This is a genomic window from Campylobacter concisus, from assembly GCF_001891085.1.
GTDB classification, from domain to species: Bacteria; Campylobacterota; Campylobacteria; order Campylobacterales; family Campylobacteraceae; genus Campylobacter_A; species Campylobacter_A concisus_O.
Genome location: NZ_JXUP01000006.1, coordinates 230,258 through 345,600, shown reverse-complemented (window position 1 = coordinate 345,600; position 115,343 = coordinate 230,258). Strand labels below are relative to the sequence as shown.

The 115,343-nt window shown below is 37.1% G+C and carries 112 protein-coding genes, 1 tRNA gene and 4 pseudogenes (2 of these 117 running past the window's edge); 29 read left to right on the top strand and 88 right to left on the bottom strand.

Annotated elements, in window-relative coordinates; genetic code table 11:
• From TH67_RS07080 to TH67_RS07050, 7 genes and pseudogenes are all read right to left on the bottom strand, one after another.
• Positions 1-984, bottom strand: the 5' portion of a protein-coding gene (locus tag TH67_RS07080; protein WP_072594951.1) for a proline--tRNA ligase. The gene continues 717 nt to the left of window position 1, outside the view; only the first 984 of its 1,701 coding nucleotides appear in the window; its start codon is at positions 982-984; its stop codon lies beyond the left edge, outside the window.
• Positions 974-2,257 (bottom strand): glutamyl-tRNA reductase, encoded by a 1,284-nt coding sequence (gene hemA / locus TH67_RS07075; protein WP_072594950.1) that lies wholly within the window; start codon positions 2,255-2,257, stop codon positions 974-976. The genes TH67_RS07080 and hemA overlap by 11 nt, the downstream gene beginning before the upstream one ends.
• A pseudogene (locus TH67_RS07070) lies at positions 2,257-3,149 on the bottom strand (polyprenyl synthetase family protein). The gene hemA and the pseudogene TH67_RS07070 overlap by 1 nt, the downstream one beginning before the upstream one ends.
• Positions 3,150-3,159: 10 nt before the next feature.
• The gene (locus TH67_RS07065) at positions 3,160-3,591 is read right to left on the bottom strand and encodes a hypothetical protein (protein WP_072594949.1); all 432 of its coding nucleotides are present in this window, start codon (positions 3,589-3,591) and stop codon (positions 3,160-3,162) included.
• On the bottom strand, positions 3,584-3,838 hold the full coding sequence (locus TH67_RS07060; protein ID WP_072594948.1) for a DUF2018 family protein: 255 nt from the start codon (positions 3,836-3,838) through the stop codon (positions 3,584-3,586). Before TH67_RS07060 ends, TH67_RS07065 begins: the two co-directional genes overlap by 8 nt.
• Positions 3,839-3,886: 48 nt before the next feature.
• Positions 3,887-4,510 (bottom strand): HAD family hydrolase, encoded by a 624-nt coding sequence (locus TH67_RS07055; protein WP_072594947.1) that lies wholly within the window; start codon positions 4,508-4,510, stop codon positions 3,887-3,889.
• Positions 4,507-4,839, bottom strand: coding sequence for a hypothetical protein (locus tag TH67_RS07050; protein ID WP_072594946.1), 333 nt, complete (start codon positions 4,837-4,839; stop codon positions 4,507-4,509). Before TH67_RS07050 ends, TH67_RS07055 begins: the two co-directional genes overlap by 4 nt.
• Before the next feature lie 106 nt (positions 4,840-4,945).
• Between TH67_RS07050 and TH67_RS07045 the strand changes: the two genes are divergently transcribed.
• Entirely contained in the window at positions 4,946-6,217 is a 1,272-nt protein-coding gene (locus tag TH67_RS07045; RefSeq protein WP_072594945.1) for an O-acetylhomoserine aminocarboxypropyltransferase/cysteine synthase family protein, read from the top strand.
• 37 nt (positions 6,218-6,254) lie between these two features.
• Here the strand turns inward: TH67_RS07045 and TH67_RS07040 are convergent, their stop codons facing one another.
• From TH67_RS07040 to TH67_RS07015, 6 genes are all read right to left on the bottom strand, one after another.
• The gene (locus TH67_RS07040) at positions 6,255-6,434 is read right to left on the bottom strand and encodes a transformation system protein (protein ID WP_072594944.1); all 180 of its coding nucleotides are present in this window, start codon (positions 6,432-6,434) and stop codon (positions 6,255-6,257) included.
• Positions 6,435-6,937: 503 nt separating this feature from the next.
• Positions 6,938-8,380: a potassium/proton antiporter gene (locus TH67_RS07035; RefSeq protein ID WP_072594943.1), complete on the bottom strand. Its 1,443-nt coding sequence runs from the start codon at positions 8,378-8,380 to the stop codon at positions 6,938-6,940.
• Between the two features lie 20 nt (positions 8,381-8,400).
• Positions 8,401-8,838 carry a hypothetical protein gene (locus tag TH67_RS07030; protein ID WP_021090991.1) on the bottom strand — a complete coding sequence of 146 codons (438 nt, stop codon included), beginning with the start codon at positions 8,836-8,838 and terminating at the stop codon, positions 8,401-8,403.
• Positions 8,839-8,869: 31 nt separating this feature from the next.
• Entirely contained in the window at positions 8,870-10,111 is a 1,242-nt protein-coding gene (locus TH67_RS07025; protein ID WP_072594942.1) for an ArsS family sensor histidine kinase, read from the bottom strand.
• A complete protein-coding gene (locus tag TH67_RS07020; RefSeq protein WP_072594941.1) occupies positions 10,111-10,788 on the bottom strand; it encodes a response regulator transcription factor in 678 nt (225 codons plus the stop codon). Before TH67_RS07020 ends, TH67_RS07025 begins: the two co-directional genes overlap by 1 nt.
• Before the next feature lie 97 nt (positions 10,789-10,885).
• Positions 10,886-12,289: a Do family serine endopeptidase gene (locus TH67_RS07015; protein WP_072594940.1), complete on the bottom strand. Its 1,404-nt coding sequence runs from the start codon at positions 12,287-12,289 to the stop codon at positions 10,886-10,888.
• Between the two features lie 155 nt (positions 12,290-12,444).
• On the opposite strand from TH67_RS07015, the gene TH67_RS07010 reads away from it, so the two are divergent.
• The 3 genes and pseudogenes from TH67_RS07010 to TH67_RS07000 all read left to right on the top strand — a co-directional run bounded on the left by TH67_RS07010 (position 12,445) and on the right by TH67_RS07000 (position 15,349).
• The gene (locus TH67_RS07010; protein ID WP_072594939.1) at positions 12,445-13,341 is read left to right on the top strand and encodes a DnaJ C-terminal domain-containing protein; all 897 of its coding nucleotides are present in this window, start codon (positions 12,445-12,447) and stop codon (positions 13,339-13,341) included.
• A 3-nt stretch (positions 13,342-13,344) separates the two neighbouring features.
• Positions 13,345-13,719, top strand: a complete 375-nt coding sequence (locus TH67_RS07005; RefSeq protein ID WP_072594938.1) for a heat shock protein transcriptional repressor HspR — start codon at positions 13,345-13,347, stop codon at positions 13,717-13,719.
• A gap of 3 nt (positions 13,720-13,722) precedes the next feature.
• Positions 13,723-15,349: pseudogene (locus TH67_RS07000) on the top strand (cation:proton antiporter).
• Between the two features lie 102 nt (positions 15,350-15,451).
• Here TH67_RS07000 and TH67_RS06995 read toward each other — a convergent pair.
• From TH67_RS06995 to secA, 3 genes and pseudogenes are all read right to left on the bottom strand, one after another.
• Positions 15,452-16,651, bottom strand: coding sequence for an ABC transporter permease (locus TH67_RS06995; RefSeq protein WP_072594937.1), 1,200 nt, complete (start codon positions 16,649-16,651; stop codon positions 15,452-15,454).
• A 52-nt stretch (positions 16,652-16,703) separates the two neighbouring features.
• A pseudogene (locus TH67_RS10845) lies at positions 16,704-16,805 on the bottom strand (SEC-C metal-binding domain-containing protein); the annotation flags it as partial.
• Between the two features lie 108 nt (positions 16,806-16,913).
• Positions 16,914-19,310: pseudogene (gene secA, locus TH67_RS06990) on the bottom strand (preprotein translocase subunit SecA); the annotation flags it as partial.
• Between the two features lie 97 nt (positions 19,311-19,407).
• Here secA and lolA point away from each other — a divergent pair.
• The gene (gene lolA / locus TH67_RS06985; protein ID WP_072594935.1) at positions 19,408-19,920 is read left to right on the top strand and encodes a LolA-like outer membrane lipoprotein chaperone; all 513 of its coding nucleotides are present in this window, start codon (positions 19,408-19,410) and stop codon (positions 19,918-19,920) included.
• 27 nt (positions 19,921-19,947) lie between these two features.
• On the opposite strand, the gene TH67_RS06980 is transcribed toward lolA, so the two are convergent.
• Genes TH67_RS06980 through TH67_RS06955 form a run of 6 tightly spaced genes read right to left on the bottom strand, consistent with a single transcriptional unit; the run spans position 19,948 to position 25,606 of the window.
• Positions 19,948-20,487, bottom strand: a complete 540-nt coding sequence (locus TH67_RS06980) for a hypothetical protein (protein WP_072594934.1) — start codon at positions 20,485-20,487, stop codon at positions 19,948-19,950.
• Positions 20,484-21,803 carry an ATP-dependent DNA helicase gene (locus TH67_RS06975; RefSeq protein WP_072594933.1) on the bottom strand — a complete coding sequence of 440 codons (1,320 nt, stop codon included), beginning with the start codon at positions 21,801-21,803 and terminating at the stop codon, positions 20,484-20,486. Before TH67_RS06975 ends, TH67_RS06980 begins: the two co-directional genes overlap by 4 nt.
• Entirely contained in the window at positions 21,804-23,813 is a 2,010-nt protein-coding gene (locus TH67_RS06970) for a bifunctional C40 family peptidase/M15 family metallopeptidase (RefSeq protein ID WP_072594932.1), read from the bottom strand.
• Entirely contained in the window at positions 23,810-24,304 is a 495-nt protein-coding gene (locus tag TH67_RS06965) for a chemotaxis protein (protein WP_072594931.1), read from the bottom strand. Before TH67_RS06965 ends, TH67_RS06970 begins: the two co-directional genes overlap by 4 nt.
• On the bottom strand, positions 24,297-24,743 hold the full coding sequence (locus tag TH67_RS06960; RefSeq protein WP_072594930.1) for a DUF523 domain-containing protein: 447 nt from the start codon (positions 24,741-24,743) through the stop codon (positions 24,297-24,299). The genes TH67_RS06965 and TH67_RS06960 overlap by 8 nt, the downstream gene beginning before the upstream one ends.
• The gene (locus TH67_RS06955; RefSeq protein ID WP_072594929.1) at positions 24,740-25,606 is read right to left on the bottom strand and encodes a D-amino acid aminotransferase; all 867 of its coding nucleotides are present in this window, start codon (positions 25,604-25,606) and stop codon (positions 24,740-24,742) included. The genes TH67_RS06960 and TH67_RS06955 overlap by 4 nt, the downstream gene beginning before the upstream one ends.
• A 103-nt stretch (positions 25,607-25,709) precedes the next feature.
• Between TH67_RS06955 and TH67_RS06950 the strand changes: the two genes are divergently transcribed.
• Positions 25,710-26,213 (top strand): hypothetical protein, encoded by a 504-nt coding sequence (locus TH67_RS06950; protein WP_072594928.1) that lies wholly within the window; start codon positions 25,710-25,712, stop codon positions 26,211-26,213.
• Between the two features lie 133 nt (positions 26,214-26,346).
• Here TH67_RS06950 and TH67_RS06945 read toward each other — a convergent pair whose 3' ends face one another.
• On the bottom strand, positions 26,347-26,640 hold the full coding sequence (locus TH67_RS06945) for a hypothetical protein (protein ID WP_021090986.1): 294 nt from the start codon (positions 26,638-26,640) through the stop codon (positions 26,347-26,349).
• A gap of 2 nt (positions 26,641-26,642) precedes the next feature.
• Positions 26,643-27,566, bottom strand: a complete 924-nt coding sequence (gene rsmH, locus TH67_RS06940) for a 16S rRNA (cytosine(1402)-N(4))-methyltransferase RsmH (RefSeq protein WP_072594927.1) — start codon at positions 27,564-27,566, stop codon at positions 26,643-26,645.
• A gap of 127 nt (positions 27,567-27,693) precedes the next feature.
• Between rsmH and TH67_RS06935 the strand changes: the two genes are divergently transcribed.
• The 4 genes from TH67_RS06935 (at position 27,694) to ftsZ (ending at position 32,466) form a co-directional block, all read left to right on the top strand.
• Positions 27,694-28,281 (top strand): class II aldolase and adducin N-terminal domain-containing protein, encoded by a 588-nt coding sequence (locus TH67_RS06935; RefSeq protein ID WP_072594926.1) that lies wholly within the window; start codon positions 27,694-27,696, stop codon positions 28,279-28,281.
• A 139-nt stretch (positions 28,282-28,420) separates the two neighbouring features.
• Positions 28,421-29,878, top strand: coding sequence for a peptidylprolyl isomerase (locus TH67_RS06930; RefSeq protein ID WP_072594925.1), 1,458 nt, complete (start codon positions 28,421-28,423; stop codon positions 29,876-29,878).
• 6 nt (positions 29,879-29,884) lie between these two features.
• Complete coding sequence (gene ftsA, locus TH67_RS06925; protein ID WP_072594924.1) at positions 29,885-31,312, top strand: cell division protein FtsA; 1,428 nt, start codon at positions 29,885-29,887, stop codon at positions 31,310-31,312.
• Between the two features lie 14 nt (positions 31,313-31,326).
• The gene (gene ftsZ, locus TH67_RS06920) at positions 31,327-32,466 is read left to right on the top strand and encodes a cell division protein FtsZ (protein ID WP_072594923.1); all 1,140 of its coding nucleotides are present in this window, start codon (positions 31,327-31,329) and stop codon (positions 32,464-32,466) included.
• Between the two features lie 90 nt (positions 32,467-32,556).
• Here the strand turns inward: ftsZ and TH67_RS06915 are convergent, their stop codons facing one another.
• From TH67_RS06915 to rpmH, 16 genes are all read right to left on the bottom strand, one after another.
• Positions 32,557-32,850 carry a metal-sulfur cluster assembly factor gene (locus tag TH67_RS06915; protein ID WP_072594922.1) on the bottom strand — a complete coding sequence of 98 codons (294 nt, stop codon included), beginning with the start codon at positions 32,848-32,850 and terminating at the stop codon, positions 32,557-32,559.
• Between the two features lie 3 nt (positions 32,851-32,853).
• Positions 32,854-34,044, bottom strand: coding sequence for a peptidase M50 (locus tag TH67_RS06910; RefSeq protein ID WP_072594921.1), 1,191 nt, complete (start codon positions 34,042-34,044; stop codon positions 32,854-32,856).
• Between the two features lies 1 nt (position 34,045).
• Entirely contained in the window at positions 34,046-34,384 is a 339-nt protein-coding gene (locus tag TH67_RS06905) for a hypothetical protein (RefSeq protein ID WP_072594920.1), read from the bottom strand.
• 73 nt (positions 34,385-34,457) lie between these two features.
• Positions 34,458-35,498, bottom strand: coding sequence for a peptide-methionine (R)-S-oxide reductase MsrB (gene msrB, locus TH67_RS06900; RefSeq protein ID WP_072594919.1), 1,041 nt, complete (start codon positions 35,496-35,498; stop codon positions 34,458-34,460).
• An 80-nt stretch (positions 35,499-35,578) separates the two neighbouring features.
• Positions 35,579-37,111, bottom strand: coding sequence for a bifunctional phosphoribosylaminoimidazolecarboxamide formyltransferase/IMP cyclohydrolase (gene purH, locus TH67_RS06895; protein WP_072594918.1), 1,533 nt, complete (start codon positions 37,109-37,111; stop codon positions 35,579-35,581).
• Positions 37,112-37,133: 22 nt separating this feature from the next.
• A complete protein-coding gene (locus TH67_RS06890) occupies positions 37,134-37,706 on the bottom strand; it encodes a hypothetical protein (RefSeq protein ID WP_072594917.1) in 573 nt (190 codons plus the stop codon).
• Positions 37,707-38,441 (bottom strand): TerB family tellurite resistance protein, encoded by a 735-nt coding sequence (locus TH67_RS06885; protein ID WP_072594916.1) that lies wholly within the window; start codon positions 38,439-38,441, stop codon positions 37,707-37,709.
• Between the two features lies 1 nt (position 38,442).
• Positions 38,443-39,504, bottom strand: coding sequence for an SDH family Clp fold serine proteinase (locus tag TH67_RS06880; protein WP_021090859.1), 1,062 nt, complete (start codon positions 39,502-39,504; stop codon positions 38,443-38,445).
• Positions 39,505-39,507: 3 nt separating this feature from the next.
• Positions 39,508-41,697, bottom strand: a complete 2,190-nt coding sequence (gene purL / locus TH67_RS06875; protein WP_072594915.1) for a phosphoribosylformylglycinamidine synthase subunit PurL — start codon at positions 41,695-41,697, stop codon at positions 39,508-39,510.
• 273 nt (positions 41,698-41,970) lie between these two features.
• A complete protein-coding gene (locus TH67_RS06870) occupies positions 41,971-42,558 on the bottom strand; it encodes an NAD(P)H-dependent oxidoreductase (RefSeq protein WP_072594914.1) in 588 nt (195 codons plus the stop codon).
• Positions 42,559-42,600: 42 nt separating this feature from the next.
• A complete protein-coding gene (gene mnmE / locus TH67_RS06865; RefSeq protein WP_072594913.1) occupies positions 42,601-43,926 on the bottom strand; it encodes a tRNA uridine-5-carboxymethylaminomethyl(34) synthesis GTPase MnmE in 1,326 nt (441 codons plus the stop codon).
• A complete protein-coding gene (locus TH67_RS06860; RefSeq protein ID WP_072594912.1) occupies positions 43,923-44,984 on the bottom strand; it encodes a Jag N-terminal domain-containing protein in 1,062 nt (353 codons plus the stop codon). The genes mnmE and TH67_RS06860 overlap by 4 nt, the downstream gene beginning before the upstream one ends.
• A complete protein-coding gene (gene yidC, locus TH67_RS06855; RefSeq protein WP_072594911.1) occupies positions 44,984-46,537 on the bottom strand; it encodes a membrane protein insertase YidC in 1,554 nt (517 codons plus the stop codon). The genes TH67_RS06860 and yidC overlap by 1 nt, the downstream gene beginning before the upstream one ends.
• A gap of 1 nt (position 46,538) precedes the next feature.
• Complete coding sequence (yidD, locus tag TH67_RS06850; RefSeq protein WP_072594910.1) at positions 46,539-46,880, bottom strand: membrane protein insertion efficiency factor YidD; 342 nt, start codon at positions 46,878-46,880, stop codon at positions 46,539-46,541.
• The gene (rnpA, locus tag TH67_RS06845) at positions 46,877-47,212 is read right to left on the bottom strand and encodes a ribonuclease P protein component (protein ID WP_072594909.1); all 336 of its coding nucleotides are present in this window, start codon (positions 47,210-47,212) and stop codon (positions 46,877-46,879) included. Before rnpA ends, yidD begins: the two co-directional genes overlap by 4 nt.
• Positions 47,200-47,334: a 50S ribosomal protein L34 gene (gene rpmH, locus TH67_RS06840; protein WP_002940373.1), complete on the bottom strand. Its 135-nt coding sequence runs from the start codon at positions 47,332-47,334 to the stop codon at positions 47,200-47,202. The genes rnpA and rpmH overlap by 13 nt, the downstream gene beginning before the upstream one ends.
• A gap of 122 nt (positions 47,335-47,456) precedes the next feature.
• Here rpmH and TH67_RS06835 point away from each other — a divergent pair, with 122 nt between their 5' ends.
• Entirely contained in the window at positions 47,457-48,110 is a 654-nt protein-coding gene (locus TH67_RS06835; protein WP_072594908.1) for a uracil-DNA glycosylase, read from the top strand.
• The gene (locus TH67_RS06830) at positions 48,107-49,357 is read left to right on the top strand and encodes a hypothetical protein (protein ID WP_072594907.1); all 1,251 of its coding nucleotides are present in this window, start codon (positions 48,107-48,109) and stop codon (positions 49,355-49,357) included. Before TH67_RS06835 ends, TH67_RS06830 begins: the two co-directional genes overlap by 4 nt.
• A gap of 44 nt (positions 49,358-49,401) precedes the next feature.
• Here TH67_RS06830 and TH67_RS06825 read toward each other — a convergent pair whose 3' ends face one another.
• The 14 genes from TH67_RS06825 to TH67_RS06765 all read right to left on the bottom strand — a co-directional run bounded on the left by TH67_RS06825 (position 49,402) and on the right by TH67_RS06765 (position 60,732).
• Entirely contained in the window at positions 49,402-49,791 is a 390-nt protein-coding gene (locus TH67_RS06825) for a YbgC/FadM family acyl-CoA thioesterase (protein WP_072594906.1), read from the bottom strand.
• A 9-nt stretch (positions 49,792-49,800) separates the two neighbouring features.
• Positions 49,801-49,953: a hypothetical protein gene (locus tag TH67_RS10355; RefSeq protein WP_180371732.1), complete on the bottom strand. Its 153-nt coding sequence runs from the start codon at positions 49,951-49,953 to the stop codon at positions 49,801-49,803.
• Between the two features lie 116 nt (positions 49,954-50,069).
• The gene (locus tag TH67_RS06820) at positions 50,070-51,137 is read right to left on the bottom strand and encodes a Cj0814 family flagellar-dependent secreted protein (protein ID WP_257638057.1); all 1,068 of its coding nucleotides are present in this window, start codon (positions 51,135-51,137) and stop codon (positions 50,070-50,072) included.
• A gap of 116 nt (positions 51,138-51,253) precedes the next feature.
• Positions 51,254-51,778, bottom strand: a complete 525-nt coding sequence (locus TH67_RS06815; RefSeq protein ID WP_072594905.1) for a threonine/serine exporter family protein — start codon at positions 51,776-51,778, stop codon at positions 51,254-51,256.
• Positions 51,771-52,553 carry a threonine/serine exporter family protein gene (locus tag TH67_RS06810; RefSeq protein WP_072594904.1) on the bottom strand — a complete coding sequence of 261 codons (783 nt, stop codon included), beginning with the start codon at positions 52,551-52,553 and terminating at the stop codon, positions 51,771-51,773. Before TH67_RS06810 ends, TH67_RS06815 begins: the two co-directional genes overlap by 8 nt.
• The gene (locus TH67_RS06805; protein ID WP_072594903.1) at positions 52,537-53,016 is read right to left on the bottom strand and encodes a DUF4149 domain-containing protein; all 480 of its coding nucleotides are present in this window, start codon (positions 53,014-53,016) and stop codon (positions 52,537-52,539) included. Before TH67_RS06805 ends, TH67_RS06810 begins: the two co-directional genes overlap by 17 nt.
• A gap of 10 nt (positions 53,017-53,026) precedes the next feature.
• The gene (gene prmC / locus TH67_RS06800) at positions 53,027-53,839 is read right to left on the bottom strand and encodes a peptide chain release factor N(5)-glutamine methyltransferase (protein WP_072594902.1); all 813 of its coding nucleotides are present in this window, start codon (positions 53,837-53,839) and stop codon (positions 53,027-53,029) included.
• Positions 53,829-55,031 (bottom strand): M48 family metallopeptidase, encoded by a 1,203-nt coding sequence (locus TH67_RS06795; protein ID WP_072594901.1) that lies wholly within the window; start codon positions 55,029-55,031, stop codon positions 53,829-53,831. Before TH67_RS06795 ends, prmC begins: the two co-directional genes overlap by 11 nt.
• An 11-nt stretch (positions 55,032-55,042) precedes the next feature.
• The gene (locus TH67_RS06790) at positions 55,043-56,416 is read right to left on the bottom strand and encodes a sodium-dependent transporter (protein WP_072594900.1); all 1,374 of its coding nucleotides are present in this window, start codon (positions 56,414-56,416) and stop codon (positions 55,043-55,045) included.
• A gap of 189 nt (positions 56,417-56,605) precedes the next feature.
• Positions 56,606-57,046, bottom strand: coding sequence for a hypothetical protein (locus tag TH67_RS06785; protein WP_072594899.1), 441 nt, complete (start codon positions 57,044-57,046; stop codon positions 56,606-56,608).
• 115 nt (positions 57,047-57,161) lie between these two features.
• Positions 57,162-57,962 carry a 3'-5' exonuclease gene (locus tag TH67_RS06780; protein ID WP_072594898.1) on the bottom strand — a complete coding sequence of 267 codons (801 nt, stop codon included), beginning with the start codon at positions 57,960-57,962 and terminating at the stop codon, positions 57,162-57,164.
• Positions 57,959-58,606 (bottom strand): ribulose-phosphate 3-epimerase, encoded by a 648-nt coding sequence (rpe, locus tag TH67_RS06775; protein ID WP_002942761.1) that lies wholly within the window; start codon positions 58,604-58,606, stop codon positions 57,959-57,961. Before rpe ends, TH67_RS06780 begins: the two co-directional genes overlap by 4 nt.
• Positions 58,607-58,615: 9 nt before the next feature.
• Positions 58,616-59,938, bottom strand: a complete 1,323-nt coding sequence (locus TH67_RS06770) for a hypothetical protein (protein WP_180371737.1) — start codon at positions 59,936-59,938, stop codon at positions 58,616-58,618.
• A 47-nt stretch (positions 59,939-59,985) separates the two neighbouring features.
• Positions 59,986-60,732, bottom strand: a complete 747-nt coding sequence (locus TH67_RS06765; protein WP_072594896.1) for a hypothetical protein — start codon at positions 60,730-60,732, stop codon at positions 59,986-59,988.
• Between the two features lie 175 nt (positions 60,733-60,907).
• On the opposite strand from TH67_RS06765, the gene rpmB reads away from it, so the two are divergent.
• From rpmB to TH67_RS06750, 3 genes are all read left to right on the top strand, one after another.
• Positions 60,908-61,099: a 50S ribosomal protein L28 gene (rpmB, locus tag TH67_RS06760; RefSeq protein WP_021090707.1), complete on the top strand. Its 192-nt coding sequence runs from the start codon at positions 60,908-60,910 to the stop codon at positions 61,097-61,099.
• A 23-nt stretch (positions 61,100-61,122) separates the two neighbouring features.
• Entirely contained in the window at positions 61,123-62,253 is a 1,131-nt protein-coding gene (locus tag TH67_RS06755; protein WP_021090478.1) for a potassium channel family protein, read from the top strand.
• Between the two features lie 115 nt (positions 62,254-62,368).
• The gene (locus tag TH67_RS06750) at positions 62,369-62,569 is read left to right on the top strand and encodes a DUF465 domain-containing protein (RefSeq protein ID WP_072594895.1); all 201 of its coding nucleotides are present in this window, start codon (positions 62,369-62,371) and stop codon (positions 62,567-62,569) included.
• 25 nt (positions 62,570-62,594) lie between these two features.
• On the opposite strand, the gene epsC is transcribed toward TH67_RS06750, so the two are convergent.
• From epsC to yajC, 13 genes are all read right to left on the bottom strand, one after another.
• A complete protein-coding gene (gene epsC, locus TH67_RS06745) occupies positions 62,595-63,146 on the bottom strand; it encodes a serine O-acetyltransferase EpsC (protein WP_072594894.1) in 552 nt (183 codons plus the stop codon).
• A gap of 4 nt (positions 63,147-63,150) precedes the next feature.
• Positions 63,151-64,056, bottom strand: a complete 906-nt coding sequence (gene cysK, locus TH67_RS06740) for a cysteine synthase A (RefSeq protein ID WP_072594893.1) — start codon at positions 64,054-64,056, stop codon at positions 63,151-63,153.
• A gap of 118 nt (positions 64,057-64,174) precedes the next feature.
• Positions 64,175-64,843 (bottom strand): endonuclease III domain-containing protein, encoded by a 669-nt coding sequence (locus tag TH67_RS06735; RefSeq protein WP_072594892.1) that lies wholly within the window; start codon positions 64,841-64,843, stop codon positions 64,175-64,177.
• A complete protein-coding gene (locus tag TH67_RS06730; RefSeq protein WP_072594891.1) occupies positions 64,840-65,604 on the bottom strand; it encodes an ATP-binding protein in 765 nt (254 codons plus the stop codon). Before TH67_RS06730 ends, TH67_RS06735 begins: the two co-directional genes overlap by 4 nt.
• Positions 65,601-68,546 carry a transcription-repair coupling factor gene (mfd, locus tag TH67_RS06725; RefSeq protein WP_072594890.1) on the bottom strand — a complete coding sequence of 982 codons (2,946 nt, stop codon included), beginning with the start codon at positions 68,544-68,546 and terminating at the stop codon, positions 65,601-65,603. Before mfd ends, TH67_RS06730 begins: the two co-directional genes overlap by 4 nt.
• Positions 68,527-69,729, bottom strand: a complete 1,203-nt coding sequence (locus TH67_RS06720; RefSeq protein WP_072594889.1) for a Mur ligase family protein — start codon at positions 69,727-69,729, stop codon at positions 68,527-68,529. Before TH67_RS06720 ends, mfd begins: the two co-directional genes overlap by 20 nt.
• Entirely contained in the window at positions 69,726-71,300 is a 1,575-nt protein-coding gene (locus TH67_RS06715) for a GGDEF domain-containing protein (protein ID WP_072594888.1), read from the bottom strand. Before TH67_RS06715 ends, TH67_RS06720 begins: the two co-directional genes overlap by 4 nt.
• Positions 71,281-71,820, bottom strand: a complete 540-nt coding sequence (gene lptE / locus TH67_RS06710; protein ID WP_072594887.1) for an LPS assembly lipoprotein LptE — start codon at positions 71,818-71,820, stop codon at positions 71,281-71,283. Before lptE ends, TH67_RS06715 begins: the two co-directional genes overlap by 20 nt.
• Before the next feature lie 3 nt (positions 71,821-71,823).
• Entirely contained in the window at positions 71,824-74,289 is a 2,466-nt protein-coding gene (gene leuS, locus TH67_RS06705) for a leucine--tRNA ligase (protein WP_072594886.1), read from the bottom strand.
• An 8-nt stretch (positions 74,290-74,297) separates the two neighbouring features.
• The gene (locus TH67_RS06700; RefSeq protein WP_021090699.1) at positions 74,298-74,636 is read right to left on the bottom strand and encodes a DUF6394 family protein; all 339 of its coding nucleotides are present in this window, start codon (positions 74,634-74,636) and stop codon (positions 74,298-74,300) included.
• Between the two features lie 9 nt (positions 74,637-74,645).
• Entirely contained in the window at positions 74,646-75,617 is a 972-nt protein-coding gene (gene secF, locus TH67_RS06695; RefSeq protein ID WP_072594885.1) for a protein translocase subunit SecF, read from the bottom strand.
• A 2-nt stretch (positions 75,618-75,619) separates the two neighbouring features.
• A complete protein-coding gene (gene secD, locus TH67_RS06690; protein ID WP_072594884.1) occupies positions 75,620-77,200 on the bottom strand; it encodes a protein translocase subunit SecD in 1,581 nt (526 codons plus the stop codon).
• The gene (gene yajC, locus TH67_RS06685) at positions 77,200-77,472 is read right to left on the bottom strand and encodes a preprotein translocase subunit YajC (protein ID WP_021090619.1); all 273 of its coding nucleotides are present in this window, start codon (positions 77,470-77,472) and stop codon (positions 77,200-77,202) included. The genes secD and yajC overlap by 1 nt, the downstream gene beginning before the upstream one ends.
• Here yajC and TH67_RS06680 point away from each other — a divergent pair.
• Complete coding sequence (locus TH67_RS06680) at positions 77,448-78,740, top strand: apolipoprotein N-acyltransferase (protein WP_180371736.1); 1,293 nt, start codon at positions 77,448-77,450, stop codon at positions 78,738-78,740. The genes yajC and TH67_RS06680 overlap by 25 nt on opposite strands.
• A 43-nt stretch (positions 78,741-78,783) precedes the next feature.
• Here TH67_RS06680 and metK read toward each other — a convergent pair whose 3' ends face one another.
• Positions 78,784-79,989 (bottom strand): methionine adenosyltransferase, encoded by a 1,206-nt coding sequence (gene metK / locus TH67_RS06675; RefSeq protein WP_072594882.1) that lies wholly within the window; start codon positions 79,987-79,989, stop codon positions 78,784-78,786.
• A gap of 137 nt (positions 79,990-80,126) precedes the next feature.
• Here metK and sstT point away from each other — a divergent pair, with 137 nt between their 5' ends.
• From sstT to TH67_RS06610, 13 genes are all read left to right on the top strand, one after another.
• Positions 80,127-81,494 carry a serine/threonine transporter SstT gene (gene sstT, locus TH67_RS06670; protein ID WP_374057350.1) on the top strand — a complete coding sequence of 456 codons (1,368 nt, stop codon included), beginning with the start codon at positions 80,127-80,129 and terminating at the stop codon, positions 81,492-81,494.
• 87 nt (positions 81,495-81,581) lie between these two features.
• On the top strand, positions 81,582-83,303 hold the full coding sequence (locus tag TH67_RS06665; RefSeq protein ID WP_072594881.1) for a M3 family oligoendopeptidase: 1,722 nt from the start codon (positions 81,582-81,584) through the stop codon (positions 83,301-83,303).
• 1 nt (position 83,304) lies between these two features.
• Positions 83,305-83,754 carry a hypothetical protein gene (locus tag TH67_RS06660; RefSeq protein ID WP_072594880.1) on the top strand — a complete coding sequence of 150 codons (450 nt, stop codon included), beginning with the start codon at positions 83,305-83,307 and terminating at the stop codon, positions 83,752-83,754.
• A 51-nt stretch (positions 83,755-83,805) separates the two neighbouring features.
• On the top strand, positions 83,806-85,875 hold the full coding sequence (locus TH67_RS06655; protein ID WP_072594994.1) for an ATP-dependent helicase: 2,070 nt from the start codon (positions 83,806-83,808) through the stop codon (positions 85,873-85,875).
• On the top strand, positions 85,872-86,693 hold the full coding sequence (truB, locus tag TH67_RS06650; protein WP_072594879.1) for a tRNA pseudouridine(55) synthase TruB: 822 nt from the start codon (positions 85,872-85,874) through the stop codon (positions 86,691-86,693). Before TH67_RS06655 ends, truB begins: the two co-directional genes overlap by 4 nt.
• A complete protein-coding gene (gene csrA, locus TH67_RS06645; protein ID WP_021090864.1) occupies positions 86,687-86,917 on the top strand; it encodes a carbon storage regulator CsrA in 231 nt (76 codons plus the stop codon). The genes truB and csrA overlap by 7 nt, the downstream gene beginning before the upstream one ends.
• Positions 86,914-87,657, top strand: coding sequence for a 4-(cytidine 5'-diphospho)-2-C-methyl-D-erythritol kinase (locus tag TH67_RS06640; RefSeq protein ID WP_072594878.1), 744 nt, complete (start codon positions 86,914-86,916; stop codon positions 87,655-87,657). The genes csrA and TH67_RS06640 overlap by 4 nt, the downstream gene beginning before the upstream one ends.
• A 14-nt stretch (positions 87,658-87,671) precedes the next feature.
• On the top strand, positions 87,672-88,124 hold the full coding sequence (smpB, locus tag TH67_RS06635; protein ID WP_035142320.1) for an SsrA-binding protein SmpB: 453 nt from the start codon (positions 87,672-87,674) through the stop codon (positions 88,122-88,124).
• Positions 88,125-88,132: 8 nt separating this feature from the next.
• Positions 88,133-88,729, top strand: a complete 597-nt coding sequence (locus TH67_RS06630) for a thioredoxin (RefSeq protein ID WP_072594877.1) — start codon at positions 88,133-88,135, stop codon at positions 88,727-88,729.
• Positions 88,730-88,791: 62 nt separating this feature from the next.
• Positions 88,792-89,226, top strand: coding sequence for a flagellar basal body rod protein FlgB (gene flgB / locus TH67_RS06625; protein WP_054196421.1), 435 nt, complete (start codon positions 88,792-88,794; stop codon positions 89,224-89,226).
• An 8-nt stretch (positions 89,227-89,234) separates the two neighbouring features.
• On the top strand, positions 89,235-89,735 hold the full coding sequence (flgC, locus tag TH67_RS06620) for a flagellar basal body rod protein FlgC (protein ID WP_072594876.1): 501 nt from the start codon (positions 89,235-89,237) through the stop codon (positions 89,733-89,735).
• On the top strand, positions 89,735-90,028 hold the full coding sequence (fliE, locus tag TH67_RS06615) for a flagellar hook-basal body complex protein FliE (protein ID WP_021090507.1): 294 nt from the start codon (positions 89,735-89,737) through the stop codon (positions 90,026-90,028). The genes flgC and fliE overlap by 1 nt, the downstream gene beginning before the upstream one ends.
• 7 nt (positions 90,029-90,035) lie before the next feature.
• A complete protein-coding gene (locus TH67_RS06610; RefSeq protein ID WP_072594993.1) occupies positions 90,036-91,868 on the top strand; it encodes a peptidoglycan D,D-transpeptidase FtsI family protein in 1,833 nt (610 codons plus the stop codon).
• 88 nt (positions 91,869-91,956) lie between these two features.
• Here TH67_RS06610 and TH67_RS06605 read toward each other — a convergent pair whose 3' ends face one another.
• The 20 genes from TH67_RS06605 to rplK form a co-directional block, all read right to left on the bottom strand.
• Positions 91,957-92,457, bottom strand: a complete 501-nt coding sequence (locus TH67_RS06605; protein WP_081370925.1) for a hypothetical protein — start codon at positions 92,455-92,457, stop codon at positions 91,957-91,959.
• Between the two features lie 52 nt (positions 92,458-92,509).
• On the bottom strand, positions 92,510-92,824 hold the full coding sequence (locus TH67_RS06600; protein WP_223155486.1) for a fatty-acid--CoA ligase: 315 nt from the start codon (positions 92,822-92,824) through the stop codon (positions 92,510-92,512).
• Between the two features lie 117 nt (positions 92,825-92,941).
• A complete protein-coding gene (gene ccsA, locus TH67_RS06595; RefSeq protein ID WP_072594874.1) occupies positions 92,942-96,037 on the bottom strand; it encodes a cytochrome c biogenesis protein CcsA in 3,096 nt (1,031 codons plus the stop codon).
• Between the two features lie 45 nt (positions 96,038-96,082).
• Entirely contained in the window at positions 96,083-96,640 is a 558-nt protein-coding gene (locus TH67_RS06590) for a c-type cytochrome (RefSeq protein ID WP_072594873.1), read from the bottom strand.
• 92 nt (positions 96,641-96,732) lie between these two features.
• Positions 96,733-98,028, bottom strand: coding sequence for an OprD family outer membrane porin (locus TH67_RS06585; RefSeq protein WP_072594872.1), 1,296 nt, complete (start codon positions 98,026-98,028; stop codon positions 96,733-96,735).
• Between the two features lie 255 nt (positions 98,029-98,283).
• Positions 98,284-98,721 carry a hypothetical protein gene (locus tag TH67_RS06580; protein ID WP_072594871.1) on the bottom strand — a complete coding sequence of 146 codons (438 nt, stop codon included), beginning with the start codon at positions 98,719-98,721 and terminating at the stop codon, positions 98,284-98,286.
• Positions 98,722-98,854: 133 nt separating this feature from the next.
• Positions 98,855-99,442: a hydrogenase-4 component G gene (locus TH67_RS06575; protein WP_072594870.1), complete on the bottom strand. Its 588-nt coding sequence runs from the start codon at positions 99,440-99,442 to the stop codon at positions 98,855-98,857.
• Between the two features lie 82 nt (positions 99,443-99,524).
• A complete protein-coding gene (locus tag TH67_RS06570; protein WP_021090517.1) occupies positions 99,525-99,959 on the bottom strand; it encodes a Dps family protein in 435 nt (144 codons plus the stop codon).
• A gap of 151 nt (positions 99,960-100,110) precedes the next feature.
• Positions 100,111-100,488 (bottom strand): rhodanese-like domain-containing protein, encoded by a 378-nt coding sequence (locus TH67_RS06565; RefSeq protein ID WP_021090898.1) that lies wholly within the window; start codon positions 100,486-100,488, stop codon positions 100,111-100,113.
• Positions 100,489-100,892: 404 nt separating this feature from the next.
• A tRNA-Arg gene (locus tag TH67_RS06560) sits at positions 100,893-100,969 on the bottom strand.
• A gap of 79 nt (positions 100,970-101,048) precedes the next feature.
• A complete protein-coding gene (gene fusA / locus TH67_RS06555) occupies positions 101,049-103,127 on the bottom strand; it encodes an elongation factor G (protein WP_072594869.1) in 2,079 nt (692 codons plus the stop codon).
• Between the two features lie 12 nt (positions 103,128-103,139).
• Positions 103,140-103,610, bottom strand: coding sequence for a 30S ribosomal protein S7 (gene rpsG, locus TH67_RS06550; protein WP_021090980.1), 471 nt, complete (start codon positions 103,608-103,610; stop codon positions 103,140-103,142).
• 78 nt (positions 103,611-103,688) lie between these two features.
• Complete coding sequence (rpsL, locus tag TH67_RS06545; protein WP_021090705.1) at positions 103,689-104,087, bottom strand: 30S ribosomal protein S12; 399 nt, start codon at positions 104,085-104,087, stop codon at positions 103,689-103,691.
• A gap of 131 nt (positions 104,088-104,218) precedes the next feature.
• The gene (locus TH67_RS06540; RefSeq protein WP_072594868.1) at positions 104,219-104,608 is read right to left on the bottom strand and encodes a DoxX family protein; all 390 of its coding nucleotides are present in this window, start codon (positions 104,606-104,608) and stop codon (positions 104,219-104,221) included.
• Between the two features lie 121 nt (positions 104,609-104,729).
• Complete coding sequence (rpoC, locus tag TH67_RS06535) at positions 104,730-109,244, bottom strand: DNA-directed RNA polymerase subunit beta' (RefSeq protein WP_072594867.1); 4,515 nt, start codon at positions 109,242-109,244, stop codon at positions 104,730-104,732.
• Entirely contained in the window at positions 109,231-113,376 is a 4,146-nt protein-coding gene (gene rpoB, locus TH67_RS06530) for a DNA-directed RNA polymerase subunit beta (protein WP_072594866.1), read from the bottom strand. The genes rpoC and rpoB overlap by 14 nt, the downstream gene beginning before the upstream one ends.
• A gap of 119 nt (positions 113,377-113,495) precedes the next feature.
• Positions 113,496-113,876, bottom strand: coding sequence for a 50S ribosomal protein L7/L12 (gene rplL, locus TH67_RS06525; RefSeq protein WP_021090592.1), 381 nt, complete (start codon positions 113,874-113,876; stop codon positions 113,496-113,498).
• 29 nt (positions 113,877-113,905) lie between these two features.
• Complete coding sequence (rplJ, locus tag TH67_RS06520) at positions 113,906-114,391, bottom strand: 50S ribosomal protein L10 (protein WP_072594865.1); 486 nt, start codon at positions 114,389-114,391, stop codon at positions 113,906-113,908.
• A 105-nt stretch (positions 114,392-114,496) separates the two neighbouring features.
• Positions 114,497-115,198 carry a 50S ribosomal protein L1 gene (gene rplA, locus TH67_RS06515; protein ID WP_072594864.1) on the bottom strand — a complete coding sequence of 234 codons (702 nt, stop codon included), beginning with the start codon at positions 115,196-115,198 and terminating at the stop codon, positions 114,497-114,499.
• A 59-nt stretch (positions 115,199-115,257) separates the two neighbouring features.
• A protein-coding gene (gene rplK / locus TH67_RS06510; RefSeq protein ID WP_021091067.1) for a 50S ribosomal protein L11 crosses the window boundary here: on the bottom strand, positions 115,258-115,343 show its 3' end. The gene runs 340 nt beyond the window's last position; the window shows 86 of its 426 coding nt (coding positions 341-426); the start codon falls outside the window, past its right edge — the gene reads right to left on this strand; it ends in the stop codon at positions 115,258-115,260.

Here is a 115,343-nt window from a genome sequence, read left to right as displayed (position 1 = left end):
TTTTATAATCTCTTCTTCGCTAGCATCGACAAGTTCGAGCGCATTACAAGCATTTTGTGCCTTTGTCTCTTGAAGCTCGTCATCACCTCTTACGAAAAAAACCACAACTTCTTCTTTGTCTTCATAAATAGCTTTTTTAATAACAGCTTTTATGCAGTAAAACTCGCTAACTTTGAAAAATTCTGCCACACCTTTTATAGTCTTTGTATCCGGTGTCTTAAATTTAGCCGCATCAGCCTCTGGCGTTTCAGCATCTGTTGTTCTAGCTTTTCTTCTAGCAGCCTCTATATTTGCAGCGTATTTGCAAGCCTCACAGCAAAGGATGTCATCTTCGCCATTACTTGCAAGCACCATAAATTCTTTACTGCCGCTACCACCGATAGCTCCACTATCAGCCTCAACAGCTCTAAAATTTAGCCCCAGACGAGTGAAAATTTTACTATAAGTTGCCTCCATAAGGTCAAACTCACGCTTTAGATCCTCTTTACTAGAGTGAAAACTATAAGCATCTTTCATTGTAAATTCTCGTCCTCTTAGCAATCCAAAGCGTGGTCTTGCCTCGTCACGAAATTTGGTGTTTATCTGGTATAAATTTAGTGGTAGCTGCTTGTAGCTAGTCACCTTGCCACGTACTAAAGCAACGGCTGCCTCTTCGTTTGTAGGGCTTATAACAAAGTCATTTTCTTTTCTATCTTTAAAGCGTAAAAGCTCCTTGCCAAAGACATTGTAACGTCCACTTTGCTTCCAAAGCTCACTTGAAGTAACCACGCTAAAGCTCACCTCTAGCGCCCCAGCCTCATCCATCTCCTCTCGTGCGATACGAGAAATTTTCTCATGCATGATCTTTCCAAGCGGCAGATAGTTATAAAGACCAGAGCCTATCTGCTCAACAAATCCACCTCTTATTAAAAATTTATGACTTGGCAAAGAGGCGTCTTTTGGCGCTTCTTTGGTCGTTGGTGCATAAAATTTACTAAATCTCATCTATATCTCCCACTTGAAAATTTTGCTCTTCTTTTATATCAAATAAAAATCTAACTCCATTTGAAAGCTCGCTAGACCTCTCCTCGTCCGCAAGGCTTTTTAGCTTCATCGTTGGCTGATGTAAGAAGGCTTTAAAAACTTGATGAATGAGCTTTTGTGCCTCCTCATAATCACTATGTTTTAAATATCCTTTTTTTATCGCTTTTTCTAGCTCGTTTTTAGCGCAAATTTCAGCTTGTTTGCGGATAGATTTTATTAGTGGCACACTCATATCTTCTTTTAAAATTTTTAAAAATTCGCTTGTGCCTTGACCTACGATCGAATAAGCCTTTTGTGCTTGCTCCTCTCTTAGAGCTAAATTTTTCCTTACTATCTCCTCTAAACTATCAACCGTATAGACGCTAATAAATTCTGTATTTATAAGATCAATATCCCTTGGCACGGCAATATCGAAAAAGTATCTATGAAATTCTCTTGGTTCGATTATGGCATTTGTGATGATCGCGTGCGGGGCTGCGGTGCTTGAAAATATTAGATCGTAATTATTTACATACTCTTTTAATTTTAAAATGCTATCCCAACTAGCGTTATCACCCAGGCTATCAACTAGCTGCTCAACACGCTCGGAGCTTCTGTTTATGATGATGACTTCTGCGCCACTTGATATGAGGTGTTTTGCTGCTAGCTCGCCCATCTCACCAGCGCCTACGACGATAGCAGTTTTTCCTTCAAGCGTGCCAAAAATTTCTTTTGCTTTTGCCACAGCTACGCTTGAAACAGAGATCGGGTTTTTAGAAATTTGAGTTTCGTTTCTAACTTTAGCAGCGCATTTACATGCATAATGGATGATTTTACTGATTTGTTCGCCGCAAGCTGAGCTATCGTAAGCAAATTTAAAGGCATTTTTTAACTGACCAACGATCTGCGTTTCGCCGACGACTAGGCTATCAAGCGAGCTTGCCACGGCAAAGAGGTGGTGCACGGCTCCGCTATCTTCATAAATATCAGCCCTCTCATAAAGCTCATCTTCAAAAACACCTGAAAATACAGACATGCACCTAAATGCATGCGTTGTTGCACTTTCTAGATCACTAACGCTTGCAATTATCTCAACGCGGTTGCATGTATTTAAAACCATACATTCGTTTATACTTTTATTTGATCTTAGTAGTTTTAAAATTTGCTCTTTTTTCTCATCGCTATCAAATGCAAGCTTTTCTCTAACTGAAATATCAGTATTTTTATATGTAAAACTTATATCTAAATAGTGCATTAAAATTCCCTATCTATCATACTTTTTATAATCCCTTCAAGCTCGGCGTTTTTATACTCTTTTATCGCTTCTATCGCTTCATTTCCAAGCCTTTTGGCTTCATTTATGGCTTTACTCAGTGAGCTAGTTTTATCAAAATTTTCTTTTAGCCATGAAATTTCGTCCGCGTTTAACTTCTTTGCCCAAAGCGATCTAAGCTTTGTTTTACCAGCCTCGTCCAGGCTCTTATAAAGATAAATGTAAGGAAGTGTCGTTTTGCCTTCGACAAAGTCATTGAGTGCTGGCTTGCCAAGCGTTTTCTCATCTTGAGTTATGTCTAAGATGTCATCAACGATCTGAAACGCAAGGCCTAAATTTTTGCCGTAAATTCCAAATTTCTCACTATCTTTGCCAGCTAGCTTTGCTCCGCAAATAGCCGTGGCTTCTATCAAACAGCTGTTTTATAGTAGATCATTTTTAAGTATTCTTGCTCGTTTTCATTAAAATTTTCAGCCATTTTCACATCCATCATCTCGCCGATACTTAGCTTGCTGACTGCATCTGAGATGATAGCTGCGATGCTTGAATCAAATTTTGTAAGCTCAAAATAAGCCTTTGAGTAGAGGATGTCGCCCAACATAACCGAGTTTTTACTACCAAAAAGCGCGTTTATGCTTGGCTTGCCGCGTCTTATATTTGCCTCGTCTATGACGTCGTCGTGAAGCAAACTTGCAAGGTGGATGAGCTCGATGATAGCGCAAAGTTTAAGTGAAATTTCGCTCTCACCTGCGATCTTTAAAAGAAGTTTTGAGCGTAGCTTCTTGCCTGAGCTTATCTTTAAAAACATCTCAAACGCCTCTTTGTAGCCAAGCTCGCTTATAAATTTACCCATTATTTCATCGATTTTATCCATTTTTATCCTTCTATTTAGCCTCATCTGGATCTCTAAAACCCACATCCACACGCTTGCTCTCATCTAGCAGAGCCACCCTAAAATGCGCCTTTTTATCCTTAAAATCAATAAATGATATATAAAGACTCACGCTCTCATTTGGCGGCATCGTAAAATCAGGCAAAACTCGCTGCATATAGGTGTTTTGTCCTTGTCTTAGCGAAAAGACCATCTGCCTTGGATAGCGCCTAAAAAAGCTTTGCACGGTGATATTTGTGCTATCAAATAGCGTCCAGCGAAAGTCAAATGTTTCAACCCTTTGAGTTCGCTTCTCAGTTATAAAAACTCTTGCCCACTCATCTTTTTTAAGCTCAAACGTATGCACGGAACTTGGGTCAAAATTTGGCTCCTTAGCAAAGACAAGAGCAGCCAACAAAGCAATGAGCGCGAAAATCTTACTCATTTTGGCTTAAAATTTCTCCGCTAAGCTCGATATATAGGTCATTTACTCCATTATAAATTTTATCTTGCTCTGAGACTATAAAATTTCTAATCTCGTCCTCGCTAACGCCATGCTTTTCACAAAGCTCGCTCATAGCCACAAATTTTTCAAAAATTTTATCTATCTCGTTTTTAACCAAAACAGCATTTGCGTTAAACAAAATGTCATAAAATTTATTCCTCGCACTGCCCTCAAATATATCTATCATCGCTGTTTCTTTGAAAATTTCTTAAGATTATAGCCAATTAAAACTAAGTTAAAAATTTAATATTATCTCCCAAGCTTCGCTAATATTTTTAGCATTATAGGTCGCTGTTTTACTCTCCTCGCCAAATCCCCAGCTAACTTGCAAGAAAGGCATATTTGCATTTTTAGCAGCTAGCTCGTCTTTTAGGCTATCTCCAATAAAGATCGCTTTGCTAGCTCCAGTTTTACTAACAGCTAGATGAAGCATCGCAGGATCAGGCTTTTGCGGTATCTCTTTGCTAGCGCCGATAACCTCGTCAAATAGCTCATAAATTTCATTTTTCTTTAAAATTTTCTCTAACGTATCATGTGGCGCGTTGCTTGCCAAAACAACCTTGTAATGAGCCTCTTTGCACTTTTGCAAAAGCTCTTTTACGCCCTCATATGTAGTCGCGCACTCATCGTAAAATTTCTTAAATTTCTCTTCAAAACCCTCTTTTAAGCTCCTGCTTGGCGTGTCGATGCCATAAAATTCAAGGGGCAAATTTCTACCTGGCTCATTGATCGTTTTTATGATAAATTCTTTTTCAAGTGGCGATAAATTTAGCTCATCTCTTACTTCATTTACTGTTTTATATATTGCCTCGCCGCTATCGATCACGGTGCCATCCATATCAAAAACAACTACTTTCAATCCTCATCCTTAAATTTATTTTTATGTTTTTCTTTCTTATATGTCTTTTGATTTTTTAGCTTATCAAGTAGATTTGCCGCCTTTAAAAGCTCCTCTTTTGGGGCGTTTTTGATAAGCAAATTTATAAAATTTTCTAGTGCCTTTGAGTATGGCTGATCAAGATAGACAGCCTCTACTTTTTCGATGACTTTCGCGTTTTTCTCCACTCTTTGGCGAAATTCAGCCTCGTCAAAATCATCTCTTTTTAGACCATTTATCGCTGATTTTGCAAATTTTTCTAGCGCACGAAGATATTTTACACGCTTAAATTTGTCCGTAACTTGGTTCAAATTTTTCCTTTTTTTGGCAAATTATATCAAAATTTGATTTTATCCCCTAAATTTTGGCTTTGCTAATGTATAATTTACGCCAAAATTACTTAAACAAGGAGCAAAAATGAGACAAGAAACCGCTGCGATCCACGTAGGCTACGATACACATGAAGGCTTTGGCACGATGGCTGTGCCTATTTTTCAAAGCACAGCTTACGACTTTGGGAGTGCTGAGACAGCCGCAGCTAGGTTCGATCTAAAGGATGGCGGCCACATCTACACAAGACTTGGCAATCCAACGACAGATATCTTTGAAAAAAGGGTCACTGCACTTGAGGGCGGAGCCGCTGCGATAGCGACTGCAAGCGGTCAGTCAGCTTTGTTTTACAGCATCATAAATTTAGCCCAAGCAGGCGATAACATCATCATCGCTAAGAAAATTTATGGCGGCACGACGGTGCTTTTTACGCATACGCTCAAAAGATTTGGCATAGAGGCCAGAGTCTTTGACAGCGACACGGCCGATGATCTGGAGGCCTTGATAGATGATAAAACTAGGGCTATATTTTTTGAAACACTCTCAAATCCGCAGATTTCTATCCCAAATATCGAGAAAATCGTAGAAATTTCAAATAAATATGGCATCATCAGCATCACTGATAACACTGTGCCAACACCTATCATCTTTCAGCCACTTCGCCACGGTATCGATGTTTGCGTGCATAGTGCGAGCAAATATATGAGCGGTCAGGGCCTTAGCCTAGCAGGTGTGGTCGTAAGTGCAAATCACCTAAACGAAAAGCTAAAAGGCAACAAAAGATATGAGCATTTTAATGTGCCAGACGCTAGCTATCACGACATCGTCTATGCTGATATGACGGATCATTTTGACATCTATACGCTAAGAATGAGGCTTGCTATCGTGCGCGATATCGGTGCTGTGATCTCTCCGTTTAACTCTTGGCAGCTCATACAAGGGCTTGAAACGCTTGCTGTTAGGGTTGAGAGACACTCGCAAAACGCCCTAAAAGTGGCTAAATTTCTAAACTCTCACAAACATATAAAAAGTGTGGCATACCCAGGGCTTGCCGACAACGTGGATCACGCAAAGGCGCAAAAATACTTTAAAGATGGCATGGCAAATGGGCTATTTTGCTTTGATACTGATAGCTTTGAGCGTGCAAAAAAGATGCTAGAGCGCGTAAAACTCTTTAAGATCGTGGTAAATATCGGCGATACAAAGTCGCTCATCACGCACCCGGCTTCAACTACGCACCAACAGCTAAGCAGCGAAGAGCTAATCAAAGCTGGCATCACAAAAGAGCTGATAAGAGTTAGCATAGGCCTTGAAAATGCTGAGGATCTGATAGCTGATCTGGCTCAAGCCTTAGAATAAAGAAATTTCTAGCTCATTTGGGCTAGAAATTTAAATTTTACTCAAGCTTGCCATGTATCCTCTCGCACTCTTTTGCTTGCCTTATAAATTTTATAACGAAAAAGATGACAAGTAGCGGCACGCTTATATACCAAAAGGCAAAAAAGGCGAGCAGAAAAAACATAAATAAGAATGTTGCAAAATATACCAAGACTGCAAGGATGATACTGTCAAGCATTCTGCCTCCCATTTTGCTAGCGTTTTATTGATTTTATAAAAAGCAAAATAAAATGAGACTGAACGTATTTGTTTTGGCCTTAAAATTTGAGCAAGGCGGTAAGCGAAGCCAAGATTTTAGTAGGTAACTCTTGCGAGTAAATAGAATTTCAAAAATTTGTAAAAATATAAAATCCCATTTGTGATACTTCTATTCAAAAGGGAGACAAGGGGACTCAAGTTATGGTCTGCTTGCAGTTGCGAGCTTGCGAAGCAAAGCCGTCCCCTTATCCCCCCTTTAATCCCTCAATCACCTCGCACATCAGAGGTAGCACACAAAGGTGCTAACGCACCGCATGCTATTAAAAACTCTGGCAAATTTTAAAATTTATGAGCGAGCATATCACGGCTCTAAATTTAGTACTAAACGAAGTGTAGCCTAAATTTAGTAGTCTGCTAAGGCGAGTGAGTAAAGTTTTAAAATTTACAAAAAGAAATAAAATGTGGCAATTTTTATCAAAAATTTTAATAAGTCAAATACTTAACCGTATCTTGATAAAGCACTTGATTTTCGCATTGTATCAGCAGCAAGTCATTTTCTTCAAAGATTGTTGAGCCAGTCGGCTTTTGATACTCGTTTTTACGCTTTATTAGAATTATTAAAAACTCAGTTGGAAGCTCAAGCTGAGCCAAATCTTTGCCAATTAGTTTTGAGCCATAGTGAATGGTGTGCTGACGAAGTGTGTAGCTTAAGATCGGAGAGTTTTCTACTGACTTAACATCCTCTTGCTCACTCTCTTTGACCTTAAATTTATCAGCCGCAAAGCCAAGCGACATACCCTGTATCAAAATAGAAATCAAAACCATAAAAAATATAATGTTAAAAATCATATCCGCATCACGTACGCCATCGACATAAACATAGGTAGCTAGCACCACTGGCACGACGCCTCTTAGCCCAACCCAGGAGATAAAAATTTGCTCATTTATCTTAAATTTTGAAAATGCAAGTGATGCAAAAACACCAAGTGGCCTTGCAAAAAACATAAGCCATAAGGCCAAAACAAGCGCTAACAGCGCAGTTGCAGGAAGTTGTGAGGGATTTACCAAAAGACCAAGTGTTAAAAAGACAACTATCTGCATCGTCCAAGCGATACCGTCATGAAAACCGACTAAATTTTTCTTATGAGAAAACTCTTTTTTGTTTATGAAAATTCCAGCAATATAAACAGCCAAGTAGCCATTGCCACCAACTTTAAAGCAAAGTGTGTATAAAAGCAATATCCAAGCGATAGAAAAAACTGGATAAAGGCCCCAGCTTTTTAGGCGAAGTCTATTAAAGATAGCTGGCAAAGCAACGCCAAATAAATAGCCCATAGCGATACCTATGCCAAACTGCTTAACCAGTGTAATCGCCCACTCTGACGCACTTGGAGTGCTATTTAGTGAGATCATTTGAATGATCGTCATAGTTAAAAATATCGCCATTGGATCGTTTGAGCCAGATTCAAGTTCAAGCAATGGTGCAATGCTATTTTTAAGTGAAATTTTCTTAGCTCTTAGTATGGCAAATACCGCTGCTGCATCTGTTGAAGAGATGATGGAGCCTAGCAAAAAGGCCTCTGCCCAGGTAAAATCAAGCAGATATTTTGCAACTGGAGCGATGGCTAGCGCGGTTAAGAAAACGCCAAGTGTAGCAAGTGCTAAACCTCTAGCAAAAATAGGTTTAATCGCTGCAAAATCAGTATCTAGCCCACCAGCGTAAAGTATAAAAATAAGTGCTAGCATACCGACATTTTGAGCAATCATTTGATCATCAAAATTTACACCCAGCAAGCCGTCTGAGCCAGCCAACATGCCAACGCCTAAAAATATTATTAAAGATGGAATTCCAAATTTATCAGAGATCTTACTTAAAAGAATGCTAGTTATAAGCAAAACCGCAAAAAATAGTAGTAAATTCTCCAAACAAACTCCACAAAATTATATTAAATCATACTTTCAAAAGCTTCAAATTTTTCTTGATTTGAAAGCATTTCAAGCAATACACCATAATTATCTTTTATCTCATCTTGAAGCTTAGTAGTAAGCTCTTTAGCGTTTCTTCCGTCTTTTGGATAGCTTACTATTAAATCAATTGGCTCAGCGTTTAAAAACTCTTGAATACCTGATAATAGTTCGCTAGCTCCTCTTTCATTTGTTCCATGAAGCACGACTACATAATGCTCATTCTCTCTTACAACGACGTCAGTTTGTCTTAAAAATTTTTCAAAGAGTTCACTATACTCTTTAGTACTTGGCAAAGAAAAATATATCAAAGATAAATTTTTTGCATAATCTTTTACATTTTTATAACGATTTATAAAAGCTATTTCAAGATCTATTATTGATAAGATATCAACTGGTGAGAAAATTTTTGCTGCCATTTTTAGCCCTCTTTTGTTTATTATGTTTTATTTAAGTCACTATTATATCTTGTAAATTTTCAAAAACAAAGACATTCATTCCGTTTTTGTATTCGTACCTAAATTTGAGTCCATGAGCATCAAGTATATTGCTAACTATATATAAACCTAGGCCAAAACTCTTTTGAGTATCCTCTCCTTTGATAAATGGCTGGATATAAAAGTCAAGATCATTTTTTAGCTTCTCGCCTTGAGTTATAAATTTCATATGATCCTTACTAACAACGATATTTACGTGCTTATCAGTTGAGTATTTTATGCCATTATCTATCATATTTTTTATAGCGACTGAAAATAGCTTGAAATCAACAAGCACCCTAACCTCATCAAGCTCACTGACACCAACACACTCTTTTTCTACCATGGCTATATCGATTGCCTCATCGATGAGATCCCTCATAAAACATGGCGTTTTATTGCTAAGTCCTATTTTTGATGTTATCTGCTCGATCGCTGCAAGTTCGTTTATTAAATTTTCAAGCTTATGAAAGACAGAGATCAGCCTCTCTTGATTTTTACTTTTTTCTATCATTTGAGCGGCTATCAGGCCTTTTGTGATAGGAGTTTTTAGCTCATGCATGATATTTCTTAAGAAAAGATGCCTTGAGTCATTAAGCGCCTTGATCTGACAAACCGCCTCATAAAATGCCTCTGAAACCTCAGAAATTTCATCCTTGCCGTTGCCAACATTTTGCACACCATCAAGCTCACCATTTGCAAATTTTACGATCTGACGCTTTAGCTTTCTAAGTGGTTTTATCTTATATATGACAAAAATGTAAGCACCTAGCAAAATGACCGCAACCACCAAAAAAACAGCCTTTATCACCTCGTATCTGTAAGGCTGAAATTCTTTATCCATTAAAAGCTTTAACTCGTCTAAATGCTCAATCCTTAAATAATGATGCTTGTCATAAAGCAAGATCGCACTAGATCCTAGATCGCTTGAAATTTCTTCTAAAACGGTCGCTTGTTTTAAAATTTCATCTTTTCTCTTCTCGTCTTTAATCTCTGGCATATCAATGTTTGAAAGCTGGCGGTCGTACTGAGCTTTATTTATGATGCCACCCATATAAAATAAATTTGTCCTAGCAACGTTTGAGTATTTGTTATTTAGCTCTCTTGTATAGTTTTGCTTATCAAAGCCCATGAGCCACAAAAAAGCTAGAAATATCGAAACGAGCGCAAGGGCAAAGATAAAAGTTATGGTTATAAAAATAGAAGATCTTGGCATCAAAGAACCAATTTATAGCCGATACCACGGATCGCGTGGATGTATTTTGGCTCTTTTGGATTTTCATTTAGTTTTTGGCGAATTCTGCCGATGATGACGTCAATACTTTTGTTTGAGCTATCTTCATTTATGCTCTCGCAGTTATAGATAAGCTCCTCTCTAGTAACCGCTCCGCCCTCTTTTAAAAGTAGATATTTTAAGATATCGTATTCTGCGGCAGTTAAATTTAGCACGTTTCCTTTAAATAAAATTTCACGCTCAAATTCTTTTAAAACCAGGTCTTTATTTAAATTTCTCGCTTCATTTGGTGGGGTGATACTCTGCCTTCTTAGATGACTTTTGATACGAGCCAAAAGCTCTTGTGGGTCATATGGCTTTGGCAAATAATCATCCGCTCCGTTATCAAGAGCATTTACCTTATCCGTTATATCATGTCTTGCACTTGATATGATAATAGGAATATTGTGATTTTTCCTGATCTCTTTACAAACTTCCAATCCATCCATACCAGGCAATGTAAGATCTAGTATCACTAGGTCAAATTTACTTGTATTTAGCGTAGATAGTCCGATATATGGCTCTTCAGCAGTTACTACTTCAATATCGTAGTTTTCTAGATATTCGGTTAAAATTTCAGCAAGCTCCATATCATCTTCTATCATTAAAATTCTAGTCATGATCTTTCCTGTTGTAAATTTATTTTTAAGGATTATAGCAGATTAAGATTTTAAAAATTTAAAAGGGTTAAGAGCTGAAATTTCAGCTCTTATATGATTATTTTATAACAAGGCCTTGTATGATACCGCCGCGATTTATCCACACTAGTGTCTTTTTACCTTTTGTATTTTTGACTGTATTTGCAAATGTTTGAAGATCTTTTATGCTCTCTTCGCCAACTTGCACGATCACATCACCTCTTTCAAAGCCAAAGTCTTCAGCTTTTGAGCCTGATTTTACATCAGTTACTAGCACGCCTTGAGTATCTGGGCTGATTTTGTATTTATATCTTATCTCATCGCTTAGATTACTGACGCTAAGTCCTTCGATGATAATGCTTTTTGCTATGTCTTTTGAATTGTGATCAGCGTTTGCAAGCTTGATTTTTGCATTCATTATTTTATTTGATCGCTCGTAAGTTATATCAACGCTGCTATTTGGAGTTAGTGAACCGATGAAATTTTTAAGATCATTTGCGTTTTTTATAGTTTTATCGTTAGCTGATATGACTAAATCGCCTCTTTTTAGTCCAGCTTCATCTGCTGGCATGCCTTGCTCTACGCCACTTATTAAAGCACCTTCTTTATTTGTGTAAAGCTCTTTTTGCTCATCAGTTAAATTTGCAATCGTAACGCCGATAAAGCCACGCTCGATCTTACCGTCAGTTATCAGCTTTTTAGCGATATCTTTTACCATATTTGATGGAATCGCAAAGCCAATGCCGTTATTGCCACCACTTTTTGAAAGTATGGCTGAGTTTATTCCGACTAAATATCCTCTGCTATCAACTAAAGCGCCGCCTGAATTTCCTGGGTTTATAGAGGCGTCTGTTTGGATAAAATTTTCATATTGATTAAGTCCGATATTATCTTTATTTAGGCCTGAAATGATACCTTGAGTGATACTTTCACCAACGCCAAATGGATTACCTATTGCAAATACGACATCTGCGTCAAGTAGTTTTGACGAGTCTGCAAAAGTGATTGCATTTAGTCCGTTTGCCTCTATCTTTACGACGGCTAGATCGGTTTTTGGATCACTTCCTATTAGCTTTGCTTTATACTCTTTACCACCATTTGCAAGGGTTACGACTATTTGGTCGCTATCTTCTATAACGTGGTTATTTGTAACGATATATCCATCATTTGAGATAATAACGCCAGAACCAAGCGAAGTAGTTTTTTCTTTTTCTTTTGGTTTTGCAAAGTTAAATCCAAAAAATTCATTGAAGAAAGGGTCATTAAACATCTGCTCAATAGCAGCGTTATTTACCGTTTTTGTAGTTGAGATATTTACAACTGAAAGCTTTGCCTGAGCGATCGAGTCATAATAAGAAAGTACGCTATTTTTATCGCTAAGTGGCGAGACTCTCGTGATATTAGAGTTAGCTTCATTAAATTTAATATCAGCCCCCACTAAAAAAGAAGCTGCTACTAATGAAATTAGCACAATCTTTTTCATTTTTTTCCTTTAAACTAAAAATTTTTGCAAATTATAAATATAGTGAAAAAATAAAATCTTAACACTTTTTCTTGTTATTAAACAAAAATAAACTTGACTTGCATAGACTAAAGCTTTGTGATATAATCCGTATCAAAAAAATATAAGGAGAATATATGAGTGAAAGCTTATATGAGACTTTAGGGGTTTCAAAGGGTGCCTCAAGCGACGAGATAAAAAAAGCTTATAGAAAACTTGCCAGAAAATATCACCCGGATATCAATAAAGACCCTGGAGCAGAAGATAAATTTAAAGAGATAAATGCTGCTTATGAAATTTTAAGCGACGATAAAAAACGAGCTCAATACGACCAGTACGGCGATACTATGTTTGGCGGTCAAAATTTCCACGACTTTGCTAGTAGTTCAGCCGATATGGGCGATCTAAATGAAATTTTAAAGAATATCTTCTCAGGTGGCTTTGGCGGCGGTGGAGCTAAATTTAGCAGCGGATTTGGTAGTAATTTTGGAGGCTTTGACGGATTTAGTAGTGGTGGATTTGACTTTGGTGGAGCTGATCTAGACGTAAATGCAAAAATTTCTATACCATTTGACGTAGCTGTAACTGGTGGTGAACATAAGATAAATTTTAATGGCGAAAGCATTAAGATAAAAATTCCAAGCGGCATAGAAGGCGGCGAGAAGCTTCGTGTAAAAGGCAAAGGCAAGAGTGCTGGTGGTCAAAAAGGCGACCTCATACTTGCCATTAGCGTTGAGCCAAGCGACGAATATGAAAGAGTCGGAGATGACCTTTATAAAGATATAGAAATTCCACTAAAAACTATGCTTTTTGGCGGAAAAGTCGATGTACATACTTACAAAAAAGATGTCACGATTAAGATCGCTGAGAACTCAAAAACAGGCACAAAGATCCGTTTAAAAGGGTATGGCGTGCAAAACAGAAAGAGCGGAATTTATGGCGATCTTTACTTAAAAGCCAGGGTAAAACTTCCAAATATTAGTGAGCTTGATGAAGGCTTAGTAAAAGAGTTAAAAGAAAAATTACCGGAGTAAAAAATGCAAAATTATGAAGAACCACTTTTTTTAATAAGCGTTGTTGCAAAGGTTTTAAGCATACATCCACAAACTTTAAGACAGTATGAAAGAGAGGGACTTATCGAGCCATCAAGAACAGATGGCAAGATGAGGCTCTACTCACAAAAAGATGTTGATCGCGTAAAAACTATACTAAATTTAACCCGCGAACTAGGTGTAAATTTAGCCGGCGTTGATGTGATACTTCAGTTGAAAGAAAAAATTGACGATTTAGAATCAACTATTGATGAGCTAAATAAAAAATTACACGAAGCTACCAGTCAAACTAGCACAAAAAGATCGCTTGTAAAGAGAAAAAATAGCTTTGATCTAGTCTTTTATGAAGGTAAAAAATAATTTATGGAACAAATTTTAGAAGGTTTCTTGCTTGTTGCAGCGATCTCAGTCGCATTAAACGTCATTTTTAAAAAATTTCAGATACCAACCATCATCGGCTACATCGTAACAGGTACACTTATATCAGAATTTTTCAACCTAAAAAGCAATGATGAAATTTCTCATATCGCGGAATTTGGTATCGCGTTTTTGATGTTTACCATTGGGCTTGAGTTTAGCTTTAAACACTTAATGGGTATGAAAAAAGAGGTTTTTTTAAACGGTGGCTTACAGGTTTGTTTAAGTGGCTTTATAATGGGCGTGATGCTTTACTATGCCCTTCACTTAAAAGACGAAACGGCACTTATTGCAGGTCTTGCGCTTGCACTCTCATCAACTGCGATCGTGCTAAAGACGCTAAACGATAGTGGCGATGTGAGCAAAATTTACGGTAGAAAAGCACTTGGAATTTTACTATTTCAAGATATTGCAGTTATCCCTATTTTGCTTATGATAGATATGTTTAGCTCGCAAGATGCTTCAATAAATGAGCTTTTACTAAAGACATTTACAAGTGCGATTATTCTTATCGTTGTGCTGTTTTTACTTGGTAAATATGTCATCAACTGGATATTTTATAAAGTCATTCAAACAAATTCGCAAGAGGTTTTTATAGCTACGATTTTATTTATGGTCGTTGGCTCCAGTACTTTGGCTCACTTTTTTGGCTTCTCATACTCTTTGGGTGCATTTTTGGCCGGTATGATGATGGCTGAGACGCAATATAAACACCAAATTCGAAGTTGATCTTATTCCTTTTAGAGATTTACTTCTTGGGCTATTTTTTATAACCGTTGGTATGCAGATAAATTTTGCTGTCGTCGTCTCAAACATCTGGCTTGTTCTTGGCCTAGTATTTAGTGTCATGGTGATAAAAGCAGTTGTCGTTTTTGCTATCTTAAACATCTACTTAAAGCGAAGAGTTGCTGCAAAAACTGCACTTAGTGTTTGTCAAATAGGCGAATTTGCACTAGCTGTTTTTGGACTAATGACTACTAGAAATTTACTTGATATACAAACAGCTCAAATTTTTATCGCAGCATCAGTTGTGTCGATGTTTGCCACGCCTTTTATACTTAAAAAACTAGACGCAATAGCAGACCTCATAGAACGTGAAATCGTTGTTGAGCCAAATGAAACCCTAAAGCCACAAAAAATAAAAAATCACATCGTGGTTTTTGGCTATGAGAGACTTGGACAAGAAGTCGTTTTGAGACTAAAAGAGACAAAGCTTTTATATCTTGTGCTTGATAATGATATTAGTCTAGTTGAGCTTGGTAGGAGCCGCGGGGAAAATGTATTTTTAGGTAACGTTCTTCAAAGCCATACACTTGAAAATGCCTGCCTAAGCGATGCAGCCGCTGTTATTATAACCGTTAACAATGAGCAAAGAGTGGAGCTCATCGCGCAAAAGATAAAAGACTACGGCGTAAATACCCAAACTATAATAAAAATAAATGGCGAGGGCAATAAAGATATTTTTGGTGAGCTAGGTAAAAATTTTCACCTAATAAATGAAGAGCGTGTCATGGCAAAAACACTAGTGCACGAGGCTCTTCAATGCAAAATCGATCATGATATAAGGGCGTAAAAGTATAAATTTATCCTAGAAGTTTATGAGTTTATGCCAGTTTTAAAATAATCTTTTAAAAATAACTTTTACAAGCAATGAGTAAGCCTGAGTCTCTAGGCTCTACTCATTTCTTAAAGTTTGAAGCACATTTACTTCTGTGGCTTTTTTAGCTGGATAATAAGACGATATAGCCACGATAAATACAGCTCCAACTATAATAAGCACAAGATCGATGGTTGAAAGCTCGAGTGGTAGTTTGCTTGAGCCATAAACGTCAGCCGGCAAGTCTATAATGTTGAAATTTCCAAGCAAAAATAGCCCTAAAAAGCCAAGCGCTAAGCCAAATATAATGCCACCACCGCCGATTACTAGCCCTTGATAAAAGAAACTTCTTTTTATCTCGCTTTTACTAGCGCCAAGTGCAAGAAGCAAGGCGATCTCTTGCCTGCGGTTCATCACTGTCATTAGTAGCGAGCTTATGATATTTAGCGACGCCACAAGGATAATAAGCATCAAAACGATAAAAAGTGCCCTTTTTTCAAGTGCGAGTGCTGAGAAAAAGTTGCCATTTTGCTCCCACCAACCAATGGCAACCGTGCCAGCCGGAAGTCCCTCACGCACTCTTTTTATATCATCAAATGGCTTATTTGAAAAAATATGAATTCCATCATAAACGCCTTTTGGATAGTCTAAAATTTTCCTCAAAGCCTCAACCGAAGTATATGAAAATGCCTTATCATAGGCGATGAGCCCAGATGTAAATGAGCCGCCAATGTCAAAGCGCTTCATCTTTGGCGTTAGTGAAAAGCCAGCTGGGTCAGCCTTTGTAAAGATAAGCGTTAGTTTTTCATCATTTCTTAGTCTAAACTCACTCGTTATGCCACTTCCCACAAGTATCTCAAAGCCGCTTAACTCTTTATCTTTTAAAGCTTCGTTTACAACCGAGTTTATCTGTTTTTCATCTTTAAAATTTACGCCATAAACCAGTCCGCCCTCAAGTGCATTTGCCGAGCGGTAAATGACCTGTGTGCTTATAAATGGACTAAATTTTAGGTCGCTAAATCTAGCCTTTAGCTCATCAACAAAGTCATCATCAATAGAGCCTTTAAAGGCACTTTGAACGGTTATTGGATAGTTCATCGTAAAAAGTTTACGCTCAAATTCTTTATCAAATCCATTCATAATCGCCATCGCAACGATCAAAACCATAAGTCCAATGCTAACACCAAGAAAGGCAAGCAAGGCACTTAGGGTGATAAATGGCTGAGTTTTATCAAATCTTAAATATTTAAAAAGTAGGTACTTTGGTAAGCTTGTCATCAAATAGCCTTTAAAAGATTAAGGCGCTTTTGGCGCCTTAAAAGTAGAAATTTTAAGCAAATATGCCTTTTTTAGGGCCACTTTTTCCGTGGCAATCTTTATATTTTTTACCACTTCCACAAGGGCATGGAGCGTTTCTTGGTATCTTTTTTTCAGGCGTGAAATTTTCATCCTCGCCTTGGTTGTTATAGCTTAAATTTTCATTTTCAGCATTTTGGCTAGCTTCTAGCATCATTCTAGCTTGCTCTTCTTGCTCCTCACGGCTCTTAAATCTTACAACCTGAAGCGTCTTAACGCTCTCAGTTTTTAGCCTACCAACTAGCTCCATAAAGAGGTTGTAGCTCTCTTTTTTGTATTCAACTAGCGGATCTTTTTGATTATACCCTCTAAGGCCGATACCAGTTTTTAGAATATCCATTTGATAGAGGTGCTCTCTCCACGCATTATCAAGCACTTGAAGGTATAAAATTTTCTCTATCTCTTTTCTTTGATCTTCATTTAGTACACTCATTTTCTCGTTATATCTTACTTCAAAAATTTGCGCAAGCTTTTCTATTAGCTCATCATACTCTAGGCCTTTTAGCTCACTCTCATCTATCTCTTCGCCACAATCTGCAAAAATGATAGAGCATAAATTTTTAATATCAAAGTCATCTTTCAAGCCGCCATGGAAAATTTCAGCCATATCAAGTAAATTTGCAGCGTACTCTTTTCTATTTTGAGCTATCTTTTCGCTCATGTCATAGTCTTTATCAAGTAGCTCGTCGCGGTACTTGTAGATGGTCTTTCTTTGCTCATTTGCCACGTCGTCATACTCAAGCAAGTGCTTTCTAGCCTCAAAGTGCAAGCTCTCGACTTTCTTTTGAGCATTTTCAACAGCTCTTGTCACCATACGGCTCTCGATGCTTTCGCCCTCGTCGATACCAAGCCTATCCATGATCGCTTTTATGCGGTCGCTACCAAAAATTCTTAAAAGATTGTCTTCCAAGCTTAGATAAAATCTACTCATACCAGGGTCGCCCTGACGTCCAGCACGGCCACGGAGCTGATTATCTATCCTTCTACTTTCGTGCCTTTCGGTGCCGATTATATATAGACCGCCAAGGTCTCTCACCTCGTCATTTATCCTGATATCAACACCACGTCCAGCCATGTTTGTAGCGATAGTCACAGCGCCTTTTACGCCAGCTTGCGCGATGATTTCAGCCTCTTTTTCGTGGTTTTTAGCATTTAGCACAGAGTGTGGGATGCCAGCTTTTTTAAGCATCTCGTTAAGCACCTCACTGCGCTCGATACTTGCAGTTCCTACAAGCACTGGCTGACCTTTTTCGTGAGCCTTTTTGACTTCGTCGATAACAGCTTTAAATTTCTCGTTTTGAGTTTTATAGATAAGGTCGTTTTGATCGATCCTCTTAACTGGCACGTTTGTCGGGATCGAGATAACTTCAAGGTTGTAAATTTGGGAAAACTCAGTGGCTTCTGTCTGGGCCGTACCAGTCATACCTGCAAGCTTTTTATACATCCTAAAGTAGTTTTGGTATGTTGTATCGGCAAGCGTTTGGCTCTCTTCTTGAATTTTCACGCCCTCTTTTGCCTCAAGTGCTTGGTGGAGTCCCTCGCTAAAGCGTCTGCCTTCGCTTAGACGTCCAGTAAATTCATCAACAATAACCACCTCGCCATCTTTTACGACGTAATGAACGTCTTTTCCAAAGAGATTGTGAGCTTTTAGAGCTTGATCTAAGTGGTGGCTTAGCACGGCGTTTTCAAGGTTGTATAAATTTTCAACACCAAAGAGCTTTTCAGCCTTGCTTATGCCAGCTTCTGTGATCATTATCGTTCTATTTTTTTCATCTACTATGAAATCCCCCGTTGGCTTTGAGCCTGGCACGTTTGGATCAGCTGGAGTACCTCTGGTAAGCTGTTTTGCGACTTGATCGGCTCTTATGTAACCATCAAGCGTGCGGTTTGTTGGACCAGAGATTATAAGTGGTGTTCTAGCTTCATCTATCAAGATACTATCGACCTCGTCCACGATAACGAAGTTATGGCCTCTTTGCACCTTTTGACCAGCTTCAAATTTCATATTATCACGCAGATAGTCAAAGCCAAATTCTGAGTTTGTGCCGTATGTTATGTCAGCGTTATAGGCAGCTTGTCTTACCTCATCGTCGTATCCGCCACTTAGTATCACATCGACGCTTAAGCCTAAAAAGTTATAAAGCTCGCCCATTTGCGTCGCGTCACGCTTTGCAAGGTAGTCATTTACTGTTACTACATGCACGCCCTTGCCACTCATCGCGTTTAATATAACTGGCAAAGTCGCAACCAAGGTCTTGCCCTCGCCCGTTTTCATCTCAGCGATCCTGCCCTCGTTTAGCACCATGCCGCCGATTAGCTGCACGTCAAAATGGCGCATCTTAAGCACCCTTTTGCTAGCCTCTCTAACGATTGCAAAGACATCATTTAAAATTTGATCTAATGTGACTTTCTCTTCGACGACTTGGGCTTTTAGCTCGTTAAATTTAATCTTAAGCTCATCATCGCTCATCTTCTCATAAGTAGGCTCTAGCGCGTTTATCTGCGCCACACGTTTTATATATTTTTTGACTTCTCTATCGTTTTTCGTGCCAAAAATCTTTCTAAATACCGATGAAATCATTACTTTACCTTCCTAAATTTTTAAACTTTGGATCTTAGCATAGTTTAACTATTTATTTAATTAAACTGGGCTAGAATACGCCAAAAAAGGATAAAAAATGAGAAAATTTTTGATAGCTTCTCTTGTCGCAGTTTGCTCATTTGGCGCTGGCTTAAATTTTAAAAGCCTGCAAAGCGACTTTACGCAAACTGTCTTTAGCGAGGGCAAGAGTGTAAATTATAAGGGTAGATTTTACGCTAAAAGCGACAACACCGCGCTTTGGATATATGAAAGTCCAACGCCAAAGAGAATTTACTTTTACAAAGACAAGGTGGTCGTGATCGAGGATGAGCTCGAGCAAGCCATCATCTCAAGACTAGATGATACACCAAATTTGACGCAGGTCTTAGCTCACGCAGAGCAAATTCAGCCGACACTTTATAAGGCAATATATGACGGGGTTGAGTACTTTATAACGATCAAAAACACGCTTCCAACGACGATTGATTATAAAGACAAACTCTCAAATAAGATAAAAATCACTCTAAGCAACCCCGTAAAAGACGCGCTCATCCCAAAAGAGACGCTAACTCCAGTCATCCCACAAGGTTACGACATCGTAAATCAATAAATTTGGCTAGCTTTTAGCCAAATTTACTCACTTCTCTCCGAAGTCTTTTCCAAATTCTTGCACATTATTTAGATCGATCGGCTTTTGCACCACGTCATTTGGATCAGGTGCGACGATGATCTCATTGCCTTTTTTCTTCTTTTCTGACTTTGTCATCACATCTTCATTTACGCTTGGATCAGAGCATAAATTTTGGCTTTTTATCGCTTTTATGATCTCGCTTAGTTCAAGATTATTTATCACTTTTATATTTAAGATAAGCACGTCATCGATATCAAGCGAGTGCTTTTTGGCTGCGTATTTCATAAAGAGCTCTTTAAATTTCTCTTTTCCCATTGAGGTTAGGATATCCTCCACGTAAAAGCTGCCAACAACGACGTTTAGCGCATCAAGCACGTATGCTTCGTTCTCCTCCACATCACGTCCGACAACTTCAAGATTCATGCTTATCTTTTTTGTTAAATTTTGTCCAGCTTTTGAGTAGATATCTGTTTGAAAGTCACTCACTTTTAGCACGTCTGCAAATGCAAAAACGCCAAAAACAAGGCTTAGAAATAGCTTTTTCATAAACTCTCCTTAATATGCAAAAATACGTTTTCTTGGTAAAATTTCTTAACCTCGTCGTCAATTTTAACCACTTTTCTTAAATGCTGCCTAAAATCACTTTTCTTATCATAAAAAAGTTTTAAATTTTTAGGATTTACCGCGCGAGAAAGTGCGACGTAGAGCTGTCCTTTAGCAAAGATGTGGTTGATGTTGCAAATGAGCGAATTTATGCTCATGCCTTGAGACTTGTGGATAGTTAGCGCATAGGCAAGCTTAAATGGAAACTGATAAAGCGAAGCCTGCACGTTCTCCTCGATCTCATCTTCGTTTAAATTTAGCGCGCAAAAGTTATAAGCGCACTTTTCTATCTCGCAGATCTCGCCACTATCTTTTTGCACGATCACGCTTGAAATGGCGCCATTTTCTTTTAAAATTTGCATGATCTTACCCTGCTCGCCGTTGTAGTACTCGCCCCATTTGTTTGAAGTAAAGATGATTTTTGCCCCTATCTTCATCTCCAAATTTCGCGAGATATTTAGCGTGTTTGCCCACTTTTCAAACTCTTTTTTGTCTAAATTTTCATCCATAACGAGCACGTCCGAGTTTGAAATTTCAAGCGGTGCGTTAAGCGCAAGAAGTCTTTTTTGATTTAGCATCTCAGCCTCTGCGTTTCTGCCAAAAAGCACGCTAGTCTCACTATCAGGTTCAATAGCTCCCACTCGCAAGCTCTCGATATAAGCCATCATCTCATCATCTAGCTCGCCAACTCTAAGACGAGAGAGAATTTCATAAAATTTAAGATCATTTGTGCGTTTTGAGACGAGCAGCTCAACGTTTGTAAATTTCATATCCTCCCACGCACTGGAGTTAAAAGCGTATAAAAAGTTAAAAAGTTTGCTCTCATTTTGCTCTTTTTGCACGGGTGGCAGCTGATAAAAGTCGCCCACTATGAGCATCCTGCCCTTAAATTTAGAGGTAAGCAAGCGGTATCTTATCATCTCCATGACATTTGAGCTAACCATTGAAATTTCATCTATTACAAGCAGATCGCAAGCATCTAGCATATTTCGTAGTTTGCTTAGCTTATCTTTTTGGCGGTAGTCAAGCCGTCTTAGCTCCTCGTAGTCCTTGCAGTAGCCAAATTTAAAAAAGCTATGCAAGCTCACGCCCCCAAGGCTAACAGCGCTTATGCCAGTTGAGCCAAGGATGACGACGTTTTTAAAATTTTCTTTGTAGTGTCTGATGATGGAGGCGGTTAAATAGCTCTTGCCAACACCGCCACCGCCTGTTAAAAAGACATTTGAGCGAGATAAAATTTCTAAAATTTGATCTTTCATCTACTCAAACATCTCTGGGCGATACTCAAAATGCATCGTATCAAAGTGCTTCCAGCGTCCACCCCAGATAAATTTATGTTTTTCAAAAACACGCACTATCTTTTCAGGGATTAGGTTTTGGTAGCCATTACTCCACTGCCAGTAGTGGCTCTTTTTCACATTTATATCGATCGCGATGCCGTAGCTGTGCGGACTCAAGCGGTTTGTGCCAGCGATCACTCGCCACTTAAATGTTCCACCTGGATTTTTTAAATACTCAAGCAAGCTCGCATCACTTTTTACCATATCATTTAGCTCATTACTTACGTCTTGTAAAGCAGTTGCGGCTCCATTTTTAGAGTTAAATGGCAACTTTAGTGCAAGGCTATCTTTTAGCCAAACGACATCTACCAAATTTGCTTTTACCTCGCTCTCGCTTGAGCCATAAATTTTGCCTAAAAATTCATAATTTCTACATCTACCAGCATCGCTTAGTGCGGTGCTAAGTGGCGAAAATGCAGCGTAATCAAGCGCATTCATATCCTCTATATCAGCACCGATACTACACTCATCATCTTTTTGTTTAAAGTCATCATAGACAAATATTGTTCCATCACCAAATTTGACCAAATTATCCTCAACCTTAACGCCATAAGCCCTTTGTAAAGCTGAAATTTTTCTAGCTTTATCGCTTATTACATTTTCTGGCTTTATCACATTTATAGAATCGACCTTTGAAATGAGCAAATTTGAGTTTTGTATATCGCTTCTGTTTTGTCCGATGTTTAATGTAGTTACTGCCGTAGCACCGATTAATGCTCTGCCGTTGTTTTCGGTTTTTAGTCCCCAAGCATCATGCACTACATATATATCATCGCCCTTGTATCCGGCATAAAGCATGATATGCCCTGGCAGATGCACGAGTGTGAGATATGGCACACCTTTCTCTTTTATCTCTTTTGTCTTAGCGGCGTTACTAAGTCCTTTTAGATCAAATTTTTGTCCCATATTTGCTTGGGCTCTTGAGTTTCTGGGCAACCACACGCCAAAACTTGCTAGCAAATCTTTAGTAAAAAGCGAGCAATCTCTTAGCTTATCGACCCCACCCCAACCATAGGGCTGAGTAAGAAGGGAGCTAATAAGTGTTTTTAAATTTGAGTCATTAAATTTAAGAGGAAAAAGAGCGCCAACAGACTTTGGCAACACAAATTCTCTCAAGAGATTTCTTACATAAATTTTACCGTAGTAGTTTTTACTATCCTGCGCCAAAACAGGCAGTATCGCTCCAACTCTTGAATAAAACAAGAAATTTCCGGCCTTGTCATAAACTGGCATCTTGTCCGTTTTTATAGTCACAAAACTTGACTTTTGATAGGCATTTGCCTCATCATCGCTTATAAATTTAATATCCTCGACCTTTACCCAGCCCCAAACTGCATCATCGCTAACAAATGCCCATGCCCTATCTTTAGAAAGATGTGACACAAAAAGTGGATGAGCGATGCTTAGGGTTGATTCTTGCAGATAATCAAACGGATAGCCCTCACCTGGAGTTTGCGGATTTAAAAATATCGGCTCATCGGTTGGAAAATTTCTTAAAGCTGTGTTTGCCGAAGTTAGAGCATAAGCAGAGATACTTGAAAGAGCTGAGAAATTTGCATTGTCCTTTTGTGCGTCAAACCAGCTTTGTGGGATCTCTCTAAAATTTGAGCCAAAATACTTTCTCTTTTCGCTTGGCTTATATATATTAAATGCCCAAAAGACATCGTTTGGATTAAATTTTACACCCCTTAATGTAAAAACCTTAAACCTTCTTTTTAAAATTTCTTCTTGGTCAAAGCTTGCACTTTGCATATTTTGCGGTAGCGACGAGGCATCCTGCTTCATTTCAAAATCAAGCAAACTAATGCGTTCATTTGGCTTATATACATTTTCATCTGGTAAAGAATTTTGCACACTTGGCTTTGGCTGGGTCTGCGAACATCCCAAAAACAAAGCAACACTAAATGCTAAAAATATACCCTTTTTCAACTTTTTTCCTTATCCTTAAAAATAGCTTCTACAATCAAAACAAAAATATAAAACATCTTTTCATCGTTGTTTTTGCAAATTTGCTTCATAGTCTCATTCTCGCTTTTTACTTTTATGTCATTTGACCTTAAAATTTCTACAATATCAGAGCCAAATTTCTTTGAAAGCTCACCCACTTTTACATCATTTAGAGCATTTAAAAACCTGGTTGTATTGCAGTCCATCTGCACTGGCTTGTGATTTAAGATATTTTTAAACTCAAGGCTTAGCTTCTTTAACTTTTTCTTCTTAACATAACTATGAACAATCGTCAAAACAACCAAACTAAAGCCAAAGAAAATGTGTAAATTGAGTGAATTTTCACTCATCTCCCCATTTAAGAAAAGAATGCCACTCATAAAAAGACCGATCACACAGATAAAAAGCAGCAACAAGATGATATATTTAAAAATCACCTCAAGTATAATATTGTCTTTTAGCCTATCAAACATCAAGCCCTACTATCTCATCTTCGCTGTAAACTAAAATTTCATTTTCTTTTAGTAGTTTTGCTGTGATGCCATCGCCTAAAATAAGCCTCTTACTAAAACTTCCGTCATAAATTTGCCCACTTCCACAACTTGGACTTTTTGATTTTAAAATAGCCTTTTTGCAGCCATTTAGTTTGGCTATCTTTAGGCAAATTTCTGCTCCATTTTTGAAATTTTTACTCACATCTTTGCCTGAAAATTTACAAACAACCACACCATTTTTCATCTCAGCTGGTTCCCTCGGCGTGCTAAGTCCACCGTAAACTTCAGGACAAACAAAAAGCAGATGAAATCTCTTTGAAATTTCATCTAAAACATCTTTATTTAAAAGATTATTTTCGCCGTTAAATTTGCAGTTTATGCCAACTAGGCAAGCACTTATTAAGATTTTTTCTCTCAAAGCCCGGCTTCTTTTAAAAGTTCACCAGCATAAATTTCACGAAGTTTGCTTGAAATTTCTCCCACTTTTGCACCATTTATCGCCTTGCCATCAGCATAAACGACTGGTAAGAGTATGAGCGTCGCAGCCGAGATAAAGACTTCATCAGCGTTATAAACTTCATCCATGCTAAATTTTCGCTCCTCTATATTAAGGCCAATATCTTTAGCGATCCTTAAAAGCCTCATACGGCGAATTCCTGGCAAAATTTCATTTGAAAGTGGTTTTGTGATTAGAGTTTTATTCTTGATGATAAAAGCACTTGAGCTACAGCCCTCTGTAACAAAGCCATTTTCCACCATAAAGCCCTCATCTGCGCCTTTTTTGTGAGCTTCATTTTTAGCGTAGCACTGGGCCAGAAGTGAGATAGACTTGATGTCACGCCTTTTCCACCTGATATCCTCGACACTCACGACTTTTATGCCAGTTTTTGCAGCGGGATTGTTTAAAATTTCACTCTCGTAACAGAAAATAAAGACACTTGGTGTTAAATCTTCTATAAAATAGAAATTTCTAAACGCCACGCCTCTTGTTACTTGCATGTAAATTCCGCCCTCTTTTAAGGCATTTTTGGAGATTATCTCGTTTAAGATCGCCTCAAATTTTTCCTTTTCGTAGGGCAAATTTATATCTATTTCATTTAAGCTTCTTTCAAATCTCGCCCAAAATCCATCTTTATCAACCATTTTTGAATTTATCACAGGCACAACCTCATAAATTCCATCACCAAATATAAATCCTCTATCAAAAGCACTAACTTTTGCTTCATCTTTTTGCAAAAATTCTCCGTTTAAAAAGACGGTTTGCAAAGCTTGATCTGCCATTTTAGCTCCTTAAATTTTATGCAAATTGTATCTAATTTTGTTTGAATTTATAGATTCTTGGATATAATGAAGCAAAATTTTTAAAGTAAAAAGTATATAAAAAATGCAAGAAAAATTAAAAGATAAAATCATAAGAAATGTTTTTTTCGTTTCAAAACAGCCAGTTTTGTTTAGAGATTTGCTTGAAGCAAATGCCCTTTTTAACGAAGGTATGCTAATAGATGGAGCAAAACTAAATTTTAGATTTAACCACATCAAGCTCTATCAGATTTATGCACTTATCTGTTTTGTCATTTTATTTCCATTGTTAATCATCACGCATCATTTTTTAGCAAAAACTGATGCACACATATCTATAATAGCGACTGCTGTCGTTACTTCGGCCGTTTTCATTGGCTTTGATATGTTTAAAGTTTGGGCAAGAAGAGAGATAAGCCACGATCTTATCAAGAAAGCCTGGAGTGTGCATTTTCCCTATTTTAGCTACGAAAAATACTCAAGCAAGGTCGAAGAAATTTATAATACTGCTATAAAAAATGACATATCAAAAAAAGATTTAGAACAATATATATATGAAAAGCTAATCTCTCAAAAAGAAAGTAATTAGCAAGTTAAGCTTGGCTTTGTTTATTGAGCTAATTTTATTTTTGTGCAGTTATATACAAAATAGCTATATTATTTGCCAATATAATTGAATCGCAAAAATTTAGATGAGAATAAATAAAGCTTTAAATGTTTCGTTATTTCCATTGGCGCTCTTGCATATTGTTTAAAATTTGATTTTTATAACGTAAATTTTCAAGCTTTATATTAAGAGCTCTATTTTCCTCTAAAAGCATATCTCGCTTACCGCTAATGTCCGCTATATCTCTACTTATATAATAAATTTGATTCGCTATGTAAATTTTTGGCAAAAATATAGCTAGAGCTATAAAAACAGCTAAATAGACCATCACTAATGTCTTAAAGCTTAAATTTACCTCACGTTTTTGCTCCTCGTCGTGAAGCGTTAGTAGCTCTTCTTTTTCTTGCATTTTTATCCCTTTATCTTAAAAACCCGCAGTTTTGCGCTCTTGCTTCGTGAGTTTATCTTTAGCTCATTTTGGCTTGCTGTTAGTGGCTTTTTTGTCAAAATTTCGCCTAATTCGTGGTTATTTCCGCACTCACATCTATAAACACCAGGTAGGCAGATACAGCTATTAGCCCATTTTTTAAAGCGCTCTTTTACGATCCTATCTTCAAGCGAGTGAAATGTAATAATCGCCACAAGACAATCTTTAAACCCACATTTTTCTATACTATCAAGTAAATTTGTTAGCTCATCTAGCTCTCCATTTACATCTATCCTGATGGCTTGAAAGGCAAGTATTGCAGGGCTAACTCCGCGCCCTTTTATCTGGGCTGTACCTATTAAATTTGCAAGCTCTTTTGCACTCGTTATCTTGCCTAAATTTCTAGCATTTATAATCTTGTTCGCAATCCCGGCAGCATTTTTTATCTCGCCATAATCTCTAAAAATTCTAACCAACTCATCAAAAGAGTAATCATTTACAACGTCAAATGCGCTAAAATTTCGCTCTTTGTCCATGCGCATATCAAGCGTGCTTGAGCCAAGACTAAAGCCCCTATCATCTTTATCTATCTGAAGCGAGCTAACACCAATGTCAGCCAAAATTCCTCTAACATTTAAAATTTCTTCTTGACTTAGTTTGCTAGTCAATTCAGAGAAGTTACTTTTATAAATTTTAACCCTACTGCCAAATGGCTCAAGTTTTTTTAGTGAAAAATTTATAGCTTCGTTATCTCTATCACAGGCAATTAAATTTAAATTTTCATTTTGAGATAAAATGGCACTAGAATGTCCGGCATATCCAAGCGTGCAATCTATAAAATTTCCATTTAAATTTTTAAAAAAAGATAGAACTTCATCAAGTAAAACACTGATATGTGGACTTTGCAACACTGCCTCTTTATAGTAAATAGTGTGGAAAATTTATCGAAATTTTACTTAAAAAGCTATCATTACACAAAATTTTACATAAATTTTAAGATAGCTTAAATATAATCGCTTAAACGTAGGAGAAAAAATGGAGCTAGAACACTCAATAAATGAGATAAAAACGATATCACTTTCTATGTTTAGAAAGAATTTTTTTGGCGTCTTTCACGGCTCGATTTCGGCAAGAGTCGAAAAAAATCAATTTATAATCAATAAACAAAATGCCATTTTTGATAATTTAAAAGATGATGACTTGACGCTTCTTTCATCAAAAAAAGACTATCGTTGGAATGAAGCTAGTCTTGATGCTGATATACACTTAAATATTTATAAAAATATAAATGAGGCAAGATTTGTTTGCTACGCGATGCCACCATACGCAACTGCCTACGCAATGAAACATGAAAAAATAGTACCGAAAGATTATTTTGGATATATGAGATTTGATAAAATTTCTGTTTATGATCCAAAACAATATGATGACTGGTATGAACGTGCAGAAACTGAAATTTATAGATATATGGTTGAAAAAAATACAAACATTATTGTCATTAAAGGATATGGCATTTACGCATACAGTAGAAGCCCTCAGCTTCTTGCAAAAGAGATAGCTTTGCTAGAAAATAGCTGCAAATTGCTTCATTTAACTAGTGGTTATAGCGATTATAGTATTTAAGAATTTTGCTAACAATACTAAAAAATTGTTAGCAAAATTCTTCACAAAGGTATTTTTAAAGCCCCTATTTTAAGCTTATTTAAGGCAATTTTATATAATATATCATACAAATTTCGTTAGTCTTTTAAAGGAAAATTTAATGTTGTCTTGGATGCAAAAACATAAAAAATACCTAGTTGTTACCATTTGGGTAAGTACAATAGCCTTTGTTGGAGCAGGCTTTGTAGGCTGGGGAGCATATGATTTAAACAGCAATCGAGCCACTTCGGTAGCAAAAGTAGGACACAGAAATATAAGCATTCAAGAACTGCAACAAAAATACGATAGTTTATATCAATACTACAATAATCTTTTTGATGGCAAATTAACTCAAGAAAAGGCTAATGAGTTAGGATTACAAAATGCCGCACTTCAGGCTACAATTCAAGAGAATTTACTATTAAATTTTGCAGACGATATAGGTCTTAGTGTTAGTAAAGATGATATTTTAAAATATATAATCGCTGATCCAACATTTCAAAAAGATGGTGCTTTTGATAAAAATTTATACTACGACATTTTAAGAAGAGCCAGAATAAACCCAACCGATTTTGAAGAAAATTTAAAACTAACAATACTGCTTGATAAGCTTAGAACTATTTTAAATTTACCAGCCAATAAAGAAGACATTGAAATGATGGAAGCAAGCTTTTTTGTGCAAGACAAATTAGCAATACAGATAATAAATGCTAATCAAAGTGATATAAGAATAGATGAAAAAGAGCTAAAGGATCTTTGGGAAACAAATAAAAACAACTATATGACAAAGACTATATACGGTCTAGAAACATACTTTATAGAGTCAAACAAAAATGATGTAAATCAAACTACTTTGAGTGACTACTATAACGAAAATAAGGAGAGATATAAAGGCTCGGATGATAAAATCAAATCATTTAACGAAGTAAAGACTGAAGTTATCAAAGACTACAATATTGAGAAAAGCAAGACCGATGCTTTAAAAAAATATACCTCTATCAAAAAAGCTGAGCTTGCAACAAATGAATTTGTTAGTATAAATGAAGATAATGCGACATTCTCACTTGATGAAATAAAAGGGGCGAAAGTTGGTGAGGTTATAAAACCATTTACATATAAAGATGGATATTTGATAGTCAGGGTAAAAAGTATAACTCCTCCACAACCTATGAGTTTTGAACAAGCAAGGGCAATGGTACTTGAAATTTACAAAGATAAAAAGAAAAAAGAAAACTTAACAACTATGGCAAAAGAGTCTTTACAAAATTTCAAAGGAACTGATATAGTCTTTATTAGTAGAGATATAAATAGCTCTATCTCAGGACTAAATGAAAGTGAGACTAGAGCTTTTGTTTCTCAACTTTTTGAAACTAACAACAAAAAAGATTATGTTATATTAGAAGATAAGGCCGTTATATACGATATTTTGGAACAAAGGTTGCTTGTAGATAATATAGATAATAACTATAAGCAAATAACACAACAAAACGTTACGATGCTTAAAAATAATGAGTTAATAAAAGATTTAACAAACAAACTAAAAAAATACTATGAAATTAAAGAATATATCAAAAGGTAATTTATCTTGAGTACAAAAATTTTAGGTATAGATATCGGCTCTTTCCAGATTTGTGCAGTAATAGCACAACATGATGAAAATGGTATTAAGATAATTGGAATTGGAACTGAAAAAACACAAGGAATAAGAAAAGGTGTTATAACCAATATTGAGCAAGCTGCAAAGTCTATAAAAAATGCATTGATAGAAGCACAAAGAGTTGCAGGAACACGCTATGAAAAAGTCATAGTTTCTATTTCTGGTGCGTATACAAAAAGCGTTGACAGTAGTGGTGTAGTGAATATACCAAATCATGAAATAGGTATAAAAGAGATCGAACGTGCTATGCAAATGGCCGATCATACAGCTGATATACCTCATGAGTATGAAAAACTACATGTTCTTCCTTATAATTTTAAAGTAGATGGACAAGAACATATTGAAGATCCAATAGGCATGAACGGTAGTAGGCTAGAAGTTCAAACACATATTGTTACAGTACAAAAGTCATCTATTAGCAACCTAAGAAAAGCCGTAAATTTAGCAGGCGTTCAACTAGATAACATAGTCCTTTCAGGATATGCTTCTGCGATAGCAACATTAACAAAAGATGAGAAAGAGCTTGGTGCCGCACTTGTTGATATGGGTGGTGCCACTTGTAATCTTGTAGTGCATTCTGGAAATTCTATAAGATACAATGAATTTTTACCTGTTGGCTCAGCAAACATTACAAATGATCTTTCTATGGCTCTGCATACACCACTTCCAAAGGCAGAAGAGATAAAATTAGGTTATGGTGCTTTAATAAATAAGTCAGTTGATCTAATAGAACTTCCGATCCTTGGAGATGAAACAAAAAGCCACGAAGTTTCACTAGACATAATATCAAATGTTATATATGCCAGAGCAGAAGAAACCCTTATGGTACTTGCTAAGATGCTAGAAGATAGCGGCTATAAAGATAGCATTGGTGCTGGAATAATACTTACTGGCGGTATGACTAAGTTAGAAGGTATTAGAGATCTTGCATCCGCAATATTTGACAAAATGCCGGTTCGTATAGCAAAACCAAAAGAAATGGATGGATTATTTGAAATTTTAAGAGACCCAGCAAATTCTTGTGCTATAGGGCTTTGTTTGTATGGTGCTGGCAACTTTAGCCCATACGAGATTGATTCTGAGAAAAAAATGAGATACCAAGGGGAAATAGCCTCAAAACCGAAAGCAAATTTTAGAAATGTTTTTGTGGAAGAAGAAAGCGCACAAAATTTTGGACAAGAGGTACAGGATCCAAATGAAAAAGAGGATAGTTTTTCTGATAAAGATTTTGAATTAGAGATAGCAAATAAATCAAAAAATAAAGAAGAGCTTGCCAATATTGCAGATATTAGTAAACAAGAAAAAAATCCAAATGCTTTTGCAAAATTTTGGTATAGTATTACACAATTATTTTAAGGAGAATTTCAAAGATGAGTAGCTTCACAGTAGAAGAAAATAAAAGCATCTATGGTGCAAAGATAAAGGTCGTAGGTGTAGGTGGAGGTGGTGGCAATATGGTCAACCATATAATAAGAGTTAATCCAAATTTAAATATAGATCTTATTGTTGCTAATACAGATGCTAAGGCTCTTGAAAATTCTCTTGCACATACAAAAATACAGCTTGGAGAAAAGACAACAAAAGGTCTAGGTGCAGGCATGAGACCTGAAATAGGAAAAGCCGCTGCTGAAGAGAGCTATGATGAAGTAAAAAGTGCACTTGAGACATCAGATATAGTTTTTATCGGTACAGGGCTTGGTGGCGGAACTGGTACAGGTGCAGCTCCAGTAGTTGCTCAAGCTGCAAAAGACATTGGTGCGCTAACAGTTGCAGTTGTTACTATGCCTTTTATGTTTGAAGGAAAAAAACGTAGAAAACTGGCTGATTGTGGCCTTGAAGAGCTCAGGAAAGAAAGCGATTCTATTGTTGTCATTCCAAACGATAAACTCTTAACACTAATTGATAAAAATGCTGGCATAAAAGAAAGCTTTGAAATGGTTGATGAAGTACTTGCAAGAGCCGTCAATGGTATGAGTACGATCGTACTTGATTCAGGAAAAAGCGATATAAATCTAGACTTTGCAGATGTTAGAACGATTATGAGCCATAGAGGACTAGCTTTAATGGGTGTTGGCGAAGCAAGTGGCGAGGATGCAGCGCAAGAAGCTATAAAAAATGCTATACAATCACCACTTCTTGATAACATGACAATAAATGGGGCATTTGGTATTTTAGTTCATTTTAGAATAAGCCCTAGTTGCCCACTAGCTGATATCAATAATGCGATGAGTATTATTCATGAGGCAGCGGATGAAGATGCTGAAATTATATTTGGTACAACAACTGATGACAAAATAGAAGACAATAAAGTTGAAGTTACAATAATAGCCACAGGTTTTCAAAGCTCACAAAAAGAAACTGAAAAAAAAGATGAAGTACAAACTTCTACTGCAAGCGATATCATAAAAAAAGAGCGTATATTAAGACTTAAAAAAGTTAGTGGTGGATATGACGAAGACTATATGTCACAACTTGATGTACCATCATTTATGCGCCATCAAATGGACTAATAAAAAAACAAACTCCTTAAAATTTCTAGAGAGCTTTTGCTCTCTAGCTTATTAAAAATTTACAAACTTTCAAATCTAAAAACTTAAAATTTAAACTCCAAGTTGTGCTTTTACAAAATCGCTTGCCATTTGTATATTCCACTCAGGCTCCCAGACAAGATCGATCTCGCACTCTTTGACACCTTCTATATCAAGCACGGCAGTTTCTACCCAGCCAAGTATCATTTCATGTAGTGGGCAAGATTTAGTTGAAAGCGTCATAGTAACTTTTGCTTTGCCATTTTCATCGCAGCTCACATCGTATATAAGTCCAAGCGAAACGATATCAAAGCCAACTTCTGGATCAACGATATTTGACAGTGCGTTATAAATTTTTTCTTTCATTTTTTATCCTTTAAAACCAGTAAATCTAAAAATATTTATTATATTTATTGATAGTAAAACTATACCAAGAGCTATAAAAATCATACCTACATGTACTAAAATTTCTAATTCAAAGCAAGTTGAGAGAAGATAGCAAAGAAGCGATATAGCATTAAAAGCTATACCAAAATAAGCTATCTTTTTTAGTATCATGGCATCAAGAAGTGGCACTTTTACCTTTCCGACAAAAGGTGCTACGTAGTGATACCATATGAGAAATGGTGCGATCTTGTAAAGATGGGCTATTATAAAAGCAAATAAAAAGCCATATATTAAAAAATATGCAGCTAAATTTAATTTGCCTAAGGCTATAAAAATAGCAGCACCAAGTAAAGCCACCAACGAAAGTACGATATTTACATTCCAGTAATCATACGCCTTTCTAACGCGTTTTTTTAAAATATAAAGCGCTTGAGCTATAAAAAGTAAAGCCGCCACGCATATTGATAAAATAGACAAATTTTCATTAAAAGCTAGTAAGATGCCACCCAAAATATAGCATGCTAGTGAGGCCTTGCTAAGTGTAAATTTTAGATCATGAGCCAACGCAAACATAGGTAGGAGTACGCTAGCAGCTCCAAGTATCACAAGAAATACAAATCCCAGCACAAAATAAACGTGAAATTTTAGTGTCATCTCAAAATCAAGCATCAACGTACCGCCAAGTATCATAAGCAAGCAAAAACCAAGCGTTATTCCAATTAGCAAAAAAATAGCTGAAACAAAAAGTGCAAAGGCTGCAAAGCTCTTTTTTTCATTATCCATAAAGCTTAATGCGTAAGTCGTTGCAAAAAAAGCGAGTGAGCAAAAAAGCAAAACTCCACTAATTTGTAAAATTTTAGCCTCAGCAAATAACATCCCGTAGCACATGCCCAGCAACGATAGACAAAAAATAGCCAAATTTGAAATAGCACCTTTTGCAGTAAAAAATGGCTTTTCTAAGATGACTGAGGTTAGCTGATAGAGTGCTCCGATGATAATGCTCATAACAAAGCCAACAAAAAATATATGCAAAAAACCAGCTGTATTTAGCGAGCTAATCGCATCAAAATCTGCATAAAAGAATGCCGGCACACTTAATGCTAAAAAGAAAATTCCAGCAATAAAATATCCACCAACTAACTTAAATGGTGGTGCGTAAGTATTTAAAAGCATCTTAGTGGCAAAGACTCGTATCTACGTCTTCTATATTTGCGCCGTCTTTTAGGCTAAAAACCATCTTTACAGCCCCACCATCTATATCTTCACGCTCTATATCAAAGCTCTTATCTATCTTTGGTATAAGACCAGCTGGAAATTTATGATTTAGCATCATAATTTTTGTATTTTTATCAGCAAATTTAATAGCGATTAATGCATTAACCATTGGCTCTGGCGGCACGCAAGGGCGTGAGTCAAAGCCAACAAAATTTACACCATTTTCATTAAATTTATAAAATGGCACGGTTGCACCATCGACATTAAACTGCTCCGCGTTTTTGAAAAAATCGCTCATTTTTTCTCCTTTTAATTTTGGAGAATTATACTCTGATTAAACTTTTTAAACTATTGATTTGCTTCAACAAAAGCTATTTTACGTAAGGTATAAATTCCTCGTATCCAAGTCCAGCCATATCTTCAAGCGGTATAAATTTAAGGCTCGCACCGTTTATGCAATATCTTAGCCCACCCTTATCGCTTGGGCCATCGTCAAAAACATGCCCAAGGTGCGCGTCACTATTTTGAGACTTAACTTCGACCCTTTTCATCATAAAAGAGTTGTCCTCCTTATATGAAAGAGCTGTTGTCGTGATAGGCTTTGTAAAGCTTGGCCAACCACATCCTGCATCAAATTTATCTGCACTTGAGAAAAGTGGCTTTCCACTCGTTATATCTACATAAATGCCTTTTTTATCAAATTTATCATACTCGCTGCTAAATGGCCTCTCAGTCGCTGCTTCTTGCGTCACGGCATACTGCTCGCTACTTAAATTTTTCTTTAGCTCATCTTTACTAAGCGGCTTAAATTTCGCCTCATCGTAAAGCGGTTTATCAGCTAAACCTAGGTCAATATGACAATATCCAAAAGGATTTTTATCAAGATAATCTTGATGATACTCCTCACCTAAGACGAAATTTTTAAGTGGCGCTACCTCAACCACAATCTTATCTTTAAATTTCTTTTGCTCTATTTTCATAAAGCTCTCTATCGTTGGCAGATCACTTTCGCTCACATAGTAAATTCCGCTTCTATACTGCCTACCGACGTCATTGCCTTGTTTATTTAGAGAGGTCGGGTCGATCACTCTAAAAAAGTGAGCCAAAATTTCAGCCAAAGCGACTCTGTTTTCGTCGTATTTTACATAAAGCGTTTCAGCATGATCGCTCTCATGAAGCTCGCGGTAGCTAGTATTTTCGCTCTTGCCATTTGCGTAGCCTACCTTTGTATCCACTACGCCAAATATCTTTTTAAAATATCCCTGCATACCCCAAAAGCAACCACCTGCTAGATAAATTTCTTTTAAATTTTGCCCTGCCATCGTCTGCTCCTTTATAAGCTCATCTTTTGCCATCAAATTTAGACCAAAAAACAGTGCCACCATTAAGATAAATTTTAAGATCTTCTTCATTCTATCTCCTTTCGTTTTTGAAAGATTATACGAAAATTAAAGTTATAAAGTGTGAAGAAAGGGGCAAGCGCCCCTAAATTTTAGTGTAAAAAGTGTCTAACGCCAGTAAAGTATAGCGACATGCCATGCTCATTGGCAGCCTCTATCACCTCATCATCTCTGATGCTGCCACCTGGCTCGATGACACATTTTACGCCGACCTTACTAGCGATGTCAATGCTATCTCTAAATGGGAAGAACGCCTCACTTGCAAGTACGCAGCCACTTAGATCGATCTTTAGCTCTTTTGCCTTTGCCACGGCCGCACGAGCAGCATCAACGCGGCTTGTCATACCCATGCCAATAGCTACCATTGCGCCGTCTTTTACATAAACTACACAGTTGCTCTTCGTTAGCGCAGCCACTTTCCACGCGATCTGAGCGTCCTTTAGCTCGCTACCAGTTGCAAATTTCTTGCTCATTTGCTTCATATTTTCAAGCTCTTCGTCTTTTACATAGTCTCTTTCTTGAAATACAAATCCACCATCAACGTGCTTAAAGTCAAATTTATCATTTGAGCGAACTAAAAATTTATTGTCTTGAGTAAAAATTTTGATACGTTTTTTACTCTCAAATACTTTAAGAGCTGCTTCATCAACATTTGCAGCAATTATTACCTCAACGTAAATTTCATTTATCTTTTTAGCTAGCTCCTCATCAAGTGTGCCATTTATTGCTACCACGCCGCCGTATGCTGAGATCGGATCGCATTTAAGCGCAGCCTCGTAGCTCTCAAGCAAATTATCTTTTACCGCAAAGCCGCAAGGGTTAGCATGCTTGATGATAGCCACTGCCGGAGCGTCATCGAAGCTAGTTGCAAGCATTAATGCGCCGTTTATATCGGTCATGTTATTAAAGCTAGCCTCGCCTTTTAGAGCTCTAAAGTTGTTTGTGAAGAAATAATCAAACTCATAAAGTGCGCCTTTTTGGTGTGGATTTTCTCCGTATCTTGTGTCAAAAACCTTGCTTCCCACGATAAATCTAGCATCACCAAAACCGCCATTAAACCTATCATTCATATAGTTTGCGATCATGCTATCATAAGCCGCTGTATGCTCGAACGCCTTTATCATCAGCGATCTTCTAAACTCATAATCATCGCTTTTCTCTCTTAGGCGCTTTAAAATTTCATCGTAGTCAAGCACGCTTGTGACGATGAGCACGTCTTTAAAGTTTTTAGCAGCGCTTCTTACCATGGCTGGGCCGCCGATGTCGATATTTTCGATGATCTCGGCAAAGTCATCAGTCCTAATCGTAGTCTCTTTAAATGGATATAAATTTACGCAAACTAGGTCGATGCCCTCGATGCCGTACTCCTTTGCCTGAGCCACGTGCGTAGCGTCGTCACGTTTGTGCAAAATGCCGCCATGTATCTTTGGATGAAGCGTCTTTACCCTGCCCTCAAACATCTCAGGTGAAGCCGTAAATTCGCTAACTTCAGTCGCTTTGATACCATTTTCTTTTAAAAGCTTAAATGTACCGCCAGTTGAAAGTATCTGCCAGCCAAGCTCTTCCAGCCCCTTTGCAAACTCTACAATGCCCTCTTTATCGCTAACGCTAAGCAATGCTCTCATTTTTTCTCCTTTATTAAATTTTTTATCTTTTTGTTAAACACATACCTTTTACAAGCAGAAGCTGCCCCATTTTTATATCCTTTGCGATATTCTTTATCGATAAGGCTTCTAGCGTAACCATAACATTTGCAGCTGCATCTATATAATAGTCTTTTCTCTCTACAAAGTTTTCACGCTTTTGACCAGCAATATCAACGCTAAAGGCATAGCTTGAAATTTGATTGCCATCAAAATATCTCGCATCTAATACGCTTAAATTTATAGATTCCTCTTTCTCAAGCGCCTCGCATATCGGCTTTTTCGAGCTAAATTTCATCACCTTTATGCCGCGATCATACGAAAAGATATACTCACTAATTTCATTTAATTTTTTTGCTTGAACTGACATAATGTCGCTCTTGTTGCCATCTTTGTCGACAAATATTATGCTCACATTGCTATCTTTAACATCGTAGTTGCTGATGACCAACCTTTGATCTCGATAAAGCTCACTTTGCGTAAGCTTAAATTTTATCTCTTTTCCATCGACATTTACCACTTTGAAATCATTACAAAAGCCAGCCACTGCTAACAGCAAAATAATAAATTTCTTCATCTAAGCTCCAAATTTCTCTTTTAATCGCCCATAAGCCTCATTTATCTCTTGAAGCTTTTTGGTTGAGCGCTCGATCACCTCTTTACTCTCGCCCCTACCCATTAAAATGTCGGGATGATACTGCCTTACAAGCTCTTTGTAACGGGCTTTTACTTCATCAAAGCTTGCATTTTTGTTAAGTCCTAAAACCTCAAACGTATCTTTTTCTTGGACTACTTTATCAGTATTTGCCTCAAATCTTGAGCCATAAAAACTATCAAATTTAAAGATGATCTCATCAAGCGTTTCTTTATCAATGCCAAATCCATAAGCGATATTTCTTATAACATCTTGCTCGCTTTTGTTAAATTCTCCATCTATGTAGGCTAAATTTAGAAAAAATGTGAGCCTAGCGACGCATATATCGTAGTTTAGATTAAAAGCACTCTTATAGTTCCTAGCGGTTTCGTAGGCGTTATCTACATTTTCTTTCTGACTGTTATAGACATCTTTTAGATACTCACGCACACCGCTAACGCCGCTAACTTTCTGGCTTAGATCATCTAGCACTTGAGTGATCAGCCTAGCCTCTAGCTCGCTAACTCTGCCGTCACTTTTAGCTACTTTTGCAAGCAGTGAGACTAGAAATTTAGCCTCATCTACATCTGCTTGTTTTTTGCGGTTACTACCTATTTGGACATTCATAAAGAGAAATATCGCACCGCCTAATATCAGTAAAAACAGGACTCCAGACATATTACCACAAGTGATAGATAGTATTTTTTATTTTGCCATTTACTAGCTCGTTTTTACGCCAAGAGCTCTCGTCATTCATCACATTCCAGCGGCGCTCTTCAGGGCGGTAAAACCAGTCTTTATCTATCTGATAGTAAATTTGCTTGCCATTTGTTTCGATGATGTTTGCAATATTGTTATCATGGTAGCTATTTTCATCGTAGTCAGTAAAAGCTCGCTGACCCATCTCAGAGTAAAGTAGCGTTAGCTCCTGAAGCATTTCATTTAGATCATCATCCATCTTTTTTACATGAAGGCCGATCTCGTGTGCCTCTCTAAAGAGGATCGGATATTCGTGAGCTGGATAGTCGCCATTTAGCCTTTCAGAAATTTCTGCGATCTTTTTATCATCATCGATGTGGTACCTAAGAAGCTCGGTGCAAATCTTAAGCGATAGCGAGCTAGCACGGTCAACCGCACCAAAGACTAGCGGATGAATATACTCATAAAGCGAATTATAAGGGTTTGTGTCGTTTGGCCTATCTTTATCTTGCTCTTTCCAAAGTTTGACCACACGACTAAGTTCATCCATCGAAACGCTCACAAGCTCATTGCCTTTGTTTGTCGGACTAAGCTCGTGTTTGAGTGAAGTATCAACAGGTGTTAGATAGGCAAGTGGGCCCATGACGATCTCATTTGCTCCAAGTGCCATCATAGTAGCAGCCGAGGCGCAGTTTGCAGGTATTAGAGCTATTAAATTTTTGCAGTAATTTCTAAGTGTAGTGATGATCCTAAGAGCGGCGATACCGCTTCCACCATCACTTTTTATAAAAAGATAAGCAGTATCTATCTTTTTACCCTTTAAAATTTCATACATAGCACTCGCATCATTGCCGCAAACGCTACCAGCATTTGAATTATAGTAAGTTATCAAGGTGGCGTTTAGTCTTTTTTCGATCGATTTTATTAAATTTTGTGTCTTACTAAAAAGCACTGGCGGCTTTGCTACGCCTCGTTTTTCAACTTGTTCTGTTTCCTTTTGCTCATTTTCAGCCTCAGCGACCTTGCTCTTTTTTAAAGCCATTTCTTAATCCTCTTTTCTAACGATTTTTGCGAACTCATTTAGATAAATTTCTCTTATCTCATCCATGCTCTCATCGATATCATTTAGTTTAAATCTTCTACCACCACTAACGCCAATCTTTTTAAATTTCACGCCAAATTTAGCAGCAAGCGCTTCAAATTTAGCCTCGTCTTTTACTCCCACAACTGCTCTTGAAAAGCTCTCATCAAAGATAAAATTTGGCTCTTTAAATTTCGCCTCGCAGTTTACGCCGATGTTTGAGATGCTAGCCATTTTTGCTAGCGTGATAGCAAGACCGCCTACGCCTACGCTATTTGCAAACTCTAAAATTTGCTCTTTATTTGCCTCTATCACTAGGTCCCAAAGAGCTCTCTCGGCTTTATAATCAACCTCTTTTAGCTTACCACCAACCACGTTAAATAGCGCCTTTGCGTAAAGCGAAGCTGCAAATTCACCGCTTGTCTCACCAAGTAGGTAAATCGCCATACCCTCGCTTAAAAATGTGCTTTTTAGATTTAAATTTGCATCTTCATTTACACCAACCGTGACGATGGCTGGCGTTGGATAGACGCTAACGCCGTCAGTGTCGTTATAAAGGCTCACGTTACCACTAACAACTGGTGTATTTAGCTCACGGCAAGCCTCTTTTATGCCTTCACATCCCTCTTTGAACTGCCACATAACCTCTGGATTTTGCGGGTTGCCGTAGTTTAAGCAGTCGGTGATCGCAAGTGGCACAGCGCCGCTCATCGCTACCTTTCTACCAGCTGCAGCGACGGCTCTTGCAGCGCCAATTTTTGGATCAACGAAATTTGCTCTAGGATCGCACTGAGCAGCCATAGAGACGGCCTTTTTAGTGCCTTTTACTCTGATACTTGCAGCGCCCAAGCAACCAGGCTGTTTTATCGTATTTGTCTGGATATTTGCGTCGTATTGGTCGTAGATGAAGCTTTTATTTAGCACCTCTGGCTCTTTTAAAAGCTTGAAAAACGCAGTTTTGTTATCAACATTATTTGGTATTTGTAAATTTGCTATCTCATCAAGGTATTTTGGACGTGCGACTGGACGATCAAGCACCGGAGCTGCCTCGCTAAGTGGACCGATAGGGATTTCGCCTGCAAGCTCACCATGCCAGTAAAGCTGCATCACACCACTACTTGTGACCTCGCCGATGATCTCAGCGTCAAGATCCCATTTTCTAAAAATTTCAAGCACTTTTTGCTCATAGCCTTTTTTAGCGCATATTAGCATACGCTCTTGAGACTCGCTTAGCATCAGCTCATAAGGCGTCATGCCAACTTCGCGCATCGGTACGCGCTCTAGATACATCTTCATGCCGCTGCCGCTTCTGCCAGCCATCTCAAAGCTAGAGCTTGTAAGTCCTGCTGCGCCCATGTCTTGGATGCCGATGATGTAGTCTTTTTTAAAGAGCTCCAAGCAAGCTTCCATAAGTAGCTTTTCGGCAAATGGATCGCCTACTTGTACCGTTGGGCGAAGTGATTTATTCTCATCGTTAAAGCTATCGCTCGCCATCACAGCGCCACCAAGTCCGTCTCTGCCAGTCTTTGAGCCTACGTAAATGACTGGATTGCCCACGCCTTCAGCCTTGCCGTAAAAAATTTCATCACTTTTGCAAAGTCCAAGCGCGAAAGCGTTGATTAGGATATTGCCATTAAAGCTATGATCAAAGGTAGTCTCGCCACCGATCGTTGGGATACCCATGCAGTTGCCATAGTGTCCTATGCCAGCGACACTTCCTTTTAGCAGATATCTATGCTTTTTGGCTAGCTCGCCCTCGCCTCTTATCTCGCCAAAACGAAGCGAGTTCATGTTCGCAACGACTCTTGCGCCCATCGTAAAGACATCTCTTAAAATTCCACCAACGCCAGTTGCAGCGCCCTGAAACGGCTCGATAAAGCTTGGGTGGTTGTGACTCTCCATCTTAAACACAGCTGCAACCCCGTCGCCAACGTCGATGACGCCAGCATTTTCACCAGGTCCTTGAATGACCCAAGGTGCCTTTGTTGGAAAGCCGTTTAGGTATTTTTTGCTTGATTTGTAGCTGCAGTGCTCGCTCCACATCGCCGAAAATATGCCAAGCTCTAGTAAATTTGGCTCGCGTCCTAAAATTTTTAAGATCTCCTCATACTCTTCGTCGCTAATTTTATGTGCTTGTATGGTAGCTTTATCCATTGATGTAACCTTTTAAGAATTTTAAGCCATTTTACAATCTTGCTTATAAAAAGTTACTAAAAAGCCTTTTGAAATTTAGCAGAATAAAGCATTATCGAGAGAATTTTGCCTACTTTGATAAGGCCTTTTGTAGTAGCATTTTTAAAAATTTATGCCAGTGTTTTATTTTAACTAGCATAGCAACAAAAAGTGGCAAAATTTTCAAACCTAGCTCGTAGCTATTTTGTTGCCACTTTTATTCATATTTGCAGTTTTGTTTCTATATTTAAATTTCTATTTCGTATTTTTAAAAACTTTTTCAAGATGCGCTTCGTACTCTTTTAGATCTCTTGGCACATCTGGCATCTTGATAACATCGTAGCAGACAAAGTATGGAAGCGGCCTCATGCCTAAAAACTCATTTGCCTTTCTTAAATGAAAGTAAACCCCATCGATCCCACGCGCATCAAAAAACTCATTTGGATCGCTAAATGCCTCAGCTGGGGCATTCCAAGTAAGGCTTAACATAAATTTCTTCTCGTTTAGTAAGCCACCTTTGCCGTAGTTTTTAGTTGGATCGACCCTGTGCCTACCATCACTCGTATAAAGCTTGCCGTGGCCTGCGGTAAAGACCTCGTCGATATATTTTTTCACTATCCAAGGCTCACCCATCCACCAAGCTGGCATCTGCCAAACTACGGCGTCCATCCAGAGAAATTTCTCAACTTCAGCCTCGATATCATAGCCATGATCTATCACGGTTTGCTTTATCTCGTGACCCATTTTTGCGAGATTCTCGCACGCAAGATCGTGAAGTGTTTGATTTAGCCTGCCATCTGAATGGGCAAATTTTTTGCCACCATTTATAAGTAAAATTTTCATTCTCTCTCCTTTAGAAAACGAAAATTTTAACCAAAAAAACTATCATTTTCCTAAACAAAAATGGCTAAACATCTCGTCTAAAATTTCACTTCTCTCAAATGGCTTTGTGATGCTTGCAAGTGCCTTTATAGCGGCATTTAGCTCATAAGCAAAAATTTCTAGCTCCTCTTCACTAAGCCTTAAAAACGCTCTTTTTAAAGCCTTGCTCGCCTCTTTGCAGCTTAAAATTTGGCGATTTGAGCTTAGCATGATCTCATCAGTGTCTTGCGTCTTGAGGTAACTTTCAAGCTCTTTTAAAACTACACTCGTATCATTTTTTGCTGAAATCTTGATAGCACCTTCTAGCTCTATATCAAATTTAAACGCTAGATCGCTTTTGTTTAGGATAAAAAAGGCTTTTTTACTTGAGTTAGAAACGAGCCTAATTATATCTTTGTCTTGTTCGTCGCTTATATTTGAGCCATCAAAGATAGCTAGGATGATGTCGGCTTCATTTATAGCTGAGATTGAGTAATTTATGCCGATTTGCTCGATCCTTCCAGCATTTTTTCTTATGCCAGCGGTATCTATTATACGAACTAGATGTGAGCCGATCTTGAAATTTTCTTCTATTCTATCTCTGGTCGTGCCCGCCTCGTCGCTAACGATCGCTCTCTCGTATGCCAAAAACGAGTTTAAAATAGAGCTTTTGCCAACATTTGGCTTACCAACGATAGCGATCTTAAAGCCATCTATCAGGCCTCTTCTTTGCTCGCTAAGTGTGGCTATGCGCTCTAGTTTCTCGCTATTTTTAAAAAGCATCTGCTTGGTCTGCTCTAGTAAATTTGCAGGCAGATCATCATCAGCATAATCAATCATCGTCTCAACAAAGGCAAGAGTTTTGACCACTTCACCCCTGATCTCGCCTACAAATTTACTAAGATCGCCTTGCATCTGGCGGGTCAAAATTTTAGCAGCGATCTCGCTTTTTGAAGTAATGAGCCCTTGCATAGCCTCAGCCTTAGCTAGATCCATCTTGCCATTTAAAAATGCTCGCTTGCTAAACTCGCCTGGCATAGCAAGCCTAGCACCAGCTCTTATTAACTCGTTTAAAATTCTCTCACTCACCATAACGCCACCATGAGTTTGAAATTCGACGATATCCTCGCCTGTAAAGCTTGCTGGGCCTTTAAAATATATAACAATGCCCTCGTCTAAAATTTCATCATCAAGGGAGTAAATTTTGACTAGTTTCGCGTATCTTGGCTCTAAATTTGAAAGTTTAAGAAGTTTTAAAGAGGTGGCCAAGGCGTCCTTGCCGCTAAGCCTTACGATAGAAACTGAGCCGATGCCATAAGCTGTGGCAAGGGCTGCAATTGTTTCACTCATTTTTTGAAAAAGTCATTTACGACGACAAATTTGCCGTCATTGCCGCTTTTTATGCCGACATATTTATCTGGGAATTTCTCGCGAAGCTTCTCAAGTGCGATCTTGACCAAAACCCCGTCAAGTGGCTTTGTTTGAGCTCTGCCACTATTTTGCACACGCTCGATCACGCCATTTAGATACTGATCCATCATCGCTTCTTGATTTTGCAAAAATTGCGCGATTTCAAGACGGATAGCAAGGTTGTATTTTGAGTTTAGCCAGTTATAAAGCATGTAAGATATCGCTTTATACCTATAACCTTCTTTACCTATAAGTAGAGCCGCATCAGCTCCATCAAGCTCTATAAGCACCGTTTCATCGTCAAATTTGTTAACTTCAATTTTACTAATATCAAAACAACTTGCCTTAAAAAGACGGTTCATGCCATCTTTGATCTCAGGTAAAATTTTATCAAAGTCGATTGCTGCTTTTTCTTTTTTTTCTTTTTGTAAAGCTTGAGCTGCACTCTCTTCATCAGTTTGGTTAAAATTTTCAATAATAGAATTATCTAAAATATTTTTAGGAGCATTTTTGCTAGCTTGTGGCTCCTTTATTTCTTTTGGCTCGTCAAGTCTCTTTATCACATATCCTAGTTCAGCTTCTTCTTCGCTCTTTTGAGCAAATGCATCTTTAGCTAGAGCTTCGTTTTTTTCACTTAAATTTGGCTTTTCATTTTTATGCTCTTTTTGCTCAAATTTAGTTTCGTTTTTTTCATCTCTATGTTTTTTAGGGCCTCGCTTTTTATCGCTATGATCGTGTTTTTTAGCTTGCTTTTTATCTTCTTTTATAGACTCGTTCTCATCATTTTTTTTAACAAAATTTTTATCATTTTTTGGCTTGTGTTGTGGTTTTGGTTGATTTTCTAAATTTGCTTCGATGATCGCACTTCTTTTAAAAAATCCCAAAAAACCACTACTTGGATGCTGTAAAACTTTTATATCAAGCTGAGTTACTGAGCAGTTAAGCTGCTCGGCTGCTTTTTGAAATGCCTCCTGAAGGGTATTTGCTTCTATTTTCATTAAGCCTTTACCTCCGCAGCTTTTTTATGTTTCTCAAAAAGTTTATTTACAAATACTTGCTGAACAACCGAGCAAACGTTATTCACAAACCAGTAAAGTGTAAGACCAGCTGGGAATGTCACGAAGAAAAATGTAAATATAAGAGGTAAAAATTTCATCACCTTTTCTTGCATAGGATCAGTAAATGTCGTTGGTGTAAGTTTTTGCTGTAAAAACATAGTTAGACCCATCAAAATAGGTAATACAAAATATGGATCCATTACTGAAAGATCGTGTATCCAAAGTATCCAAGGAGCGCCTTTTAGCTCGATCGCATTCAGTAAAACACGGTAGATCGCAAAAAATACTGGAATTTGAAGCAAGATCGGCAAGCATCCACCCATTGGATTTGCACCATGTTTTTTATAAAGCTCCATCATATGAACTTGCATCTTTTGCTTGTCATCTTTATATTTTGCCTGAAGCTCTTTTACCTTTGGAGCAAGCTCTTTAAGCTTATTCATAGATAGCATGCCCTTGTATGTAAGTGGGAATAAAACTATCCTTATAACAAGTGTTAGCACAACTATAGCCCAGCCCCAGTTGCCAATGTAATTATGTAAGAAATTTAAAAATGCAAACATCGGTTTTGCTATAAATGTAAACCAACCATACTCAATAACGTCGTTTAGTCTCTCGTCCATTGAGCTTAAAATTTTATGCTCTTTTGGTCCGATATATGCACCTAATTTTAAATTATCATTTGCCTTTACAAAAAGAATAGGATTATTGCTAGAATCTTTGTCTACGGCTACTTCAAATGGCTTTTCAAATGAGTAAAATAGCGTCGTATAGTATCTATCAGATGCGGCTGCTATAGTTGTATTTGCATAGTTTTTAATCTCTTTTGCATCACCATCTTCTATGATGTTTAGACTATCGTCTGTATTTCTAAGCATAACGCCATGAACTGTGTAGCTATCTACCGCGATATTTGGTCTAAAGCCAGGAGTGATAAAATAATCAACGCTTTTACTTAAATTTACTTCAACCTCATAACGACCATTTGGATAAAATTTGATATTTTTTGTAATTGTAACGCCATCTAAATTTTGAGTAAGTTTTATGGTTTTAGGCTCGCTGCTGACATCTATCTCGCTAGCATCGCTACTATATGCAACCTTAAAAGCATCGGCATTTAGCGTATTATCGTTAAATCTAAGCTCAAGTGGCAATGGATTTTGCGAAACAAGCTCGATTTTGTTACCATCTTCTGTTTTATACTTATCTTCGGTTAGATAGAATTTTAAAATTCTTCCTAGCTTATCTATCTTTGCTTCATAGCTTTGACCTTTGATAGTAGCGATTATCTCATTTGAAGCTAAATTTTCATTTGATTTTGGTGTATTTTGATTTATATTTGGAGCTTTATTTTGATCTATTGTTTGGGACATTGTAGTTTGGTTTTGCTCAGTCATCACTCTTTTTGGCATAAAAAAATCATACACTATAAAAAAAACAATAGATAAAAGTGCTGCAAGAAGCAACCTTTTTTGCATAGACATCTGTTCCATTTTAATTTTTTTCCTTTAATTTATCTAATACTTTTACGACATAAAATTTACTATTCTGACAAGGGACAAACCAAAATTTTACATTTTTGGTATCACTTTTTTGAGATATAAAACATAAGTTAAATTCTTTGTAGATGATTGGGTAGTTGATACCGCCTTTAAAAAGCTGATTACATCTTAAAATTCGCATGAAGGTTGCAAAAAAAGCAGAAAAAAAACTATTTGTTTGAAATTCCCAAATCGCGTATTGTGAACAAGTCGGGTAATAGCGACAGCTTTTTGGTAGAAGTATGGAAATATATTTTTGATAAAAAGCGATAGCTTTAATCGCAATTTTTTTCATTTTAAACATCCCATTTTTTTTGTAGACCAACTTAAATTTTTACAAATTTTTTCAAATGAAATTTCTGTAATTCCATTTTTTGCGATCATAATATATGTGCCATCTTTTAATTCACTAGAAATGTTAAAAAAAGCGGCTCTCAAAAGTCTTTTAGCTCTATTTCTAACTACCGCTTTTCCTACTTTTTTACTAGCAACTACTGCTATTTTTTTTTCATTTGTTGGTTTATAAAAAACAATGCAAGCATCACAATGCCACTTGCTAGCCTCTTTATAAACTTGAGAGAATTCTTTTGAGCCGCTCAACGACTCAAAACCAGCTAAGCAGCCAATCTTTTTCTACCTTTGGCGCGTCTAGCGTTTATTACCTTTCGGCCATTTTTAGTTTTCATTCTTAAGCGAAAGCCGTGAGTGCGTTTTTTAGGGGTTTTATGAGGTTGATAAGTCCTTTTCATTTCTATCCTTAAAGTTAATGTAAAAAGTGGGATTTTATCAAAGCAATACTTAAATTCCTTTGAATAACTTAACTTAAAAAGCCATAACTCAAACTTTAAGCAAATCAAGTTATAATCCAAAAATGAATTTTAATAAAGACAATAGGCTTTTAAAAAAATTATTTTTCTTAAAACTAATTGGTTATAAGTTTATTGATAAAAATTTTCTTAGTCTAAGCAATTATCATGATTACAACAATATTGATGAGCTAAACCGCGAAGTAAAAAAATGCTCTCTTTGCTCTTTGCGAAATAGTTCAAAAGGCGTAACAGCTGGCATCGGCAATGAAAATAGCAAAATCATGTTTATATTATTTTCTAAAAAAAATGATTCTTATGAAAATAACAGTAAAAAATTTTTAGAAAATGCCATAAAAAATAGTTTAAATTTAGATATAAAAGAAATTTATATAAGTTCTCTACTTCGGTGTGAAATTTCACAAAATGATGATAAAAGTCCGATTTTAAGCCGCTCTATCGAGCTTTGTCGTCCTTATTTGCTTGAAGAGATTAGGCTGATAAAGCCAAAGATAATCGTGACTTTAGGAGAGAAAGCTTTTATGCATTTATATCCAAATTTATTATTAAAAGGCGGATTTGCAAGCATAAGAGGTAGTATTTTAAAAAATGAAAATAGCCTTATTTTGCCAACGTTTTCGCCAGAGTGGATCAGCAAAAATCCTAGTTTTGAAAATATTTTTATAGATGATTTAAGAAAGATCAAAGGAGTGATATGAGAAAAATTTTACTTTTTCTAGCTATTTTTTCGACTATTTTTGCATCGCAAGATGAGATAAATTTTGAGAGCAATACTACAAAAAACCAAAGTCTATCAAGCATACCTCCAGCAAAGATTACTTATATAAATTTAGAACCAGAATTCTGTGATAATGCCTGCTTAAATGAGCTTATTAAGTCTGATTTACTGGCTAGTTTTATGGCAAGATTTGAGCCAACAAAAATAGACGATAACGCTCTTTTAGAGCTTTATATCTCTCTTGGTGGTGAAGCTATTTTAAAAGTTAATAAAAGCGGCAAAATCGCTGTAATCATCCCACAAAAAATCATAAAATCTTATGCAAATGTTGTATCAAACGCGGTCTTAAGCTATGTCTTAAAGCAAGACGCAGATATCGAGATCAAATTTATAAATAGCAACGATGAAAGCCCACAAAGTCTTACAAATGCTATGCAAACGGCTAGAGTCCAAGGCTTTAATTATTTTATCGCAGCCCTTACATCAAATGGTGCAAACATTATAAATTCGCTAGTTCTACCAAATGAGCTTATCTACATTCCAAGTGTTCATAGCTCTTTTATCATAAATCCAAAGCCAAATTTAATCTTTGGTGGCATTGATTATAAAGAGCAAATTTCAGCTTTGCTAGCTTACTCGAACGAAAAAATAGTTGCATTTGACGATGGTAGCTCATTAGGACAAAAGCTAAATGAATATGTCCGCATGCAAAGTAGCGATTATCATGAAGCCTCTATTGTAGGCAAAGATATAAATTTAAATGATACTTTAAGCAAAAAATCCAAATTTAATGATGCAAGTATATTTTTAAACATCCCAATCGTCAAAGCTTCTCTTGTAGCAACGCAAATGAGAGGCTTTGAAATAAAGCCATACGCACTCTTAAGCACGCAGATAAATTTTTTACCAAATATCTTTAATGCAATCGCACAAAGAGATAGACAAAATCTTTTTATCGCAAACTCACTAAATCCTGTTAACGACTTATTTTTGGGACTTGGTGATCTTTTTGATGTAGATTTTAGATATTCGCAAATCGGCTATTCAAGTGCTTTTGGTGCCGAGTATATATATACAAATTTTATAGATAAAAGTGCTGATAGAATTTTTACCGAAAGGGTTGAAAACTCTCAAGTCTTATATGGAGTTAAAATTTATAACGCAAAAGGCGACTACTTTGACGAAGCAAATCAAGAAATTTTGCTCGATCAAAATAGCTCAATGTAAAAGCACAAAGTAGCTAAAGTTAAATTTCTAAACTTAGCCACGATTTAAAATTTAGAATTCTCCAAAAATTTCTTTATCTCGTCATTTATCTTAGCAAGCTTCTCTTCTTTCATGAAAGCTAAAGTAATTGTTGCTCTAAAAAGTAGTTTTTCCGCATTTTTATCATCAAATTTATAAATTTCTTGTTCTAAAACAATACTTGCTTTTTTAATCTCCAATACCTTGCTTCGAACAAAAATTTCATCTCCAAGTACAGCAGAGGCGATAAATTTAGCCTCAAGCGACGAAACTACAAAGTATCCGCCCTCTTTTGTGAAATTTAATCCAGCTTGAAAAAAGGCCTCACTTCTAGCACGCTCACAAAATTTAATGTAGTTTGTATGATAGACTATGCCACCAGCATCGGTATCTTCGTAGTAGATTCGTATTTTCACAGCCACTCCTTAGACTTTTACATTAAGCCCAATTTTACTAAATTTTCTTAAAAACCCCATTATATACGCCTCTTTTTCCTCGCGCGCTTTTAAATTTTGCCCGTGAGCGCTACTAAAATCATAATTTACGTTTGCGTTAAATCCGTTTACGACGCTTATCATATTAATCCTTTTAAGCCTTTATATCCACGCTCTTAGCGTTAAATTTCATCATCGCCTCAAGTTCTTCTAAATTTTTTCTAGTATTTTGCTCTAGCTCTTTGTCGTATTTTCTGTTTTTATCCAGCATCTTTTGTGTTCGCTTTTTCTTGCCTGGTTAGCTTTTCTAGGCGTTTTTGCGCCTCTTTCATATCCTCTTGCATTATTTCAAAGAGGCTTTTTGATTCTTTGCCGTCGTCGCTGACGTTTATCTCGCCGACAAATTTTAAACTCCTTGCAAAATCTACGAAATCTTTTAAATCTTGAGGCAATGAATCCACTAAAGATTGCGAGTATTTATCGTATTTATGTCCATGCAAGTCGGTAAAGGCTTTAATTTTTGCTTGGTACTCTTGCGAGGATATGTTTTTATCTAGCCCGTTAATCTTGCCGTGATAGGTAGTTTCACCTTCTATGGCGTGACTATTTTTGTTTAAAATACCGATCAAAAGCCCGCCTTTGGTTATATTGCCGTCTTTACCCGTATATTTGTCTTTTGTAGTATCAAAATACATCCCGCTGTTTATATCCTCTTTGCCGCCGCTGTTGCTGTTTAATATATCGGTAGATGGTTTTAATCTCTTATGCTCTGAGTAGTAACCGATAGTGGAGCTATTATAAAAAGTAGTCGTTATGCTAGTTCGTTCATTTCTTTGAAAGCTACTATCGGCTCCCATATAGTCTGATATTTTGCTATGAAGCTTTAATACCTTGAGCGTTTTATTGTCGTATTCGTATCCTTGAGGAAATTTGACGAGGTCTTCTTTGTTAAAACTTTCTTTGGAATTTAAAACGTCCTCGCCGACTACTTGGGATAAAATTTTATATGCATTGCCGACGGTTTTTGCTATATCTATGTTTTTAAAATCGGCTTTTAAAATGCCCGAATTAGTATTTACGTTCACGAGCGATTTTAAGGTATCTGAGTGGATTTTGTAGTCCTTTGGGATACCTGCGGCTTCGTTAAATTCGGACGTAAAATATCCGTCCGCACCTACTTTATAGCCTAAAACTTCGTTAAATTTGTGCTCGACCGTATCCGGCTGCGAGATTTCATTTTTATATATGATTTGACTCTTTATGCTATGTTTTTCATTTGGTTGAAAATTTTTAGCGACACTAGAAAATCCGCCGATACCGCTTAACATCATAAATCCTTTTGAAATTTGGTTTTAAACTACATCGGCAAAATTGAGGAAATATCTAGTAAAAATAATAAAAACTATCAAAAAGCCATACAAAATTTCTATGCCGAAAGTTAAAATTACTCGTGCGTCTTTCTCGTCGCTAGATCGCACTTGGCGCCGCGAGTAATCATCAAGGACTGATCATAAAATAAAATAAGCACCACAGAAACCCCGACGCCAAGCGCTAGCGAGACCGTCGTAGTCGTGATCGCGTTATCGAAAAATATAATTAGGTATTCGTTTTTCTTAGCGATATTAGGCTCGTTTAGAAACGAAAACAGTGCCAAAATGCCCTTATACGCGTAAACTCCGGGCACCATCGGCAAAAGCGCGGGAAACGCGATGATCTCGGCGGGCACTTTTAGCCGTTTGGCAAAGAGCATACCTAAAATCCCGCTTAAAAATGATACTATGAGAGTGGCGACGCTGATGTTAAAAAATCCCATCTGCATGATCCAAAAGCGGCTAGCGTGCGCAAATGCCGCAAGAAGCGCGCAAAATGCAAGAGTCCTTTTAGGCGGCGAGCTAGCATAAGCAAAGCCAAGCCCCGCCACCGCCGCAAAAGCGCCGTCTATGAGAGTCGCGGTCAAAAGCTCAAACATGTAAAATCTCCGCGCTGCTAAGCGAGAGCGTGATATAGACGCCCACTGCGATGCAAAGTATCAGGATGCCCGTACTCACGGCCCTGCTGATGCCTACAAGCGTGTTGTCGTTTAGGATATCAAAGACCGAGTTTATGAGAAAAACGCCCGGCATCAAAAAGAGTATCGACGAGCCGATCGCCACGTCGCTAGTGTGCGTAAAGCCGTAAAATACGCCAAGATAAGCGATAAAAGAGACGACAAACGAGACTAGGACGTATTGGATTTTTAAATTTACGCCCATTTTAGCAAGCGCAAATCTAAGGCTATATCCAACAAGCGTCGCAAAAAATACGCAAGCTACCGAGCCCATATCGCCGCCAAAAAGCTTGCAAAACGCCGCATTTGCAAGGCTTATTAAAATAAGCGAGCTTGTGAATTTATTTGCCCCGATGCGCATGACGCCCTCAAACTGCTCTTTGGCCTCCTCTAAGCTCAAATTTTCATCCAAAATCCGCCAACTAAGCGATGAAAGCTCGGAAATGCGGTTAAAACTCACATGACCAAACGGGATCTTTTTTACGTAGGTTCGGCGCAGAGAGTTGTCGGCCGAGTCCATGACGCTAATGGTAAAATACTTCACAAAAATCGTCACGCTAATGTCGTAGCCGTAGTGTCTAGCTATGCGGTCTACGCACTTTTCTACGCGTGCGGTGTAGGTGCCAGCACTCACCATCGCCGTCGTGTAGTCGGCTAGAAAATTTGTTAAGACTTGAATATCAGGCTTTGCGTTCATTTTGGCTAATCTTAAATTTCACAAAAAATAAAATGATTTGCAAAACAAGCATGATTTTCATCACATATTCACTCGCACTATGCATTTTGGCAAATTCAGCCGTCTGTGTCGCATCAACACCCAAATTCTGAGCATAAACTATAAAAGGCGTAAAGAAAAATACAAAACTCAAAGCTAAAGCCAAATTTAAAAAAGCAAGCATTAACATGCTAAATTTTAGTGAAAAAATAAGCTTTTTTCTAAGATCAAATAGCTCGCTAATCATTATAACTATACTTATAAAAAGCAAAATATAATTAAATTTCAAAAATATCTTTGTCATCATTTGACCGCTCATAAAATGCGTAAGTACGCCATCTCCTATGATGCTTTGCGGGAAAAATATGACTGGTGCCACTAAAATACCAAGCGTTAGCTCAGCTCCTATAAGTACTGCCAAAAGCAAAAAATAAATTCCTCTCAAACTCTCTCCTTTATATTTTTAACTTCGCGCAAAAACCTCTATCAAAGCCAGACAAATCTTTGTAAAAACTATACTCAAAACCATTGGCCTCTAAGAATTTTTGCATACTTGCTTTTTGATCGTACCCCATCTCACAAGCAACGTTTTTGATATTACGATCTTTTGCTATAAGAATAATATCTTTTAAGATTTCATCTCCTACTTCACCTCCAAAGAGCGCACTTTCTGGCTCATTTAGTACAAATTTACTAAGTTTATAGCTTCTTGCAATATATGGCGGATTTGAAACCAAAATATCAATATCTTCTAAAATTTCATCCACATAAGAGCAGTTTAAAAATTTGATCCTCCCACCTACATCAAATTTATCTGCATTTTTTTTTGCAAGTATCAAAGCTTTTTCATTGATGTCTGTCGCTACAATATTTGCCTTTGTTTTTAGAGCTAGCATGATACTAATAATGCCGCTTCCTGTGCCTATTTCTGCGATCTTTGGTTCATTATATTCGCGTGAAATTTCCATTACTTTATCCACTAAAATTTCTGTTTCAGGTCTTGGGATAAGCACTCCACTTTCCACGTAAAAATCAAGCCCATAAAAGCTAGCTTTACCAGTTATATATTCAAGAGGCTCGTAGTTTTCATACCTTTTAACTAGAGCGAAATAGCCGCTCTCATCAAATTCATTTTTTTGATTTAAAAATACCCATTCAATGCTCACGTCAAGATAGTTCATAAGCAAAATTTTAGCCACTCTGCTTGGATTTTGACAAAGCGAGCTTAGCCTTAAACTAGCCTCTTTAAGAGCCTCTTCAACTTTCATTTTCTAGCTCGTTTATACGCTCAAAGAGGCTTGGGTGCGAATGATAGACGAACGCATAGATCGGATGGGCCTTCGGGAAGGCCTTGTTTTCGGAGCCTAGCTTTTTTAGCGCGCTTATCATATCGGCTTTGTTTGAGATTTCGCCTGCGAATTTATCGGCGCCAAATTCGTTTGCGCGGCTAAAATACGAGCTCACCGGTGAAAATAAAAATCCGAATATCGGCGAAAAAAGTAACAAAAATACGATCACTCCGCCGCCTCCGCTATGAAGCCCAAGCGCTTGATACGCCGTGTCTGGGATGTTGCCGAATATAAAAAACATCGCAAAAAGCATAACCGCGCTTAGAGCTATCATTTTTAGGATATCTTTGTGCTTAAAATGCCCCAGTTCATGCCCCAAAACGGCGATTATCTCCTCTAGGCTTAGTTTTTTTACGAGCGTATCGAAAAGCACCACGCGTTTAGTCGCGCCAAGGCCGCCAAAATAGGCGTTTAAGCGGTTGTCGCGCTTGCTGGCGTCTATCATAAAAACGCCGCTACTTTTAAACCCGCACCGCGCTAAAAGCCATTCTATACGACTTTTTAACTCGCCCTCTTCTAGCGGCTGCATTTTGTTAAAGATAGGCGCGATGAGCGTCGGGTAGATAAGATTTATCACGAGCGCGACCGCGAAGCTAAGCAAAAACGCCCAAAACCACCAAAAATCGCCCAAAAATCTAATGCAAAGCAGCACCAGCCACACAAACAGCGTGCCGAAAACCAGCGTTAGCGCGAGCGTTTTAAGCAGATCAAGCGCGAAAATTCTAGGCGTTACGTTTGAAAAGCCGAGCTTTTTATCTTTGACGAAGGTTTCGTAGATATTTAGCGGTAGTTCTAGCAGCGACGAAACGAGCAAAAATACCATAACCATAAAGACGTTATCGCCTATATCTCCCGTTTTATAGGCATGCCCCGATATCGCGCCAAGCCCCCAGCACGCCCACATCATAAATATCGCGGCGTGATAAAAAAGGCTTGCTATCTCAAATTTTTGATTGCTTATCGCTGCTGCGGCGGCGGTTTCGTACTCCCCCAACTCTAGCACGACGGCCGGCTTTTTAGCCTCTGCGCGGATAAAGTTTATCTGCAAAATCGACAGCCACGCCTTTGCGGCAACGTAAAAAAAGTAAATACCGAGTAAAAAATAAAACATATTTCTACGTCCTATTTTAAAAAATTATCGTAAAACGAGCTGATAAAAAGCACCAAAATGATAAACGGAACGACAAATTTTATATACCAAAACCAGACATTTATTAGTTTTGCATGCTTTTCACTACCTTGCAAAATTTCTTTTTTTGCATCATCTTTTAGCACCCAACCTACGAATATTGCACACCCAAATGAAGTAAATACAAAAAAAATCGTTGCGCTTATTGCATCATATGCATCAAAAATATTCTTACCAAAAATGCTTACGTGACTTAGTATATTTGTGGCCATCAGCGAAGGCAAATTTCCTAAAACAAATATACCTCCAAGGACTAAAAATATTGCTTTCTTGCGTTTTATCTTAAATTTTTCTTGAAGTGTCGTGATTATTACTTCATATATTGGTAGCGATGTTGTAAGTGCAGCGATCATTAATAGTGTAAAAAACGCAACCGCAAAAAAACCACCAAATGGCATGTGAGAAAAAACAATTGGTAGTGATTTAAATACCAAACTTGGGCCACTATCTGGCGATACACCATAGCTAAAAAGAGAAGGGAAGATCATAAAGCCTGCAAGCACGGCAATTACCGTATTTAAAATACCTGTAATGATAGAAATTTTAACCAAACCCTCATCCTTTTTCACAAAGCTAGAAAGAGTGATCATCACACCAAATCCAAGCGAAAGAGCAAAAAAGACCTGCCCCAAAACATCAACGAAAAGTTTTAAGTTTATCTTTGAAAAATTAGGCGTTAAGTAAAATTTTACGCCTTCTATTGCACCATCAAGTGTGATATTTTTAGCAATCATAATAAGCATTAAAATAAAAAGTAGTGGCATTAAAAATTTCGCTGATCGCTCGATACCGCCGACCGCACCTTGCACCAAAATAGCGTAATTAACCAGCACAAAAACAAGAGTCGCAAAGCTGATAGCAAGTGGATTGCTTACGATATTTTGCTCATAAAACGCACTTGTCTCCTCAAAACTAACCACATGCGAGAGATCAAGCAAACCAAATGAAATTTGGGCGATGTAGTTTAGCACCCAGCCACCAATAACCATATAGTAAGCCATAATGCCAAATGCGCCAACAAGCCCCATCCAGCCAACGATCTGCCACTTTTTGCTGATCTTTTTGCCATTTATCGATCCACAAAAAGCATCCACAGCGTTGCATTTTAGGCGTCTGCCGATCGCATTTTCAGCCAAAATCATCGGTATACCGATCACGATCATTGCGATACAAAACACGAGTACATAGGCGCCGCCGCCGTTTTGCCCGACTAGATACGGAAAACGCCACGTCGCGCCAAAACCGACCGTAGCTCCTGCAACAGCTAAAATGTATGTGAGCCTTGAACTCCAAGATTTTCTATCCATCTTTTTGCCTTTGTGAAAAATAGGGATTATATAAAAAAATTGATTAAATTTTGCTAGCAACAAGCTGTGTTAGGATGCAAGCTCAGTTTTTTGTTAATTTTAAGAAGTTTTACGGATAAATTTTTCTTTTGCGTTTTTATCTTTGTGGACAATTTTAGACGACTGCTTAAAATAAATTTAAAAACTCTGTTAGTGCAAGACGCCAAATTCTACATATCCTTCCATTGCAATGAATAATATCCGGCCCTCCTTGGGACTACAAAAATAGTGATGCTCTGGGATATTTTCAACTATAAATTTTAAAAAATCATAAAAATACTCAGGCGCAAATTTAATCTCTATATTTGTTAAGTTGTCGCCGATGTAGCTTATCTCGCCAATTAAAATTTTACTTTTGATGTTTGGATTTGAGCTGAGAAATTTTTTAATGTCGGCAAAATTTTTATATTCAGCCGTTTTGTAACCTCTTAAATTTTGTAAAACTGGCTTTGAGCCAATGAAAGTAAAATTTTGCTCTATAAACTCCGCTCCATCATTACTCACGCACCACTTATTGCTAAAATTTGATAAAAAAGTAAGCATCTCATCGTCAGCTGAGGTGAAATTTGAAATAGGATTTTTCTGGCTCATTTGTCTCCTTTTTTAAAATTTAGCAAACTGCCCACAATCCTTAAAAACAAAGATCGCATAAAAATTAATGATTAAAATTAGTAAATTTATATTGATTGTGAATAATTTTTTATCGCTAATTCGCACACAAAACTGGTTCAGGCTTTAGCTTCACACTTGGAGCTGTTTTGCTAAAGCTTATGAGATCCTCTGTCGTTTGGATACTAAAAGGTAGGCGTGTGAGGCAGACTTTAAAAATTTCAGCTGCTGCTATTGCGTCATTTAACGCTCTGTGATGGGTATTGTTTATGCCAAGAAGCTCTTTTAGCGAGCCAAGGCCGTATTTTTGCGAAGCAATAGTGCGGCGACTAAGATCGATGGTACAAAGCTTTCTGTTTAGCAACATGCCAAGGCCAATCTCATTTAGGCTATGAGAGATAAAGCCGTAGTCAAAATTTACGTTATGAGCGATAAAAACACTAGTTCCTAGAAAAATTTTAAACCGCTCAAGCACATTTAGTAGATTTGGAGCACCAACTAGATCGCTCGCCTTTATACCGGTTAGCTCGGTGATATTTTCAGGCACCTCATATGCTGCCACAAAGCTTTCAAAGCGCCCTATCTCAACGCCATTTTTCATTTTGATTGCACCTATTTCGATGATCTGTCCGCTCGTCGTACCGCCAGTCGTTTCGATATCAACCACGCAAAATTCCTGCTCGCTAATATCTCTAAATCTCGTGCCAAGCTCGATCTCATTCTCTTCGTTTCTAGTGATGTCAAGCCCAAGAGTTCGCCACATATCAAGGTCGCGCACGTCAATGAGTGATGAAATTTCTTCAATATCGCTAAATCTTAAAATAAACTCATGATAGCTTAAATTTTGCCTAGCTAAAATTTCTATGCTATTTTCTAAACGCTGTTTTTTTGGTTTCAAAACTCAAGCTTTATGGCGCGGATGGCTTGTTCGTAAGAATTTGATGAGAAGATGTAGTTGCCAGCCACTAAGATATCAGCTCCAGCCTCTTCAAGATCAGGCGCATTTAGTCCGTTTACGCCACCATCTACTTCGATCAGACACTTAGCGTTTTTTCGTTCTATCAGCTCTCTTAGCGCCCTTGTTTTTTCAAGCACGACTGGCATAAATTTCTGACCGCCAAAACCAGGATTTACACTCATCAAAAGCACCATATCCACTTCATCTATGATATGCTCGATCGCGCTAACTGGCGTGTGCGGATTTAGCACGATGCCAGGGCCAACGCCGTTTTTCCTGATGTGATCAATAAGCCTCATTGGGTGCTTCTCTTCTTCGATGTGAAAGGTTAGAAATTTTGGCTTTAACGGCAAGAAAAGATCAGCAAAAAACGAGTTATTTTCAACCATCAAATGTATATCAAGTGGCTTTGTAGCTGCCTTTGCAACGGCATTTACCACGACTGGCCCGATGGTTAAATTTGGCACAAAATGCCCATCCATAACATCAACATGCACCAGATCGCACCCAGCCTCGCAAATGGCTCTTATCTCAGCTGCCAAATTTCCAAAATCAGCCGATAAAATACTAGGTGCAACATACATTTCTTCTCCTTACTTGGTTACAAATACAAAGCCTATTTCGTCATCTTTTACATCTAATCTATTCATAATACCTACACTGTTGTGATCGAAAAAAACATCATCAGATGAAATTTTAGGCAAGCTAACTTTTGCTTTTATGCCTTTTTGCCAAAGATGAGTCAAAAATTTATCTGTAATGATACTAAAAATTTGAGAATATCCACTTAAATAATCATTTGAATCATTGCCTTCAGGCATAAAAATAGAGCAAATTTTATCTAATTTATCCTTTTTTACTCCAAATAGCACTCTTGCGTAAATATCACCATAATACTGAACACAAATACGCAAGTAATCGCACTCATCCTCTATGTCAAGCGCACTAACTTTGGTATCAACACACAAAATTTCTTCTTCTGCTAACTGTGAGATAATTTTGCTCGCAATTTGCGTCACATAAGATGAAATTTGAGCAACGTTCTTGTTAATATCTACTGGCTCTGCATCAAAGTCTCTTTTTTTAAGATAAAAAATAGTGTCATCTTTGTAAAAGTCATTTAAATTTTTATAGATAAATATATTTGCATCTTTAAGGTACGTTATTAATTCAATAGATAAATTTGATTCGTTTATGCCACAAAGCGAAATAAATGCACCTGATCTTTTGCTAATGCTAGCAAGTTTGATTAGAAATTTTGCACCCCTTATATTTAAAGCACCAGAAATATTTACCCATAAAATAAAAAATTTATATCCGATTTTTAGCATAATGTCATGAGCTGACATATCAAAATCTTCAATAAAATCTGAGTCCATAAAACTTTTTATGGCATAAACAACGACACCATCTTTTATAAAAGTATCTATCTGATTTTGTCTTAATCTCACATGATTTAGCTGTGACACTGCATAACTATATAAATTCTTTTTTTTATTAAATTCGGTCGCATCTCTAGCCTCAACCACATCAAATGAGCGATTTTTGAGATAATTAGCCAAATAGTGCTTATACTGCTCAGTTGAGTTATAAATGAAAACTTTGTCATTTGCATTGTTTAGAAATTTATTTAAAAACAAGCTCGCAATATTTTCACTTTCAAACATCGAAATATTTAAAATATTCTTAACTGTTCTCATTATCAATTCATAAAAAATTTCATTGTAATCGCAAATCGCAAATACTACGCCAAGCTTTTGCGCTTCTTCGCTTAAATTTTCAATTATTCTACTAAGCCAAATAGGACTAAAAAATGTAACATTTTTTAGTGAAAGCAGTATAGCGCTGATGTCTCGCGATGAAATTTGGTTTATATATTTTTCACTTAATTTTAATGGAACATTCTCTGCTTCCAAAAAACCAAAAGGCCTTATAATTGCCACAGAACCATTAAAAGTTAATTTCATTTTTGTAGAGCTTTTTTAATAAATATAATGGTTTGCATCTCTGGATAAACATTGATATCTAAAATTTTATCAACTCCAAAATCATAAAATTCAGGCCTACTGGACTCATAAGAGAGCAAAATCTCAAAAAAACAAAGCATCTCTTTATCAATATTGCTTAATGATTGTTTGTTCATATTCATTGCTTTTAAAAAAATATCTAAAATATTAAAGCCATATTTTTTTTGCAAAATTTTATTATAGCTTACGTCAGAATACGAAATAACGTCTGACATACAAGATGGAAATTTCGAAAATAAATTCTCACACACTATAATACAGGCAATAGAATACGGAGCAAGTGATAAATAGCTGTATCGTTTTTCTTTAAAAGAATTTAATACTTTTAGCCAATCTGATAAAATTTTAGCATTAAGCTCGATCAAATCAACGATTTTAAAATTAAATACCTTATAAATTTTTGGGGATTTTAAAAATATAAAATAAGAAAGCACTATCGCCCTAAAATTATCAATGCCAAGCATATTTGCTATTACTACCAAATCGTCGCCATCATAAGGAATATCAAATTTTGCACGTTTAAAAATGGAGTTAAAATAAGTTTTAAAAGATGCTATATTTTGTAAAGTAATAACTGCTTCAGTTACATTACCAGCCAATAAAAAACGCTCGACCTTTTCAAAAAGAGTTGGCATCTGTAAAACAAAATCAACATTTTTTTCGATCAACTCTTTACTAAGCATTTTGTATCACTCAAGATTTCTAAATATTTTTTGCTATTTATAATTTATAGACAAAGGCGTTATTTTATCTAGATTATTAATAAAAATCAATTCTTTTAAAAAAGAATCTATTTAAGCATTACTTTTGTTTGTTTTAGATAAAATCAGCAGAAATTTTTGTTTATAAGGAAAAAAAATGTCAAAAAGATGTGCGATAACAGGCAAAGGACCGATGATAGGCAACAATGTGAGCCACGCTAACAATAAAACTAAAAGAAGATTCTTGCCAAATCTTAGAACGATTCGCGTTACACTAGAAGATGGTACTACAAGAAAGATAAAAGTTGCTGCTTCTACTCTAAGAACGATGAAAAAACAATCAAACTAAGAATATAAAATGAAGAGGAATTTATGTCTTTTCTCTCAAGACTTTTAAAATTCCTCAACTGGTCAAACTCTACAAAACCAGAAATAAGCCTAGATACTGAGCTTTACGAACAATTAAAACCTTTTAGATTTCCACTAATTTCAGTCGTATTACTGTTACTTTTTGGAACATTAGGTTATGTCTTAATAGATAATTTCTCACTAATAGATGCCTTTTACCAAGCTGGCATGACTTTTACAACAGTTGGTTTTACCGAAGTTGCTCCAATAACTCCAAAGGGCAGAATTTTTACTATCACGTTTATACTTATTGGTTTTATTATATTTACACTATCGATTGGTATTGTGGTTGAGGTTTTAAAAAGAGGCACATTAATTAGCATTTTAAAGGAACGACGCATGCTTTATAGGATCGCAAGACTAAAGAATCACTTCGTTATTTGTTATCACAATCTATACACAATCGAACTTAGTGCTCAATTTCGCGAAAATCATATACCTTTTGTAGTGGTCGATGATAGAGAAGATATCGCAGAGCTAGCTCAAATTTATAAATATCCATATTTCATAAAGGCTCAGCCACACACACAAATTGCCTTTTTGAAAACACATCTATCAAGCGCAAAAGGACTTATAACTCTTAGCTCAAATATTGCTGATAACATCGCCCTTATAGCATCTGTAAGACTTTATGAAAAAGAGATAGGTCGTAGAAAGCCTTATCATATCATCACGAATGCAGAGACAGAAGACGATACGCAAAGATTAAAAAAATTAGGCGCTGACAATGTGGTAAGCCCATCTCGCTTAGTCGCACAGCGGTTAAGTGCTATGAGCGTAAGGCCGGACATGGAAAATTTATTAGAGCAGTTTTTGTATACAAAAAATTCACCTATCGATATAGAAGAAATTCTTGTGCCTGATTATTCTTGGATAAGATTTAAAAGATTAAAAGAAACTCATCTACGAAATATAACAAATGCAGACATAGTGGGCATTAGAGATATAAATAATAATTTTGTGCCAATGCCAAATGGTGACACATTAGTAGGAACAGGATCAAAGCTTCTAGTCATCGGTACCGTTGATGGAATACGTCTAACCAAGCGCGTTGTAAAAAGCAAACATAAACCTGAAGAATTCAAATACGTATAAAATAAATTTTTCTACTCGCTCTTTTTAAAAATTTAAGCAATAGCTTAGCACCTTTTTTATATCCAAGCATTTACAAAGTCTTGATAAAATTTCTCAAATTTTTATAGGAGCCGATATGTTACATGAATATACAGACCTTATAAATGAGCTAAAGAAAATAGATGCTCGTTTTGCTGCTCTTTGCAAAAAGCATGATGAACTAAATAAAAAAATAGACGACAATCTGGAAAAACCATCTGAGATTGATAATTTAAAAAAAGAGAAGTTAAAACTAAAAGACGAAATTTATGTTCAAATTTTAAAGCATAAAAAGTAAGAATAAATTTATCTAATCTTTGAGATTAGATAATAAATTCTGGCTCAAATTTTGTCCCATTTACCCTGACAACTCTTGCAGGTATGCCAACGACAGTTGCGTTTGCTGGGACATTTTTTAGCACGACCGAGTTTGCGCCGATCTTGGCATTTTCGCCGATCGTTATGGCACCTAGTATTTTCGCGCCAGCTGCAATAGTCACGCCATTTTTTACAGTTGGGTGCCTTTTGCCACACTCTTTTCCGGTGCCTCCAAGCGTTACTTGATGATACATCATTACATCATCGCCTATCTCAGCTGTCTCACCGATAACCACGCCCATGCCATGATCTATGAAAAATCTCCTACCGATCTTTGCTCCGGGATGGATCTCGATGCCTGTTAAAAATCTTGCAATTTGCGAGATGAGTCTAGCTAGAAAAAAATGCTCTTTTTTATATAAAAAATGAGAAATTTTATGAAACAAAACCGCATGGATGCCAGGAGTGTTTATAAGTATTGCCAAAAAGCAACACTTATGTACCGATGGGTCTTTTTCATGAACAGTTTGAACTAGCTCCTTTAGACTATCCCACATATTTTTATGCTCCGTAAAGCTCTGTACTTAGGTATCTCTCGCCGTTATCTGGAGCTATGAAAAGTACTTTTTTGCCAGCACCAAGTCTTTTAGCCACTCTTTTTGCAGCCACGTAAGCAGCACCACCGCTTATACCTATCATGAGTCCATCACTTTTTGCGATTGCTCTAGCTGCGTTTAGTGCGTCATCGTTGCTTACTTTTTCTACTTCGCTAACTAGGCTCATATTCATAGTATTTGGTAAAAATCCAGCTCCAATGCCTTGAATTTTATGTGGTCCTGGGTTGCCACCACTTAAAACCGGCGATGCTTCAGGCTCAACTGCGATGATCTTAGTATCATAGCCCTTTTCTTTTAAAATCTTTGCTACGCCACTTATTGTACCACCTGTGCCAACACCAGCTACAAATGCATCAAGCTTACTAAAATCAGCCACAATTTCAGCAGCTGTTGTTAGTTCGTGAGCTTGTGGGTTATACTTGTTTTCAAACTGGCTTAGCATTATATGATTTGGCTGAGCTGCTAGCTCTGTAGCTCTTGCGATCGCTGCTTTCATACCACCAGACGCTGGAGTAAGCTCAAGCTGTGCACCATAAGCAGCCACTATTTTGCGTCTTTCGATACTCATGCTCTCTGGCATGCAAAGTATCACTTTAAAACCAAGTGCAGCACCGCACATCGCTACACCAATGCCAGTATTTCCGCTCGTTGGCTCAACGATAGTATCACCATATTTTAGCGTACCGTCAGCTAGCATTTTAGTTATCATATTAAATGCGATCCTATCTTTTACAGAGCCACCTGGGTTAAAAAACTCTAATTTTACATAAATTTCGGCTTCATCAGCACCTGTTTTTATCTTTACAATAGGTGTATTACCAATCGTTTTAACGATGTTATCGTAAATCATCACTCCTCCTAAATTAAATAAGATAAATTTTGTGTAAATTTAGCACAGAATTTTAAAATAGATTATAAAAAGCCCCAATCTTTGGCAAATTTATAAAGAGTTGTTACATATTAGTAGTTTAATTTTTAATGCTGCTTAATATTTTTTGACCATTTTGGCTTAAAATTTTACCTTTGAAATTCTCTTTGCAAAACTCCAAAATAAGAGTGTGGTAGAGTTTTAAAATTTCAACCTCATCAAATTTCTCGCTATCAAGAATTTTATAAATTTCATCATAATCAAGCGAGCTAAACCACTCAGCCGCCTCGTCGTAGCTCTCAAAAGTGTAGTCAAAATACGCCATTATCCTAAGCGCGTAAGCATCGACGACCATGTAAGGTTTACCACAAGCATAAGCAAGTATCGCATCGCAAGTCTCGGCTCCAACACCTTTTACACTTATGAGCCACTCACGGCTGGCATTTTCTTTAAAATTTTCAAAGCCCTCAAATTCATTTTTTATAGCTAAGCAGAGCATTTTTAGACGTTTTGCCTTTGTGTTATAAAAGCCACTTGGCTTTATAAGCGTGGCAAGCTCGCTGTTTTCAAGAAAACAGATGCCTTCTAAACTATCTTTGCCAGCATTTTTTAGATTATTTAATGCTTTTTCTACGTTTTTCCAGTTGGTATTTTGTACCAAAATAGCACCCAAAATAACCTCAAAAGTACCCTCGCTTGGCCATTTTAGCTCATCAAAATTTTTGTTTTTGTGATTAAACAAGGTTAAAAATAGATCAGTTGATCTCATTTTAAATTTTCTTTAAAAGTTAGATAAAACTGCTTTGCCGTCCTGCCACTTCTGCTGGCTCTTAGCGTGGCAAAATTTTTAGCAAGCGTATGAAGCTCCTCTTTGTCACCTATGTAATCCTTAAAGTAAAAATCAACCATTTTTAGATACTCATCGTAGTTGCCTTGATAAAAGCTGATCCAAAGGCCAAAGCGATCTGAGAGAGAAATTTTCTCCTGAGCTGCGTCGCTGTAGTGGATTTCGCCGTCTATTAGCTCTGAGTTTTCATTTTCACTTTTAAACTCGCTTATTAGATGTCTGCGGTTTGACGTGGCGTATAAAAGGACGTTTTTTGGTGGCTTTTGGATAGAGCCATCCATGATAGGCTTTAGAAATTTATACTCATTGCTACCATTTTCAAAGCTTAGATCGTCGCAGAAAATGATAAATTTAAACTCGCTCTTTCTGATCTCATCAATGATGTCGCCAAGGTATTTTAGATCTTCGCAGCCGATCTCAATGATGCGAAGTCCCTCTTTATAAAACTTAGTAAAAACAGCCCTTACAAGGCTTGACTTGCCACATCCTCTCTCGCCCCAAAGAAGCACGTGATTTGCATCCTTACCTTCTATAAAATTTAGAGTATTTTTTAGCAAAATTTCTTTTTGCTTTTCTAACCCATAAAGTGAGTCAATATCGACAAAATCAATATCATCAACTGGTTTTAGCATGCCTTTTGTACTTTTATAAATCGCTGCGTATTTCACACCCCAATCTATCACTTCTTATCCTTTCTTAGATAGACCAAAATTTCAGCCAAAACATCGTCATCGTCCTTGCTACGTGACTTTAGCCTGATCTTCTCATCATCATTTTTTGTTATTAGTATATTTTGTTCGCTATTTGAGATCGTTTTTATACCAGCTTTTAGGGCTAAAATTTTGACGATGATGACATCTAAAAACTGCTTTGTAAACGTATCTATTTTGCCAAATCTATCCTCAAGCTCGCTTTGTATCTCATAGACCTCGGCTACCTCTTTACACTTGCTAAGGCGCCTGTAAATTTCAAGCCTTAACCTATCTTCTCTTATAAATTCTTGATTTAAAAAGGCGCTCACACTAAGCTTTAGATCGATCTTGTCAAGCTTTGCGGAGTCTTGATTAAGAAGCTTGTTTATCTCATCTTCTAGCATCTTTAGATATAGCGAGTAGCCGATAGCCTCGATGTGGCCGCTTTGCGCCTCGCCGATGATGTTGCCACCACCTCTTATCTCAAGATCGTGATAAGCTAGAACTGAGCCAGCGCCCAAAAATGAGTTGCCCTCAAGTGCGACAAGTCGTTTTAGAGCGTCTTTACTAATGGCATCTTTATCTTCTACCAAAAAGTAGCAATAAGCCTGCTTGTCGCTTCTACCCACGCGTCCGCGGAGCTGATGCAGGTCAGCCATGCCAAATTTATTAGCATTTTCTACGATTATGGTGTTTGCATTTGGCAAATGAATGCCGCTTTCAACGATGCTGGTGCAAAGCAGCAAGTCATACTCGCCTCGCTCAAATTTCATCATCTCATCTTCAGTGACTTTTGCATTTACCTTTGAGTGAAGTATCAAAATCCTAAGCTTTGGCAAAATTTTTCTTAGCTCATTTGCTGTCTGCTCGATGTCTGCGATGTGGTTGTGGATGTAAAAGGTCTGCCCACCGCGTCTTAGCTCACGCATGATCGCCTCTTTGACAACCTTTTTGTCCCACTCTCTCACGCTTGTTCTCACATCTAGCCTCGAGCTTGGCGGAGTGGCTAAAATGCTATATGTTTTTATCTTGCTAAGCGCCATATTTAGGCTTCTTGGTATCGGCGTGGCGCTCATGCTTAAGATGTGTGAGTGCTGAGAAATTTCTTTTAGTTGCTCTTTTTGTTTAACGCCAAATTTATGCTCCTCATCAACGACGATAAGCCCTAAATTTTCAGCCTTTACGCCAAGAAGCGCATGCGTACCCACGCAAACTATGGGCTCATTTTCTTTTAGCGCTTTTTGCAGGCTTGATTTTTCTTTGGCACTTGAGAAGCGATCTAGCCTAAAGACCTTTATGCCAAATTTGCTAAATCTCTGGCTTAACGTCTTGAAGTGCTGCGAGCTAAGAAGCGTAGTTGGCACAAAGAAAAACGCGCTAAAGCCTGATTTTATGCAGGTAAATATGGCATTCATCGCAACTTCGGTCTTGCCAAAGCCAACATCTCCGCTAAGCAGCCTGTCCATCACCTTGCCGCTTTTTAGCTCATCTTTTATATCATTTACCGCTTTTTGCTGGTCGCTCGTATATGAAAAGCCAGCGTCTTGGACGAAATTTAGATAAGAGATATCCTCTTTTTGCAAAATTTTACCAGCGATTAGCTCCCTTTTTGCCGCCATCGCTACGATCTTTGAAGCGATAGCAAAGAGTTTTTCTCTAACTTTTTCTTTTATCTTGGCAAAATTTGCCTTGCCTAAGCGATCAAGCACCGCCATAGAGCCATTTTGCGCGATGTAGCGATCTATCAAATTTAGATGCTCAACTGGCAAAAGAAGCTTGTCATCATTTTGGTAGGCAATAACCACAAATTCCTTCGTCGCGCCCAAAACCTTGATCTTTTCAAGCCCCAAAAATCTGCCTATACCATAATCTTCATGCACGACGTAGTCATTTACTTTTAGCTCATCGACAACGAGGCTTGAGCGCTTAACTCGCCTTTTTTTCTCAAATTTATTTAGTGATACTACGATCTTGTCGTTTGAGGTTAAATTTACTACAAGGGGCGAAATTTCAAGTTTTACGTTTGCAAAGCCATCAAGCTCATAACCCTTAAAAAGCCCCTCATTTCTTGAAAGAACGGTTATGCTTTTGCTCTTATTTAGCTCAAAAAAGTCAAAATTTAAAGTAACTTCTAAGTCTTTATAGACCTTTGGCTCAGGCAAAATTTCAATGCCCTTAAATTTCTCCTCAGGCACATCATAAATTTCAAAATCGATTTTTTTAACAAGTTTTGAGTCAAATTCTTTTAAATAGTCACTAAAGCTATCTATCGCCCAAAATCCAAGCGAATTTAGATCACTCACCAAGGCGTCACTTTGCATATCCTCGATCTTTTGGCTAACTTTTTCAAACTCATCTTTGCTCAAATTTGCGATAAATGGCACGATCTCGGCTTCGCTTAGCTCATTTTTGTTGCTAATTTGCGTGGTGGTGTTATAATTTCTTATGCTCTCCACCTCATCGCCAAAGAGTAAAATTCTAACAGGATCGTCCATATTTACGCCATAAATGTCGATCACTTCGCCGCGAATGCTAAACTCGCCAACGCTCTCAACGATATCGACGCACTCGTAGCCAAATCGTATGAGCAAGTCGGCAAATTCGCTTAAATTTAGATTATCTTTTAGCTTGATCGTTGAGCTCTCTAAGTTTTTTTGCGTTGGAAGTGGGTTTAAAAGCGTGCTAAATGGGCTTATGATGATCTTTTTGCCATCAAATTTATAGTATTTGCTAAGAACGGATGAAATTTCAAAGAGCTCTTCGTTAAAGCTTCTTAGATCATCGCCCTTTTTAGCTCTAAAATCAGGTAGTTTAAATGCGCTAAAGCCAGCAAAACTGGCCGCATCAGCGCAGAGTGCCGCTTCTTTGTCATCTTCGCAGATGAGAATTTGTGGGGCGTGTGTTAAAAGATACTCATAGACCTTTGCTTGCATAGTACTCTTTTAAAAAGGCTTCGGCCAGGTGAAACGAGCCAAATGCTAGGTAAATTTTGCCGTTTTTTGCCTCTTTTATATCATTCATATCGCTTAGCTCAAACTCTCTATGCGAAATTTCAAGCTCGTTTAGTGCTTTGTTTATGAGCTCTCCGCCAAGCTCTCTGCCCTCGCAGTGGTAGTGATAAAGTAGCACGTCCTCAATGACTGGCTTTAGAGCTGCCAAAACTGCCTTGAAATCTTTATCTAAAAATGAGTTATAAACTAGCGTTAGCTTCTTGCCGCTAAACTCTTCTTGGCTAAATTTCTTAGCCACAGCCTTAGCGCCAAGCTCGTTGTGACCGACATCCACGTATAAATTTGAAGCGATCTTTTCGCATCTGCCACGAAGCGATAAAGCGCCAAGCTTTTTGATATCTATGCTGCTATCTAAAATTTTAGCTGCTGCGTAGGCTAGAGTTAAATTTGAGCGTAAAAACTCTGGTAGATTAAATTTATCTGCGTAGTTTGCGATCTCGTTTAAATTTTCTTTGGTCAAAATTTCTCTTGGAAAGCTCAGAGTTGCGCCTTTTTCGCTTGCGATCTCTTTTGCGATAGCCACACTTATCTCGTTCATATCATCATTTAAAATAGCTCTTTTGCCCATGGCTTCAAATTTCGTGCGTGAAATTTCTTCTAAGCTATTTCCCAGTATCGCCGTGTGATCAAAGCCGATCGGAGTAAAGATGCTTAGCTCTTTTTCAAAGACATTTGTCGCATCCAGCACACCGCCCATGCCAGCCTCGCAAACAAAGTAGTCACAACCCTCAAAAAGTACCGCAGAAAGCAGTGTCATATACTCAAAATAGCTAGTTTTTACCTTATACTCGTCGCTTAAAAGTCCTTGCAAACGCTCATGAGCTGCCTCTAAAATTTCATCGCTAGCAACCTCACCATTTAGCCAAAATCGCTCGTTAAATTTAAATATATGAGGGCTTGTGTAGTGCCCTACTTTTGTACCATTTTGGCTTAAAATTTGCGCTAAAAAGCGGCCAGTGCTACCTTTGCCATTTGTGCCTATTATGTGAATAATCTTAAATGGCTTTATATGCTCTTTTATAGTCGCATACGCTCTAATAATCCTGCCATAGTCAATCTCTTTATAGTAAAGTGGTTTGCCATCAAGAAATTTAGCTAGGCTCATTTTTCCTCGATTATCTTTGGCATTACTTGATTTCTACCATTTTCTTTTGAGAGATAAAGCATCTTATCAGCAGCCTCAAGCGTCATTGTCTCACTTAAATTTGCACTTCTTGTCGCTATGCCAGAGCTGATAGTAACCTTAATACGCTCATTTTTATAGATAAATTTAAAATTTTCTATCATGCTTCTTAGCTTATCTCCAAATTTAACACTATCTTTTAAGCCAGTACTTGGAAGCAAGATTACAAATTCTTCACCGCCATATCTACCAACGAAATCAACCTTTCTAGCGTTTTTCTTAAGCACTTGAGCCACTGCTGAAAGAATAACATCTCCAGCCTCATGCCCATAAGTATCGTTTATGCTTTTGAAATGATCAATATCAACAAAGCAGATAGAATAATCAGTCCCATAGCGTTTATATGCCTCTTCGATGCGTTGAATCTCGTTCATCAAAGCACGCTTAGTAGATACTTTTGTCAAAAAGTCCTCTTTACTCTCCAACTTAGCTTCCTCAAGCTCTTTTTCAAGGCTGTTCACTCTATTTTGAAGCTCTAAGATAGTAGCTTGCCTATTGTGCATCTCGATACCAAGCTCTTTGCTCTCGATCTCCAAAGCACCAGCGATCTCAATAAGCATGCTTCTTACTTGATCAATGCTATTTGTATTTAAATTTACATTTTTAAGATCATTTTTAATGCTTTTTACTTTATCGGAACTACTTTGCGAGCTAACTGCAATATCAGAAATTCTCTCGCTTATATTTTGCAAGACATTATTTAGCGAACCAACTTTTTCTATGATCTCTGTTCTATCTTCTTCTATTCTGCGATCAACAAATGCCTTTACCTTTTCTTGAAATTCTTTGCTATTTAAGGTTTTAGGATTTTGCTTCAAAGTACTTCTTATCGTGCTAAGCTCTTCATCAAGATCCTTTGTAATAGAAGGCTCAAGAGTAAGGCTTAAAAGCTGAATCAAAACATCCTCTTCATCATCTTCATCTTTTTGTGTAAGAAATTTTTCAAGTTCAGAACTCATTGTCTTTAAATCATCAAAATTTCTAACACCATAATATTTCAAAAATTCTAAAAATTCAGTGTCGTAAGAGCTAACAAAGTCAAACCATCTAAGGCACATTTCTTCAAGATTTTTCTCATCATATCTTCTAGCAAGCAGTTGCATACTTTGCTCTGCTAAGCTTTTTGCATCTTTATTGTGAAGCATTGAGATTGCTTGGAGAATTCTTCTAGCAAATGCATTTAGTGACTGTAGTTTTTTGTCATCAGCCATAAGGCTTGCTCCTTGTTGAGCACCTCTAGAGAGCCTAGCAGTCATAAAAGCGACAAACTCATCGACCGTCTTTATATGAAGGCTTAGGGCTTGATTTTTATATTCATCACCAAGCCTTGAGATATATTTTTCTATCTTTTTACTCTCTTCAGTTGTAAAGCCATATTTTTTAGAAATTTCATTATAGACTTCAGTGTAATTCTCTGGCGTTAGCATCAAATGACGATCTTTGATCTCATTTAAGGCTTCCTTGACTATTTGACTAACGGTTACTGCTGCCATTTCTATATCCTTTTACCGCTAAACTTGCGATATACTCATCAAAGGCCTCTTTTGATGCCTCTTTGATAGCTTCGTATTTTTGAGTATCACTAAGAACGCTGTCAGCAAATCTTACATCTTTTTGACGTCTTGCGACACTAAAGTCATACTCGCCAGTGGCTGGAATATCAACCACGCTACCATCTTTAAATTTAGTCTTATAATTTAAGCTTAAATGTGCTTTGTATGACGTAATGTAGCCAAACTCATCATAAATGATCGCTTCGTAATTTAAATCTTTTACCGAAATAATTATCGAAGTATCAGCACTCTCTTTGCTTGATAAATTTTTATTTAGCCTTGCAACCATGCCCTCTTTTACAGCATCCTTTATCCAAACACTATTTTTTGGCTCTTCTTTACTGATAATCACATCAACGTAAATTTTATCGCCAACTAGATCATGTGTGATCTTTGAAACTGGTTTATAACCACATCCGCAGATAAATATCGCAATAAAAAACGCTAAAAAATATCTCAAAATTTATCCTTTAATGACAAAATTTACTAATTTGCCTTTTATATAAATCTCTTTTAAAATTTCTTTTCCTTCAAGCCATTTAGCTACGTTTTGCTTAGCTAGCTTTAAAATTTCACCCTCACTCTCGCTCGCTACCACTTCAAACTCAGCCCTTTTTTTGCCATTTACCGTAACTGCAAGAGCGATGCTATCTTTTACAAAAACCTCTTCTTTTACGTCTATTTTTGTGAAATTTTTTCTACCAAAAAGCTCTTCACTAAGCTCATTTGCGATATGCGGCACGATAGGCTCAAGTAAATTTAAGATAATAAAAAAGCCCTCAGCATTTACATCTTCGTTATCCTGCGCATTTATGGCATTTAATGCCTCCATGCAAGCAGCGATCAATGTATTAAAAGCAAATGTGTCGCCAAAAACCTCGGTTGATTTTTTAAGTGCTTCATAAATTTTTAGCCTTGCAAATTTCTCATCTTTGTTTAAGCTTTCGTGATCTATCTCAGGCAGCTTGTCTATCTTTTTGATAGCTTGTGCCTTCTCCCAAAGCCTATTTAAAAACCTAAATGCACCCTCAACTGCACTGTCATTCCACTCAAGCTCTTTTTGAGGAGGTGCTGCAAAAAGGATAAAGAGCCTCGCCGTATCGGCACCGTATTTATTAATAATATCGTCAGGATCTACGACATTGCCCTTACTTTTGCTCATCTTTTTGCCATTTTTTAAGACCATGCCTTGAGTTAGCAAATTTTCAAATGGTTCATCGTCTCTTAGATAGCCTAGATCTCTTAAGACCTTTTGGAAAAATCTAGCGTATAAAAGGTGCAAGATCGCATGCTCGATGCCGCCGATATACTGATCTACATTCATCCAGTAGTTTACACTCTTTTCATCAAGCGCTTTTTGCTCCCAACTCTTCTCATCGCTTGCAAATCTAGCAAAATACCAGCTACTCTCCACAAATGTATCCATCGTATCAGTCTCTCTGAGCGCGTCTTCGCCGCATTTTGGACACTTTGTAAATTTCCAAGTTGGATGTTTATCAAGTGGGTTGCCCTCGCCTGTGATCTCAACATCTTCAGGCAGTGCAATAGGCAAATTTTCCTCTTTTTCTGGCACTACGCCGCAGCATTTGCAGTGCACAACAGGTATTGGCGCACCCCAGTATCTTTGGCGAGAAATTCCCCAGTCTCTTAGTTTGTAGTTTGTGATCCTTTTGCCAAGACCATCTTTTTCAAATTTTTCTATTATAAAGCTTTTGGCATCTTCTGAATTAAGACCATTTATCAGCTCAGAATTTATAGAAACACCATACTCAGAGTATGCTTTAAAGCCATCACTCTCACCATCAAGTGGCTTTACGACTGGTTTTATGGATAGATTAAATTTAGTTGCAAACTCAAAGTCTCTTTGATCGTGAGCAGGTACAGCCATGATAGCACCGCTGCCGTAATCAGCTAGGATAAAATTTGCAACCCAAACTGGGATCTTTTCATTTGTGAGCGGATGAACGACGTAAATTCCCAAAAACTCTCCGTCTTTTTCGCTCGCTTGACGCTCTCTTGGGCTTTGATTGAGTATTGCTTTTATCTTTGCCTTTTTATTTTCATCAAATTTGGCTTTTTCAAGTAGTGCTTTTACAATAGGATGCTCTGGCGAAAGGGCTGTGTAACTAACGCCGTAAATCGTATCAGCTCTTGTAGTAAACACTTCAAAGCCATCAAATTTACCACCTAAAGCCTCTTTTGAAGCCTCATCAAGATAAAATTTAAACTCCAAGCCGTAGCTTCTGCCGATCCAGTTTTCTTGCATTGTAATTACTTGATTTGGCCATTTGCCTTCAAGAAGCTTCAAATCGTCAAGTAGCTCGCTAGCGTATTTTGTGATGTTAAAGTAATATCCAGGAAGCTCTTTTTGTACAACATCATTACCGCATCTCCAGCATTTGCCATCCTCCACCTGCTCGTTTGCAAGCACAGTTTGATCGTATTCACACCAATTTATAATTGCATTTTTTCTATAAACAAGCCCTTTTTCAAACATCTTTATAAAAAAGCTTTGCTCCCACTTTGTGTAAAGTGGGTCAGATGTAGCTAAAATTCTCTTTTTAGAAAATGAAAAGCCAAGGCTTGCTAGCTCTTTTTTCATATAGTCGATATTTTCATAAGTCCAAATTTTAGGGTGAATTTTATGTTTTATGGCTGCGTTTTCAGCTGGCATGCCAAAGCTGTCAAAGCCAATAGGATGAAGCACGTTGTAGCCGTTTTTTCTATATGACCTAGCCAGCGCATCGCCGATAGAGTAGTTTCTTACATGCCCCATATGTATGCGTCCACTTGGATATGGAAACATGCTTAGGATATATTTTTTCGGCAAGCTTAGGTCATCTTTTGGTTCAAATTCTTCATTTTTATCCCAAATTTCTTGCCATTTTTTTTCTATCTTTAAAGGCTCATATTTTCTCTTTTCAGCCATTTTTTCTCCTAAAATTCTTCTTGAGCTTTACTTGATTCTATTAAAACCAAGGCTAGTGAAAATATATTTGCAATGACTGCGCCAATAGCTAATGAATAGCTAAGTGTTATATTTTCAGAGACTTGCAAAATAACAAAAGCTGGTATAAGGTGTAAATCAGCAACCAGCGAGCTTGCAAAAAGCTCAGCTGAGAGTAAATTTTTAACACCGATCTTAAGTAGCGTTGAAACCAAATTTATACTAGCTGCCACAAAAAGGGCGATCTCGTTTTTATCATATAAAAATTCTGCCGTAGTCGTAAGACTCATCAATGCAAAAAATATGTAGATAACTTTTCCCCAGTTCATTATCCCTCCTTACACAACGCCTTTCTCAAACATAGCACGCTCTTTTTCACGCTCTTTTTTTATCTTTTGCTTTTCAGTCTCTCTACTTCTAAAATGCTCGATGCTAAATTTAAACCAGATAAGAAACGGCGAAGAGATGTAGATCGAACTGATCGTTCCTATGACAATACCAACGATAAGAATAAATGAAAATCCATGTATCATATCTCCACCAAATAAAAATAACACAAGAACTGTCATCATAGTAGTTGCTGAAGTTAAGATAGTTCTTGAAAGCGTAGCAGAAACTGACTCATTGATAACACCCTCGATATCAGTTCGCTTGCTCTCTTTTATGCCTTCTCTGATCCTATCAAAGATAATAATCGTATCATTTAGAGAGTAGCCAAGCACCGTTAAAACGGCAGCTAGCGTATCCAAATTTACATCAATATTAAATAGCGAAATAGCACCGACAGTTATAACTATATCGTGAATTTCAGTTGCGATCGCAGCAAGCGCAAAACGCCACTCAAACCTAAATGTGATGTAGATCAATATACCAATTAGTGAAATTCCAAGAGCCATCAAGCCTTTTTCTCTAAGCTCGTCGCCAACCTTTGGTCCAACGATATCAACGCGTCTTACTTCAAAATTTCCAGTATCTTTTAAAATTTTTTTTATCTCAGTGCCGATATCGCCAGTTAAATTTGAGCTTGAACCTGAAAATCTAATAACCACCTCATCGTCACTTCCAAACTCAGTAACAGAGGCGTTTTTAAGCACTTCATTTGTGCCAAAAGCATCACGAATTTTATCAAGTGGTGCTTTGGTGTCGTATTTTAGCTGAATAAGCGTACCGCCAGAGAAATCAATGCCGTAGTTTAACCCCTTTGTAGCAAGTAAAACGATAGAGCCAACAAATAAAAATATAGAAAATGCTAGTGAAGCAAATCTAAAACGCATAAAATCATAAACTTTTGCTTTAGTAAAAATTTGCATCATTAGCTCCTTTTATAACCAAACCAAAGTCTGGTATTTCTACTTTTTTCTATCTTGTCCATAGCAGCGTCAAACATGCCATGAGTACCAAGTATAGCTGTTAGCATAGAAGCCATGATACCTATTGCCATTGTTACTGCAAAGCCTTTAACTGGGCCAGTGCCATAAGCGTAAAGCACCGCAACTGTAATGATAGTAGTTAAGTTTGAGTCAATAATCGCGCTCATAGCATGCTCATAACCCTTTTGCACAGCTGTTCTTATCGCCACACCCTCACGCAAAAGCTCACGTATACGTTCATTTATGATGACATTTGCATCAACAGCCATACCGATCGTTAGCACGATACCAGCCATACCAGGAAGTGTAAGCGTTGCTCCAAAAAGTGCCATAACAGCTACTAATATAACGACGTCTGCAACTAGTGCGATATTTGCAAAAATTCCAGAAATTCCATAATAAACTAGCATAAATAACACGACTAAGATAGATCCAGCAGCAAGTGCTACCATACTTTGGTTGATACTCTCTTGTCCCAAAGATGGGCCAACGCTTCTTTTTTCCAGCATCTTAACAGGGGCTAAAAGCGCGCCACTTCTAAGGGCGATCGCTACATCGTGAGCCTCATCAAGGGTAAAGCCACCACTTATCTGACCACTACCGCCACCTATTCTTTCATTTATAACAGGAGCTGAATAAACCTTCCCATCAAGCACAATAGCAAGCCTTTTGCCAACATTTGCACCGGTAAAATCACCAAAAATTCTAGCGCCTTCTGAGTTAAGAGTGAAATTTATGATCGGTAGGTTATTTTGCTGAGAAAATGCAACCTTTGCATCAGTTAGCATCGAGCCATCAAGCACTGGGATATTTTTAACGACATATTTTACACGGTCATTTTTAGCATCTTTAAAGATCACATCGCCGTAGCTTTCAGCTTCAGCCTCACTCATTGTATTAGCCTGATCTTGTCTTTTATCATCAACTGCCATAAGCTGCAAGTGAGCAGCCTTTGCGATAAGATCTCTTGCTCTTTGTTCATCCTCTTCAGTCTTTATGCCAGGAAGCTCAACTAGGATATTGTCTTTGCCTTGTCTGGCAACAGTTGGCTCAGCTAGACCAAACTGATCGAGTCTGTTTCTAATAGTTTCAACAGCTTGCGAGATCGCATACTCGATCGTATCCGTTCTTTCTTGCTCGGTTAAAGATATGCTGTAATTTAAACCATCTTTTTTGATATCAAGCCCCTTTATCTCAGCTAGTGCTTTATCTACTTTTGGAGCTTCGTCGCCATCAAGGAGAGTAAAGTCAATGTTCTCTTCTTTAATCTTAAATTTATCAATTAACACATCTTCTTTTTTAGCATAATAATTTATACTTCCGGCTATTGATTTTATTTTTGAGTGAATAGCTTCGCTCGTTTCAACACCAAGCAGCATATGAAGGCCGCCTTGAAGATCAAGGCCAAGTGAAATTTTAGCTCCGCTTTGTGTTTGAAAAAAAGATGGTACCGAAAAGCCAAAACCAAAAATCAAGGCTAATATTAAGATAATTAGCCTATATGTGACTCTTGCGTTACGCATTATTTATCTTCGATCTTTTTAGCTACAAACTCGCGTGCTATGCGAACGATTACATCATCGTTAAGTTTAACTTTGATAAAATCATTTTCGGCTTTAATCACTTCGCAGATAAGTCCGCCATTAGTTATTATCTTATCACCTTTATCAAGAGCTGCGAGCATTGCTGCATGGGCTTTTTGTTGTTTTTGTTGAGGTCTAATAACCAAAAAGTAAAATATGGCGAAAAGCACAACAAGAGGTAGTAATGATGTTAAAAAATCAGCGTTTTGCATGGATTTCCTTATTTGTAAGATTTTTAAATGGGCATTTTAGCACTAAAATTATAATAAAAGCCTTTGTCGGTGCTTTTTTACTTTCTAATTTCATTTTTTTAGCTATGGCTGAAAATCAAATTTTAAATTTCATCTCACCTTTTCTCACGCTAGCTGGAATTTACATCATCATAAATTTAAGCAGAGCTGGCTTTTTCGCAGCTGGATTTTTCACTGGGATTTTGTGGTTTTACTGGATTGGCTTTAGTTTTATCTACTACGAGCTTGTCTGGCTTATCCCATTTGTCATCCTCTTTGTAGCCCTTGTTTATGGACTTTTGTTTTGGATAGCCTCTTTTCCAAGCTTTGTGGCACTAAGAGCCGTTTTGCTATTTTTAATAAGCTACGTGCATCCATTTGGCTTTAACTGGTTTAACCTTGAAGCCACGCTTGTTTTAGGCGTTTTTGAGCCAAATACTAGAGGGCTTATATTTATATTTTTAGCAGCCATTTCTTTGAGTTTAAAAGGTAAATTTTTAAAATTTGGCCTAGCTTTTATCTGTCTGATTGCTGCTTTGCAGTTTAAAAGTGACGAGGCAAAAACTCTGCCATTTGACGTGGAGCTAATAAACACCGATGTCGCTCAAAGGGTGCGCTGGGATAAAAGCTTACGCATGAAATTTACAAATGAAAATTTAGACTTGATAAATAACGCCATAGCCGAGCAAAAACGCCTTATCGTACTACCAGAGAGTGCGTTTCCATTATTTATGACAAATGAGCCGCTACTTGCCGATGAGCTAAAGGAGCTTTCAAAAAAGATAACCATCGTAGCTGGCGCGCTTGCTTATGAAAATAAGCAAATTTATAACTCTGCCTTTTTATTTCAAGATGGCAATCTTAGACGAATGGATAAGAAATTTTTAGTACCATTTGGCGAAGAAATTCCTTTGCCAAAATTTATGCAAGATGCAGTAAATAAGATATTTTTTGGCGGAGCTAGCGACTTTAAAAAGGCTGAAAATTTTAGTGACTATGAGATAGATGGAGTTAAAATCAGAAACGCCATCTGCTATGAAGCGACAAGAGAGGAGCTTTATAAGGGCGAATTTGACGTGGTTGTAGCTATCACAAACAACGGCTGGTTTGTACCAAGTAGCGAACCTGTGCTTCAAAGGCTACTAATAAAACACCTTGCTACAAAATACAATAAAGTCGTCTATCACAGCGTAAATGGCTCAAAAAGTGAGATCATAAAGCCTAAAAAAGTATTTTGGGATGAGTTCTAAAAGAGAAATTTAAAGTGGCTTTTAGATAAAGCCACTTTTTTGATTATTTTTTTAGTAAAGCCTTGAAAGTATCGACTGCATCAAGCTTTTCCCAAGGGTATTTTGCATTTCCTACTTGACCTTTTGCAGCTACTTTTGCATATAAAAACGTATCTTTACTTGGCTTATCAAGACCAAATTTATTTGTTATCCAGCGAGGCGTTAGAGCGAAATGCTCGCTTACAAAATTTGAAAGCATATCGTCATTTATGCCATTTGCATGAGTTCCCATGGTATCAACACTAACTGAAGTTGGCTTTGCAACACCGATCGCGTAGCTTATCTGGACGATACATTTTTTTGCAAGGCCAGCTGCGACTATGTTTTTAGCTATCCAGCGCGCTGCGTAAAGTCCGCTGCGATCAACCTTTGTGTAGTCCTTACTTGACTGAGCACCGCCGCCTATTGGACTATATCCACCAAAGCTATCAACGATTAGTTTTCTACCTGTTAGGCCGCTATCGTGAAGTGAGCTGTGATTTACATATCTGCCTGTTGGGTTTATATAGATGATCGTTTTTTCTTTATTATATAGCTCTTTTGGAAGACCAGTTTCGTCTATTAAATTTTGAATTAGTGCGCGAAGCTCTTCTATCTTCATGCTCTCCACGCAAGGGGCAGAGACAACGATAGTGTGGATGCTTTGAGGTTTGCAGTTTTCAAAGTTGTCTTTGCTACCATAGTCAATCGTAACTTGTGTTTTTATATCAACACCAAGCTTATCAGGGTTTGCTTTGGCAAATTTATATACTTTATCGCAAAGCATTCTTGCGTAAGTTATAGCTGCTGGCATAAATTCTTTTGCTTCGCAGCTTGCAAAACCAAACATAATACCTTGATCGCCTGCTCCGATCTCACCACTACTTTGATCAACGCCTTGATTTATATCTGGACTTTGTTGATTTATGCAAACTTTAACCTCAATATCATCTGGGTGCAAGCACTGCTCTTTTGTGAAATTGCTCTTTCCATCATATCCAATATGCGCAAGAGCGTCTTTTACAATCTTTTCGTAGTCTTTATAAGAGAGTTTTACCTTTGAGTTTATCTCTCCACCTATTACTATATTTTTTCCAGCCACAAAAACTTCGCTAGCGACGCGTCCATTTGGATCTTGCGTTAAAATAGTATCCACTATGCTATCAGCGATGATATCAGCACATTTATCTGGATGGCCCGGACTTACAACTTCAGAGGTAAATAGATACATTTTTATCCTTTTATTAACTAAAATTTTGTGCAATTGTAACAAATCTATTTAAAAAGCTAATTAATCTTTATCAAATTCTTTATATTTAAAAATTGTTTAGCTAAAATCAACAAAAAACTAATTTATTAAGGTGTCAAATGAATATGCTTAAAAACATAGCAAGAAGATACGCCGATGGAAATTTGATAGTTCAAATTTTAGTTGGTATCATTCTAGGTGCCCTAGTTGGCTTTTACACACACTACGAAGCTACTCCTTATAACAAGATCTCAGCTAAAATTCAAACTATTCAAAACGAAAGTGGTTTGAGCGTAGATGAAGTTATAAAAACTCGCCTTAGTCAAGATGAAGCCAAGCAGCTAAATGAAGCCAAAGAAAAAGCTAGTTCAGCCGATTCTATCGCAGCTTCAGCTTCAGTTTTAGGCGATTTATTTAAAGGCGCTTTAAAAGCTATCGCACCAATTCTTGTCTTTGTTCTAGTAGCGACATCCATCATTTTAAGAGATTTTGGTCATACAAAAGGTATGCAAAAGATCATTACACTCTATCTAATTGGTACGTTTTTAGCAGCCGTTGTTGCAGTTATTGCTAGTTTCTTATTCCCAGTGGAGCTTTCTTTAAAAGGCCTTGCAAGCGCTGATATGTCAGCACCTCAAGGAATTACCAATGTTTTAAAAGATCTCATTTATAAAATGGTCGAAAATCCAATAAACGCCCTTGCAAATGGCAACTATATAGGCATCATTACCTGGGCAGTTGGTAGTGGTATAGCACTTAGAAATTCCACAGCTGAGACCAAAAAAGTATTTAAAGACATAAGCGATGGTGTAACTCATATTGTTAAATTTATCATTAGACTAGCTCCATTTGGTATTTTTGGCATGGTAGCTATTAGCATTCATGAAACTGGATTTGAGGTACTTGCAGGATATCTAAAACTAATTTTAGTTCTTGTTGGGGCAATGCTTGTTGTCGCATTTATCATCTACCCAGCCATGGTTTTTATATTAACTAGAAAAAATCCTTATCCACTTGTCATGATCTGCCTAAAAGAGAGCGCTATTTCAGCATTTTTTACAAGAAGCTCGGCCGCAAATATCCCTGTAAATATGGCACTTTGCAAAAAGCTTGGTCTAAAAGAGGAGCTTTACTCGATCTCGATCCCACTAGGTGCCACCATAAACATGGGCGGTGCAGCAGTTACTATCAGCATCCTAGCGCTTACTGCGGTAAATTCTATCCCATCTATCACAGTTACATTTGGCGATGCGCTACTTCTTTGCTTCATCTCAGCTCTTGGTGCGTGCGGCGCATCTGGTGTGGCTGGCGGCTCACTTCTTTTAGTGCCATTAGCGTGCGGACTTTTTGGTATCGGCAACGACATCGCCATGCAGTTTGTCACAGTTGGCTTTACAATAGGCGTCATCCAAGACTCAGTTGAAACTGCGTTAAATAGCTCATCAGACGTTCTTTTTACAGCCGTAGCCTCAGAGACTTCAAACTAACCTTCATAAAATTTCAGCTAAATTTTGGCTGAAATTTTACTTTTATCCATTTTTTTGTAAAATGTCCCAAAAATTTAAAGGATAAATATGCAAATTTGGGATCTAAAAGCACTTTTTGCAAACGAAAAAGAGTGCGAGCAAAACGCACTAAATTTACAAAAAGAGTGCGAGAAATTTAAAGATAAATACCTAGAAAATTATGAGAATTTAAAAACAGACGAGTTTTTAAAGGCATTTAGTGAATATGAAAGTTTGATAGCTAAAATTTCAAAAGTAATAACCTATGCTTTTTTAAATTTTGCCAAAGATACAAGCAAGGGAGCGTTTTATGCAAAGATCGATGAGATAGCGACAAAAGCAAATGAAAATTTGATATTTTTCGAGATCAAATTTAATGAGCTTAGCCCTAAAAAACAAGAAGAGATCATCAAAAGCTCCAAAAAATATGGCTACTATCTAAGCAACCTCACCAAAGCAAAACCGCACCAACTAAGCGTTGCCGAAGAAAGAGTTTTGCTTCGCACCGCAAGCACTGGAGCTGAGGGCTTTTCAAGGCTTTTTGATGAGAGCATGAGCAAAATGAGGTTTAAATTTAAAGGCGAGCTTTTAAACGAAGAGGAAATTTTAGCAAAGCTTCATGACAACGACCAAAGCGTGCGAAAACTAGCCGCCAAAAGCCTCTCAAACGAGCTTAGAAAGCACCAGCACCTTCTTGGCTACATATATAATATGATAAAAACTGATCTAAAAACAAGCTGCGAGCTTAGAAATTTCAAGCTTCCTGAAGAGCCAAGACACCTTGAAAATCAAATCAGTAAAAAAAGCGTTGACTCACTCATCGCCGTAACTGAGAAAAATTTTGATCTAGTTGCTAAATTTTACGAGCGCAAAAGAGAAATTTTAGGCCTTAAAAAGCTTTATGATTACGACAGGTACGCACCTCTTAGTAGTGAGGGGGAGTATAAATTTGATGAGTGCAAAAAGATAGTTTTAAAGGCGTTTGGGGCATTTTCGCCTAAATTTGGCGAGATAGCAAAAAGTGCCTTTAGTGACGGCTGGATCGATGTTTATCCGGCGCCAAACAAGCGAGGTGGCGCGTTTTCTCACTCAGGATCAAGCGACACTCACCCTTATGTTTTGCTAAATCACACCAACCAACGAAGAGACCTTTTTACGCTAGCTCACGAGCTTGGCCACGCCGTGCATCAAAAACTCTCTTATAATGTAAGCTACCTAAACTCAGACACTCCGCTAACCACGGCTGAGACGGCTTCAGTCTTTTGCGAGATGCTAGTTTTTGACCACGTAAAAGATGGCCTTAGCAAAAAGGAGAAAATTTCACTGCTCGCTGGCAAGATCGAGGATGTATTTGCCACGCTTTACCGCCAGATAAATTTCACCACCTTTGAAAGGGCCGTGCACGCACATGAGGGCGAGATCAGCCTAGATGAGCTAAATAAAATTTGGCTAAGAGAGGGCAAAAAGATGTTTGGCAAAAGCATCACACTAAATGACTACTACAAAATTTGGTGGAGCTACATCCCGCACTTCATCCACACGCCATTTTACTGCTACGCCTACTCTTACGCGCAGCTTCTTGTGCTTGCGCTTTTGGGGCTTTATAAAAGTGGCAAATGCAAAAATTTTGTTGAAATTTACACCGATTTTTTGAGCCTTGGCGGCAGCCTTAGTCCAAAGGAGCTTGTGGCTAAATTTGGCTTTGATATCGATGATAAAAATTTCTGGCAGATCGGTATAAACGAGGTTAAAAAGCTAGTAGATGAGTTTTTAGAAATTTCAAAGGATTAAAATGTTAGACGAAATTTTAGATGATGAGAAATTTTCACTTTTGATGAAGATGCACGTCTATGAGTGCATTGATTTTTTGCTTGAAAAAGAGGTAAATTTCTCAGTTATGGCAAATTTACCGCTAGTTAGCTTTGAGCCAAGCTTGCCAGATGAGATAAGCAGGAGCTTTAATATGCCAGTCATTATGTTTTCACTTGGTGGCTATACGCTTGAGAGTGCGAAGTTAACACAAGATGAGCTTAGCTTCGAGGCTGGATTTGGTAGTGAAAATTTTGCCTCTGTGGTCTCCTTTCCGCTCGGTGCAGTGGTTCAAATTTTGGTTGAAAATAGCCCAATCCTTGTAAATTTTTCTATTCATAAGCCAAAAGAGAAGCAAGCAGACCACACAAAAAAATCAGTTTCAGTCTTTTTACAAAATCCTAAAAATAAAGATATATTTAAAAAAAAATAGTAATTTTAAGCATTTTTGGCTAAAATCAAAAGAAAATTTAAAAAGCAAAAAATGGAAAAATTACTATCAAATTTAAACGAAGCCCAGCGTGAAGCAGCTACTCATATAGATGGTCCGATGCTCATACTTGCAGGAGCTGGCAGCGGCAAGACAAAGACCATCACAACTAGGCTTGCCTACCTCATCGGTGAGGTCGGTATAGACGCGGCAAATACACTAACTCTTACTTTTACAAACAAAGCCGCCAACGAGATGCGTAGCAGAGCCATGGCGATGCTAAGCCAAAGCGGCAAAAACTACTCGCCGCTTCTTTGCACATTTCACAAATTTGGACTTTTGTTTTTAAAGCTCTACATAGAAAAGCTTGGCAGAAAAAATAACTTCGTCATAATCGACACAGACGATAAAAAACGCATCATCAAAAGCTTTGAAAGTCCGGTCGCAACCGCGATTTTGTCAAGCGAAATTTCAAACTACAAAAACTCACTTTTAAGCGTCGAAGAGGTCTACAAAAACGCAAATTTCTCGTCTTTCGATAAAAGCAAGGATAATTTTTACAAACAAGCTGCTCAAATTTATGAAAAATATGAAGATTATCTCAAAACAAATAATCTTGTTGATTTTGACGATCTGCTGGGGCTTACATATAAAATTTTAGACGAAAACGAAGAGCTAGCAAGAGAAATTTCAAACCGATACAAATACATAATGGTCGATGAGTATCAAGACACAAACGACCTTCAGTATAAACTGCTAAAAAAGCTCTGTCTATGCCACGAAAACATTTGCGTGGTGGGCGATGATGATCAAAGTATCTACGGCTGGCGTGGTGCGAAAATAGATAATATCTTAAATTTTAAAGATCAGTTTAAAGATGTAAAGATCATTAGACTTGAGAAAAACTACCGCTCGAGCGAGGCGATACTAAAGGCTGCAAACGAGTTAATAGATCATAACCGCAACCGCCTTGGCAAGAAGCTTGTGGGCACAAAAGGCGAAGGCGAAGCCGTAAATTTGATAGAGAGCTTTGATGAGAACGTTGAAGCTGGCAAGATCGCAAAGAACATAAAAGAGCTTTTAAGCAAAGGCGTGCAAGCAAAAGATATCGCTATCTTATACCGCATAAATGCGCTCTCTCGCTCGCTTGAAGATGGGCTAAACAAAGAGCAAATCGCTTATAAAATGGTCGGCGGTGTAAAATTTTATGAAAGAGCCGAGATTAAAGATATCATAAGCTACTTAAGGCTGATAAATAATCCAAACGATGATTTTTCAATAAGACGCATCATAAATCGCCCAAAGCGAGGACTAGGCAAAGTGAGCTTTGATAAGCTTGAAAAAATAGCGTTTGAAGGCAAAATTTCCATTTACGAGGCGATCTCAAACATCTCTGATAACGATGAAGCCTTTAGCAAAAAGGTAAAATCTGCACTTGTTGAGTTTGCAAACAATCTAAAAGAGCTTCAAGAAAGTAGCTCGGTTTTTGACCTGATAGATAAATTTGAAGCTAAATTTGGCGTGAAAAAATACTACGAGAGCTTGCCAGATGGTGCTGAAAGAGCGGCGAACATCGATGAGTTTTACGCTGTTTTAAAAGATCAGATCAAGCAAAATCCAAGCTTTGATCTGGAGGAATTTCTAAACGAGATCACGCTAACAAGCGAGCAAGACGGCATTAGCGATGAGGCTATAAGTATCATGAGTGTACATGCAAGTAAGGGACTTGAGTTTGAGCACCTTTTTGTGATCGGCCTTGAAGAGGGATTTTTCCCACTAATTGGCGATGGAAGCGATATCGAAGAGGAGCGCAGACTTGCTTATGTGGCGATAACAAGAGCCAAAAAAACACTTAGTCTAAGCTTTGCAAATTCGCGCTTTTACAAAGGTCAGCGCACGAGGCTAAATAAGAGTAGATTTTTAAGTGAGAGCGGTATCACGCATGGCTCGCTAGTCATCGAACAGAGTAATGAATTTAAAAAAGGTGACCTTGTTAAACATAAAATTTTTGGTATCGGCAGAGTGAGCGCGGTTAGCAAGATCAAAAAAGAGTTTAAGCTGACTATAAATTTTGGTGGCAATGTAAGAGAGATAATGTCAAGCTTCGTGGAAAAGGCCGTATGAACGCCATCTTCGTGGCAAACAAGCCAGCTAGCATGAGTTCAAACCACTTTTTAGGGCGATTAAAGAGAAAATACGGCGTTAAAAAAGCTGGATTTTCAGGTACACTTGATCCATTTGCTAGCGGCTGTCTCATCGTTGCCTTTGGTTCATATACGAAATTTTTTAGATTTTTAGATAAAAGTCCAAAAGTCTATGAAGCTACGATCTGGCTAGGGGCAAGTAGTCCTAGCATGGATAATGAAAATATCACTGAAATTTCAAATGTAAAAGAGCTAAATTTAGAAAAACTTGAAGCCATTAGAGGCGAGCTAACTGGCAAGATAAGCTACATCCCACCAAAATTTAGCGCCAAGCACATAAATGGTACAAGAGCCTACAAGCTAGCTAGAAACGGCGAAGAATTTGAGCTAAAGACAGAAACGATGGAAATTTTTGATAGCCAAATTTTAAACTACTCGCACCCATTTTTAGCTATCCGTCTAAGCGTAAGTGAAGGAAGTTATATCCGTTCGTATGCAGAAATTTTTGGGAAAAGACTTGGTTATAATGTAACTTTAAGCTCATTAAAAAGAATAAGTGAAGGCAAATTTTGCTACGAAAATGAAAAATTTTTGAATATTTGTGATTTTTTAAACATTCAGAATAATACATACTTTGGGGACATAAACGATATTCTTAATGGTAAGAAATTAAAAATTAACGATTTTGAAACACAAAAGCAAGGAATTTATTTGCTAAATTATGATAAATTTATGAGCGTAATCCAAATCACGGATGATACTATAAATTACACTCTAAATAAGGTTGAAAAATGTTAATCCTAGCAAGAAAAGAAAATGAAGAAATTTTAATAGGAAATGACATAAAAGTTGTCATAGTAAATATTTCAAAAAATACCGTTAAACTCGGTATCGAAGCACCACGAAATACAATGATACTAAGAAGCGAACTAGCAAACGATATCAAAAACGAAAATATCCATGCCACAAAAACTGCAAGTGAAGCCGATATCCACGAGCTAGCTAAAAAAATCGAGAAATGAAAAGCTTTGCAAAGATAAATATATTTTTAAAGATAGTTGGCACTAGAGGCAGCTACCACGAAATTTTATCGCGCTTTATCCTCTGTGAGCAGCTTTTTGACGAAATTTATTTTAAAAAGTCAGATTCTTTTGCCATAGAATGCAATAACCACGATATAAAAGATAACATCATCCAAAAAGCGGTAGATGAGCTAAAAAGAGCCGGCTTTTCAAACGAGCTCGACAAGTTTTTTAGCTCCCATAACATCATCATCAACAAAAATATCCCAATAGGTGCGGGCCTTGGCGGAGGTAGTTCAAACGCCGCCACCTTTTTGCTAATGGTAAATGACGAACTAAATTTAAATATAAAACGTGAAAATTTGATGCAAATAGCGTCTAAAATCGGTGCAGATGTAGCTTTTTTCGTAAGTGGCTACAAGGCAGCAAATGTAAGAGGTATAGGTGAGATCATAGAAGAATTTGATGATGAAGTGCCAGATTTAAATATCTTCACACCAAATGTTTTTTGCTCCACACCGGCGGTTTATCAAGATTTTAGAAGCAATTTCTTACAATACATAGACGTTAATGCTGCAAAAAAGATGCAAAATTTAAAGAGCAAAGAGCTACTTGAAATTTATAAAAATAGGGAGTTAAACGATCTTTTTGCCCCATGCTTTAAGCTCTATCCACAGATGAACGAGTTTAAAGATAAATTTCTAAGTGGTAGCGGTAGTAGCGTATTTAGCGTAAAATAAAAGGTAAAATTTTGATAAAAGATCTAGCGAAAAACAAGAAAGCTTTGCATGACTTTAGTATACTTGAGACCTTTGAAGCTGGTATCGTTTTAAAAGGCAGCGAGGTCAAGGCTCTAAGGGCTGGCAGAGCAAATTTAAAAGATAGCTTTGTGCGCGTCATAAAGGGTGAGCTTTTCTTACTAAACGCTCATATCAGCTATCTTGAGACCACACACAGCGCATTTCGTCCAAATGAGCGAGCAGCCAGAAAACTTTTGATGCACAGAAAGCAGATCGATAAAATTTTTGGTCAAGTCTCACAAGATGGGCTTACTTTGGTTGTTTTGGCACTTTATCTAAGCGATAAAAACATCGTAAAAGCAAGGCTAGCCCTTGCAAAAGGTAAAAATTTGCACGACAAGCGCGAGACTTTAAAAAGACGCGAGGCAGACAAAGAGGCAAGAGCTGCCATAAAAAGATATGTTTAAGGGATAAGATGAAAAATTTACTTGTTTTAATAATAGCTTTATTTGCTTTTTTTGGTTGTGGCGAAGACGAGAGCAGCAATGCAAATTTTAAAGAATTTAGCCCAAACGAAGAGGTCAAACTTGTAGATGTAAGCGGCAAGGAGCTTACTTTAGTTCGAAAAGATCACGGCTTTACTATCAAAAATGATGAAAATAAAGTTTTAATGATCGACATTTTTGGCACATTTTGCCCACCTTGCCAAAAAGAGGCAGCCGAGCTTACAAAATATCAGCTTGAAAACAAAGATAAATTTACACTAATTGGACTAACTCATTTTGAAAATGTCACAAATGAGTATGTTTTACACGAATTTATGCAAAAATTTAACGCCTATTATTTCATAACAAACGATCAAAAGATAAATGACAGACTTGCCGAACAGATCGTAAGAGACATCGAATATAAACACGAGATCGCACTACCTTTTAAAGTAGTGATAAAAAATGGCGAATATCAAATTTTAACAGACGTAGATAGCGGACAATACGGGATAAAATACTATCTTGGTGGTATAAAAGTCACAAAAATGAAAGAAGATCTGGCAAAAATTTATGAGACAAAATAAATTTGCCCTATATTTGGAACATCGTTTGCTTATAAAAATGTGAAATTTCATAAGGATTTTAAATGTTTGTTTTAGATAAATCAAAATCTAGCCCACTTGTTGAATCAGCTCTTGCAGGCAGAGAACTACGCCAAAAACTAATCTCTGGCAATCTTGCAAACGTTGATACACCATTTTATAAAGCTAGAGATATAAGATTTGAAGATGTTTTAAAAGAAAAAGCAAATGAAATTTATAACACTTCAAGCCAAAAAAAACTACAACTTGCTAAGACAAACGAAGCGCATATGGCTGCGGTTGATTTTCCAAAAAGCGACACAGCTCAAATTTTCTTGCGTGACGGTCACATGGCTAGAAACGACGCAAATACAGTCGACCTTGACGTAGAAACAACAGAAATGGGTAAAAACACAGTTATGATAAACGCCCTTGATAACGCATACAAGGCTCAAAGCAATATCTTTAAAAGCGTAATAGACGCAAGTGCTAAGAACTAGGAGAGATGATGTCATACTTAAATGATTTTGATATTAGCGGATACGGACTAAGCGCGCAACGCTTTAGGATGAACGTCATCAGCTCAAATATAGCAAATGCTCAAACTACAAGAACGGCCGAAGGTGGCCCTTACAGAAGGCAAGAGGTCATCTTTAAAGAGATGAATTTTGATAAAATTTTAAACGATCAGCTTAAAAGTTCACAAAGTCTACTCGAGTATGAAAATCCACTCGACGATCCAAGCTCACCAAGAAACGCTCACCCTACCCTAACTAGCGTGATCGTAGATAAAGTGGTGCGTGACGATAAGGACTTTCAGCTAAAATACGACCCGAGCCATCCAGATGCAAACGCAAATGGCTACGTCGCATTTCCAAATATAAATCCGGTCATTGAGATGTCTGACCTGCTTGAAGCAACAAGGGCATACCAAGCAAACGTGGCAGCCTTTCAAAACGCAAAAACAATAGCACAAAGTGCGATATCACTTATTTCAGGACAAGCATAATGATAAATAGTATAAATTTAGACAAAATAAATAAAAATGAAAATTCAAATAAAATAGCGAAAGCAGGCGAAGAAGGCGGCTTCGAAAATGCTCTAAACGACTCTTTAAAAGAGCTAAACAAGGTTCAAATAAACGCTGATAAAGCCATAGCTGATCTTGCAACTGGCGAGGTAAAAGATCTTCACCAAGCTGCTATTGCGATAGGCAAAGCAGAGACTAGCATGAAGCTTATGCTAGAAATTCGCAACAAAGCACTAAGTGCTTATAAAGAAATTTCTAGAACACAAATTTAAGTCATTAATGAATTCCAGAAAATCAAAAATAACCATACTTTTTTTATTAATTACTTTTGGAATTTCAATATTTGTGCTTGTCATATTTTATAGAGCAAGTATAGAGCGAAAGCTTCCTAGGCTTCAAACAAGCGATATAAACACAGCAATTCGTGGTAATATAATCACAAAAGATGGCTTTAGCATCTCTTCAAGTCAAAAACTCTACAAAGTAATGCTTGACACTAGAAATATTGATCCTAATAAAAAAGAGATGTTTATCAAGCTATATTCGCTTTACAGCGGCGACGATCCAAACAAAGTAAGAAAGATTATAAATGGCACAAAAGGTATCGTTACGCTCTCATATAGCATTGATGCAAAGGGTGCTACCTACCTTCAAGAGCTCTCAAGAAAGCTAAATCGCAAGAGCATTTTGGTTTCATACCTTGATCCAAAAACAGGACTTGCTTCATTTCAGGGCATGAGAGTAATGGAGAGTGGACAAAATCGTAAATTTATGTCAAAAGACGCCCTCACACCAGCTATTGGCTACGTGAGCAAAACTGAAAGTGACGCACTTACAAAAAGTAAAGGTGTAAAAGGTCTTGAGAGATATTATGAAGATTATTTAGCTCCGATACAAAATGCAAAAATTTTAGGGCCTCGTGATATTGGAAACAATATCATTTTAACAAGTGACTCAAATTTAGCAACAAGAGTAGATGGCTACAATGCGGTGCTCTCTATACCGCTTAAATTTCAAACCAAACTAGAGCAAATTTTAGATGAAAAGCGTGAATTTCTAGATGCAAAAGAGTTAGTCATCTGTATAATGAATAGCAAAAATGGAGAAATTTTAGCCCTAGCCTCTAGCTCAAGATATGATCCTTCAAACATAAGAAAGCAAGATTATAGCGCTCTAAATTCGACCGTTAGTGAATATGCTTATGAAGTTGGCTCAGTTTTTAAGCCATTTATATTTTCTATCTTACTTCAGGAGAAGAAAGTAAATCCATTTGAGCTTGTAAATACCTATAATGGCCGATATCAACTTGGCAAAAGGATAATCAAAGATACCCATCCAGAGCCTTTTATGAGCGCTGAAGATATAATCGTGCACAGTTCAAACATCGGCATGATTCAGCTTGTTGAGCGTTTAAATGGGCCACAAATTTATCAAGGACTTTTAAATTTTGGCTTTTCAAGAAAAACAGGCATAGATCTACCTTACGAGCAAGTAGGTATGATGCCAACAGTTACAAAGCTAAACTCATCAACCTATAAGGCAACTGTGAGCTATGGATACGGCTTGCAAGCTACATTTATGCAACTTTTAAAAGCCTATAATACATTTAATAATAAAGGCATTGAAGTTACTCCTCACATGGTTGCCTACTTAGAGAGAAATGGAAAAAGATACGATTTGCCAAAGTCCGAGCCAGCTCAAGTTATATCACAAGAAACCGCAAAGATAATGAAGAGAATTTTAATAAAAACGGTTGAGAAAGGTACTGGACTAAAAGCCTTTACGCCAGGGCTTGAGATAGGTGGCAAGACTGGAACTGCACACATTGCCTCAGGTAGTGGTGGATACAGCAATACCTACAATGGCTCATTTTTTGGCTTTGTAAATGATACAAGAGGCAATAGCTACACAATAGGCGTTTTAGCAAGGGATCCTAAAAGACCTTACTACTACTTCGGCGCTCAAAGTGCGTTGCCTATGTTTAAAAAAGCAGTTGACCTAATGGTTGAGGATGGATATTTATTTCCTGATGCGAATGTAATAGCTGAGTTTGAAGCCAAAAAAGATAAGCTTAAAAACGATAAGACAAAACAAAAACCTGCTTTGGACTAAAATTTTAAAGACAAGAAAGATATAAAAATTTCTTTTGCTTTTAATAAATTTCTCTAATCACAAAGTCTTTAATGCTCTTAAAATACTTTTAGTTTCTAATAGCAATTAAATTATAAATAGAAAATCTAAACTGATCAAAAAATTTTAAGTCCTTAATATTTTTAGAGGTTATCTCTTTGTCATCTTTGTAGTTTTTTCCACCTAAAAAGATTAGATAAATAAGTGGTGCAACATAATTAAATCTTAAAAAAAGCGCTACGATGCAATGAAAAAAACCGTAGTTATATCTGATACAAACATAAAAACCATAAATTATATAGGCTATCATTAGAATCAAAAAAGCATAGAACACAAAGCTTAAACCAGTATAATCTGAAATATTTAAAAAGCTACAAACTAAAATAAAAGCACTTACCAAAGTAGGCAATATAATGATTGGAAAAATTATATGAAGTCCAATTAGATCAAATTTACTCGCATAAATCTTTATGTTATATCTACCTGCAGGAATTATCAAAAATATAGGCAATACGATTGAAAATAAAATAAGAAATATCGCGTACATAGAATCAAAATCATAAGAACTCATTTTTATGCCAAATTTAATTTTAAGATATTTAACTACACTTTTTTAAATAAATTTATCTACGATTTTTGCGATTTTCTATGCCGATTTTCTCACTCTCTTCTATCTCGACAATATAGCTTGGATTTTTCTTTTTAGCTTCTTTGTCTAAAAAACTGATGAGCTTTGCATCAGAATTTTTATGAGAGCAGATTAAAATTATGAAATTTATATAGTTATTTGCTTCTTTTGGCATGACTTGGTTATTTTTAGCTGGTATACTAAAATTTCCTACAAAGATTTGAATAAGTTCGAAAAGCTCGTTTTTACTTAAACTATTATCACCCGCAAGCTTTTCAAGCTTTTCGATCGTTATCTCTTCTTTTTCCAACGCAAGCTCTTTTATTTCGGCGCTATAATCTCTATTTCTTAAAAGTAAATAGATTAGCGCACAAATTGCAATTAATAGCAATATAATAAAGAAAACTATTAGACCTTTTATTAGCATCTAAAGCCTTGAGCAAAGTGATCGCTTTGTAAATGCTAAAACGCTCATAAGTACCATTATTACGATACTAATCCAGACAAAATCAGGCACTGGTAATGGATCTCCTGCTGCATATGAGTGCATGCCAGCTAAATAAAAATTTACACCAAAATAAGTCATAATAATCGACCAATAAGCAAAAAATGAAGCCACTGCAAATGCATACTGGTTGTTTAGTTTTGGAATAAATCTTATATGAAGAACTGCGGCATAAACAAGTATCGAAACTAGCGCCCAAGTCTCCTTACTATCCCAGCCCCAATATCTGCCCCAACTCTCGTTCGCCCAAACACCGCCTAGGAAATTTCCAAGAGTAAGCAAGCTAAGTCCTAGTATCATAGCCATCTCATTTATACGGGTAGCTTCGAGGATATTGCGAGAAATTTCTGGATTTGGCTTTTTCTTATTCTGTAAAATGATAAGCAATAGCGTGAAGCCACCAAGTAATGCGCAAAGTCCTAAAAATCCATAACTTGCAGTAATGACAGAAACGTGTATTGTTAGCCAGTAGCTTTGAAGCACTGGCACAAGTGTAGTGATCTGTGGATCCATCCAGCTAAGGTGCGCAACAAACAATGTAACGCCAGCCAATATAGACGTAAGAGCAAGGGCGATAGGGCTACGTTTTGCAAAGACGATACCAGAAAATCCTAAAGCCCAAGCGATATAGACCATCGATTCATAAGCGTTACTCCAAGGCGCATGCTCAGCAATGTACCAACGAAGTCCAAGTCCGACAGTGTGAGCAAAAAAAGCTAGTAAATTTATAATATACACAATCTTTACAATGCTATTTATCTGGACCTTTGGAGCTAGCATTTTGATAAAAACAAAAAATAAAAGCGCTAGGCCTGCTAAAAGATAAATCGGCGTCAATCGTTCAAAAATTTGAATTTTATTAAACAAAATTTCTATATTTATCTTTTCTTCACTTGGCATTACAGCAGAACCGTACTTTTGCTGATAGGCTGAAATTTTATCAAGTGCAGCATCAGCCTTACTCCAATCATTATCTTTTGTTGCTGCATCAACTGCTGCAAAATACTCTCTCATCATATTAATGACCAGATCAGCCTCTTTAGGCGGAAAGTACATCATTGCACTAGCAGGCGAATACCAAGAGTTTGATGGGTCATCTTGTTTTGGAAAAATTTTAAAAATTTCACCAATAAATATCATATAAAAAACGTTCAATCTCTCATCGATCTTTATCACATCTTTATCAAATGTATTGCGTGATCCAGGATGCTTACGATTAGCAATTTCAGCAAATTTTGTGAGTTTATATTCACTTCCACCATCTTTTGTGGCTCTAAAAAAATCATTAAAACTTGCATATTTTGCATTTTCATCTATGCCAAGCTCTTTTTTTAGCTCCTTGCTTTGTCCAAGTGAGATAATTTTTTCATTTCGCCAAAAATCAGGAGTTACCATTATTGAAAGCATTGCTTGATTCGAATTTAGGCTATTTATGTTCTCGCTTCTATGTATTTTATTTAAAATTTCTTTGCTAAGAGTATCAAATGGCTTCATTCTACCATCTGAGCTTTGCACAATAAGTCTAGAAAGCTTTTGTGTGTGCTCTTTGCTGATATTAGGCAAAAAGTCTTCAGCCTTTAATGAGCTAAAATTTAAACTTAAAAGCATAATGGCAATGATAACAACAACCTTTTTACCACCCTTTGTTGATTCATTGTCTATTAACTTAGCTAGTTTTCTAAAACGGCTACCAGGATTTACAACATTTAACACAAAGCCAAGCCCAAGCAAAAAGTAGCCGATATAAGTTGGTATCTTGCCTGGATCTTTATTTACAGAGAGAATGGTTCCTTTTTCATCTGTATCGTATGAACTTTGGAAAAATCTATAACCATCATAGTCAAGCACGTGATTCATATAAATTTTATAGTCAAGCCCCGACATGTTTGTATCATCTTTTACAATAACTTCACTTGAATAGCTCATAGGAGAATTTGAGCCAGGATATCTTTTAAGCTCAAAGTCTTTTAAGTATAAGCTAAACGGAAGTTTAACTTGCTGTGCACCCCATGAAGCGTTAAATTTTTGTCCGGCCACAGCCAAGCGTGAAGGCTCTGTTAGGTTATAAAAAATATGCATCTCTTTACTCTCGCCTTTATAATTTAATTCAGCTATCAAGGCGTTAAATTCGCTATCTTTTGTGCTAACTAGCTTTCTTAAAGCATGAGTCGAAACTAATCTTGGAGCAAAATTTATATTTGAAATAGTGTAAAGACTACCCATACCAAATTCATTGACGCTACCAGCTTCTAACTCAGTTTTTGAACTATCGCTCATTGTAAATTTTGAAAGATCAGTATTTGAAGTAACTGTGAAATTTCCATCCACTAATTTAAAAAGTACATATTTTTTACTCTCATCTGGCTTAGCATTAAAGATAAAACTAATATCTGCAACTCTTGCTTCCTCTTCTTCTAACAAGAAGATTTCTTCACTTTCACTCTCGTTTGAAACCACAAATTCCACTACTGGTTGCCCATTTTTATCATCCACAAACTTATAACTTGCATTTGGCACAAATTCTTTAAATTTTAAATTAGCTTCATTGTCTGCTATTTTTAGCTTTAGATCAAAACCTTTTTTTGCATCAGAAAGTCCTAACGGCAAAGCAGCGTTTATCTCTTCTCCATTATCGTTTAATGCGGTTAAATTTAAATAGGATATTTTTGTCGTAACGATATTTGACTGAGTTTTCTCTCTTATATGCATATCAGCCTCAAAGCCAAGATATCTTGTTATTCCAGCACCGATTAAGATAACGATAAAACCAAGGTGAAAGATAAGCGAAGGAAGTTTTTTGGGATCGATTAAGTTGTATCTAAAGATATTATAGGTCAAATTTATACCAAGAAGTAGTTGAATTAGCGCAAACCAGCTGGCACCATAAACATAGTACCATGCAGCTTCTGTGCTAGTTTTACTTTCTATTATTGTGGCGGCTCCGCTAGCTATGGCAAAGATTATCATCAAAACGATAGCTGAGCCCATACTTAAAAATAATGATTTTGGATTTAACATCTGCTTCCTTTTATTTATATTATGACAAAGCTATCAAAGTGAAACTTATCTTAAATAACTGCCTTGCTTTGTTTGAGTAGAGACCGGCTTGTTCTCATTTATGTCTTGTTCAGCAAATGCATCTTTACCTTTTAGATAGGCGAGAATCGCGCCAAGATCATTATTTGAAAGAATTTTAGCTTGGTTTTGCATTACATTTTTGCCGCTTCCGCCAAAACTTGAGTCACTTCTATAAGAGATGATGCTATCTTCAATATCTTTAGCATCCATATTTTTTAGAGGTGTTGAACCAAATGGCCTTTTATCAGCATTCTCGCCATGACAGCTAGCACATTGCTTTTCATAAAGCTCCTTACCTAAAGAAACACTATATCTACCCTTTCTATCAACGCCTAATTTTAAAATTCTATTATCTTTATAGCGTCTTGGATCTTCATCAACATAGACATTTACTTTTTCATTTCTATCATTAGCCTGCTTTTTTGCCATTTCAGCAAGTTCTTTACCAAACTCACCACGAGCTTCTATATAGTAGACTTGTGAAGCTGCAAAGGCATTTGCCACCAAAAAACACGCCAAAAAAGAAATTTTAATACTTTTCATAACTTTCCTTGAAATTTTGCTCTAAATTTAAAAATCCCGGATCAGATTGCTCCGACCCGGGATTATATCATAAGTTGATTAATGAGCTACGATTAGAATGAGTATTTAGCTTCAAATCTGAATTGATCTTCTTTGTTTTTAGCCTCATCAGCAAATTTTGAAGTTTTGAATGCATAGTATGAGCTAAATGTTAGCTTTTTGCTATACTCATATGCAAATCTTGGGGTAACCTCTTCAACTTTTTCTTTGCCATTTTCGCCAGCAGCTGCAGCGTGTTTAATGTGACCTTTTATGTAATCAACACCAACTGTAAATTTATCAAATGTATATCCAGCTGTTCCATATACTAGGTTTGCTTTTCCATCAGCCCAAGTTGGATCAAGTGTAAGCTCACCAACATCTATTAGGCTACCTTTATCTTCAAGAGCAAATGATGTTACGCCTTTATTATCAACTTTCCAACCCATATAACCAGCTCTTAAATCAAAGCCAAATAGTGAAGCTGTAAGTTCGCCAGCATAGAAGTTACCATCATTATAGTTTGCAACGCCATTAGATTCATCTATATCTTTAGAAAGATGTGCTTTTGCACTTTTATCTACAGTAGTATTTATATAGTTAACTCTACCGCCTAAGCTAACATCATCATTTATAGCAAAGTTTGCAGTTACATCAGCTGCAAGAAGGTCAGCTAGGTTTGTTAAGCTTGCATACCATAGTTGGAAGTCTATTGGACTATATGAACCAGCTATACCTGCTGCATATAGATTACCAAAATCATAAACTTTTACCCTATTTATATCGTCACCATTTGCATCTTTAGCTGCGTATAAATCACCATCACTTTCTGTGTCATCACCTTCAATAGCATCAAAAGCTAAAGCTGTTAGAGTAAGGCCTTCAATATCTTGGTTTACTACTCTTACACCAGTACCGATAGCATCATCTGTAAAGTATGAGCCGATCTCTTGTTTACCAGCTGTTATAGTGGTGTTTCCAGCTTTATAGCCAAGATAGAACTGATGAACTTTAAATGGATCAGTTGTATTAGTTTTATCTGTGCCAGTGCCTCTAGAGCCTTGATCTCCTTGAGTATTATCACCAGAATTATCAGTAGCGTTATATCTTAAACCAATAACGCCAAAGAAGTTATCATCAATTGCAGCTTTAAAATTTGCTACTGCTTTAAATTGATGACCAGCTTTTGAGCCAGACTCTGATTTTGTATTAGAAAACTCACCGTGTTTTTTATCGTTTGTATATCTATATCTTGCAAATCCTGAAAGATCTACATTTTTTATAGCTTCTTCAAGTGGAGTAGCACTTGCTACACTTGAAAATGCACCTAAAGCAACCAAAGCGGCTAAACTAATTTTTGTTAGTTTCATTTTTTCTCCTTTTAAGGTTTTGTGTCGACGATTATAATCAATAAAATTTAACATGAAGCTTAAAATTTTTAATTTCAGTTACCGATCGTTTACCGTAATTAATCAAAAATAGATAAAAGTTGATAATTTTAAATAAAACAAGGACAAAATTTTAAAGGAGTAAAAAGAAAAAGGGGCTGTTGCTTTGCCCCTTAAAAGGAGTTCTAGTTTTGATTGCTGTTGAAATTATATAAGCAAGCAGTAAATCAACGGTAATTAAAAAGAAATTTTTTCCTCTTTTGGCACTTCGATATTTGTTTTTACATTTTTTCTTTTAATAATGACTTCATTTTGTGGCTTTTTTATACCATTATATAAGCCACGAGAGCCGCCCTCTTTTATAAGAAGCATATCTATAAGTTTATCTGCATAAAATGTTGCATAGACTAAGTCGCCTTTATCATAATAGTATCTATTTGCACAAAAATTTGCTTTATTGAGTTTGTGGTTTTTTGTATCGCTCGCCACTATTTCATAGCAGTATTTTGAATCTTTATAAGTAACCTCTTTTATAAAACCTTTGATCGAGCTTTTTACTGGTGTATTTTGCATGACCTGTCTTGGCTGTTTTCGCACTGGTGGGTTATCCTCAAAAAATGAGCAACCCAAAAACATGATAGCAGTTGCCAGTGGAAGTAAAATTTTAGCTTTCATCTCTTCTCCTTAGTGTAAAACGGCGAAGTATAACTTTTAAGATTAAATAAATTTTGTGGGAAATTAAAGGATCGTATCTAAATTTATATACACGATCATACAAATTTATCTTAGGCGAGCCTGCCTAAAATAGTTAAGCTGAAACATTTAAAACGTTACCGCCAAGCTCAGCGATCTTTTTATCAAGTGTCTCAAGAGTCTTTTCGATAGTTTTTTGTGAAATTTCAGGAAGCTCGCCTCCCCAAATTTTCTTCGCATCCTCAAAACCATTTGCCACACCCTCTCTACCAGCTTTTAGTTTTTCCACGTCATCGCCTGCACCATTTAGCACAAAGCTAGCTATCCTATCAGCCGTATTTGCGATACCAAAAAATCCATTCTCGCTAATAAGATCATTTGCCTCGTCACTACTTAGCTCGTTTAAAGATTTACCGTTATAGCCGATATTTGCAAGATCAAGGCCTGATAAAATTTCTGATAAATTTTTAGGTGCATTAAAGCTTAAGCCACCTTGAGCTAATAAATTTGAACTACTACTTTTAACGATCTCTTTTTGATACTGCAAAAAGTAGCCATTTGAAATGTCTTTGGCTGTTAAATTTATAATTTCAGACTCTTTTTTAGAGATATCCTTTTCATCTTTATGAAGCGAAATTTCTAATTTTACATTTTCTTTTATACTTGAACTATTATATGAGTTTGCGATTTGAGAAATTTTCATTTTGGCTCCTTAAAATTTATAAAATCAATATCGCCAAAAAGTAGAATTTATTTAGATAAAGCGGGAAAACTCCCGCTAGCAGTTATTTGCTAAGTGTTGCGTTTAGCATCCAGATCGCTTTTTCAAATTTTGCGATTTGATCTTGTGCATACATTTGAGTTGTTGTATCACCTTCTGCAAGCTCGTCAAGCTTTTTAAACTCACCCAAAAGGTGTTTATAATCAGCTAAGACAATCTCTAAAACCTCAGTTGGAGTGTAAATTTCTTTTGGCTCGTGTTTAATATGAGTAACTTTTGCTAGCTCCTCAGCCTTGACGATAGGTCTGCCACCAAGCATAAGAGCTCTCTCAGCTGCATCGTCAAATATCTCACTCATATCTTCATAAGCTTTTTCTGTGTATTCATGAACGCTAAAAAATTGAATACCTTTTACATTCCAGTGAAGATCGTGAAATTTAATATAAAGTGCATTTGCATCAGCCTGAATAACATTTAATTGTAAAATAACTTTTGACATTTTGTCTCCTTTTTTTATTATAAATATGATGAAATTATATATAGCTAGAGTTAATCGATGGTTAATCAAATAATAAATTTTATTATTTGATATAAAATTTGACTACAAAATAAATTTATCTTGTAGTCAAATATAGGATCACAAAATTTGTCTATTTTTTATAAGGCGTAGTTTTATAGCCTTGCTCGATCAAGCTACTCATACCTCCATCTAAATTTATTATCTTAAGATCTGAGCTATCTATCGCTGCGGCTGCTGCCGTACTTCTTCTGCCACTTCTGCAAACAAGAGCAATAGGTTTTTTGATATCAACTGCCTTTGAAAGCTCCTCCAAAAATGCACTCTTATCGTTTGGATTAAAAGTTATAGTCTTTGCACCTGCGATAACGCCAGTCTCTTGCCACTCAGATGGAGTTCTTATATCGATAATCTGATCATATTTTTTGATCTCATCTGGGCTTATGTTAACGGTTTTAACATCAGCTGACAACATGCAACAAACGGCTCCTAAAAGTAAAATTTTTTTCATCTATTCTCCTTAAATAAATTTTTGAAATGTTAGCACGGATTATTAAATATATAAAAATTTTTGTTGATAAAATTTATTAGTTTAGATAAAAATTAATAATATAACGTATTGATAAAAAAGCTAAACCCACTACGAATGCATATATAGATAAACCGACTAGATTGATGGAAATATAGTCATTTACCATTATGTTTTTATAAAATTTCTCTTTGATATTAGTGATCTTATTTGCATATCACTTGTAATCTTTTTTATAAAGTCCATTCTTTACATTTTTTCTTTTACTATATTATACTGATCAGCATAAGAGCATTTTTATAAATTGCTATATCTTATTATACGTTTTAGTATATTTAAAAAACACTTGTTTGAGCACTTTGTATTTTACAAAGGCGATTGTATGATGGTGTCCCCAACAGGGTTCGAACCTGTGACCTTAGAATTAGGAATTCTACGCTCTATCCAGCTGAGCTATGAGGACAATTCACATATTTTGTAGATAGATTTTATCAGAATAATTAATTTTTGAAGGACAGATTACTCTGCCCTTCCTTGGTTAATTAGCCATTTCTTTTTTTAATGATCTCATCACTTACGTTTTTAGGAACTTCTTCGTAGTGATCGAATTCCATTGAATAAGTTGCACGGCCTTGAGTCATTGAGCGAAGATCTGTTGAATATCCAAACATTTGAGCTAATGGACAATAAGCTGCAATGATCTTCACACCATTTCTATCATCCATTGAATTTACTTGGCCACGGCGTTTGTTAAGGTCGCCTATAACATCACCCATATACTCTTCTGGAGTTTCAACTTCAACCTTCATCATAGGCTCAAGAATAACAGCACCTGCCTTTCTAGCACCTTCCTTGAATCCCATTGAAGCAGCAAGTTTAAATGCCATTTCAGATGAGTCAACTTCATGGTAGCTACCATCAAAAAGGGTAACTTTAACATCTTCGACTGGGTAACCAGCAAGAACACCACTTTGAAGTGCCTCTTTGCAACCTTTTTCAACAGCTGGAATATATTCTTTTGGAACAACACCACCTTTGATATCATTAACAAATTCAAATCCACTAGCAGCTGGAAGCGGCTCAATACGTAAAAATACGTGACCATATTGACCACGACCGCCTGATTGTTTAGCATACTTATACTCTTGTTCAACTGTCTTACGAATAGTTTCACGATAAGCAACTTGTGGTTGACCAACTTCAGCATCAACTTTAAATTCACGAAGCATACGATCAACAATGATCTCAAGGTGAAGCTCACCCATACCGCTAATAATAGTTTGACCACTCTCTTCGTCTGTACTAACTCTAAAACTTGGATCTTCTTGAGCTAGTTTTTGAAGTGCTATTGCCATTTTTTCCTGGTCAGCTTTTGTTTTTGGCTCGACTGCAACACTAATAACTGGCTCAGGGAAGTCCATTCTCTCAAGGATAACTTTATCTTTTTCACTAGCTAGAGTATCACCTGTTAGAGTATTTTTTAGACCAACAACAGCGCCGATCTCACCAGCAAAAAGCTCGGTAATCTCTTCACGTTTATTTGAGTGCATTTTTAGCAAGCGACCGATTCTCTCTTTGCAGTCTTGAACTGTGTTGTAAGCATAGCTACCACTTTCAAGGCTTCCTCTATAAACACGGATAAATGTTAGCTGTCCAACAAATGGGTCAGTCATAATCTTAAACGCAAGAGCGGCAAATTCGCCATCATCTGTACTTTCAACAGTTATTTCAGCGCCATCTTCATAAACACCATTTATTGCTGCGATCTCATCTGGAGCTGGTAAATAATCAACAACAGCATCAAGTAGAGGTTGAATTCCTTTGTTTTTAAACGCAGTTCCGCAAAGCATAGGCGTGATAGTCATTCTCAAGCAGCCTGCTTTTATGCCTTTTTTGATCTCTTCTTCACTTAGCTCTTCACCAGCAAAAAATTTCTCCATCAAGCTATCATCTGTCTCTGAAACTGCTTCGATTAGTTTTGCACGGTATTCCTCTGCTTTTTCTTTAACTTCAGCTGGAATTTCTTCTTCAACATAGTCAGTTGGTTTTTTCTCATCATTCCAAACATAAGCTTTCATTCTTACAAGGTCAACCACACCTCTAAAGTTATCCTCGGCACCTATAGGAATTTGAATAGGAATTGGGTTTGCTTTTAGTCTTTCCCTGATTTGCTCTTCAACTCTAAAGAAATTTGCACCAATTCTGTCCATTTTATTAACAAAAACAATTCTTGGTACGTGATATTTATTTGCTTGTCTCCAAACAGTTTCTGATTGTGGTTGAACACCTCCAACAGAACAAAATACTGAAACAGCACCGTCAAGAACACGCATAGAACGCTCAACTTCGATAGTAAAGTCAACGTGTCCCGGAGTGTCGATTAGGTTTATTTGATAACCCTTCCAAAATGCCGTAGTTGCAGCTGAAGTAATAGTAATACCACGCTCTTTTTCTTGCTCCATCCAGTCCATAGTGGCAGCACCATCATGAACCTCACCTATTTTATGGCTCATACCAGTAAAGAATAAAATTCTCTCACTAGTAGTTGTCTTTCCAGCATCAATATGAGCCGCAATACCGATATTTCTTACCTTATGTAAAGGCGTTTTTCTCTCTGCCATACTAATTCTTTCTTACCAGCGGTAGTGAGCAAATGCTTTATTAGCCTCTGCCATCTTGTAAGTATCTTCCTTCTTCTTGAAAGATGCACCTTTTGAGTTTGCCGCATCTAAGAGCTCATTCGCTAGTTTATCTATCATAGTTCTTTCGCTTCTTTTTCTAGCGTAAGTTATAAGCCAGCGGATAGCAAGAGCTTGTTGGCGAGCTGGGCGAACCTCAACTGGTACTTGATAAGTAGCACCACCAACACGGCGTGATTTAACTTCTAAAATAGGTTTTACATTTTCAATAGCATCGTTAAAAACGTCGATGCCTTTAACCTCAGCATTTTTCTTTTCTATGGCTTTAATAGCACCATACATTATCTCAGTAGCGACGCTTTTTTTGCCATCATACATAAGAGAATTAATAAATTTAGTGATTATTTTATTTCCGTAAATCGGATCAGGTAAGACTTCCCTTACAGGGGCTTTTCTTCTTCTCATTTTGATCTTTCCTTCAAATTTTTATGAAATTTTACTCAAACGTTTGCAAATTTTAGCAACGTCTGCGAACCTAAATTTTTACTTTTTTGTTGCAGCTGCAGCGCCAGCTTTAGGGCGTTTAGCACCATATTTAGAACGAGAAACTGTTCTTTTTGCAACACCAGCAGTATCAAGTGCACCACGAACGATGTGATATTTAACACCTGGTAAGTCTTTAACCCTACCGCCGCGAACTAAAACGATACTGTGTTCTTGTAGGTTATGACCTTCACCGCCGATATAGCTGATGACTTCAAAACCACTTGTTAGCCTAACTTTGGCAACTTTCCTCAAAGCTGAGTTTGGTTTTTTAGGAGTTGTAGTATAAACCCTAGTGCAAACTCCTCTTCTTTGAGGGCACTCTTTTAACGCTGGAGATTTTGACTTAACGGTCACTTTCTTGCGTTCTTTTCTGACCAATTGATTTATGGTTGGCACAATAATTCCTTTCAACTAAATTTATTAAAAAGACCTAATTTTATTTAAAATAAACTTAAATAACGGTTAATAAGTTAGACTTACTCATCTAATTCTTGATTTTATAAAAACTCTGCTGTCTTTATTTTGTATTAGTCTCGCTTGACAGCATATTTGCCACTACCTATCAAAAGAATACAAAGTGAAATAGCAATATAAAGGTAAATAAGTTCTGATTTAAAACCATTAACTTCATTTAATGCAAATAAATTTGTAAATCCATAGTACGAGTATAAAATAGTAATACTAGTACCTAAAACTAGGATAGCACCTATCCTTGAATAAAAACCAATAATTAACATTATGGGTGCTAATACTTCTCCAAGATAAGAAAAATATGCTAAAAATTCAGGCAAACCAGCATTTACTAATATACCTTTTACCCCGCTAAGTCCATGTAAAATTTTACCAAAACCATGCATAAAAAGGCAGATACCAAGTCCTAAACGTATAAATAAAAGTCCAAGATCAATGTTTTTCATAAATTCTCCATGATGTGATTTAAAGACAAGGATTTTATTAGGTGATAGTTAATAGCTTGTAAATTTTTAATTGATTTAATTCTATAAAGAGGTTAAGCCCCAAAAATAGGGGCTTAAAGGACTAGTTTTCTTTGATTTTTACTTTTTTATCTTTATAAAAACCAGTTCCGACTGGGATCATACGTCCAAGGATAACGTTCTCTTTTAGATCCTCAAGATAGTCAAATTTAGCAGCAATCGATGCTTCTGTTAAAACTTTAGTTGTCTCTTGGAACGATGCAGCAGAGATCACACTATCACTTCCGATAGCTGCTCTTGTAACGCCTAATAAGATCGGTTCAGCAATAGCTGGCTCACCGCCCATGTTCATGATGCGCTCATTTTCTTCTTTAAATTTATTTCTTGAAACCATATCGCCAACTATGAAATTTGTATTTCCACTATCAACGATTTTAACTTGGCGAAGCATTTGAGAGACGATGATCTCGATATGTTTATCTGCGATCGCAACACCTTGGCGGCGATAAACTTGTTGAATCTCGCTAATCAAATAATAATGAAGCGCTTTTTCGCCAAGAATTCTTAAAATATCGTGGCTTGAAATTAGCCCATCAGTTAGTTTCTCGCCAGCATGGACAAATTCCCCGTCTCTTACTTGGATCTGACGACTTTTCTCGATCAGATACTCAGCAGTTGTGCCATCTTCAGCTTGAATGATTATGCGCTCTTTTGAGCGAAGTGGCTTGTCAAATCTAACCACACCATCAATCTCCGCAACGATAGCTGTATTTTTAGGGCGTCTTGCTTCAAATAGCTCGCTAACTCTTGGAAGACCACCAGTGATATCTTTTGACTTAGCGACAGCTTTTGGAGTCTTAGCCAAAATATCAGCCTGAGCTACTTCATCACCACTTGAGACAAAGATCGCAGTTTTTGGATCAAGCGGATACTTAATTAAATTTCCTTTTTTAGTAGCGATAATAATCGCAGGTTTTACACCGCTTGGCAAATACTCATTGATAACAAGACGTCTTTGTCCAGTCGCCTCATCTGCTTGCTCAGTCGCACTATATCCTGGCTCAATATCCTCAAAGCTAACCACACCAGCTTCTTCAGCAATAGTTGGAGTTGAGTATGGGTCCCACTCAGCAATACTCAACTTATCATCTTTTTCAGGTAACGAAACTACTGTCGCTCTCTCAACTGCATCATTATCAGAAACTTGGATGATAGAATTTCTTGGGATATAATGGCGAACCGCCTCACGTCCATCTTTATCAGAAACAACTACAAAGAAACCTTTTTCAGTTACTTTGTGACCTTTTTTGATATCTTTAACCCTATCAAGATAATCACCTTTTAATATGAAAAATTTAACTACACCATTTGCGTCAGCTAAAATTTTACGAGTTACCGGATCTCCGTCTGAAATTTTAAGTTCACTAGCGTATGGGATACGATTTGGGATATTCCAACCCTCTTTTATAATCTCAACGATACTTTCATTCTCTTTTACTTTATCGCCACTTACATAAGGTATATACATCTTTCCTTCGATCTTTCCGCTAACACCAGCTAATTCATTTGGCTTAGCAAGATCATTTCTTCTAATTGTATATTTAACCTCTTCTTTTTTACCTTTTATCACGATATTTACATCTTCGTGGGCATATTCGATCTCTATTTTGCCGTCAATCGTTGATTTAATCTTTGGCTCAACAAGTAGTACAGCCGCGCTTCTTCTATTTGCAACGATCTTCTTATCGCCGTTATCATAAGTATTAAGGTTGTAATATCTGATAAAACCTTCTTTTTGGGCGATTACTTGACGATCTTGTTGCTCAGTAGAAGCCGTACCACCGATGTGGAATGTTCTTAGCGTTAGCTGTGTACCTGGCTCACCGATAGATTGGGCTGAAATGATACCAACTGCTTCACCTGGTTTTACAAGTTTACCTTCACCCAAATTTAAGCCGTAGCATTTTGCACAAACGCCTTTTGGTGCTTTGCACGTTATAGGTGTTCTAATGCTTACTGATTTTATACCAGCCTCAGTTATAGCTCTAGCTTTTTCTTCATCAAGTAACGTGCCTTCGCTAAATAAAATTTCATTTGTTATAGGATCGATCACATCATCTGCTAAAACACGGCCCAATACTCTTTCTTCAAGGCTTTCTATTAGCTCGCCGCTCTCTGTAATATCTGTGATTTCAACACCCTCGTGCGTACCGCAGTCATGCATTGTAACCTTAACGTTTTGAGCAACATCGATTAGCTTTCTTGTTAAGTAACCAGCGTTAGCTGTTTTTAGCGCGGTATCCGCAAGACCTTTTCTAGCTCCGTGAGTAGAGTTGAAGTACTCCATTATATTTAGACCTTCACGGAAGTTTGAAATGATCGGCGTTTCAATAATTGAGCCATCAGGTTTTGCCATAAGACCACGCATACCAGCTAGCTGGCGAATTTGTGCTGCACTACCTCTAGCGCCTGAGTCTGCCATCATATAAATTGAGTTAAATCCGCCTTTATCATTTTGGATAAGTTTCATCATCTCGCTTGCAACGCTGTTGTTTGTATCTGTCCAGATATCGATGATCTTGTTGTATCTCTCACTATCTGTTAAAAGACCAGCGCCATATTGCTTTTGAATTTCACGAACTTTTTTCTTAGCTTCGTCAATATACTTTTGCTTGCTATCTGGCACGATGATATCTGCGATAGAGATAGAAATTCCTGCTTTTGTAGCATATCTAAAGCCTAAATTTTTAAGCTTATCAAGGAAGTCAGCCGTTACTTCAAGGCCGCCATTTCTATAAACATAATCAACCAAATTTGCAATATCTTTTTTCTTCATGATCTTATTCCACATATTTTCAGGGACAAAATCAGGAAGTATCGCTCTTAGGATCAAGCGACCAGCAGTTGTAAAGATGATCTTGTTATCAACCATAGTTTTGATCTTAGCATGAAGGCCAAGAGTGTTAGCCTCTTCGGCGATCATTACTTCATCGACGCTTGAGAAAATTTTATTTGCACCTTTTTCATCGTTTCTCTCTAGGCTTAAATAATAAATTCCTAAAACCATATCTTGTGAAGGGACTGTGATAGCCTTACCACTTGCAGGAAGCAAGATGTTCATTGAGCTAAGCATCAAAATTTTACACTCAGCGATAGCTTCCTGCGATAGTGGTACGTGAACAGCCATTTGGTCGCCGTCGAAGTCAGCGTTGAACGCCGCACAAACTAACGGGTGAAGCTGGATCGCCTTACCTTCAACAAGAACTGGGTGAAACGCCTGGATAGAGAGCTTGTGAAGTGTCGGAGCACGGTTTAGCATGACTGGATAGTCTTTAACTACCTCTTCTAAGCACTCCCAAACCTCATTTGTCTTATCTTCTATCATCTTTTTAGCTTGCTTAACGGTTGTCGCATAGCCTTTTTCTTCAAGGCGAGCAAGCAAATGTGGCTTAAATAGCTCTAAAGCCATCTTCTTTGGAAGACCGCACTGATCCATTTTTAGCTTTGGGCCAACGACGATAACAGAACGTCCAGAGAAGTCAACACGCTTACCTAGCAAATTCTGACGGAAGCGGCCTTGCTTACCTTTGATGATCTCACTTAGTGATTTTAGTGGGCGTTTATTTGCACCTTTTACCGCATTTGCTCTACGGCCATTGTCAAATAGCGCATCAACAGCCTCTTGAAGCATTCTCTTTTCGTTTCTGATAATGATCTCAGGTGCGTCAAGCTCAAGTAGGCGTTTTAGACGGCTATTTCTATTTATTACACGGCGATATAGATCATTTACGTCCGAAACAGCAAATTTACCGCCATCAAGATTAACAAGTGGTCTAAGATCAGGCGGAAGAACTGGTAAATTTGTTATCATCATCCACTCTGGGCGGTTGCCTGAATTTAAAAAGCTCTCGATAACTTTTAGACGTTTTACGATAGTTTTTTTCTTAGCCTCAGAATTTGTAGACTCCATCTCTTCTTTTAGTTGATTTAAAATTTCCATCAAATCAAGTTCAGCTAGCATATCATAGATGACCTCGCCACCCATTCTAGCACTAAAGCCAGTTTCTTCATATCTTGAAGCTAGGCTTTGATATTGCTCTTCGTTTAAAACGTCATATTTTTCAACTTTTTTAGAATTTTCATTGTCATAATAAGCCTCACCAGCGTTATCAACAATGTATGCCTCGTAGTAAAGTACGCGCTCAAGGTCTTTCATCTTGATACCAAGAAGCGCACCTATACGGCTTGGCAAGAAATTTACATACCAGATATGAGCCACTGGAGTTACAAGCTCGATATGACCCATACGAGAGCGGCGAACTTTAGATGTTGTTACTTCAACGCCGCACTTTTCGCATTTGATACCTTTGTAGCGCATCTTTTTATATTTACCGCAAAGGCACTCGTAGTCGCGGATAGGTCCGAAAATTTTGGCACAAAACAGACCGTCACGCTCAGGTTTTAGCGTGCGGTAGTTGATAGTTTCTGGTTTTTTAACCTCGCCATAACTCCAAGATTTTATCTTCTCAGGACTTGCTAAACGAAGTTGGAAAGCTTCAAAATCACGAGGTCTATGCTCTTCTTTTATCTCAACTGGTTTTAAATTAGTTAGTTTCATTTGTCTCATCCTCATCATATACTTCCACATCAAGAGCTAGTGATTTTAGCTCGTTTGTTAGAACAAAGAACGTCTCAGGGATACCAGTCTCAGGAACGTTTTCACCTCTTGTTAAAGCTTTGTAAGCAGAAAGTCTTCCCTCAACATCGTCTGATTTTACAGTTAGCATCTCTCTTAGTGTATGAGCAGCACCATAAGCCTCAAGTGCCCAAACCTCCATCTCACCAAACCTTTGACCACCAAATAGCGCCTTACCACCGACAGGTTGTTGTGTAACAAGGCTGTATGGTCCAGTACTTCTTGCGTGAACTTTTTCATCAACCAAGTGGTGAAGTTTTAGCATATACATACAACCAACATTAACGCGTTCTCTTATCTTTGAGCCTGTACGTCCGTCATATAGCTCAGTTTTACCGTCACTATCTATCTTTGCCATCTCAAATAGTTTTGCAAATTCGTCAGCTTTAACGCCTTCAAAAATCGGAGTTGCAAATCTTACGCCATTGCTCCAATCTTTTGCATACTCAAGAAGCTTCTCATCACTCATCTTACCAAGAGCTTTTTTAGCATCCATTAGCTTAGCAACGCTTGCGATTTCTATCATCTTGGCTCTTAGCTCTTTTATCCACTCGCCTTTTTTAGTCTCAAAAATTTCATTGATCTGCTCGCCCAAGCGGTAACCAACAAGACCAAGGTGGCTCTCCAAAATTTGACCGATGTTCATACGGCTTGGAACGCCTAGTGGGTTTAGCACGATATCAACGATCTGACCGCTTGGAAGATACGGCATATCGACTTCTCTAACTATATTTGAAACGATACCTTTATTGCCGTGACGTCCAGCCATCTTATCACCAACTTTTAGTTTGCGTTTTGTAGCTATATAAACTTTTACAAGTTTTACAACGCCGCTTGGCAAAATGTCATCTTTTTCTAAAATCTCTATCTTAGCGTCGTGCTCTTCTTTAAGCTTTTTCTTCTCATTTTGGAAGTAATTTTTTAGCTCGTCATATTTCTTTTGGATATCTTTTGAAAAGCTCTTTACGATAGCATTTAGGGTAAATCTGTTAATATTCTCAAAGTCAGCTTTATTGATCTTTGAGCCTTTTTTATACTCTTTTTTATTTACCTCTTGATCGCTCGCTAGTGGGTTTTTAGAAAGAAGCGCTGTAACTTTTAGCATCTCTTCGCGGTCTAGCATAAGCAGTCTATCGTGATGCTCTTTTTCTAAAAGTGTCTTCTCTTCTTCGTAAGCTTTGTTCGTTCTGCTATCTTTTTCATAGCCTTTTTTGGTGAAAATTTTAACATCAACAACCACGCCTTCCATCGAAGCTGAAGCATAGAGCGATTTATTTACAACGTGACCAGCCTTTTCACCAAAGATCGCACGCAAAAGTCTTTCTTCTGGAGTTGGCTTAACTTCGCCTTTTGGAGATACTTTACCAACAAGGATCATGCCAGGCTTGATCTCTGTACCGATTTTAACTATACCACTTTCATCAAGGTGCATAAGCTCCTCTTCTTTGACGTTTGGTATATCTTTTGTTATCTCCTCAACCCCGTCTTTTAACTCACGAGCCTCAATCTCTTTTTCATAGATATGAACACTTGTAAAGGCGTCTTCACGTATCATTTTTTCACTAATGACGATCGCATCCTCATAGTTGTAGCCATTCCAAGGCATAAATGCTATTAGTGCGTTTTTACCAATGGCTAGCTCGCCTTTTTCCATACTTGGACCGTCAGCGATTATTTGACCGGCAACGATTTCATCACCTTTTTTAACTATCGGATGTTGAGAAAAAGTCGTATTTTGGTTTGTTCTTAAATTTTTCTCCAAAGAGTAATGATCGATATATGGACCAGCTTCGTCTTCGCCCAAAATAAATATATTTTTATTGTCAACCTTTTCAACCACACCACTACGTTTTGCTTTTACGCTTTCCCATGCATCTCTTGCGATAACGCTTTCCATACCTGTTCCAACAATAGGAGCAGTTGAGCGAAGTAGTGGCACTGCCTGACGTTGCATGTTTGAACCCATGAGAGCACGGTTAGCATCATCATGCTCTAGGAATGGAATAAGTGAAGCCGCAACACCAGCTATCATACCAGAACAAAGGTCAATCAAAGTAACATCTTCTCTACGGGCAAGCATCATCTCGCCATCTTTTCTAACTTCAATCAAGTCCTCAACGATGTGTCCATTTTCATCAAGTTTAGTTGATGCTGGAGCTATAACATTACCCTCTTCTTGAGTTGCGGTTAAATAAACTATCTCATCAGTCACTTTGCCATCTATAACTTTTTTGTAAGGAGCTTCAACAAAGCCAAGATCATTCACTTTTGCATAAGTTGAAAGCGTATTGATAAGACCAATATTTTGACCTTCTGGAGTCTCAACCGGACAAATTCTGCCGTAGTGGGTTGGGTGAACGTCACGCACCTCAAAGCCAGCACGCTCTTTTACCAAACCACCTTCGCCAAGTGCAGATAGACGGCGCTTGTGAGTAACCTCACTAAGCGGGTTTGTCTGATCCATAAACTGGCTTAATTGACCGCCTGTGAAAAATTCCATAATTGTTGCAGTAATCATTTTTGGATTAATGAGGTCGTATGGCATAATCTCTTCGGTATTATTACTTAAACTTGTAAATTTATCGCGGATAGCCTTTTGCATCTTTACAAAACCAAGGTGAAGTTCACTAGCGAGCAGCTCACCGATTGACCTTATACGGCGGTTGCCAAGGTGGTCGCGGTCATCAATGTGACCTTGTCCATTTTTAACTTTTATAAGATATTTCGCAGTTTTTATGATATCTTCGCTTGTTAGTAAAGTAACATATTCTGGTACATCAAGTGAGAGCTTATGATTCATCTTCATACGACCAACTTTTGTTAAATCATATCTCTCAGGATTAAATAGCATATCATTTACAAAACTCTTTGCAGCCTCTTTGACAACTGGCTCTCCTGGTCTCATAACCTTATAAATTCTAATAGCCGCAAGATCGTTTTCGTCATCCACGCCCTCAGTTTGTTTTAAAACCTTAAGCATATCGTTGTCAGCTATGAAAGAATTTATAATCGCATCATCAACACCAGCAGCAGAGTTATTTATAATCTCAATACTTTCATGTTCAGCTAAAATTTTTGCAAGTTTATTCTCGTCAAGAGCAGATAGTGTATCATATAAAATTTCTCCACTCTCTGTATTTATTACAGGGTTTGCCAAATATCTACCAATAAGTGCTTCAACTGGGTATTCAACAAATTTTACGCCATCTTCAATCAACTTATCAGCTTTTTTCTTGGTTAGACGTTTGCCTGCTTGGTGAAGAATTTCTCCATCTTCGTTTTTTATATCATATTCAACTCTTCCCAAATAATCTTCAGGATTAAAAAGAGTTAAGAATTTGTTATTTTTAATAATTAAATTTTGTATTGGATAAAACAACTTAATAATGTCTTGTTTTTTATATCCAAGCGCCCTAAATAATATAGTTACTGGCACTTTTCTACGTTTATTTATCCTAACATATAAAATATCTTTTGTGTCATATTCGAAATGTAGCCAAGAGCCACGATCAGGTATTATTTGAGCTGTATAAATTAATTTATTTGCAACAGTCGCGCTCTCTTCTTGTTTAAAAATAACACCTGGACTTCTATGGAGTTGATTTACAACAACACGCTCAACACCATTTATAATAAATGAAATTCTATCAGTCATTAGTGGAATTTCACGTATAAAAATTTCTTGTTCTTTTATATCTTTAACACCAACTTTATCACCTGTCTTATCATCTTTCTCATGAACGATAAGACGTATTTTCATCTTTAAATTTACAGAGTATGTAAGACCTCTTTCTATACACTCTCTAATTGTATATTTTGGTTTTCCAATTTCTGAGCCAACATATTCTAAAGTCAAACGATTTTGCGGATCATGTATTGGAAAGATTGATTTGAAAACTTTTTCTATACCGCTTTCTGTTTGATTGTTATTTAGATTTAAAAAATTATCAAAGCTCTTTTTTTGTAGTTGTAGTAGGTTCGGAACGTCTATCTCCTTAACGACATTAGAGAAGTCAACCCTAAGACGATTTCCTGAGTATAAGCTATTTAACATTGCATCTACCTCGTGGTAATTTTGAAAGAAAAGTATAGCCTTTTAACAAGGCATCTAAAATTTAAAAAAAGAGAGAGCCTATGCCCTCTCTTGAAATATTAAGCTCAAATAATAAAAAATTATTTAAGTTCAACCTTGGCACCAGCTTCCTCAAGCTCTTTTTTAGCTGCCTCAGCCTCATCTTTGCTAACGCCTTCTTTAAGAACAGATGGTGTTCCCTCAACTGCGTCTTTGGCTTCTTTAAGACCAAGACCAGTAAGTGCTCTAACAACTTTAATAACGTTGATTTTCTTATCACCAGAATCAACCAAGACAATGTTAAATTCTGTTTTTTCCTCTGCTGCAGCTGCTGCACCGCCTGCTGCAACAGCACCACCAGCTACCATTACAGGAGCTGCGCTAACACCAAATTTCTCTTCGAACTCTTTTACAAGTTCACTAAGTTCAAGTACAGAAAGATTAGATATAAACTCTAATACATCTTCTTTAGTAATTGCCATTTTTAATCCTTATTATTTTTTAATTTAAATTAAGCTGATTGTTCTTTTTTCTCTTTAAGCGCATTCAAACCAATTGTGAAATTTTGAATTGGCGCATTCCAAACTTGTAAAAGCATTGCAATAAGCTCATCACGGCTAGGCATTTTAGATAGAGCTTTAACTTTATCAACGCTAGCAACTTCGCCATCAATATAAGCTGTTTTTATTTTGAAAAGATCAGCATTAGACTCTTCAAATTTTGCGGCTACTTTAGTTACTGCTAATTGATCTTCGCTCCAAAGATAGATATTTGTATCTTTGAGTTCCATTCCGACTTTATCAGAATTTTTAAGAGCAATATTTGCAAGAGTATTTTTAATAACCTGAACTTTTACATTTTGTTCTTTAGCAGAATTTCTTAAAACTTCAAGTTTCTTTACTGAAAGGCCACGATAGTCACAAACTATAATAGCTTCAGCAGTTTTAAATTCACTCTCTAATTTTGCAACAACTTCAGTTTTTTCGTTACGTGTCACTTTTTCTCCTTTCCGACCGGTAATTTCAAGCAGAGCGGGTCGAATCAATTAAGCCCAATGGCCTCGGCTATCTCCAATCTAAGATATAAATTTTAATTTTTAGTTTTATTTTAAGTCCATAACTTCTTGAGTATCAAGAGCTATAGATGGGCTCATTGTCAAAGACAACGAAGCATTTTTAACATATCTACCCTTTGCAGTTGCAGGCTTATGTTTATTGATCGCTTTAATAAATGTTGAAATATTTTCATTTAATTGTTCTTTAGTAAAATTAACTTTACCAAGGCCTGCATGTATATTTCCTTGCTTATCAACACGGAAATTTACTTGACCACTTTTTGCATTATTAACTGCTTGTGCAACATCCATTGTAACTGTACCAGTTTTTGGATTTGGCATTAATCCTTTTGGTCCTAAAATTCTACCGACCTTACCTACAAGGCCCATTAAATTTGGAGTAGCTATAAGAACATCAAAATTCATTATACCTTTTTGAATATCTTCGACCAAATCATCTGCACCAACAATATCAGCACCAGCTGCTTTAGCCTCATCAGCTTTAGCATCTTTTGCAATAACAGCAACTCTTACAGTTTTACCTGTACCAGCTGGCAAAACTACTGAACCACGAACCATTTGATCAGCATGTCTTGGATCAACATTTAATTTTAATGCAATCTCAACTGTTTCATTAAATTTAGCAGAAGCTAGAGCTTTGACCGTATCAATAGCCCCACTAAGATTATAAATTTTATCTTGCTCTACTTTTTTGAGCAATTCTTGAAATCTCTTGCTAGTTTTTCCCATAAATTTCTCCGCATATATATTGCTTCCGTCTTTTGCTAATCAACCTGACGGTAAAGGCTTTAGTCTACTACTTCGACACCCATTGAGCGAGCTGAGCCAGCAATAATCTTGGCTGCTTGCTCTTTATCATTTGTATTCAAATCAA

Excerpts from the sequence above, each read along its gene's own strand:
- flgB (WP_054196421.1), top strand. The coding sequence starts at position 88,792 with ATGTTTGTTTTAGATAAATCAAAATCTAGCCCACTTGTTGAATCAGCT.
- msrB (WP_072594919.1), bottom strand. The coding sequence starts at position 35,498 with ATGAAGAAGATCTTAAAATTTATCTTAATGGTGGCACTGTTTTTTGGT.
- TH67_RS06790 (WP_072594900.1), bottom strand. The coding sequence starts at position 56,416 with ATGGATAGAAAATCTTGGAGTTCAAGGCTCACATACATTTTAGCTGTT.
- metK (WP_072594882.1), bottom strand. The coding sequence starts at position 79,989 with ATGTATCTATTTACCTCTGAAGTTGTAAGTCCGGGCCATCCAGATAAA.
- TH67_RS06870 (WP_072594914.1), bottom strand. The coding sequence starts at position 42,558 with ATGAAAATTTTACTTATAAATGGTGGCAAAAAATTTGCCCATTCAGAT.
- TH67_RS06810 (WP_072594904.1), bottom strand. The coding sequence starts at position 52,553 with ATGAACGCAAAGCCTGATATTCAAGTCTTAACAAATTTTCTAGCCGAC.
- secF (WP_072594885.1), bottom strand. The coding sequence starts at position 75,617 with ATGCAAATTTTTACTAAAGCAAAAGTTTATGATTTTATGCGTTTTAGA.
- TH67_RS10355 (WP_180371732.1), bottom strand. The coding sequence starts at position 49,953 with ATGATAAGCGTCGTAAACGGATTTAACGCAAACGTAAATTATGATTTT.
- TH67_RS06965 (WP_072594931.1), bottom strand. The coding sequence starts at position 24,304 with ATGTTTGATAGGCTAAAAGACAATATTATACTTGAGGTGATTTTTAAA.
- TH67_RS06610 (WP_072594993.1), top strand. The coding sequence starts at position 90,036 with ATGAATTCCAGAAAATCAAAAATAACCATACTTTTTTTATTAATTACT.
- csrA (WP_021090864.1), top strand. The coding sequence starts at position 86,687 with ATGTTAATCCTAGCAAGAAAAGAAAATGAAGAAATTTTAATAGGAAAT.
- purH (WP_072594918.1), bottom strand. The coding sequence starts at position 37,111 with ATGAGAGCATTGCTTAGCGTTAGCGATAAAGAGGGCATTGTAGAGTTT.
- rpsG (WP_021090980.1), bottom strand. The coding sequence starts at position 103,610 with ATGAGAAGAAGAAAAGCCCCTGTAAGGGAAGTCTTACCTGATCCGATT.
- yidC (WP_072594911.1), bottom strand. The coding sequence starts at position 46,537 with ATGGAACAGATGTCTATGCAAAAAAGGTTGCTTCTTGCAGCACTTTTA.
- TH67_RS06660 (WP_072594880.1), top strand. The coding sequence starts at position 83,305 with ATGTTAGACGAAATTTTAGATGATGAGAAATTTTCACTTTTGATGAAG.
- sstT (WP_374057350.1), top strand. The coding sequence starts at position 80,127 with ATGAATATGCTTAAAAACATAGCAAGAAGATACGCCGATGGAAATTTG.
- leuS (WP_072594886.1), bottom strand. The coding sequence starts at position 74,289 with ATGGCTGAAAAGAGAAAATATGAGCCTTTAAAGATAGAAAAAAAATGG.
- rpmB (WP_021090707.1), top strand. The coding sequence starts at position 60,908 with ATGTCAAAAAGATGTGCGATAACAGGCAAAGGACCGATGATAGGCAAC.
- yidD (WP_072594910.1), bottom strand. The coding sequence starts at position 46,880 with ATGAAAAAAATTGCGATTAAAGCTATCGCTTTTTATCAAAAATATATT.
- TH67_RS06995 (WP_072594937.1), bottom strand. The coding sequence starts at position 16,651 with ATGACAAGCTTACCAAAGTACCTACTTTTTAAATATTTAAGATTTGAT.
- TH67_RS06880 (WP_021090859.1), bottom strand. The coding sequence starts at position 39,504 with ATGGCTTTAAAAAAGAGCAAGGTCGCTGAGGCTGAAAATGAGCAAAAG.
- epsC (WP_072594894.1), bottom strand. The coding sequence starts at position 63,146 with ATGTGGGATAGTCTAAAGGAGCTAGTTCAAACTGTTCATGAAAAAGAC.
- TH67_RS06835 (WP_072594908.1), top strand. The coding sequence starts at position 47,457 with ATGAATTTTAATAAAGACAATAGGCTTTTAAAAAAATTATTTTTCTTA.
- secD (WP_072594884.1), bottom strand. The coding sequence starts at position 77,200 with ATGCGTAACGCAAGAGTCACATATAGGCTAATTATCTTAATATTAGCC.
- TH67_RS06580 (WP_072594871.1), bottom strand. The coding sequence starts at position 98,721 with ATGAAAGCTAAAATTTTACTTCCACTGGCAACTGCTATCATGTTTTTG.
- TH67_RS07025 (WP_072594942.1), bottom strand. The coding sequence starts at position 10,111 with ATGCCAAGATCTTCTATTTTTATAACCATAACTTTTATCTTTGCCCTT.
- fusA (WP_072594869.1), bottom strand. The coding sequence starts at position 103,127 with ATGGCAGAGAGAAAAACGCCTTTACATAAGGTAAGAAATATCGGTATT.
- TH67_RS06570 (WP_021090517.1), bottom strand. The coding sequence starts at position 99,959 with ATGTCAAAAGTTATTTTACAATTAAATGTTATTCAGGCTGATGCAAAT.
- TH67_RS07065 (WP_072594949.1), bottom strand. The coding sequence starts at position 3,591 with ATGAGTAAGATTTTCGCGCTCATTGCTTTGTTGGCTGCTCTTGTCTTT.
- TH67_RS07060 (WP_072594948.1), bottom strand. The coding sequence starts at position 3,838 with ATGATAGATATATTTGAGGGCAGTGCGAGGAATAAATTTTATGACATT.
- TH67_RS06950 (WP_072594928.1), top strand. The coding sequence starts at position 25,710 with ATGCAAGAAAAATTAAAAGATAAAATCATAAGAAATGTTTTTTTCGTT.
- purL (WP_072594915.1), bottom strand. The coding sequence starts at position 41,697 with ATGGATAAAGCTACCATACAAGCACATAAAATTAGCGACGAAGAGTAT.
- rplL (WP_021090592.1), bottom strand. The coding sequence starts at position 113,876 with ATGGCAATTACTAAAGAAGATGTATTAGAGTTTATATCTAATCTTTCT.
- lolA (WP_072594935.1), top strand. The coding sequence starts at position 19,408 with ATGAGAAAATTTTTGATAGCTTCTCTTGTCGCAGTTTGCTCATTTGGC.
- TH67_RS06820 (WP_257638057.1), bottom strand. The coding sequence starts at position 51,137 with ATGTTAAGCGGTATCGGCGGATTTTCTAGTGTCGCTAAAAATTTTCAA.
- ftsZ (WP_072594923.1), top strand. The coding sequence starts at position 31,327 with ATGAGTAGCTTCACAGTAGAAGAAAATAAAAGCATCTATGGTGCAAAG.
- yajC (WP_021090619.1), bottom strand. The coding sequence starts at position 77,472 with ATGCAAAACGCTGATTTTTTAACATCATTACTACCTCTTGTTGTGCTT.
- TH67_RS06680 (WP_180371736.1), top strand. The coding sequence starts at position 77,448 with ATGTTAAAAAATCAGCGTTTTGCATGGATTTCCTTATTTGTAAGATTT.
- prmC (WP_072594902.1), bottom strand. The coding sequence starts at position 53,839 with ATGAAAGTTGAAGAGGCTCTTAAAGAGGCTAGTTTAAGGCTAAGCTCG.
- TH67_RS06860 (WP_072594912.1), bottom strand. The coding sequence starts at position 44,984 with ATGAAAATAGAAGCAAATACCCTTCAGGAGGCATTTCAAAAAGCAGCC.
- hemA (WP_072594950.1), bottom strand. The coding sequence starts at position 2,257 with ATGCACTATTTAGATATAAGTTTTACATATAAAAATACTGATATTTCA.
- TH67_RS06755 (WP_021090478.1), top strand. The coding sequence starts at position 61,123 with ATGTCTTTTCTCTCAAGACTTTTAAAATTCCTCAACTGGTCAAACTCT.
- TH67_RS06720 (WP_072594889.1), bottom strand. The coding sequence starts at position 69,729 with ATGAGCCTAGCTAAATTTCTTGATGGCAAACCACTTTACTATAAAGAG.
- rpe (WP_002942761.1), bottom strand. The coding sequence starts at position 58,606 with ATGTATGTTGCACCTAGTATTTTATCGGCTGATTTTGGAAATTTGGCA.
- TH67_RS06715 (WP_072594888.1), bottom strand. The coding sequence starts at position 71,300 with ATGGCAGCAGTAACCGTTAGTCAAATAGTCAAGGAAGCCTTAAATGAG.
- TH67_RS06565 (WP_021090898.1), bottom strand. The coding sequence starts at position 100,488 with ATGAAAAAAATTTTACTTTTAGGAGCCGTTTGTTGCATGTTGTCAGCT.
- mnmE (WP_072594913.1), bottom strand. The coding sequence starts at position 43,926 with ATGAGTGAAACAATTGCAGCCCTTGCCACAGCTTATGGCATCGGCTCA.
- ccsA (WP_072594874.1), bottom strand. The coding sequence starts at position 96,037 with ATGTTAAATCCAAAATCATTATTTTTAAGTATGGGCTCAGCTATCGTT.
- TH67_RS06945 (WP_021090986.1), bottom strand. The coding sequence starts at position 26,640 with ATGCAAGAAAAAGAAGAGCTACTAACGCTTCACGACGAGGAGCAAAAA.
- TH67_RS07010 (WP_072594939.1), top strand. The coding sequence starts at position 12,445 with ATGAGTGAAAGCTTATATGAGACTTTAGGGGTTTCAAAGGGTGCCTCA.
- TH67_RS06795 (WP_072594901.1), bottom strand. The coding sequence starts at position 55,031 with ATGTTTTATTTTTTACTCGGTATTTACTTTTTTTACGTTGCCGCAAAG.
- TH67_RS06910 (WP_072594921.1), bottom strand. The coding sequence starts at position 34,044 with ATGCTTTTAAATACTTACGCACCACCATTTAAGTTAGTTGGTGGATAT.
- rpmH (WP_002940373.1), bottom strand. The coding sequence starts at position 47,334 with ATGAAAAGGACTTATCAACCTCATAAAACCCCTAAAAAACGCACTCAC.
- fliE (WP_021090507.1), top strand. The coding sequence starts at position 89,735 with ATGATAAATAGTATAAATTTAGACAAAATAAATAAAAATGAAAATTCA.
- cysK (WP_072594893.1), bottom strand. The coding sequence starts at position 64,056 with ATGATTTACGATAACATCGTTAAAACGATTGGTAATACACCTATTGTA.
- TH67_RS06980 (WP_072594934.1), bottom strand. The coding sequence starts at position 20,487 with ATGAAAAAGCTATTTCTAAGCCTTGTTTTTGGCGTTTTTGCATTTGCA.
- TH67_RS06590 (WP_072594873.1), bottom strand. The coding sequence starts at position 96,640 with ATGAAAAGTATTAAAATTTCTTTTTTGGCGTGTTTTTTGGTGGCAAAT.
- TH67_RS07015 (WP_072594940.1), bottom strand. The coding sequence starts at position 12,289 with ATGAAAAAGATTGTGCTAATTTCATTAGTAGCAGCTTCTTTTTTAGTG.
- TH67_RS06765 (WP_072594896.1), bottom strand. The coding sequence starts at position 60,732 with ATGCTTAGTAAAGAGTTGATCGAAAAAAATGTTGATTTTGTTTTACAG.
- flgC (WP_072594876.1), top strand. The coding sequence starts at position 89,235 with ATGTCATACTTAAATGATTTTGATATTAGCGGATACGGACTAAGCGCG.
- TH67_RS06830 (WP_072594907.1), top strand. The coding sequence starts at position 48,107 with ATGAGAAAAATTTTACTTTTTCTAGCTATTTTTTCGACTATTTTTGCA.
- TH67_RS07020 (WP_072594941.1), bottom strand. The coding sequence starts at position 10,788 with ATGACTAGAATTTTAATGATAGAAGATGATATGGAGCTTGCTGAAATT.
- TH67_RS07040 (WP_072594944.1), bottom strand. The coding sequence starts at position 6,434 with ATGCTTGACAGTATCATCCTTGCAGTCTTGGTATATTTTGCAACATTC.
- TH67_RS07030 (WP_021090991.1), bottom strand. The coding sequence starts at position 8,838 with ATGGCAGCAAAAATTTTCTCACCAGTTGATATCTTATCAATAATAGAT.
- TH67_RS06815 (WP_072594905.1), bottom strand. The coding sequence starts at position 51,778 with ATGTTTGAGCTTTTGACCGCGACTCTCATAGACGGCGCTTTTGCGGCG.
- TH67_RS06890 (WP_072594917.1), bottom strand. The coding sequence starts at position 37,706 with ATGAAGAAATTTATTATTTTGCTGTTAGCAGTGGCTGGCTTTTGTAAT.
- TH67_RS06885 (WP_072594916.1), bottom strand. The coding sequence starts at position 38,441 with ATGTCTGGAGTCCTGTTTTTACTGATATTAGGCGGTGCGATATTTCTC.
- TH67_RS06665 (WP_072594881.1), top strand. The coding sequence starts at position 81,582 with ATGCAAATTTGGGATCTAAAAGCACTTTTTGCAAACGAAAAAGAGTGC.
- TH67_RS06585 (WP_072594872.1), bottom strand. The coding sequence starts at position 98,028 with ATGAAACTAACAAAAATTAGTTTAGCCGCTTTGGTTGCTTTAGGTGCA.
- TH67_RS06575 (WP_072594870.1), bottom strand. The coding sequence starts at position 99,442 with ATGAAAATTTCTCAAATCGCAAACTCATATAATAGTTCAAGTATAAAA.
- truB (WP_072594879.1), top strand. The coding sequence starts at position 85,872 with ATGAACGCCATCTTCGTGGCAAACAAGCCAGCTAGCATGAGTTCAAAC.
- TH67_RS06935 (WP_072594926.1), top strand. The coding sequence starts at position 27,694 with ATGGAGCTAGAACACTCAATAAATGAGATAAAAACGATATCACTTTCT.
- TH67_RS06905 (WP_072594920.1), bottom strand. The coding sequence starts at position 34,384 with ATGAGCGATTTTTTCAAAAACGCGGAGCAGTTTAATGTCGATGGTGCA.
- TH67_RS06975 (WP_072594933.1), bottom strand. The coding sequence starts at position 21,803 with ATGAAAGATCAAATTTTAGAAATTTTATCTCGCTCAAATGTCTTTTTA.
- TH67_RS06640 (WP_072594878.1), top strand. The coding sequence starts at position 86,914 with ATGAAAAGCTTTGCAAAGATAAATATATTTTTAAAGATAGTTGGCACT.
- TH67_RS06630 (WP_072594877.1), top strand. The coding sequence starts at position 88,133 with ATGAAAAATTTACTTGTTTTAATAATAGCTTTATTTGCTTTTTTTGGT.
- rpoB (WP_072594866.1), bottom strand. The coding sequence starts at position 113,376 with ATGTTAAATAGCTTATACTCAGGAAATCGTCTTAGGGTTGACTTCTCT.
- TH67_RS07005 (WP_072594938.1), top strand. The coding sequence starts at position 13,345 with ATGCAAAATTATGAAGAACCACTTTTTTTAATAAGCGTTGTTGCAAAG.
- TH67_RS06605 (WP_081370925.1), bottom strand. The coding sequence starts at position 92,457 with ATGAGTTCTTATGATTTTGATTCTATGTACGCGATATTTCTTATTTTA.
- TH67_RS06735 (WP_072594892.1), bottom strand. The coding sequence starts at position 64,843 with ATGAGATCAACTGATCTATTTTTAACCTTGTTTAATCACAAAAACAAA.
- TH67_RS07045 (WP_072594945.1), top strand. The coding sequence starts at position 4,946 with ATGAGACAAGAAACCGCTGCGATCCACGTAGGCTACGATACACATGAA.
- TH67_RS06785 (WP_072594899.1), bottom strand. The coding sequence starts at position 57,046 with ATGAGCCAGAAAAATCCTATTTCAAATTTCACCTCAGCTGACGATGAG.
- rpoC (WP_072594867.1), bottom strand. The coding sequence starts at position 109,244 with ATGAAACTAACTAATTTAAAACCAGTTGAGATAAAAGAAGAGCATAGA.
- TH67_RS06540 (WP_072594868.1), bottom strand. The coding sequence starts at position 104,608 with ATGAAAAACATTGATCTTGGACTTTTATTTATACGTTTAGGACTTGGT.
- TH67_RS06930 (WP_072594925.1), top strand. The coding sequence starts at position 28,421 with ATGTTGTCTTGGATGCAAAAACATAAAAAATACCTAGTTGTTACCATT.
- TH67_RS06700 (WP_021090699.1), bottom strand. The coding sequence starts at position 74,636 with ATGAACTGGGGAAAAGTTATCTACATATTTTTTGCATTGATGAGTCTT.
- mfd (WP_072594890.1), bottom strand. The coding sequence starts at position 68,546 with ATGCAAGCAAAGGTCTATGAGTATCTTTTAACACACGCCCCACAAATT.
- TH67_RS06750 (WP_072594895.1), top strand. The coding sequence starts at position 62,369 with ATGTTACATGAATATACAGACCTTATAAATGAGCTAAAGAAAATAGAT.
- TH67_RS06915 (WP_072594922.1), bottom strand. The coding sequence starts at position 32,850 with ATGAAAGAAAAAATTTATAACGCACTGTCAAATATCGTTGATCCAGAA.
- TH67_RS06955 (WP_072594929.1), bottom strand. The coding sequence starts at position 25,606 with ATGGCAGATCAAGCTTTGCAAACCGTCTTTTTAAACGGAGAATTTTTG.
- rplA (WP_072594864.1), bottom strand. The coding sequence starts at position 115,198 with ATGGGAAAAACTAGCAAGAGATTTCAAGAATTGCTCAAAAAAGTAGAG.
- TH67_RS06655 (WP_072594994.1), top strand. The coding sequence starts at position 83,806 with ATGGAAAAATTACTATCAAATTTAAACGAAGCCCAGCGTGAAGCAGCT.